The 113,840-nt window shown below is 65.3% G+C and carries 108 protein-coding genes and 2 tRNA genes (2 of these 110 cut by a window edge); 64 read left to right on the top strand and 46 right to left on the bottom strand.

Annotation, left to right across the window (positions count from 1 at the left end):
* The 3 genes in view from leuS to holA are tightly spaced (each overlapping or abutting the next) and all read left to right on the top strand, a layout consistent with a single transcriptional unit that may run on beyond the window.
* Positions 1–887 carry the final stretch of a leucine--tRNA ligase gene (gene leuS / locus AB1K63_RS11275; protein WP_366960248.1) on the top strand. 1,636 nt of this gene lie to the left of the window's left edge, so only the last 887 of its 2,523 coding nucleotides appear in the window; its start codon lies beyond the left edge, outside the window; it ends in the stop codon at positions 885–887.
* Positions 887–1,399, top strand: coding sequence for an LPS assembly lipoprotein LptE (lptE, locus tag AB1K63_RS11280; RefSeq protein ID WP_366960250.1), 513 nt, complete (start codon positions 887–889; stop codon positions 1,397–1,399). Before leuS ends, lptE begins: the two co-directional genes overlap by 1 nt.
* Complete coding sequence (holA, locus tag AB1K63_RS11285) at positions 1,396–2,427, top strand: DNA polymerase III subunit delta (protein WP_366960251.1); 1,032 nt, start codon at positions 1,396–1,398, stop codon at positions 2,425–2,427. The genes lptE and holA overlap by 4 nt, the downstream gene beginning before the upstream one ends.
* Positions 2,428–2,431: 4 nt before the next feature.
* Here holA and AB1K63_RS11290 read toward each other — a convergent pair whose 3' ends face one another.
* Genes AB1K63_RS11290 through AB1K63_RS11300 form a run of 3 tightly spaced genes read right to left on the bottom strand, consistent with a single transcriptional unit; the run spans position 2,432 to position 4,302 of the window.
* On the bottom strand, positions 2,432–2,995 hold the full coding sequence (locus tag AB1K63_RS11290) for an LptA/OstA family protein (RefSeq protein WP_366960252.1): 564 nt from the start codon (positions 2,993–2,995) through the stop codon (positions 2,432–2,434).
* Positions 2,995–3,660 (bottom strand): LPS export ABC transporter periplasmic protein LptC, encoded by a 666-nt coding sequence (locus tag AB1K63_RS11295; protein WP_366960254.1) that lies wholly within the window; start codon positions 3,658–3,660, stop codon positions 2,995–2,997. The genes AB1K63_RS11290 and AB1K63_RS11295 overlap by 1 nt, the downstream gene beginning before the upstream one ends.
* Before the next feature lie 24 nt (positions 3,661–3,684).
* On the bottom strand, positions 3,685–4,302 hold the full coding sequence (locus AB1K63_RS11300) for a ribonuclease D (protein WP_366960256.1): 618 nt from the start codon (positions 4,300–4,302) through the stop codon (positions 3,685–3,687).
* Positions 4,303–4,381: 79 nt separating this feature from the next.
* Here AB1K63_RS11300 and AB1K63_RS11305 point away from each other — a divergent pair, with 79 nt between their 5' ends.
* The 3 genes from AB1K63_RS11305 to AB1K63_RS11315 all read left to right on the top strand — a co-directional run bounded on the left by AB1K63_RS11305 (position 4,382) and on the right by AB1K63_RS11315 (position 6,482).
* Complete coding sequence (locus AB1K63_RS11305; RefSeq protein WP_366960257.1) at positions 4,382–5,062, top strand: uracil-DNA glycosylase; 681 nt, start codon at positions 4,382–4,384, stop codon at positions 5,060–5,062.
* Positions 5,063–5,273: 211 nt separating this feature from the next.
* A complete protein-coding gene (locus AB1K63_RS11310) occupies positions 5,274–5,450 on the top strand; it encodes a hypothetical protein (RefSeq protein ID WP_366960258.1) in 177 nt (58 codons plus the stop codon).
* Positions 5,451–5,516: 66 nt separating this feature from the next.
* Positions 5,517–6,482, top strand: a complete 966-nt coding sequence (locus AB1K63_RS11315; RefSeq protein ID WP_366960259.1) for a hypothetical protein — start codon at positions 5,517–5,519, stop codon at positions 6,480–6,482.
* 25 nt (positions 6,483–6,507) lie between these two features.
* On the opposite strand, the gene AB1K63_RS11320 is transcribed toward AB1K63_RS11315, so the two are convergent.
* The 5 genes from AB1K63_RS11320 to AB1K63_RS11340 form a co-directional block, all read right to left on the bottom strand.
* Complete coding sequence (locus tag AB1K63_RS11320) at positions 6,508–7,710, bottom strand: GGDEF domain-containing protein (protein ID WP_366960260.1); 1,203 nt, start codon at positions 7,708–7,710, stop codon at positions 6,508–6,510.
* Between the two features lie 194 nt (positions 7,711–7,904).
* Positions 7,905–9,344: a glutamate synthase subunit beta gene (locus AB1K63_RS11325; protein WP_366960261.1), complete on the bottom strand. Its 1,440-nt coding sequence runs from the start codon at positions 9,342–9,344 to the stop codon at positions 7,905–7,907.
* Between the two features lie 5 nt (positions 9,345–9,349).
* Positions 9,350–13,990, bottom strand: coding sequence for a glutamate synthase large subunit (gene gltB, locus AB1K63_RS11330; RefSeq protein ID WP_366960262.1), 4,641 nt, complete (start codon positions 13,988–13,990; stop codon positions 9,350–9,352).
* 207 nt (positions 13,991–14,197) lie between these two features.
* A complete protein-coding gene (locus AB1K63_RS11335; protein WP_366960264.1) occupies positions 14,198–15,895 on the bottom strand; it encodes a hypothetical protein in 1,698 nt (565 codons plus the stop codon).
* Positions 15,896–15,914: 19 nt separating this feature from the next.
* The gene (locus AB1K63_RS11340; RefSeq protein ID WP_366960265.1) at positions 15,915–17,165 is read right to left on the bottom strand and encodes a TIGR04063 family PEP-CTERM/XrtA system glycosyltransferase; all 1,251 of its coding nucleotides are present in this window, start codon (positions 17,163–17,165) and stop codon (positions 15,915–15,917) included.
* Between the two features lie 130 nt (positions 17,166–17,295).
* On the opposite strand from AB1K63_RS11340, the gene AB1K63_RS11345 reads away from it, so the two are divergent.
* The 6 genes from AB1K63_RS11345 to AB1K63_RS11370 all read left to right on the top strand — a co-directional run bounded on the left by AB1K63_RS11345 (position 17,296) and on the right by AB1K63_RS11370 (position 21,913).
* A complete protein-coding gene (locus AB1K63_RS11345) occupies positions 17,296–17,439 on the top strand; it encodes a hypothetical protein (protein WP_366960266.1) in 144 nt (47 codons plus the stop codon).
* A complete protein-coding gene (locus AB1K63_RS11350) occupies positions 17,432–18,841 on the top strand; it encodes a DUF5935 domain-containing protein (RefSeq protein WP_366960267.1) in 1,410 nt (469 codons plus the stop codon). Before AB1K63_RS11345 ends, AB1K63_RS11350 begins: the two co-directional genes overlap by 8 nt.
* A gap of 62 nt (positions 18,842–18,903) precedes the next feature.
* Complete coding sequence (locus tag AB1K63_RS11355) at positions 18,904–19,353, top strand: MaoC family dehydratase (protein ID WP_366960268.1); 450 nt, start codon at positions 18,904–18,906, stop codon at positions 19,351–19,353.
* 50 nt (positions 19,354–19,403) lie between these two features.
* Positions 19,404–20,582: an acetyl-CoA C-acyltransferase gene (locus tag AB1K63_RS11360; protein ID WP_366960269.1), complete on the top strand. Its 1,179-nt coding sequence runs from the start codon at positions 19,404–19,406 to the stop codon at positions 20,580–20,582.
* Positions 20,583–20,616: 34 nt separating this feature from the next.
* Positions 20,617–21,270, top strand: coding sequence for a hypothetical protein (locus tag AB1K63_RS11365; protein WP_366960270.1), 654 nt, complete (start codon positions 20,617–20,619; stop codon positions 21,268–21,270).
* 43 nt (positions 21,271–21,313) lie between these two features.
* Positions 21,314–21,913: a DUF4126 domain-containing protein gene (locus AB1K63_RS11370; protein ID WP_366960708.1), complete on the top strand. Its 600-nt coding sequence runs from the start codon at positions 21,314–21,316 to the stop codon at positions 21,911–21,913.
* Positions 21,914–21,928: 15 nt separating this feature from the next.
* Here AB1K63_RS11370 and AB1K63_RS11375 read toward each other — a convergent pair whose 3' ends face one another.
* From AB1K63_RS11375 to AB1K63_RS11400, 6 genes are all read right to left on the bottom strand, one after another.
* Positions 21,929–23,536: a cisplatin damage response ATP-dependent DNA ligase gene (locus tag AB1K63_RS11375; protein WP_366960272.1), complete on the bottom strand. Its 1,608-nt coding sequence runs from the start codon at positions 23,534–23,536 to the stop codon at positions 21,929–21,931.
* 20 nt (positions 23,537–23,556) lie between these two features.
* Positions 23,557–24,036 (bottom strand): OmpA family protein, encoded by a 480-nt coding sequence (locus tag AB1K63_RS11380; RefSeq protein ID WP_366960273.1) that lies wholly within the window; start codon positions 24,034–24,036, stop codon positions 23,557–23,559.
* Positions 24,037–24,074: 38 nt separating this feature from the next.
* On the bottom strand, positions 24,075–24,644 hold the full coding sequence (locus AB1K63_RS11385) for a hypothetical protein (protein ID WP_366960274.1): 570 nt from the start codon (positions 24,642–24,644) through the stop codon (positions 24,075–24,077).
* A 60-nt stretch (positions 24,645–24,704) separates the two neighbouring features.
* Complete coding sequence (locus AB1K63_RS11390) at positions 24,705–25,709, bottom strand: ligase-associated DNA damage response exonuclease (protein ID WP_366960275.1); 1,005 nt, start codon at positions 25,707–25,709, stop codon at positions 24,705–24,707.
* A 72-nt stretch (positions 25,710–25,781) separates the two neighbouring features.
* Positions 25,782–28,178 (bottom strand): ATP-dependent Clp protease ATP-binding subunit ClpA, encoded by a 2,397-nt coding sequence (gene clpA / locus AB1K63_RS11395; protein WP_366960276.1) that lies wholly within the window; start codon positions 28,176–28,178, stop codon positions 25,782–25,784.
* Positions 28,179–28,323: 145 nt separating this feature from the next.
* A complete protein-coding gene (locus tag AB1K63_RS11400) occupies positions 28,324–28,527 on the bottom strand; it encodes a DUF1192 domain-containing protein (RefSeq protein ID WP_366960277.1) in 204 nt (67 codons plus the stop codon).
* Between the two features lie 98 nt (positions 28,528–28,625).
* Here AB1K63_RS11400 and AB1K63_RS11405 point away from each other — a divergent pair, with 98 nt between their 5' ends.
* The 5 genes from AB1K63_RS11405 (at position 28,626) to AB1K63_RS11425 (ending at position 34,328) form a co-directional block, all read left to right on the top strand.
* Positions 28,626–29,633 carry an NAD(P)H-quinone oxidoreductase gene (locus tag AB1K63_RS11405; RefSeq protein ID WP_366960278.1) on the top strand — a complete coding sequence of 336 codons (1,008 nt, stop codon included), beginning with the start codon at positions 28,626–28,628 and terminating at the stop codon, positions 29,631–29,633.
* Positions 29,634–29,764: 131 nt separating this feature from the next.
* Complete coding sequence (locus tag AB1K63_RS11410; protein ID WP_366960279.1) at positions 29,765–30,676, top strand: UDP-2,3-diacylglucosamine diphosphatase; 912 nt, start codon at positions 29,765–29,767, stop codon at positions 30,674–30,676.
* A 5-nt stretch (positions 30,677–30,681) separates the two neighbouring features.
* Complete coding sequence (locus tag AB1K63_RS11415; protein ID WP_366960710.1) at positions 30,682–31,755, top strand: glycosyltransferase family 1 protein; 1,074 nt, start codon at positions 30,682–30,684, stop codon at positions 31,753–31,755.
* 99 nt (positions 31,756–31,854) lie between these two features.
* Positions 31,855–32,568, top strand: a complete 714-nt coding sequence (locus tag AB1K63_RS11420) for a DUF1013 domain-containing protein (protein WP_366960281.1) — start codon at positions 31,855–31,857, stop codon at positions 32,566–32,568.
* A 98-nt stretch (positions 32,569–32,666) separates the two neighbouring features.
* On the top strand, positions 32,667–34,328 hold the full coding sequence (locus tag AB1K63_RS11425) for an AMP-binding protein (RefSeq protein WP_366960282.1): 1,662 nt from the start codon (positions 32,667–32,669) through the stop codon (positions 34,326–34,328).
* 62 nt (positions 34,329–34,390) lie between these two features.
* Here the strand turns inward: AB1K63_RS11425 and AB1K63_RS11430 are convergent, their stop codons facing one another.
* Both AB1K63_RS11430 and AB1K63_RS11435 read right to left on the bottom strand, forming a co-directional pair.
* Complete coding sequence (locus tag AB1K63_RS11430; protein WP_366960283.1) at positions 34,391–34,795, bottom strand: polymer-forming cytoskeletal protein; 405 nt, start codon at positions 34,793–34,795, stop codon at positions 34,391–34,393.
* Entirely contained in the window at positions 34,788–35,954 is a 1,167-nt protein-coding gene (locus tag AB1K63_RS11435) for a M23 family metallopeptidase (RefSeq protein WP_366960285.1), read from the bottom strand. The genes AB1K63_RS11430 and AB1K63_RS11435 overlap by 8 nt, the downstream gene beginning before the upstream one ends.
* A gap of 280 nt (positions 35,955–36,234) precedes the next feature.
* On the opposite strand from AB1K63_RS11435, the gene AB1K63_RS11440 reads away from it, so the two are divergent.
* From AB1K63_RS11440 to wecC, 10 genes are all read left to right on the top strand, one after another.
* Positions 36,235–36,906, top strand: a complete 672-nt coding sequence (locus AB1K63_RS11440; RefSeq protein WP_366960711.1) for a nicotinate-nucleotide adenylyltransferase — start codon at positions 36,235–36,237, stop codon at positions 36,904–36,906.
* A gap of 102 nt (positions 36,907–37,008) precedes the next feature.
* Positions 37,009–37,392 (top strand): ribosome silencing factor, encoded by a 384-nt coding sequence (gene rsfS / locus AB1K63_RS11445; RefSeq protein ID WP_366960286.1) that lies wholly within the window; start codon positions 37,009–37,011, stop codon positions 37,390–37,392.
* A 43-nt stretch (positions 37,393–37,435) separates the two neighbouring features.
* Positions 37,436–37,858 carry a 23S rRNA (pseudouridine(1915)-N(3))-methyltransferase RlmH gene (locus tag AB1K63_RS11450; protein WP_366960287.1) on the top strand — a complete coding sequence of 141 codons (423 nt, stop codon included), beginning with the start codon at positions 37,436–37,438 and terminating at the stop codon, positions 37,856–37,858.
* 5 nt (positions 37,859–37,863) lie between these two features.
* Positions 37,864–39,105: a peptidoglycan DD-metalloendopeptidase family protein gene (locus AB1K63_RS11455; protein WP_366960288.1), complete on the top strand. Its 1,242-nt coding sequence runs from the start codon at positions 37,864–37,866 to the stop codon at positions 39,103–39,105.
* 98 nt (positions 39,106–39,203) lie between these two features.
* Entirely contained in the window at positions 39,204–40,541 is a 1,338-nt protein-coding gene (locus AB1K63_RS11460) for a S41 family peptidase (protein WP_366960289.1), read from the top strand.
* A gap of 16 nt (positions 40,542–40,557) precedes the next feature.
* Positions 40,558–41,028: a disulfide bond formation protein B gene (locus tag AB1K63_RS11465; protein WP_366960290.1), complete on the top strand. Its 471-nt coding sequence runs from the start codon at positions 40,558–40,560 to the stop codon at positions 41,026–41,028.
* A complete protein-coding gene (locus tag AB1K63_RS11470) occupies positions 41,025–41,546 on the top strand; it encodes a demethoxyubiquinone hydroxylase family protein (protein WP_366960291.1) in 522 nt (173 codons plus the stop codon). The genes AB1K63_RS11465 and AB1K63_RS11470 overlap by 4 nt, the downstream gene beginning before the upstream one ends.
* Positions 41,547–41,655: 109 nt before the next feature.
* Entirely contained in the window at positions 41,656–42,258 is a 603-nt protein-coding gene (locus AB1K63_RS11475; protein ID WP_366960293.1) for a hypothetical protein, read from the top strand.
* A 70-nt stretch (positions 42,259–42,328) separates the two neighbouring features.
* The gene (gene wecB, locus AB1K63_RS11480) at positions 42,329–43,450 is read left to right on the top strand and encodes a UDP-N-acetylglucosamine 2-epimerase (non-hydrolyzing) (protein ID WP_366960295.1); all 1,122 of its coding nucleotides are present in this window, start codon (positions 42,329–42,331) and stop codon (positions 43,448–43,450) included.
* 67 nt (positions 43,451–43,517) lie between these two features.
* Positions 43,518–44,819: a UDP-N-acetyl-D-mannosamine dehydrogenase gene (gene wecC / locus AB1K63_RS11485; protein ID WP_366960296.1), complete on the top strand. Its 1,302-nt coding sequence runs from the start codon at positions 43,518–43,520 to the stop codon at positions 44,817–44,819.
* Between the two features lie 9 nt (positions 44,820–44,828).
* Here wecC and AB1K63_RS11490 read toward each other — a convergent pair whose 3' ends face one another.
* From AB1K63_RS11490 to AB1K63_RS11500, 3 genes are all read right to left on the bottom strand, one after another.
* A complete protein-coding gene (locus tag AB1K63_RS11490; RefSeq protein WP_366960297.1) occupies positions 44,829–45,842 on the bottom strand; it encodes a GDP-mannose 4,6-dehydratase in 1,014 nt (337 codons plus the stop codon).
* 9 nt (positions 45,843–45,851) lie between these two features.
* A complete protein-coding gene (locus tag AB1K63_RS11495; protein ID WP_366960298.1) occupies positions 45,852–47,120 on the bottom strand; it encodes a nucleotide sugar dehydrogenase in 1,269 nt (422 codons plus the stop codon).
* Positions 47,121–47,193: 73 nt separating this feature from the next.
* A complete protein-coding gene (locus tag AB1K63_RS11500) occupies positions 47,194–48,372 on the bottom strand; it encodes a DegT/DnrJ/EryC1/StrS aminotransferase family protein (protein ID WP_366960299.1) in 1,179 nt (392 codons plus the stop codon).
* A gap of 217 nt (positions 48,373–48,589) precedes the next feature.
* On the opposite strand from AB1K63_RS11500, the gene AB1K63_RS11505 reads away from it, so the two are divergent.
* From AB1K63_RS11505 to AB1K63_RS11525, 5 genes are all read left to right on the top strand, one after another.
* Positions 48,590–50,521, top strand: a complete 1,932-nt coding sequence (locus tag AB1K63_RS11505; RefSeq protein ID WP_366960301.1) for a nucleoside-diphosphate sugar epimerase/dehydratase — start codon at positions 48,590–48,592, stop codon at positions 50,519–50,521.
* Positions 50,518–51,120, top strand: a complete 603-nt coding sequence (locus tag AB1K63_RS11510; protein ID WP_366960302.1) for a sugar transferase — start codon at positions 50,518–50,520, stop codon at positions 51,118–51,120. The genes AB1K63_RS11505 and AB1K63_RS11510 overlap by 4 nt, the downstream gene beginning before the upstream one ends.
* On the top strand, positions 51,120–51,746 hold the full coding sequence (locus AB1K63_RS11515) for an acetyltransferase (RefSeq protein ID WP_366960303.1): 627 nt from the start codon (positions 51,120–51,122) through the stop codon (positions 51,744–51,746). The genes AB1K63_RS11510 and AB1K63_RS11515 overlap by 1 nt, the downstream gene beginning before the upstream one ends.
* Positions 51,747–51,756: 10 nt before the next feature.
* Positions 51,757–52,881, top strand: coding sequence for a glycosyltransferase family 4 protein (locus tag AB1K63_RS11520; protein ID WP_366960304.1), 1,125 nt, complete (start codon positions 51,757–51,759; stop codon positions 52,879–52,881).
* 121 nt (positions 52,882–53,002) lie between these two features.
* Positions 53,003–54,019 carry a sulfotransferase gene (locus tag AB1K63_RS11525; protein ID WP_366960305.1) on the top strand — a complete coding sequence of 339 codons (1,017 nt, stop codon included), beginning with the start codon at positions 53,003–53,005 and terminating at the stop codon, positions 54,017–54,019.
* A gap of 8 nt (positions 54,020–54,027) precedes the next feature.
* On the opposite strand, the gene AB1K63_RS11530 is transcribed toward AB1K63_RS11525, so the two are convergent.
* The gene (locus AB1K63_RS11530; RefSeq protein WP_366960306.1) at positions 54,028–55,308 is read right to left on the bottom strand and encodes a hypothetical protein; all 1,281 of its coding nucleotides are present in this window, start codon (positions 55,306–55,308) and stop codon (positions 54,028–54,030) included.
* 212 nt (positions 55,309–55,520) lie between these two features.
* Entirely contained in the window at positions 55,521–56,804 is a 1,284-nt protein-coding gene (locus AB1K63_RS11535) for a glycosyltransferase (protein WP_366960307.1), read from the bottom strand.
* A 179-nt stretch (positions 56,805–56,983) separates the two neighbouring features.
* Between AB1K63_RS11535 and AB1K63_RS11540 the strand changes: the two genes are divergently transcribed.
* Positions 56,984–58,228 carry an O-antigen ligase family protein gene (locus AB1K63_RS11540; protein WP_366960308.1) on the top strand — a complete coding sequence of 415 codons (1,245 nt, stop codon included), beginning with the start codon at positions 56,984–56,986 and terminating at the stop codon, positions 58,226–58,228.
* Between the two features lie 152 nt (positions 58,229–58,380).
* On the top strand, positions 58,381–59,778 hold the full coding sequence (locus AB1K63_RS11545; RefSeq protein ID WP_366960309.1) for a hypothetical protein: 1,398 nt from the start codon (positions 58,381–58,383) through the stop codon (positions 59,776–59,778).
* 7 nt (positions 59,779–59,785) lie between these two features.
* Here the strand turns inward: AB1K63_RS11545 and AB1K63_RS11550 are convergent, their stop codons facing one another.
* The 3 genes from AB1K63_RS11550 to AB1K63_RS11560 all read right to left on the bottom strand — a co-directional run bounded on the left by AB1K63_RS11550 (position 59,786) and on the right by AB1K63_RS11560 (position 64,648).
* Positions 59,786–61,153 carry an O-antigen ligase family protein gene (locus AB1K63_RS11550; RefSeq protein WP_366960310.1) on the bottom strand — a complete coding sequence of 456 codons (1,368 nt, stop codon included), beginning with the start codon at positions 61,151–61,153 and terminating at the stop codon, positions 59,786–59,788.
* Positions 61,150–62,358, bottom strand: coding sequence for a tetratricopeptide repeat protein (locus tag AB1K63_RS11555; RefSeq protein WP_366960311.1), 1,209 nt, complete (start codon positions 62,356–62,358; stop codon positions 61,150–61,152). Before AB1K63_RS11555 ends, AB1K63_RS11550 begins: the two co-directional genes overlap by 4 nt.
* Positions 62,359–62,434: 76 nt before the next feature.
* Complete coding sequence (locus AB1K63_RS11560) at positions 62,435–64,648, bottom strand: polysaccharide biosynthesis tyrosine autokinase (protein WP_366960312.1); 2,214 nt, start codon at positions 64,646–64,648, stop codon at positions 62,435–62,437.
* A 466-nt stretch (positions 64,649–65,114) separates the two neighbouring features.
* Here AB1K63_RS11560 and AB1K63_RS11565 point away from each other — a divergent pair, with 466 nt between their 5' ends.
* On the top strand, positions 65,115–65,816 hold the full coding sequence (locus AB1K63_RS11565; RefSeq protein ID WP_366960313.1) for a polysaccharide biosynthesis/export family protein: 702 nt from the start codon (positions 65,115–65,117) through the stop codon (positions 65,814–65,816).
* Positions 65,817–65,867: 51 nt separating this feature from the next.
* On the opposite strand, the gene fabI is transcribed toward AB1K63_RS11565, so the two are convergent.
* From fabI to AB1K63_RS11580, 3 genes are all read right to left on the bottom strand, one after another.
* On the bottom strand, positions 65,868–66,671 hold the full coding sequence (gene fabI / locus AB1K63_RS11570; protein ID WP_366960314.1) for an enoyl-ACP reductase FabI: 804 nt from the start codon (positions 66,669–66,671) through the stop codon (positions 65,868–65,870).
* Positions 66,672–66,690: 19 nt separating this feature from the next.
* Entirely contained in the window at positions 66,691–67,536 is an 846-nt protein-coding gene (locus AB1K63_RS11575) for a YihY/virulence factor BrkB family protein (protein WP_366960315.1), read from the bottom strand.
* A 145-nt stretch (positions 67,537–67,681) separates the two neighbouring features.
* Positions 67,682–68,629: a DnaJ C-terminal domain-containing protein gene (locus AB1K63_RS11580; RefSeq protein WP_366960316.1), complete on the bottom strand. Its 948-nt coding sequence runs from the start codon at positions 68,627–68,629 to the stop codon at positions 67,682–67,684.
* Positions 68,630–68,731: 102 nt separating this feature from the next.
* Here AB1K63_RS11580 and pdxH point away from each other — a divergent pair, with 102 nt between their 5' ends.
* The 3 genes from pdxH to AB1K63_RS11595 are packed head-to-tail and all read left to right on the top strand — an operon-like array spanning position 68,732 to position 71,069.
* Positions 68,732–69,337, top strand: a complete 606-nt coding sequence (gene pdxH, locus AB1K63_RS11585; protein ID WP_366960317.1) for a pyridoxamine 5'-phosphate oxidase — start codon at positions 68,732–68,734, stop codon at positions 69,335–69,337.
* Positions 69,334–70,275 carry a cation diffusion facilitator family transporter gene (locus AB1K63_RS11590; RefSeq protein ID WP_366960318.1) on the top strand — a complete coding sequence of 314 codons (942 nt, stop codon included), beginning with the start codon at positions 69,334–69,336 and terminating at the stop codon, positions 70,273–70,275. Before pdxH ends, AB1K63_RS11590 begins: the two co-directional genes overlap by 4 nt.
* Positions 70,272–71,069, top strand: coding sequence for a PhzF family phenazine biosynthesis protein (locus AB1K63_RS11595; protein ID WP_366960319.1), 798 nt, complete (start codon positions 70,272–70,274; stop codon positions 71,067–71,069). Before AB1K63_RS11590 ends, AB1K63_RS11595 begins: the two co-directional genes overlap by 4 nt.
* Here the strand turns inward: AB1K63_RS11595 and AB1K63_RS11600 are convergent.
* Complete coding sequence (locus tag AB1K63_RS11600; RefSeq protein WP_366960320.1) at positions 71,054–72,175, bottom strand: serine hydrolase; 1,122 nt, start codon at positions 72,173–72,175, stop codon at positions 71,054–71,056. The two genes, AB1K63_RS11595 and AB1K63_RS11600, sit on opposite strands and share 16 nt — an antisense overlap.
* A gap of 34 nt (positions 72,176–72,209) precedes the next feature.
* On the opposite strand from AB1K63_RS11600, the gene AB1K63_RS11605 reads away from it, so the two are divergent.
* Positions 72,210–72,560, top strand: a complete 351-nt coding sequence (locus tag AB1K63_RS11605) for a hypothetical protein (protein WP_366960321.1) — start codon at positions 72,210–72,212, stop codon at positions 72,558–72,560.
* On the opposite strand, the gene mnmA is transcribed toward AB1K63_RS11605, so the two are convergent.
* Positions 72,557–73,711: a tRNA 2-thiouridine(34) synthase MnmA gene (mnmA, locus tag AB1K63_RS11610; protein ID WP_366960322.1), complete on the bottom strand. Its 1,155-nt coding sequence runs from the start codon at positions 73,709–73,711 to the stop codon at positions 72,557–72,559. The genes AB1K63_RS11605 and mnmA overlap by 4 nt on opposite strands.
* A gap of 125 nt (positions 73,712–73,836) precedes the next feature.
* On the opposite strand from mnmA, the gene AB1K63_RS11615 reads away from it, so the two are divergent.
* The 6 genes from AB1K63_RS11615 to AB1K63_RS11640 all read left to right on the top strand — a co-directional run bounded on the left by AB1K63_RS11615 (position 73,837) and on the right by AB1K63_RS11640 (position 81,064).
* Positions 73,837–74,139: a hypothetical protein gene (locus AB1K63_RS11615; RefSeq protein WP_366960323.1), complete on the top strand. Its 303-nt coding sequence runs from the start codon at positions 73,837–73,839 to the stop codon at positions 74,137–74,139.
* Positions 74,139–74,438: a DUF1153 domain-containing protein gene (locus AB1K63_RS11620; protein WP_366960712.1), complete on the top strand. Its 300-nt coding sequence runs from the start codon at positions 74,139–74,141 to the stop codon at positions 74,436–74,438. Before AB1K63_RS11615 ends, AB1K63_RS11620 begins: the two co-directional genes overlap by 1 nt.
* A gap of 132 nt (positions 74,439–74,570) precedes the next feature.
* The gene (locus tag AB1K63_RS11625; RefSeq protein WP_366960713.1) at positions 74,571–74,837 is read left to right on the top strand and encodes a GlsB/YeaQ/YmgE family stress response membrane protein; all 267 of its coding nucleotides are present in this window, start codon (positions 74,571–74,573) and stop codon (positions 74,835–74,837) included.
* A 198-nt stretch (positions 74,838–75,035) separates the two neighbouring features.
* Positions 75,036–76,232: an efflux RND transporter periplasmic adaptor subunit gene (locus AB1K63_RS11630; protein WP_366960324.1), complete on the top strand. Its 1,197-nt coding sequence runs from the start codon at positions 75,036–75,038 to the stop codon at positions 76,230–76,232.
* 6 nt (positions 76,233–76,238) lie between these two features.
* The gene (locus tag AB1K63_RS11635; protein WP_366960325.1) at positions 76,239–79,784 is read left to right on the top strand and encodes an efflux RND transporter permease subunit; all 3,546 of its coding nucleotides are present in this window, start codon (positions 76,239–76,241) and stop codon (positions 79,782–79,784) included.
* A 65-nt stretch (positions 79,785–79,849) separates the two neighbouring features.
* Positions 79,850–81,064 (top strand): DUF445 domain-containing protein, encoded by a 1,215-nt coding sequence (locus AB1K63_RS11640; RefSeq protein ID WP_366960326.1) that lies wholly within the window; start codon positions 79,850–79,852, stop codon positions 81,062–81,064.
* Between the two features lie 15 nt (positions 81,065–81,079).
* Here AB1K63_RS11640 and AB1K63_RS11645 read toward each other — a convergent pair whose 3' ends face one another.
* The 3 genes from AB1K63_RS11645 to AB1K63_RS11655 are packed head-to-tail and all read right to left on the bottom strand — an operon-like array spanning position 81,080 to position 83,786.
* Positions 81,080–82,012: an energy transducer TonB gene (locus tag AB1K63_RS11645; protein ID WP_366960327.1), complete on the bottom strand. Its 933-nt coding sequence runs from the start codon at positions 82,010–82,012 to the stop codon at positions 81,080–81,082.
* 39 nt (positions 82,013–82,051) lie between these two features.
* Positions 82,052–82,981 carry an electron transfer flavoprotein subunit alpha/FixB family protein gene (locus AB1K63_RS11650; RefSeq protein WP_366960328.1) on the bottom strand — a complete coding sequence of 310 codons (930 nt, stop codon included), beginning with the start codon at positions 82,979–82,981 and terminating at the stop codon, positions 82,052–82,054.
* A gap of 58 nt (positions 82,982–83,039) precedes the next feature.
* A complete protein-coding gene (locus tag AB1K63_RS11655; RefSeq protein WP_366960329.1) occupies positions 83,040–83,786 on the bottom strand; it encodes an electron transfer flavoprotein subunit beta/FixA family protein in 747 nt (248 codons plus the stop codon).
* Between the two features lie 194 nt (positions 83,787–83,980).
* On the opposite strand from AB1K63_RS11655, the gene AB1K63_RS11660 reads away from it, so the two are divergent.
* Entirely contained in the window at positions 83,981–84,589 is a 609-nt protein-coding gene (locus tag AB1K63_RS11660; protein ID WP_366960330.1) for an exopolysaccharide biosynthesis protein, read from the top strand.
* A gap of 64 nt (positions 84,590–84,653) precedes the next feature.
* On the opposite strand, the gene sucC is transcribed toward AB1K63_RS11660, so the two are convergent.
* Entirely contained in the window at positions 84,654–85,868 is a 1,215-nt protein-coding gene (sucC, locus tag AB1K63_RS11665; protein ID WP_366960331.1) for an ADP-forming succinate--CoA ligase subunit beta, read from the bottom strand.
* Between the two features lie 103 nt (positions 85,869–85,971).
* Between sucC and AB1K63_RS11670 the strand changes: the two genes are divergently transcribed.
* Entirely contained in the window at positions 85,972–86,763 is a 792-nt protein-coding gene (locus AB1K63_RS11670) for a 3'(2'),5'-bisphosphate nucleotidase CysQ (protein WP_366960332.1), read from the top strand.
* 79 nt (positions 86,764–86,842) lie between these two features.
* On the opposite strand, the gene AB1K63_RS11675 is transcribed toward AB1K63_RS11670, so the two are convergent.
* Complete coding sequence (locus AB1K63_RS11675; protein WP_366960333.1) at positions 86,843–87,535, bottom strand: OmpA family protein; 693 nt, start codon at positions 87,533–87,535, stop codon at positions 86,843–86,845.
* A 145-nt stretch (positions 87,536–87,680) separates the two neighbouring features.
* Between AB1K63_RS11675 and AB1K63_RS11680 the strand changes: the two genes are divergently transcribed.
* The gene (locus AB1K63_RS11680) at positions 87,681–88,994 is read left to right on the top strand and encodes a hemolysin family protein (protein ID WP_366960335.1); all 1,314 of its coding nucleotides are present in this window, start codon (positions 87,681–87,683) and stop codon (positions 88,992–88,994) included.
* A gap of 29 nt (positions 88,995–89,023) precedes the next feature.
* Here the strand turns inward: AB1K63_RS11680 and AB1K63_RS11685 are convergent, their stop codons facing one another.
* From AB1K63_RS11685 to AB1K63_RS11725, 9 genes are all read right to left on the bottom strand, one after another.
* On the bottom strand, positions 89,024–89,434 hold the full coding sequence (locus tag AB1K63_RS11685) for a DUF3035 domain-containing protein (RefSeq protein WP_366960336.1): 411 nt from the start codon (positions 89,432–89,434) through the stop codon (positions 89,024–89,026).
* 3 nt (positions 89,435–89,437) lie between these two features.
* The gene (gene lspA, locus AB1K63_RS11690) at positions 89,438–89,974 is read right to left on the bottom strand and encodes a signal peptidase II (RefSeq protein WP_366960714.1); all 537 of its coding nucleotides are present in this window, start codon (positions 89,972–89,974) and stop codon (positions 89,438–89,440) included.
* The gene (ileS, locus tag AB1K63_RS11695; protein ID WP_366960337.1) at positions 89,968–92,832 is read right to left on the bottom strand and encodes an isoleucine--tRNA ligase; all 2,865 of its coding nucleotides are present in this window, start codon (positions 92,830–92,832) and stop codon (positions 89,968–89,970) included. The genes lspA and ileS overlap by 7 nt, the downstream gene beginning before the upstream one ends.
* 75 nt (positions 92,833–92,907) lie before the next feature.
* On the bottom strand, positions 92,908–93,837 hold the full coding sequence (locus AB1K63_RS11700) for a bifunctional riboflavin kinase/FAD synthetase (protein WP_366960338.1): 930 nt from the start codon (positions 93,835–93,837) through the stop codon (positions 92,908–92,910).
* Entirely contained in the window at positions 93,834–94,349 is a 516-nt protein-coding gene (locus AB1K63_RS11705; protein ID WP_366960339.1) for a dihydrofolate reductase, read from the bottom strand. The genes AB1K63_RS11700 and AB1K63_RS11705 overlap by 4 nt, the downstream gene beginning before the upstream one ends.
* Positions 94,346–95,413, bottom strand: a complete 1,068-nt coding sequence (locus AB1K63_RS11710; protein WP_366960340.1) for a 5-(carboxyamino)imidazole ribonucleotide synthase — start codon at positions 95,411–95,413, stop codon at positions 94,346–94,348. The genes AB1K63_RS11705 and AB1K63_RS11710 overlap by 4 nt, the downstream gene beginning before the upstream one ends.
* Positions 95,410–95,871 (bottom strand): 5-(carboxyamino)imidazole ribonucleotide mutase, encoded by a 462-nt coding sequence (gene purE / locus AB1K63_RS11715; protein WP_366960715.1) that lies wholly within the window; start codon positions 95,869–95,871, stop codon positions 95,410–95,412. The genes AB1K63_RS11710 and purE overlap by 4 nt, the downstream gene beginning before the upstream one ends.
* 29 nt (positions 95,872–95,900) lie before the next feature.
* Positions 95,901–96,587: a 2,3-diphosphoglycerate-dependent phosphoglycerate mutase gene (gpmA, locus tag AB1K63_RS11720; protein WP_366960341.1), complete on the bottom strand. Its 687-nt coding sequence runs from the start codon at positions 96,585–96,587 to the stop codon at positions 95,901–95,903.
* A 33-nt stretch (positions 96,588–96,620) separates the two neighbouring features.
* Entirely contained in the window at positions 96,621–96,764 is a 144-nt protein-coding gene (locus AB1K63_RS11725) for a hypothetical protein (RefSeq protein ID WP_366960342.1), read from the bottom strand.
* Between the two features lie 113 nt (positions 96,765–96,877).
* Between AB1K63_RS11725 and AB1K63_RS11730 the strand changes: the two genes are divergently transcribed.
* From AB1K63_RS11730 to AB1K63_RS11740, 3 genes are all read left to right on the top strand, one after another.
* A tRNA-Thr gene (locus AB1K63_RS11730) sits at positions 96,878–96,952 on the top strand.
* Positions 96,953–97,032: 80 nt separating this feature from the next.
* The gene (locus tag AB1K63_RS11735) at positions 97,033–97,521 is read left to right on the top strand and encodes a PH domain-containing protein (RefSeq protein WP_366960343.1); all 489 of its coding nucleotides are present in this window, start codon (positions 97,033–97,035) and stop codon (positions 97,519–97,521) included.
* Positions 97,522–97,559: 38 nt separating this feature from the next.
* Complete coding sequence (locus tag AB1K63_RS11740) at positions 97,560–99,062, top strand: PH domain-containing protein (protein ID WP_366960344.1); 1,503 nt, start codon at positions 97,560–97,562, stop codon at positions 99,060–99,062.
* Here AB1K63_RS11740 and AB1K63_RS11745 read toward each other — a convergent pair.
* On the bottom strand, positions 99,059–99,352 hold the full coding sequence (locus AB1K63_RS11745; protein ID WP_366960345.1) for a GNAT family N-acetyltransferase: 294 nt from the start codon (positions 99,350–99,352) through the stop codon (positions 99,059–99,061). The genes AB1K63_RS11740 and AB1K63_RS11745 overlap by 4 nt on opposite strands.
* A 49-nt stretch (positions 99,353–99,401) precedes the next feature.
* On the opposite strand from AB1K63_RS11745, the gene AB1K63_RS11750 reads away from it, so the two are divergent.
* Entirely contained in the window at positions 99,402–100,409 is a 1,008-nt protein-coding gene (locus tag AB1K63_RS11750) for a beta-eliminating lyase-related protein (protein WP_366960346.1), read from the top strand.
* Entirely contained in the window at positions 100,406–101,347 is a 942-nt protein-coding gene (locus AB1K63_RS11755; protein ID WP_366960347.1) for an EamA family transporter, read from the top strand. Before AB1K63_RS11750 ends, AB1K63_RS11755 begins: the two co-directional genes overlap by 4 nt.
* Here the strand turns inward: AB1K63_RS11755 and AB1K63_RS11760 are convergent.
* A complete protein-coding gene (locus tag AB1K63_RS11760; protein ID WP_366960348.1) occupies positions 101,331–102,116 on the bottom strand; it encodes an SDR family NAD(P)-dependent oxidoreductase in 786 nt (261 codons plus the stop codon). The two genes, AB1K63_RS11755 and AB1K63_RS11760, sit on opposite strands and share 17 nt — an antisense overlap.
* A 52-nt stretch (positions 102,117–102,168) precedes the next feature.
* Between AB1K63_RS11760 and pepN the strand changes: the two genes are divergently transcribed.
* The 9 genes from pepN (at position 102,169) to AB1K63_RS11805 (ending at position 111,978) form a co-directional block, all read left to right on the top strand.
* Positions 102,169–104,823 carry an aminopeptidase N gene (gene pepN, locus AB1K63_RS11765; protein ID WP_366960349.1) on the top strand — a complete coding sequence of 885 codons (2,655 nt, stop codon included), beginning with the start codon at positions 102,169–102,171 and terminating at the stop codon, positions 104,821–104,823.
* A gap of 43 nt (positions 104,824–104,866) precedes the next feature.
* A complete protein-coding gene (gene pgeF, locus AB1K63_RS11770) occupies positions 104,867–105,577 on the top strand; it encodes a peptidoglycan editing factor PgeF (protein WP_366960350.1) in 711 nt (236 codons plus the stop codon).
* 236 nt (positions 105,578–105,813) lie between these two features.
* Positions 105,814–106,410, top strand: coding sequence for a ubiquinol-cytochrome c reductase iron-sulfur subunit (gene petA / locus AB1K63_RS11775; RefSeq protein WP_366960351.1), 597 nt, complete (start codon positions 105,814–105,816; stop codon positions 106,408–106,410).
* 16 nt (positions 106,411–106,426) lie between these two features.
* The gene (locus AB1K63_RS11780; RefSeq protein WP_366960352.1) at positions 106,427–107,758 is read left to right on the top strand and encodes a cytochrome b/b6; all 1,332 of its coding nucleotides are present in this window, start codon (positions 106,427–106,429) and stop codon (positions 107,756–107,758) included.
* Positions 107,759–107,780: 22 nt separating this feature from the next.
* Entirely contained in the window at positions 107,781–108,632 is an 852-nt protein-coding gene (locus AB1K63_RS11785; RefSeq protein ID WP_366960353.1) for a cytochrome c1, read from the top strand.
* A gap of 32 nt (positions 108,633–108,664) precedes the next feature.
* Positions 108,665–109,201, top strand: a complete 537-nt coding sequence (locus AB1K63_RS11790) for an adenine phosphoribosyltransferase (RefSeq protein ID WP_366960354.1) — start codon at positions 108,665–108,667, stop codon at positions 109,199–109,201.
* A 106-nt stretch (positions 109,202–109,307) separates the two neighbouring features.
* Positions 109,308–111,164, top strand: a complete 1,857-nt coding sequence (locus tag AB1K63_RS11795; protein WP_366960355.1) for a sodium:proton antiporter — start codon at positions 109,308–109,310, stop codon at positions 111,162–111,164.
* Positions 111,165–111,178: 14 nt separating this feature from the next.
* Positions 111,179–111,847 (top strand): OmpA family protein, encoded by a 669-nt coding sequence (locus tag AB1K63_RS11800; protein WP_366960356.1) that lies wholly within the window; start codon positions 111,179–111,181, stop codon positions 111,845–111,847.
* 57 nt (positions 111,848–111,904) lie between these two features.
* Positions 111,905–111,978 (top strand) — tRNA-Gly (locus AB1K63_RS11805).
* A 21-nt stretch (positions 111,979–111,999) separates the two neighbouring features.
* Here the strand turns inward: AB1K63_RS11805 and panC are convergent.
* Positions 112,000–112,851, bottom strand: a complete 852-nt coding sequence (gene panC, locus AB1K63_RS11810) for a pantoate--beta-alanine ligase (RefSeq protein ID WP_366960358.1) — start codon at positions 112,849–112,851, stop codon at positions 112,000–112,002.
* Positions 112,852–112,934: 83 nt separating this feature from the next.
* On the opposite strand from panC, the gene AB1K63_RS11815 reads away from it, so the two are divergent.
* Positions 112,935–113,735: a division plane positioning ATPase MipZ gene (locus tag AB1K63_RS11815; protein WP_366960359.1), complete on the top strand. Its 801-nt coding sequence runs from the start codon at positions 112,935–112,937 to the stop codon at positions 113,733–113,735.
* Between the two features lie 3 nt (positions 113,736–113,738).
* Positions 113,739–113,840, top strand: the start of a protein-coding gene (locus AB1K63_RS11820; protein WP_366960360.1) for a molecular chaperone DnaJ. It continues 189 nt past the right edge of the window; 102 of the gene's 291 nt are visible here — the first part of the coding sequence; it begins with the start codon at positions 113,739–113,741; its stop codon lies beyond the right edge, outside the window.

Here is a 113,840-nt window from a genome sequence, read left to right on the forward strand (position 1 = left end):
ACGCCCGTTTCTGGACCCGCGCGCTGGCGCATGTCGGCATGGTCGACCTGCAGGAGCCTTTCGCCTCGCTGTTCACGCAAGGAATGGTCACGCACGAGACCTACAAGGCGGGCGACGGCAGCTGGCTTTCGCCCGGCGAAGTGCGCAAGGACGGGGACGACTGGATCCGCATCGATGACGGCGCGCCGGTAACGGCGGGCCGGGTCGAGAAGATGTCCAAGTCCAAGAAGAACGTGGTCGACCCGGACACCATCGTCTCGCGATACGGCGCGGACGCGGTGCGCTGGTTCATGCTGAGCGACAGCCCGCCCGAACGCGACCTGCCGTGGTCGGAGGCGGGCATCGAGGGATGCTGGCGCTTCGTCCAGCGCCTGTGGCGCCTGTTCGGCCAGTATGACGAGGGCGCCAGCGGCGAGGACAAGGCGCTCGCCCGCAAGACGCACCAGACCATCGCCGCCGTCGCGCAGGACATCGAGGCGCTGGGCTTCAACAAGGCCGTCGCACGCCTCTACGAACTGGTCGGCGCGATCGAGAAGGCCGACAGTTCGGCGAGCCGCAACCACGCGATACGGTCGGTCCTGCTGATGGCAAGCCCCATGATGCCGCACCTGGCCGAAGAGGCCTGGCAGGCGATCGGCGAGGGCGGCCTGATCGCGCAGGCATCTTGGCCGGAGGTGGACCCGGCACTGCTGGTCGACGACGAGGTCACCATCGCGGTCCAGCACAAGGGCAAGCTGCGCGATACGCTGACGGTCGCCAAGGGCCTTTCGAAGGAAGACCTGGAAGCAGCGGCCCTCGCGAGCGAGAACGTGCAGCGCAGCATCGACGGGGCGCAGATCCGGAAAGTGATTGTCGTCCCGGACCGTCTGGTCAATATCGTCACCTGATGCGAACGCCGTCCGCCTTCCTCTTGGCTCTGATCGCGCCACTGGCGCTGGCCGGGTGCGGGCTGCAGCCGATGTATGCCGGCGGCGGCAACGGCGCGGTTGCGCAGGGACTGGCCGCAGTCGATGTCGCGCCGATCGAAGGCCGTGCAGGCTGGCTGATGCAGAATGCGCTGACCGATCGCCTGACGGCGGCGGGCAACGGGCAAACGGCGCGCTACCGGCTCGACGTGCGGCTGGACGACCGGCTGGAAGCGCTGGGCGTGCTCGCCAACGACACGGTCGGGCGGGAAAGGCGTACCCTGCGCGCCCGTTACCAGCTGGTCGACCTGACCGACGGATCGATCGTGATCGACCAGACGGCCGGTTCGGATGCCGGGATCGACGTGGTCAGCAGCGAATACGCGACCATCGCGGCAGAAGAGCGCGCCCTGGAAAACCTTGCGCAGGACGTGGCCCAGCGGATCGTCGCGCAGGTCGCGCTGACGCTGCGTGCGCGCCAGACGACGCCGTGAAGGCGACGCAGAAGGACTTCCCAGCTTCCGCCCCGCGGTTCGCGAAATCGGCCCGCGTCTTCTTCTTCTGCGGTCCGGACGAGGCCGGTGCCTCCGCCGCGGCGCAGGCGGTCATCGAGGCGCTGGACGAGGCGGGCGAGCGGATCGACATGACGGGCGCGCAGCTGCGCAGCGATCCCGTCCTCTTGGGCGACGAGGCACGTTCTTCCTCCCTCTTCGGCGGCACGCGCCACATCCATGTGCGGGTACAGGGCGACGAGGCGCACGATGCCGTCGCAAACCTGCTGGAAGGCCAGGGCGAGCCGTGCCCGGTGCTGATCGTCGCGTCCTCCGCGACCGACAAATCGCGCACCGCGAAGCTGCTGGAAAAGCGCGACGATGCGCTGGTGGCGATGTTCTGGCCGCCCGACCTTGCCTCCGTCACCGCGTCGGTCCGGCGGATGGCGGACGGGGCGGGGCTGGCGCTCAACGGGGACATCGCGGAACGGATCGCGCGCGGGGCGGGGCTGGACGTGCGGCTGGCCCGGTCCGAGGTGGAAAAGCTGGCGCTTTATTGCGACGCGTCGCCGCTCTCGCCCCGGAAGGCGAGCGTCGAGGACCTGAACGCCATTGCCGCCACGACCGAGGACGACGGGTTCATGCCGGTCGTGAACGCGGTGCTGTCGGGCGAAACCGGCAAGCTGCAGGCAGAATTGCGGCGGATGAGCGAGCTGGCGCTCAATCCCGTGGGACTGCTGCTGGCGTTCGAACGGCGTGCGGCGCAACTGGCGCGGCTGGCGATGAAGCTGGGACCGCGCGGCAACCTGCAGTCGCTCGGTCGGGGGGAAAAGGCGCAATTGGGCGTCTTCTGGAAGGACGAGCGCGACCTGACCGCGCAATTGCGCATCTGGCGTGGGCGCAAGCTGGACCGGCTGGTCGAGAAGCTGATGACGCTGCACCGCGAGCTGCTCGGCAACAGCCAGAGCGCGGAGCTGCTGCTGGCCCAGGGCCTGACCGAAATCGCGCGCGCCGCCGTTCCGCGGCGCTGACGGGTCAGTTCTGCGGCACTTGGAACGTGCCGGTCACGCGGCCGCTGCCGGAGGTCGGGCCGGCATCGGGCTCGTCCGCGATCGGGGAGGATCCGCTGGCCCGCCCGTCGATGCTGGACACCCCGCTTTGCAGGTCGATCACCAGCCGCCCACCATTGAGGTTGTCCGCCCCGCGGCGCAGGCGCACGTCGCCTACCATGGTGATGACCCGGCGGTTGAAGTCGTACACGGCGACATTGCCGCGCGCGCTTTCGTTGCCGCGTGTTACCGTCACGCCGCCGGTCGCGGTGATGCGGTTTATGCTGAGCGCGGAGGCATCCGTGTAATTGACGAGCGTGCGCGCCGACCGGACGCGCAGGCCCGCCTGCTCGATATCGACATTACCCGACAGCACCACGCGGTCCTGCCGGTCCTGTAGCTCGATCCGGTCGGCGGCGAAATTGACCGGGGCATTGGAATTGTGCGCCGCGATCGCCTGGCCCGTCGCCTGGATGCCGGCGAATGCGGCCACGGTCACGGTGAAGCCGATGGCCGCGTTGCGCGCCGCGTTGATCATCTTGCCGGCCATCAGAAATCCTCCACGCGCTTAGGTATCATTCGCAATCTCGCATTGCCTTCCAGCGTCACCGTGCGTTCCTGCAGGTCCGCTTCCAGCCGGTCGGCGGAGAACGTCCCGGCAGGCGTGCTGCCCGATACGCCGTCCGTGCCGAGCATGCGCTGTCCCTGCAGGTCCACGTTAACCCCGCGCGCGAACATGGTATAGTCGTCCGCCGCCCGGAACTGCACTTCGCCGTCGATGTCGATGAACTGGCGGTCGATGTCGTAGCGTCCGCCGGGCGCGGAAATGCGCGCCGGACCGTCATTCATCAGCAACCGCGCGACCAGATCCTGCATCCGCACGATGCCTTCGCGGGTGGAACGCTGGATCGCCTCGCCCGCGGTCAGCGAGAACGGCCGGCTTTCGTCGTCTTGGCCGCGATACATCGCGTTCTCCACGCTCAGCCGTTCGTCGATCACCGCGACCTCGTTTCGGTCGAGCAGGAAGCTGACTTCGCCGCGCGGGCTCAGCGGCGTGATGACCATGAAGGCCGCGAGCACGCCCACGCCCATGGGAAGGAAGGTGCCGAGCGCCTTGATCAGCCGGTCGTGGAAACCGCCGGGCGTGGCGAAGTGCTGGCGCTTGCTGCGCAGCGCCTTTGCCTCAGCGGTCTCGATACGCCTGCTTGTCGCCATCTGCCTGCTTTGCGCCTTCGTCCCTTACGCGTGGCTGAAAATGTCGTGGTCGGCCCAGCCGGCGATATCCAGCCGCGCGCGAGTGGGCAGGAAATCGAAGCAGGCCTGCGCCATTTCGGTTCGTCCTTCGCGCTCCAGCCGTTCCACGAACACGTCGTGCAGGCGGTGGAGGTAGCGCACGTCCGATGCGGCGTAGTCGCGCTGCGCTTCGGTGATGTGGGGCGCGCCCCAGTCGGAACTCTGCTGCGCCTTGGAAATGCTTTCGCCCAGCAATTCGTCGACCAGGTTCTTCAGCCCGTGCCGGTCGGTATAGGTGCGCGTCAGCTTGCTGGCGATCTTGGTGCAGAAGACCGGCGTTGCCGTGACGCCAAGGTAATACTCGATCGCCGCGAGGTCGAAGCGGGCGAAGTGGAACAGCTTCACGCGTTCGGGATCGGCGAGCACGGCGCACAGGTTCGGCGCCTCGTACTCGCTGCCCACGCCGAAGCGCACGAGATGTTCGTCGCCGCGGCCGTCGCTGATCTGCACCACGCACAACCGGTCGCGCGGGGTGACGAGGCCCATGGTCTCCGTATCGACGGCAACGGGGCCCGGGGCGAGGACGCCTTCGGGCAGGTCTTCTTCGTGGAAATGCACTGTCATCGCGCCGGCCTTAGGCCCATCGGGGATTGAGGGGAAGAGGCGGTGGAGCGGCCGCCGCGCCCGCGATAGAGGCAGGCAGGTGAGCGAGATCGTCCCCGACAGCTGGCAGCTCGTGCTGGAACCGATCCTGGCCAGTGCCGGGGCGCGCACGCTGGGCGGCTGGCTGCGCGCGGAAGAGGATGCGGGCAAGGCCGTATACCCGCCGCGCGGCTGCCGCCTGCGGGCGCTGGAACTGACGCCGCTGCCCGAAGTGAAGGTCGTGATACTGGGGCAGGATCCCTATCACGGGCCGGGGCAGGCGCACGGCCTGTGCTTTTCGGTCCCGGACGGCATCGCGATCCCGCCCTCGTTGCGCAACATCTACAAGGAACTGCATGCGGACCTCGGCTGCCCGGTCCCGGCGCACGGCAATCTGGAACGCTGGGCGCGGCAGGGCGTGCTGCTGCTCAACAACACGCTGACGGTGGAGGCGGGAAAGGCGGGCAGCCACGCGGGCCGGGGCTGGGAAGCGATCACCGACGCCTGCGTCGCCGCCGTGGCCGAGCGGGCCGATCCCGCCGTGTTCCTCCTTTGGGGCAGCCATGCGCAGGGCAAGGCGGCGCGCATCCCCGCTCTGAAAGGCGCGGACCGGCACTGCGTGATCGAGAGCCCGCATCCCAGCCCGCTCTCGGCCCATCGCGGCTTCTTCGGCAGCCGTCCCTTCAGCCGCGCCAATGCGTTTCTCGAGTCGAACGGGCGCGGCGCGATCGACTGGTGTTGACACGCACCCGGGCGCTTTCCGAAATACGACCGGCCTGCATTGGCGCATAATTTCAGGAGGTTAGGCCTGATCCGGCGCAAGTGTGCGTCACCTTCCGCAGCCGCGGGCGCCGCCTGCCGGTCGGGCGTGCATTGCCGGGTACCTGATAGTGAACGGGGGGCCATCCGGCAGGCTTGCCACGAAGCCATGCGTGTAGGACAGCGCCGATTGCATGGCCGCCCTCGGATGCTTCCTCTTCCTCGCCCTGCCGATCATCGGCGTGGTCCTCGGCGGCTGGCTCGCCGGCCCCGACGGCGCGCTGGCGGGAGGAGTGGCTGGTTTCGCCCTGGCCCTCGCCGCCACCGCCCTCTCGTTCCTCGGCCTCTGGAAAGCGGGCAAGCGGCGCTAGGGCGTTGTCGCAAGCCATACATCTGCCGAGGCGATCGGAGCCACCGCCAGTCAGGATAAATTGCTCATGAACCAAAGAAAGATAGATCCCTGGCTAGGCCTCCGACCTCCGGAACGCTTGGGCGAGCTGTATGATCAGCTTGGTGATTTGCTCGACCAATTTGATCTGCTGGCGCGCGATACGGACTATCATGATCAGCGGCGTCATTGCGGCTTCGACGTTCTTCCGCGTGTGGCCTTTCCGATGCGTTGGCACGAGGTCCCGGCCGATAAGATAAATCGGTGCGAGTCCATGTTGAGTGGACCACTGTTTACAAGCAACGACTTTCCTTGGCCGATTACCGGGCAATGGCAGGTGCCTGCCGAGCCCTTGCTCCAGATGCGCACTACCATTCTGGAGAAAATCTGGCCGCTCGGTCTCGATGACGGGCTTGTCCAGGTCTGGATGGATGACTGGGGAACGTCGATCGTGAGATTCGTGCCTATCACGAATGTTTCGCCACGCGATCTTACGGCGCCTCCCCAACTCACGGGCGAGGCCCTTTCCAAAGAAGCATACGAGAATCCGAACGTTTATCGGGAATGGCCGGACGGACTATCTTCGCCACCTTGGTTTTTGACCGCGTTTTCATTTGTCGGTCTCGATCGCCCGCTTCATGAATTTCCGACCGTGATCGAGTATGCTTTGGAAGATTTGGACTACTACGAGGCTGAGACGACCGGCGCGCCAATCGAAAAACTTCAGGAGCTCTCGCGGAAAATTAGCGCTCAGCCATATTCCGGCGATATTTTCTCATTGACCAGCCACCCTAAAAAGCGGCTTGATCACAACGATCTGGTTTACGGGTCCTTGTTCGGAACTTTCCGGTCCGTTCAGAACAGTCCCTACGAGATTTTCGAGTCACTCGCTTTACCGCTGATCGATCTGTCTGATTACGACAAGATTTTCGATTTCGGTTACGGGGATGCGCAACTTCTCACGCCACTGGACGATCCTGGTAGCGTATTCGTTTTTGACTGGAGTACCTCCTGAAGAGGCTGCGCTCTGCCCGTACCGGTCAGGCGCATTCCAGCCAGGGTCTCTGCTCGCCGGTCTTTTCCGGGCGGCGGGGCGGGGGCAGGGTGGCGACGCGGTTCCGGCCGGCGGCCTTGGCGCGGTAGAGGGCGAGGTCCGACCTGCGGCCGAGATCGGAAAGTTGGTCGTCCGACTGCAGCTCGGCGACCCCGAAGGACGCCGTGACCGTCATGCCGTCCGCCGCCCGTACGCGCAGGTCGCGGGCGACGATGGCCCGGATATCTTCGGCGAAATCGTACGCCTCCTGTGTGTCGCGACCGGGCAGGAGGACCGCGAATTCCTCCCCGCCCATGCGCGCGACGACATCGTACCGCCCGGTCCGCTTGCGCAAGAGGTCGGCCAGTTCGCGAATGATCCGGTCGCCCGCGGCATGGCCGAAGCCGTCATTGACCGCCTTGAACCGGTCGAGGTCGAGCGTGACGAAGGCGAGCGGGCTGCCGTGGCGGCGTGCCCGTTCCACAGCACGCACGCCGTGCTTTTCGAACCCGCGGCGGTTGAGCGCACCCGACAGCGGATCCGTATCCGACCGGGCGACCATTTCCAGCATCACGTCGCGCATGATGACCAGCAGCAGGCCGAGCGCGAGCGCGATCAGCGCGATCGAGCCGATGGTCTGCGACGCGGCGGCGTAATTGGATGCGATGTAGCTTTGCGGGCTGCTCGCCGAACCGACGGCCCATGCGATTATCGGCTTGGACAGGCAGGCGAGCGCCACCAGCACGCTGACGCAGGCCAGCAGCCTGTCGAGCGCCATGCGCCGGCCCGACGACAGCACGACATGGGCCATCAGCAGGTGCAGGGCCGCATAGGGAAGCTGGTAGAGTAAGAGGCGCGCGGACGATCCGTAAGTCAGGTTGAGCAGCACCGGGATCGCCGCCAGCGACGCGATCCAGACGATCGCGAGAGCGCGCTTGGGAACCGGTCGCCGGTAATGCTGGGCGAGGCCCACCAGCCCGCAGCTCAGCGCCATCAGGTAGGTTAAGTAGATGCCGACCACCGCGAACACCGGCTGTTCCAGCCAGGGGAGGGCGAACTCCTGCACCACCACCAGCACGCCGATGCCGTACCCCGCCGCCAGCCACCACGCCCCGCGCACCGTGGGGTGCGTCTTCGCCACGACGGCGAAGGCCAGTGCGAAAAGCACCGCGACGAACAGGTTGATACTGAGAAGAAAAACGGCAGTCATGAAGCTCACCGGCGACCTGAGCAAAGGGCTACGCGATTTGTCCGAAAACCTGGTTAACAGGTGGTTGCGTACTCTACCACGCCTGTATTTGACAGTTTTTCAGCGCGGAGCGCAGGACGAAGCCGGCCTTCCTCACAGTCTTTGTTAGTCCGGAAGGGGGCGTAGCCCGCACGGGAGCCGGTCGTCGGTCGGCCCTATCGTGGCAGCTTGCTTGCCCCCATCAGCGCCTCGTCCACGCTGCGGGCGCATTGCCGGCCTTCGCGGATTGCCCAGACGACCAGGCTCTGGCCCCGGCGCATGTCGCCGCAGGCGAAGACCTGCGCTTGGCTGGTGGCGTAGTCCTGCTCGTTCGCGGAGACGGTCCCGCGATCGGTCATCTCGACGCCGACCCGGTCCAGCAGTCCGCGGCGCGTGGGGCCGGTGAAGCCCATGGCCAGCAGGATGAGGTCCGCCTTCAGCGTGAACTCGCTGCCCGCGACTTCCTCGAACTTGCGCCCGTTCCATTCGATGCGGACGCATTCCAGCCCGGCGACATCGCCGTTCTCGCCTGGGACCACGCGCTTGGTCAGCACGGACCAGTCGCGCGCGACGCCTTCCTCGTGGCTGGAGGAGGTCCGCAGCTTGAGGGGCCAGTGCGGCCAGGTCAGCGCTTTGTCCTCGCGCTCGGGCGGCTTGGGCATGATTTCCAGCTGGGTCACCCTGGCTGCGCCCTGCCGGTTGCTGGTGCCCACGCAGTCGCTGCCCGTATCGCCGCCGCCGATCACGATGACGTGCTTGTCCTTGGCCGTCAGCGTGCCGCGCGGGGCGGCGCGCACTTCGTCGTCGCCCGCATTGCGCTTGTTCTGCTGGGTCAGGAATTCCATCGCGAGGCGCACACCGGGCAGTTCGGCGCCGGGGATTTCCAGCTGGCGCGCCTCTTCCGCGCCGCCGGCCAGGACGATCGCGTCGAAATTGTCCTGCAGCGCGCGGAAGCTGACATCGACGCCCACCTCGCTGCTCGTCTTGAACACGACGCCTTCGGCTTCCATCTGCACCGCCCGGCGGTTGATGAGGTGCTTTTCCATCTTGAAGTCGGGAATGCCGTAGCGAAGCAGCCCGCCGATCCGGTCCGATTTCTCGAACACGGTGACCGCGTGGCCGACGCGGGCCAGCTGCTGCGCGCAGGCTAGGCCCGCCGGGCCGGAACCGATGACCGCGACGGACTTGCCGGTCGGCCGGTCGGGCTTGGCCGGTTCAATCCAGCCTTCGCGCCAGCCGCGGTCCACGATGGCGCATTCGATGCTCTTGATGGTGACCGGCGCGTCCACGATGTTGAGCGTGCACGCCGCCTCGCACGGGGCGGGGCAGATGCGGCCGGTGAACTCGGGGAAATTGTTGGTCGAATGGAGGACCGCCAGCGCGTTCTTCCAGTCGTCCTCGTAGACCAGGTGGTTCCAGTCCGGGATGATGTTGTTCACCGGGCAACCCGTATGGCAGTACGGGATACCGCAATTCATGCAGCGCGCGGCCTGTTCGCGCAGCGCGTCCCCGGAATGCGGACGCACGAATTCCTTGTAGTGACCCAGCCTTTCGGCCGGATCGTCATAGGTGCGATCCTTGCGCTCGAATTCGAGGAAGCCGGTTTCCTTGCCCATAAGTCCTACTCCGCGGCCACGCTGGCCGCCTCTTCGCGCTCGTCCTGCAGGGACTCGAGCGCGCGGCGATAATCGGTCGGCATGACCTTCACGAACTTCGTCAGCGCATTGTCCCAGTCGTCCAGCAGGTCCGCGGCGCGCTGGCTGCCGGTGTGCAGCTTGTGCCGTTCGATCAGGATGCGCAGGCGTTCCGCGTCGTGGCGCAGCATGTCGCCCATGCCGGTATTGCCGACGGATGCGGCCCGCTGCTGCGGACGGCCGGTGCCGTCTTCCTCGTCCGGTCCGGCGCCGATCCGTTCCAGCTCGACCTGTGCGAGGTTGCAGCGTTGGTGGAAGGTGCCCTTGGGATCGTAGACATAGGCGACCCCGCCGCTCATCCCGGCGGCGAAGTTGCGCCCGGTGCGGCCCAGCACGGCGACGACGCCGCCGGTCATGTATTCGCAGGCATGGTCGCCCGCGCCTTCCACCACCGCGACGGCACCGGAATTGCGGACGGCGAAACGCTCGCCCGCGACGCCGTTGAAATAGGCCTCGCCCGCGATCGCGCCGTAGAGGACGGTATTGCCCACGATGATGTTCTTGCGCGGATTGCGGTCGACACCTTCGGGCTGGCGCACGATGATCCGGCCGCCCGACAGGCCCTTGCCGACATAGTCGTTGGCATCGCCCGTCAGGTCCAGCGTGACACCGTGCGCGAGCCAGGCGCCGAAGCTCTGCCCGGCGACGCCGGTCAGGTTCACGCGGATCGTTTCCGGCTTGAGGCCGGCATGGCCGTGCGTGCGGGCGATCTCGCCCGACAGCATGGCGCCGACCGTGCGGTTGACGTTGCGGATCTCGCGTTCGAGCACCACCGGCTCGCCCCGTCCGATCGCGCCTTCGCATGCCGCGATCAGCTCGTTGTCCATCGCCGCGGCGAGGCCGTGATCCTGCTCTTCCGTATGGCGCAGCGACTGGCCTTCGCGCAGTTCGACCGGGCTGAGCAGTCGGGTCAGGTCGATGCCCTGCGCCTTCCAGTGACGCTTGGCCTTGCGCATGTCGAGCCGGTCGACCCGGCCGACCATTTCCTCGACCGTGCGGAAGCCCATCTCGGCCATGATCTGGCGCAGTTCCTCGGCCACGAAGAAGAAGTAGTTGATCACGTGTTCGGGCGTGCCGGTGAAGCGCTTGCGCAGTTCGGGGTCCTGCGTCGCCACCCCCACCGGGCAGGTGTTGAGGTGGCACTTGCGCATCATGATGCAGCCTGCGGCGATCAGCGGCGCGGTCGCGAAGCCGAACTCGTCCGCCCCAAGCAGCGCGCCGATGGCGACATCGCGCCCGGTGCGAAGGCCGCCGTCCACCTGCACTGCGATCCTGCTGCGCAGGTCGTTCAGCAGCAGCGTCTGCTGCGTTTCGGCGAGGCCGATCTCCCACGGGGAGCCCGCGTGCGTCAGGCTGGTCAGCGGCGATGCGCCGGTCCCGCCCTCGTAGCCGGAGATCGTGACATGGTCCGCGCGCGCCTTGGAAACGCCCGCGGCAACTGTGCCGACGCCGACTTCGGAGACGAGCTTCACCGAAATGCGCGCGCTCGGCTGCACGTTCTTCAGGTCGTGGATCAGCTGGGCGAGATCCTCGATCGAATAGATGTCATGGTGCGGTGGCGGACTGATGAGGCCCACCCCCGGGGTCGAATGGCGCACGGCGCCGATCCGCTTGTCCACCTTGTGGCCGGGCAACTGGCCGCCTTCTCCGGGCTTTGCGCCCTGCGCCATCTTGATCTGGATGTCGTCGGAATTGACGAGGTATTCGGTGGTGACCCCGAACCGGCCGCTCGCGACCTGCTTGATCCGGCTGCGCATGGAATCGCCATTGTCTAGCGGCACGAACCGTTCCGGTTCCTCCCCGCCTTCGCCGGTGTTGGAGCGCCCGCCGATCCGGTTCATCGCGATCGCCAGGGTGGAGTGCGCCTCGTGGCTGATCGAACCGAAGCTCATCGCGCCGGTGCTGAACCGCTTCACGATTTCGGATGCCGGTTCGACCTCGGACAGGTCGAGCGGCTGTTCGGCCTTCTTGAGATCCATCAGGCCGCGGATGGTCAGCAGCCGTTCGGACTGTTCGTTCACCGATTTGGCGAATTGTGCGTAGTTTTCCGGCTTCTCGCCCCGCACCGCATGCTGCAGGTCGGCGACATTGGCGGGCGTCCAGGCATGATCCTCGCCCCGGAGGCGGTACTGGTAGATCCCCCCCACATCGAGCATTCCGGCGTAGAGCGGATCGTCGCCATAGGCGATCGCGTGGCGGCGCACGGTTTCCTCGGCGACTTCGGTCAGGCCGATGCCCTCGATCGTCGTAGCCGTTCCGGTAAAATAGGCTTCGATGAAATCACCGGACAGGCCCACCGCGTCGAAGATCTGCGCCCCGCAGTATGACTGGTAAGTGCTGATGCCCATCTTGGACATGACCTTCAGGATGCCCTTGCCGACCGCCTGGATGTAATTGGCGCGGACATCGTCTGCCGCCATGTCGGGGAACTTGCGGGCGCGCAGGTCCTCCAGCGTCTCGAAGGCGAGATAGGGGTTGATCGCTTCCGCGCCGTAACCGGCGAGCACGCAGTAATGATGCACCTCGCGCGCCTCGCCCGTCTCCACCACCAGTCCGGTCTGCATCCGCAGGCCCTGCCGGACGAGGTGATGGTGGACCGCCGCCGTCGCGAGCAGGGCCGGCATCGGCACCCGGTCCGGACCCTGCGCACGGTCGGACAGGATCAGGATGTTGTGGTCCTGCAGTACCGCCTCGGTCGCGGCCCAGCACATTTCCTTCAGCGCCATCGCGAGGCCGTCCGCGCCGCTTGCCGCGTCCCAGGTGATGTCGACCGTCGCCGTGCGGAACGCGCCGTCCAGCGTCGTTTCGACGGAGCGGATCTTCGCCACGTCCTCGTTCGTCAGGATCGGCTGCGCGATTTCGAGTCGCTTGTGCGTACCCGCATCGCGGCCCAGCAGGTTGGGGCGCGGGCCGATCATGGACAGGAGGCTCATCACCAGCTCCTCGCGGATCGGGTCGATCGGCGGATTGGTGACCTGCGCGAAGTTCTGCTTGAAATAGTCGTAGAGTGGGCGGCTGCGATTGCTCAGCACCGCGATCGGCGTGTCGGTGCCCATCGACCCGATCGGATCGCCGCCATGCATGCCCATCGGTTCCAGGAAGCGGGTCAGGTCTTCCTGCGTGTAACCGAAGCTCTGCTGCCGCTTCAGGAGCGGGATGTCCGATTCCGCGATCGCGGCCAGTTCCGGATCAAGCGTGTCGAGGTCTTCCAGCTTGTACTGCGCGGCTTCCAGCCAGCGGGCGTAGGGATGCAAGCCGGCGAGTTCCGCCTTCAGTTCCGCATCCTCCACGATCCGGCCTTCCTCGAGGTCGATCAGCAGCATCTTGCCCGGCTGCAGGCGCCATTTGCGCGTGATTTCGCTTTCCGCGAACGGCAGCACGCCGCTCTCGCTGGCGAGGCAGACGAGATCGTCCTTCGTGGTGCACCAGCGCGCCGGGCGCAGGCCGTTGCGATCGAGCGTGGCGCCGATCTGGCGCCCGTCGGTGAAGCACACCGCGGCCGGGCCGTCCCACGGTTCCATCAGTGCCGCGTGGTATTCGTAGAAAGCGCGCAGTTCGGGATCCATCAGCGGGTTCTTCCCCCACGCTTCCGGGACCAGCATCATCATCGCATGGGCGAGGCTGTATCCGCCCGCCAGCAGCAGTTCGAGCGCGTTGTCGAGGCAGGCCGTGTCGCTTTGCCCGTGCGGGATCAGCGGCCACATCTTGTCGAGGTCCGCGCCCAGCAGTTCGGATTCCATCGTCCGGCGGCGCGCGTTCATCCAGTTCACATTGCCGCGAACCGTGTTGATCTCGCCATTGTGCGCGGTGAAGCGATAGGGGTGCGCGAGCCGCCAGCTGGGGAAGGTGTTGGTGCTGAAACGCTGGTGCACCAGCCCGAAGGCGGACACGCAGTCCGGATCGCGCAGATCGTCGTAGAACGAGCCGACCTGATTCGCCAGCAGCAGGCCCTTGTAGACGATGGTGCGCGAGGAGAAGGACGGGATGTAGGCTTCGGTCAGGCCCGGCAGGTCCAGCTTTTCCGCCAGCTTGCCGAGCGGGTTGAGCGTCTGCTTGCGGATGACGATCAGCTTGCGCTCGAACGCGTCCTGGTCGGCGCAGTTCTCGCCGCGCGCGATGATGCACTGGCGGATCACCGGCATGGAGGCGAGCACCGCCTTGCCGAGCCCGTCCATGGTCAGCGGAACGTCGCGCCAGCCGACGACGCGCTGGCCTTCCTTCTCGGCGAATTTTTCCAGCTGCGCGGTCACGAATTCGCGCGCCTTTTCGTCCTGCGGCAGGAAGCAGGCCGCGACGGCATAATCGCCCGGCTGCGGCAGGTCGTGGCCTTCGGCCTCCGCCCAGCGGCGGAACAGCGGATCGGGGACTTGCAGCAGGATGCCCGCGCCATCGCCCAGCAGCGGATCCGCGCCGACGGCGCCGCGGTGATCGAGGTTGGCGAGAATCTCGAGCGCCTGGCCTACGATTTCGTGCGATTTCGCGCCCTTGATGTGCGCGATCATGCCGACGCCGCAGGCGTCGTGCTCGTTGCGCGGATCGTACAGGCCCGAAACCGGGGGAAATCCCATCAAAACACCTCGTCATGCCAGATGCCCGCGCGCCCCCGGGGGGCGGAATGCGGGCAGGAAAAGCGATCTGCGAATCCCCGAAACCGGGAATTATCTGTCGCGTGGCGCCTTAATGACGAAACGAAATGTTTTTTGCAACTGCGAGCAAGGAGATAGTCCGGGCCGGGAACCGGACCATGGTGTCGATGCGGCCGGCAGTCTGGCGGATCAGTTGCCGCCGCTCATCCGCTGCAGCTTTTCGAGAGCCTCGCGAAGCGCGCGTTCCGTATCGTTAGGTACGGCACTGGCAGGTTTCGGCTGCGCACTGCCGACCGGTGCATCGAACTTGCGCGGGGTGAAATCGCCCGAATCCATGTTTTCGTATGCACTGGCAGTATCCCCTTCGCGGACCGGTCCGTCGCTGGCCGGGAAAGCCGCGCCCTTTTCCTGACCGGGGAACACCACGACCTGGCGGGGATGCTCGTCTTCCTCGTCGGCTTCGTCGATGCGGACGAAGTCTCCACCCCCGCCGAGCGACGAACGCATGGAGAGGAGCGAGCTGTAGGCGTCCTGGCTCTCGGCCGCGATGCTCTCGTTCTCGGCATCCGCCTCGAACTCGGCTTCGGCACGGGCAACCCCGGCGCGTTTCATGTAGTCGGACAGGTCGAGCGCGAGCGGACCGTCATCGTCCTCGCCGTATCCGTCCTCGTCTTCCTCATCGAGATCGAGCGGCTGGCCGAACGGATTGAACGGCGTGCGTTCGGGAAGGGCGGCTTCTTCGGAAGCCGGTTGCGGCTGCGCAGGCGCGGCGTCCTTCTCGGGACGGCGGAACACCATCGGCGTGTTCGCATCCTGCGCGGGCTGCGGTGCAAGATCGGCGGCGGAGCGGTTTTCCAGCGCGAAGGCCAGGCGCTCGACCAGCTCGACGAGGCCCATGTCGGCCAGCGGCTTGGTCGCGATAGCGGGCAGGTCGCGCTCGGCGGCCGCGGGTTCGGCGGGTTCTTCGACCGAGTGCGCCTGTGCGGATTGCGACGGCGCGTCGAGGTCCGTGTGCTCCGGCGGATCGAAATCGGCGAACGGGTTGTAGTCGCTACGCGGTGCGAAACTTTCGGTCATGTCGGGCCCATCCTCGGCAGGCAGTTCGGGTTCTGGTTCGGCGGTCGCCTGCTCTTGTCCGCGCGTGTCGTGCAGGAAGGCTGCGTCGAAATCGGGTTCTTCGATTTCGGCATCCTCACTGAGGGCATCGTCAACGAAGGCGTCATCGGCGAAGGCGAGCGGTTGCGCGGTTTCTGCCGGCGCAGGCGAGTCCTCGATCGGAAGTTCGTCGTTCGCGAGCGGCAGCGGGCTCTCGTCCTCGTCCGCCAGCTCGGTCAGTTCGAGCGCGTCGAAATCGGCTTCGTCCCCGTCATCCCCGGCGTCGTCCCCGGCATCCTCGCTGGCACCGGGCACGGGGGCGTGATCGAGAAATTCGCTCGGTCCGCTCTCGTCGGCGAGCGACAGGGCGCGGCGCCGGCCGAGATAGGGCGGGCGCGCGGGTGCATCCTGTTCGTCCACGGGTTCGTCGAGACTGTCGGAGCCCAGTTCGCTGCGGGCGGCGATCGGCTGCCTCGCCACGAGCGGACCGCTCGGCTTGGCAGGCTCCGCGACGCTGTTGCCCGATGCGACGCGCCGCGCGAGCAGCAGGCCCATCACGACGCCGACGGCGGCAAGGGCGACGGCGATCACCAGGCGCGTGGTCATGCCGACCATGGGCCGCCCGGCCTCGTCCAGGCCGCCAAGGCCCATGTTCACATAGAGGCTTTGCGGCAGGATCAGGCTGCCGATGCCCAGCAATGCCGCGAACCACAGCGCGACCACGGCCGGAAAGGCGCGATGCGCACTGATCGGCACGGAAGATCGCCTGGTCTGGTTGTCTGTGCCCGTCACTCGGGTCCGTCCCCTGTTGTCAGCCCTGCGGGACCCGCTGCGGGTTTTGCGCACCGGATGCCCCTTCGACGGAGCGGCCTAGCAAGTTGTGGTAAACGGATTGATAACGCTGAACGTTCTTGGCCCAGTCGTGGTGCTCGGCGACATGCGCTCGCCCCGCATCGCGCATCCGGTCCCATGCTTCGCGCCGGTCGAGGAGATGGGCCAGGACACCGGCGCAGTCGGCGGGATCGTCCGGCGCGAACAGCACGCCCGTCACGTCCGGCTCGATCAGTTCGCGATGCCCGCCGACATCGCTCGCCGCCACGATCCGTCGCTGCGCCATCGCTTCCAGCGGCTTCAGCGGCGTGACCAGATCGGTCAGGCGCGATTTCTTGCGCGGATAGGCGAGCACGTCGATCAGCGAGTAGTACCGCTCCACTTCGGCGTGGGGCACGCGGCCGGTGAAGTGGATGGCATCGCGCGCCGGCGATGCCGCCGCTTGTGCCCGCAACGCCTCGTCCCGCGGGCCGCCGCCGACAAGCAGCAGGCGGGCGTCCGCATGGCGCTCCCGCAAAAGGGGCAGGGCGGCGATCAGGTCGTCCAGCCCTTCGTAGTCGTAGAAGCTGCCGATAAAGCCGATGACCGGCGCATCGCCGATGCCGAGTTCGGCGGCCAGTTGCTCGTCGCGCGGCGGCGGCTCTCCGAAGAGCGAGAGGTCCACCCCGTTGGGCGAGAGGCCGATCCGGTCGCGGTCGAAGCCGCGCGCCGCGAGATCGTCCCGCAGGCCGTTGCAGATGGTGAACACCCGGTCGGCATGACGCACGACATGGTTTTCGAGCTGGCGCGTCAGGCGATACTTCACCGATGCCTCGCGGCCCGTGCCGTTCCCGACCGCCGCGTCTTCCCAGAACGCCCGGATCTCGTAGACGACCGGGATACCAAGGGCGCGTCCCGCACGGATCGCGGCGAGCCCGCACAGGGCGGGCGAATGGGCGTGCAGGATATCGGGCCGCCATTCCTTCGCGAGGGCGACGATGGCCTCCGCGAGGCGCGCGACCTCGCGCCATTCGGACAGGCCCGGCAGGCCGCCCGCTTCGCCCGGCGTGCGATGGAAGGTGAGGCCGTCCACCGTCTCCACCTGCGGACCGTCGGCCGCGTGCCGTTGCCCTGTGATGCCGCGCACCTCCAGCCCCGCGGCCTGCTGCGCCGTCAGGATAGCGCGCGTGCGGAACGTGTAGCCGCTGTGCATCGGCAGCGAATGGTCGAGGACGTGGAGCACCCGTGTCATGCCGCAGCCCATGGCACGGGCATGTTTAACGCGCCGTCAACTGCGTCCTGCTAGCCCGATGGAAACCTTCGCGACGGATGGCTGTCCGCCGCGCTCATGGCTGCCTTTTTGCTGGAAACACGCCCCCCAAGTGATCGACTATTTCGCCCTTGCCCTTGCCCATGGCCTCCTGCTGATCGCCCTGCTGCGACTGGCGGGCCGCAAGGCGCTGGACGAGGAACCGGAGCTGGAAGCGCGCGAACGGCGCCGGCGGGACGAGCCGACCGATGCTTGACCTCGCGCTGTTCGCCTTTGTCGGCCTGTTCATCCTGCTGGGCTTCCGGCGCCCGTTCCTGTGGGTGCTGGCCTATCTCTACATCGACATCCTCGCGCCGCAGAAGATCGGCTGGGCGATCACGCCCATGTTCCCGATCTCCTTCATCGCGTTCTGCGCCGCCTTTGCCGGCTGGATCCTGACCGACAGCAAGAAGGGCGCGGCCTTTACCGTGCGGCAAGGCATCATGCTGGCGCTGCTGCTCTATTGCGGCTGGACCACGCTGGGCGCTGCCTTCCCGGTCGAGGCGCAGTTCAAGTGGGAATGGGTGTGGAAGGCGATGGTGTTCGCGATCTTCCTGCCGTTGACCCTGACCACGAAGCTGCGGCTGGAAGCGGCCTTGCTGGTCATGGTCCTGACCCTGTCCGCCATCGTCATCGCGACGGGCCTGAAGACGGTCGGCGGCGGCGGCGGGTACGAGAGCCTGTATTATTTCGTGAACGACAATAGCGGCCTCTACGAAAGCTCCACGCTGGCGACAGTCGCGATCGCCTCGATCCCGATCATGATCTGGTTCACCAGATACGGCACGATCTTCACGCCCGACTGGCGCGTGAAGGCCTTCGCCTACGCGCTGATCTTCGCCAGCCTGCTGATCCCCGTCGGCACGGAGGCGCGCACGGGCCTCCTCTGCATCGCGGCGCTCGGCGCACTGGCTCTGCGCGTGGTGAAGAAGCCGGTGATGTTCATCGTGGCGGGCGGTGTGCTGGGACTGTGCGCGCTGCCTTTCCTGCCGCAAAGCTATTACGACCGCATGGCCACCATCGGCAGCCCGGAAGGGGACGAAAGCGCCTCCACCCGCGTGGCGGTGTGGGCATGGACCATCGATTACGCGGCCGAGCACCCGATGGGCGGCGGGTTCGACGCCTACCGCGCGAACAAGTTCACCTACGATATGCCGGTGCGCGAGGGCGAGGGGAACACGGTCGCGGTCGAATATGTCGAGGTCACCGACGAGGCGCGCGCCTATCACTCGGCGATTTTCGAGATGCTGGGGGAGCAGGGCTATCCGGGGCTGGCGCTGTGGATCCTGCTGCACGTCACCGGTCTGTGGCAGATGGAGAAGCTGGCGCGGCGCTTCCGCAACCGGGTGGAGGTCCACGGGCACACGCACGAGGCTTGGCTGGGGCCGCTCGCCACGGCGCTGCAGTTCGCCCAGGTCGTTTACCTGGTCGGCGCGCTGTTCCAGGGCATCGCCTACCAGCCCTTCGTCCTGATGCTGATCGCGCTGCAATGCGCGCTCTGGACCTATGCGCGGCGAATCGAAAAGGCGTGGCCCGTGACCGAAACGAGAGCCCGCCAACGGCGTGCCGCGAGACGTAACCGCAATGCCGTAACGGCAGGAGACGCCGCGTTGCGCTGACCCTTGCGATACGCCATGACGCCCCCAGTTCCACCGGGTATCCCGTAAAGAAGGAGAGGCGCATGAGTCCGCAGGAAATCGCAGCCAAGACCGGCGAAAACATCGGCACCAGCGAATGGGTCGAGATGAGCCAGGACCGGATCAACCAGTTCGCCGAGGCGACGGGCGACCACCAGTTCATCCACGTCAACGAGGAAGCGGCCAAGATGACGCCGTTCGGCGGCACCATCGCGCACGGCTTCCTGACGCTGTCGATGATCCCGTATCTCAGCGCCCAGAGCGACCTGCCCAAGCCCGACGGCATCAAGATGGCCGTCAACTACGGTGGCAACAAGACGCGCTTCATCAACCCGGTGCGCAGCGGCAAGAAAATCCGCGGCCACTGGAAGCTGCTGGAAATGGTCGAGAAGCGGCCAGGCCAGTGGCAGCAGACGGTCGAGATCACCATGGAGATCGAAGGCGAGGAAAAGCCCGCCCTGATCTGCGAATGGATGACGATGTTCTTCGTCTGAACCGACCCTTCCGAATTTTTCGAGACACGCCAAACTGAAGGATTTCGAACATGCGTGACGCAGTCATCGTTTCAACCGCCCGCACCGCCATCGGCCGGGCCTACAAGGGCGGCTTCAACGCCACGCCCGGCGCCACGCTGGGCAGCCATTCCCTGAAGCCCGCGATCGAGCGCGCCGGAATCGAGCCGGGCGAAGTCGACGACGTGATCTGGGGCGCGGCGCTGCAACAGGGCGCGCAGGCCGGCAACCTGGGCCGCCAGGTGGCGCTGCGCAGCGGTTGCCCCATCGGCGTGTCCGGCATGACCATCGACCGCCAGTGTTCGTCCGGCCTCATGTCGATCGCGACCGCCGCCAAGCAGGTGATGGTCGACAACATGAACATCGTGGCCGCCGGCGGCCAGGAATCGATCAGCCTGGTGCAGACCGCCGAAATGCGCGTCATGCCCGATCCGGAACTGATCGCCATGCACGGCGCGATCTACATGCCGATGCTCCAGACCGCGGAAACGGTCGCCAAGCGGTATGGCATCACGCGCGAGCAGCAGGACGAATATGCGCTCGCCAGCCAGCAGCGCACCGCCGCCGCGCAGGAAGCGGGCAAGTTCGATGACGAGATCGTGCCGGTCACGACCATGATGAACGTCAAGGACAAGGAAACCGGCGAAGTCAGCCAGCAGGAAGTCACGATCGACAAGGACGAGGGCAACCGTCCCTCGACCACGCTCGAAGGTCTCTCCAGCCTGCAGCCGGTGATGGGTCCGGACACGACAATCACCGCGGGCAATGCGAGCCAGCTTTCCGACGGATCGAGCGCCTGCATCGTCATGGAAGCCAAGGAAGCGGAAAAGCGCGGCCTGACTCCGCTGGGCCGTTATGTCGGCATGGCGGTTGCCGGGACGGAGCCGGACGAAATGGGCATCGGCCCGATCTTCGCCATTCCCAAGCTGCTCGAACGCACCGGCGTGAAGCTGGAAGAGGTCGGCCTGTGGGAGCTGAACGAGGCCTTCGCGGTGCAGGTCCTTTATTGCCGCGACAAGCTTGGCATCGACAACGACATCCTGAACGTCAACGGCGGCTCGATCTCCATCGGCCATCCCTACGGCATGACCGGCGCGCGCTGCACCGGCCACGCCCTGATCGAAGGCAAGCGCCGTGGTGCGAAGTACGTCGTCGTCACGATGTGCGTCGGCGGCGGGATGGGCGCGGCAGGAATGTTCGAAATCCTGTAAAGCTGTGGTATCGGTGGTCGCGATTGGAGAACGCATGCGTTTCGTCGCGACCACCGCCCTCATCCTGGCCCTCACCGCTTGCGAGCGGACCCCGATACCGAGCGAATCGTCCGACACGCAGAGTGTCGATGCGGGAGGGCAGGACGCCGATGCCGCGCCTGACCCCGACGCGAAGGCCACGGGCGGGGAAGATGCCCAAAAATCGCGAACCGGCCCGGAATACACCTCCGCCTTCACCAAGTTCGATCTCGCCACGTGCGAGACCCTGACCGAGGAGCGGGAGGAAGGCAGCAGCGCGACCTATCGCTGCCCGGGCTACCAGGGCATCCCGATCTTCGTCCAGGAAGGCGACGGCCGCTTCGATATGGATGCCGGCGCCGACAACAAGCGGTTCCAGACGCTGAGCGCGTTCAACGATTTCTTCGACACGATCGAATGGCGGATGAAGGACGGCAAGCCCTTTGCGATTATCGTGCGATACCGCGACGCCACGATGGAAAACGCGAAGGCCGGGCGCACGGTGCTGGCCGTGGAGAAGATCGGCGGCGAAGGAACCGCCGGCTGTCGCATCGCCCAGATCGCCGGGAACACGGACGATGCGAACGCCCGCGCACGCGCGATGGCGGACGAACGGGCGGAGGATTTCGCATGCATCGGCGAGCCCGTCTATGTGGGCGACGCGCGCTGAGGCCTGACCGCGGAAAGGCCGCGGGCGCGGGCGGTCCGGCGTGATGGGGGCGGTCGAGATCCTCGGCATCGCGGCCAGTGTCAGCCTGCTGTCCGGCTGGCGGCTTTATCTGTGCGTGCTGGCGACGGGCCTTGCCATGCGGTTCGGCGCGTTGCCGCTCCCCGAACATCTCGAAAGCCTTGCCGTGCTGGCCAATCCGTGGGTGCTGGGCATTGCTACAACGGCAGCGGCGGCGGAATTCTTCGCCGACAAGGTGATGTGGCTCGATTCGCTGTGGGACACCGTGCACACGGCGGTGCGGCCGGTCGGCGGCGCGCTCCTCGCCCTCGCGATCGTCGATCCCTCCGATCCCGCGACGCAGGTCGTCGCCTTCCTGCTCGGCGGCAGCGGCGCTCTGCTGGCGCATGGCGGAAAGGCGGGTGCGCGTGCCGTCGTGAACACCAGCCCCGAACCGGTCAGCAATGTCGCCGCCTCCACGGTGGAGGACATCGCGGCGGTCGGACTGCTCTGGGTGGCGTACGAATATCCCTGGATCGCCGCCGGGATCGCCGTGTGCCTGCTGACGCTCGTCGTCTGGCTTCTCGTGATGGTCCGGCGTGTTCTCGGGCGGCTTTTCGGCAACCGGCACCTTCGCCGCGAGTGATGTCCGCGCGTCGGGTCAGTCCCTGACGAGTGCGCGCAGCGCTTCGATCCGGTCGGCCTCGTGCACCGGCTTGTCCCAGCGGATGCGGTGGATGCGCGGAAAGCGCATGGCGAGGCCGCTCTTGTGCCGCTTGCTCTGGTGGACGCTGTCGAACGCGACTTCGAAGACCAGGCTGCGATCGGTTTCGCGGACCGGGCCGAAGCGGTTGACCGTGTTCTGGCGGACGTGCCGGTCGAGTTTCTTCAGTTCCTCGTCGGTGAAGCCCGAATAGGCCTTGCCCACCGGCAACAGCTCCGCGCCGCCATCGGGGTCGCCGTCCCAGCAGCCGAAGGTGTAGTCGGAATAAAAGCTGGACCGCTTGCCGCTGCCGCGCTGGGCATACATCAGGACCGCGTCGATCAGCAGCGGGTCGCGCTTCCATTTGTACCACAGGCCGGTCTTGCGGCCGGCTACGTAGGGGCTGTCGCGCCGCTTCAGCATCAGCCCCTCGATCGCGTCGTCGCGGGTGCCTTCGCGGATCTGTGCCAGGTGCTCGAAATCGCGCGCATCGACGATCTGCGACAGGTCGAAGCGCGCCGCCGGAAGGCGTGCCATCAGCTTTTCGAGGATGGCGCGTCGCTCGGACCACGGTTTCTCCCGCAGGTTCTCCCCTTCCAGCGAAAGCACGTCGTAGACGCGCACGAAGGCCGGGCTCTCGCGCAGCATCTTCTTGCTGACCGTTTTGCGACCGAGGCGCTGCTGCAAGGCGTTGAAGCTGGCTGCGCCGCCCGCTTCCCCGCCCTGCGTGGCCCCCTGGACCAACAGCTCGCCATCGAGGATCGCGGGGAAATCGAGCGCGTCCAGCATCTCGGGAAAGGTATGCGAGATATCGTCCCCGCCGCGCGAATAGAGGCGCGTTTCCCCGCCTGCATGGACCAGCTGCACGCGGATCCCGTCCCACTTCCACTCAGCGACGTAATCCTCGAGGCTGACCACGGTCTCTTCCAGCGGATGGGCCAGCATGAAAGGCTTGAACAGCGGCAGCCCGCCGATATCGGGCGGATCGGCCCCGTCGGCCGCCCATGCGAACAGCTCGGGGTAAGGGGGGCGCATCCCGTGCCAGTATTCCTCCACATCCTCCACCGGCACGTCGAACGCCTGCGCGAAGGCGACCTTGGCGAGCCGCGTGGAAACGCCGATCCGCATGCCCCCCGTCGCGAGCTTGAGCAGGGCGTAGCGCCCCGGCGGGTCGAGCCGGTCGAGCAGGGCAGGCAGTTCGGTCGTCACGGACTTGCGAGTCATCGCTTCCAGCGCGGCCACGGCTTCGGACACCGATGGAGCCGGATCGACGGGCGCGGCGGCACCCATCTGCGCGGTGTCCCACAACAGGCTGGCCGTTTCCGCCGTGTCGCCGACGAAGTCCCGGCTCAGCGTCCATAGCGCGGGATCGATCCGGTCCTTCATGATGGTGCGAATGGTGCCGGACTTGACTGCCGGGAAGTCCAGACCGTCCGTCAGGGCCGCCATCGCCCAGCCGCGATCCGGATCGGGCGTCGCGCGCAGGTATTCGGCGATCAGGCGCAGCTTCTCGTTGCGGCTGCGCGTGTAGATAAGGGCATCGATGAGGGCGGCGAAATTTTCCATGTATGGTGAAAGTGCGATCCTCAGTCCTGCAGGATCACTTCGACGCGGCGGTTCTTTTGCCGCCCGTCCTCGTTGTCGGTCCCGTCCGGGTTGGCATTGGGCGCGGTCGGGCGGTCTTCCCCGTATCCGGTCACTTCCATCCGGTCTCCGGGTACCTGGTGCACGTCCTTCAGGAAGTCGCGCACCGCCTGCGCCCGGGCCCGCGACAGGCGATCGTTGTAGCCGTCGTCGCCCTTGGAATCGGTATGGCCCTCGACGGCGATTGTCGGCGGTTCCTCCGCATCGATCAGCTGCGCCAGCTTGGCGAGGACGGGGCGCGCACTCTCGCGGATCTCGGCCTTGTCGAAATCGAACAGGACATCGCCCGGCAGCGAAACGACGGTTCCGCGCGCCGTTTCGGTCGCGCCGAGTTCCGAACGGATGTTCTCGACCGAAGTGACCGAGCTGCGGCTGGGCTGCCCGTCGCCGGTCGAGGACCCGGCGCCTGCGGCCAGCTTCATCGACGACTGCGGCGCGGGCCGCCCGTTAGACAGACGGCTCAGTTTTTTTTTGAGCCGTCGTCCGAAAAGGCTGCCTCTTCCAAGGGCAGGTTTATGCGAAAGCCCGGCGTATTCGTGTGCTGGTTGCTGGTCTGGTTGCCGTCATTGACGATCAGCGTCGCGGTCTCGCCTTCCGGCAACTGGCCAAGGAAGACCAGTTCCGCTTCCATCCTCTGGCCGGGCTGGATCGTCAGCTGCTCGTTGTTGGTGGGCGCGGACAGGAACAGCTTCGTACCGCTGCCGGTCACCAGATAGGTATCGTCATTGCCGTACTGGTTGAGGCGGACTTCGGAATCGCGGCCATTGGTCACGATCGCATTGATGACCGTTTCCGATGGTTTCACCTGCAGGGACGTCAGCTGCAGCACCACCCGGTTGGGGTGGGCTTCCTGGATATTGAGCGCCATCGGCTCGCCGCCGCCGAACAACTGGGCCGTCAGGGACGGGCCCTCGGGCGTCATGTCCTGCGTTTCGCCGTCTTCGCTCGCGGCCTTCTCTTCCGAGGATGTGAGGCCGCATCCGGCCAGTGCCATGGCGGGGATAAGGGTCAGGGCCAGAACGCGCTTCATCGAACGTCTCCTCGTGACGGGGCTATCGGCCAACGATGTTAGGCAGATGCGGGTTCCATGTCACTCGTCCTCGTCCTCGCGCCCGACCAAGGCCAGTGCGCGGGCCTTGCGCTGGTGCAGCTGGCACCAGCGGAGCAAGGCATCCTCGCGTCCGTGCGTGATCCAGCTTTCCTGCGCGTCGACCTGGCGGATCGTGTCGGTCAGTTCGCCCCAGTCGGCATGATCGGAAATCACCAGCGGCAGTTCGACGTTTCTCTGCCGCGCGCGCTGGCGCACGCGCATCCATCCCGACGCCATGGCGGTGATCGGTTCGGGCAGGCGGCGGCTCCAGCGATCGTTGAGCGCAGACGGGGGCGATACGACGATATGCCCGCGCATCTCGTCCTTCGTCGCATCGGCCACCAGACGCAATTCGCCGAGCGGCACGCCCCATTCCTCGTAGAGGCGGCACATGCGCTCCATCGCGCCGTGGAGGTAGATCGGTTCGGAATAGCCCGCGGCGCGCAGTTCGGCGATAACGCGCTGCGCCTTGCCCAGGGCATAGGCGCCGATCAGCACGCACCGTTCGGGATGGGCTGCCAGCCGGTCGAGCAGCTTGCGCATCTCGTCCTCGATCGGCGGGTGGGTGAAGACCGGCAGGCCGAAGGTCGCCTCGGTGATGAACACGTCGCACGGCGTGACCTGGAAGGGCGGGCAGGTCGGATCGGCACGGCGTTTGTAATCGCCCGTCACCACGACCCGTTCGCCGGCATGTTCGAGCAGGATCTGCGCGCTGCCCAGTACGTGCCCGGCGGGGATGTAGGTCGCATCGACTCCGCCCTTCAGGCGGACGGTCTGGCCGTACTCCACCGGTTTGGAGCCCTTGCGGGTGTTGTAGCGCAACCGCATGATCGCCAGCGTTTCGGGCGTGGCGTAGGTTTGGCCGTGCCCGCCGCGCGCGTGGTCCGCATGGCCATGGGTGACAAGCGCCCGGTCCGCCTCTCGCGAGGGATCGATCCATGCATCGGCGGGCACGACATGGATGCCGTGCGGATGCGGCTGGATCCAGGAGAAGGGCGCGCTCACGGATGTGCGAACGGACGGGCACGACGGCCGGTTCCGGAGGTGGACCCGGCCATCGCTACCGTTCGATCCGTCCTAGCCGTTCCCGTTTTCGGGGCCGGACGCGCTTTCCTCGTTCGCATCGCTTTCGGGCTTGGACGTATCCGGCTTCGTCGCTTTCTTCGCGGCCGGTTTCTTGCGTTTCGCCTTTGCCTTGGGCGGGGCGGGGGTCAGTTCGAAATCCGGCTTGCCGTCCTTGATGGTGACATTGACCTCGCCCCCTTCGGACAGCTTGCCGAACAGGAGGGCCTCCGCCAGCGGCTGCTTGATCTTTTCCTGGATCAGACGGCCCATCGGACGCGCGCCGTAGAGACGGTCATAACCCTTGTCGCCCAGCCAGCTCTTGGCTTCGTCGTCGAACTGGATGTGGACGTTCTGTTCCGCCAGCTGCAGTTCGAGCTGGAGGATGAACTTGTCGACCACGCGGGCGATCGTGTCCTTGCCGAGATAGCCGAACGGCACGATCGCATCGAGCCGGTTGCGGAATTCCGGCGTGAACATGCGCTTCACCGCTTCCTCGCTCGCATCTTCCTTGCTGACGTCGCCGAAGCCGATGCCCTGGCTCGCCATGTCGGCGGCGCCGGCATTGGTCGTCATGATCAGCACGACATTCCGGAAATCGACCGTCTTGCCGTGATGGTCGGTCAGGCGCCCGTTATCCATCACCTGCAACAGGATGTTGAACAGGTCCGGGTGCGCCTTCTCGATCTCGTCCAGCAGCAGCACGCTGTGCGGGTTCTGGTCCACGGCGTCAGTCAGCAGGCCGCCCTGGTCGTATCCGACATAGCCCGGAGGCGCGCCGATCAGGCGGGATACGCTGTGGCGCTCCATATATTCGGACATGTCGAAGCGCTTCAGTTCGATGCCCATGACGCTGGCCAGCTGGCGCGCGACTTCGGTCTTGCCGACGCCGGTCGGGCCGGAGAACAGGAAGCTGCCGATGGGCTTGTCCGGTTCGCGCAGGCCCGCGCGGCTGAGCTTCATGGCCGTCGACAGCTTCTGGATCGCCGCGTCCTGCCCGAAGACGACGTGCTTCAGGTCGCGTTCGAGATTTTCGAGCGCCTTCTTGTCGTCCTTGCTGACCGACTTGGGCGGGATACGCGCCATCGTCGCCACCACCGCCTCGATCTCGCGAGCGGTGATCTTCTTCTTGCGGCGGCTGGGCGGGACCAGCATCTGCATCGCGCCGACCTCGTCGACCACGTCGATCGCCTTGTCGGGCAGCTTGCGGTCGTTGATGTAGCGGCTGGACAGCTCCACGGCCGTCTTGAGCGCGTCGGGCGTGTACTTGACCTTGTGGTGTTCCTCGAAGGCGCTCTTGAGCCCCTTCAGGATCTTCACCGTATCCTCGATGGAAGGTTCGTTCACGTCGATCTTCTGGAACCGGCGCAGCAGGGCGCGGTCCTTTTCGAAGTGGTTGCGGAATTCCTTGTAGGTGGTGGACCCGATGCAGCGGATCGCACCGCTGGACAGTGCCGGCTTCAGGAGGTTGGACGCATCCATCGCGCCGCCGCTGGTCGCGCCGGCCCCGATGACGGTGTGGATCTCGTCGATGAACAGGATTGCCTCGGGCATCCCCTCGAGTTCGTTCACGACCTGCTTCAGCCGTTCCTCGAAATCGCCGCGATAACGCGTGCCGGCCAGCAGCGCGCCCATGTCGAGCGAGTAGATCACCGCCTCTTCCAGCACTTCGGGCACGTCGCCTTCGACGATCTTGCGCGCGAGGCCTTCGGCGATGGCGGTCTTGCCGACGCCGGGATCGCCCACATAGAGCGGGTTGTTCTTGGACCGGCGGCACAGGATCTGGACCGTGCGGTCCACTTCGGGGCCGCGGCCGATCAGTGGATCGATCTTGCCCGCTTCGGCGCGCGCGTTGAGATTGACCGTGAACTGGTCGAGCGCGGATTCCTTCTTCTTCCCGCCGGCCGCTTCGGCAGGCTCTTCGCCCGGTGCGTTTTCGGCACCTTCGGGCGGACGCGATTCGATCTGCTGGCCGCCCTTGCCGATGCCGTGGCTGATGAAGCTGACCGCATCCAGACGGCTCATGTCCTGTTGCTGCAGGAAGTAGACCGCATAGGAGTCGCGCTCGGAGAACAGGGCGACGAGCACGTTGGCACCGGTCACCGCGTCCTTGCCCGAGGACTGGACATGCAGGATCGCGCGCTGGATCACCCGCTGGAAACCCGCCGTCGGTTGCGGATCGGCGTCTTCCTCGCCCTTCAGCGACTGGTATTCCTGGTCGAGATACTGGCGCACCGCGGCGCCCAGCTCGTCGAGGTCGACCCCGCACGCATGCATGACCTGCGCCGCTTCGTCGTCGTCGACGAGCGCGAGCAACAGATGCTCCAGCGTCGCATATTCGTGGCGGCGCTCGGTCGCATTGGCGAGAGCGGCGTGGAGGGTCTGTTCTAGGTTGGTCGAGAAACTGGGCATTGGTCGAGCCTTCGTGTGGAACCGGGTGTCGCGGGCCGGCGGAGACATTCGGATGATGGCGTGCCGGGTGAAGATGGCAGCTGGCGATGAACGATCGCTATACGATGCCATCCATATGGTGGCGCACTCGCGGTTTGCGAGTGGGTCACCCGGGCTTTCGCCCGAAAAGGGCATCCGCCTCGGCGCGGTGCGCGGCGGCGCGGCCCCTGTGGGATTTCACGCGTTCGATCTCCGCTTCGAGCCGGGCGATTCTCTCGTCGAGCTCTGCTTGGGAGTAGGGACCGAGGTCTTCCGTCGCCAGCCTGGAAGCGGCGTCGCCTTTCGGTCGGGGAAGATCGTCGGGATCCATGACTGCAATCTCGCAAAGGATGCGGCTTGCTGTCAATCGGCACGCTCGCTACTCCCCCGCGCACTCGCACAGAGCGCGGCGACGAGGGGGAGATGCCGATGCCGACCATTCCGCAGACGATGACAGCGATCGCCTTCGACACACCGGGCGATGCCTCGGTGCTGGCACCTGCCGAACTGCCCGTGCCGCAGCCGGCCCAGGACGAACTGCTGATCCGGGTCGCGCATGCCGGCGTGAACCGGCCCGACGTCATCCAGCGCAAGGGTCTTTATCCGCCGCCGCCGGGCGCTTCACCGCTGCTCGGCCTGGAAGTGAGCGGCGAAGTGGTCGCGGTCGGCGAAGGTGTTCCGGAAACGTGGATCGGGCGCGAGGTCTGCGCCCTGACGCCCGGTGGCGGCTACGCCGAATACTGCGTCGCGCCAGCGGGTCACTGCCTGCCCGTGGACGGGGCTATGCCGCTGCGCCAGGCGGCGGCGATTCCCGAGACGCTGTTCACCGTCTGGTACAACGTTTTCCAGCGCGGGATGGCGCGCGACGGGGAAACGCTGCTGGTGCATGGCGGGACGAGCGGCATCGGCACGATGGCGACGATGCTGGGCAAGGCGATGGGCCTGACCGTCGTCACCACCTGCGGCAGCGACGACAAGTGCCGCGAATCGGAGCGGGTCGGCGCCGACCTCTCGATCAACTATCGCGAGACCGACTTCGTGGAAGCTGTGAAGGACTTTGCGGATGGCGAGGGCATCGAACTGGTTCTCGACATGGTGTCGGGCGATTACGTGGCGCGCAATCTGGCCTGCCTGAAGGAGGGGGGGCGGCACGTGACCATCGCCGTCCTCGGCGGACCGAAGGCGGAAATCAACATGGCCCAGGTCATGAGCCGCCGGCTGACGCTGACCGGCTCGACGCTGCGGCCCCGGTCCAACGAATTCAAGCGCTTGCTTGCCGAGGAGATCGAGCAAGAGGCCTGGCCCCTGTTCCTGGATGGAACGCTGGCGCCCGTCATGGACGAAAGCTTCCCGCTCGCCGAAGCGGCCGCCGCCCATGCGCGGATGGAGGCGGGCGACCACATGGGCAAGATCGTGCTGGATGTGGCGAAGGGCTGACCCGATTGCCGCCGAACCGCGGAAGTAAAAGCGGGGGATATTCTCCAAACCGTCACGGATCTGTGAATCCCCTGTAACAAATGCCTGCCAGAGGCCCGTGGCTATAGTATCGCGCTTTCGGGAGCCGATTTATGGCCATGTACCGTGACGAGGACGTCCTCTTCCCCGGCGAGGGGCGGCAGGGCAATATTTCGAACTTTCCCGCCGTGACGCGGCCTGCGACGCCGGAACCCGAAGGCGGCAAGCGGCGAAAGTTCCGCACGATCTGGATCAGCGATGTGCATCTGGGCACCAAGGGCTGCAATGCCGAGATGCTGATCGACTTCCTCGACCATACCGACAGCGAGACGATGTATCTCGTCGGAGACATCATCGACGGCTGGCGCCTGAAGAAGAAGTTCTACTGGCCGCCCGCGCACAACGACATCGTCTGGCGGATCATGAAGCGAGCCAAGCGCGGCACGCGCGTGGTCTACATCCCCGGCAATCACGACGAGATGTTCCGCCAGTTCACCGGCCTCAATTTCGGCGGCATCGAGATCCGCCGCGCGGCGTTCCACGACACGGCCGACGGGCGGCGCCTGATGGTGCTGCACGGGGACGAATTCGATGCGGTGATGCTCTCTCACCGCTGGCTCGCCTTCGTCGGCGACACGCTCTACCACTTCATGATGGGCCTCAACCGCTGGGTGAACCGTGCGCGGACCGCGCTCGGCCTGCCCTACTGGTCGCTGTCCAAAGCGGCGAAGAACAAGGTCAAGAACGCCGTCGAGTTCATCGGCCGGTACGAGGAAGTCGTCGCGCGCGCTGCCGGAGAGCGCGGCGTGGACGGGGTGGTGTGCGGCCATATCCACCATGCCGAAATGCGCGATTTCGAGCACGACGGGGAGCCGGTTGGGTATTACAACGACGGGGACTGGGTCGAAGGCTGCAACGCGCTGGTGGAGCATTTCGACGGTACGATGGAGATCCTCGACTGGCCGACCGAAATCGCCCGCCGGACACTGGCCGTCGCCCAGGACGAGGCAAGGGCCGCCGCGTGAACCGCATGTCCGCCATCGCCGTGGAACGGGCCGCCGCGCTGGGGCCGTTTCCCGGGCGGATCGTGATCGTCACCGATGCCTGGCACCCGCAGATGAACGGTGTTGTCCGCACGTTGACCACCACGGTCGAGATCCTGCGCCAATGGGGTCATGACGTGCACGTCCTGTCGCCCGACATGTTCCGCTCGGTCCCGTGCCCGAGCTATCCCGAGATCCGCCTGGCCGTCGCGGCCCCCGGCACCGTCTCGCGGTTCTTGGCCGACCTGCAGCCCGACGCCGTCCATGTGGCGACCGAAGGCCCGCTGGGCTTCGCGGCGCGGCGGCACTGCATCGACCGCGGGATACCCTTCAGCACCGCCTACCACACCCAGTTTCCCGACTACGTCGCGAAGCGGACCGGCCTGCCGGCGAGCCTGTTCTGGAAATATATCACCTGGTTCCATCGCCCCGCTGAACGCGTGATGGTGGCGACGCGGAGCATCCGGGCGGAACTGCGCGCGCACGGCCTGACCAAGCTGCATCACTGGAGCCGCGGGGTGGACCTGGAATGTTTCACGCCCGACGCGCCGCGCCCGCCCGAATACGAAGGGCTGGAAGGACCGATCCAGCTCTATGTCGGGCGAGTCGCGATCGAGAAGAACATCGAGGCATTCCTGCGCGCGGACTATCCGGGCAGCAAGGTTGTGGTCGGCGACGGGCCCGCCTCCGAGGAACTGAAGGCCAAGTTTCCTGACGCCCGTTTCCTCGGCCGGAAAAGCGGGCGCGAGCTTGCCGGATGCTACGCCCATGCCGACGTGTTCGTCTTCCCGAGCAGGACCGACACGTTCGGGCTGGTGATGATCGAAGCGCTCGCCTGCGGGACGCCGGTTGCGGCATTCCCGGTGCCCGGACCGATGGATATCCTGACCGACACGGTCGGCGCGATGTCGGACGAGCTGGAGCGCGCCATCGCGGCGGCGATCTATTGCGACCGCGCCCGGTGCGCCGAATACGGGGCGCAGTTCAGCTGGGAAGCGGCGACCCGCCAGTTCCTCGACGGACTGGCCGCATTCGAGGAACTGGTGCCGTCCGACGCCTGAGGGCTTGCCGCAAGACCATTCTCCGCCTAGATCGGATCGTGCAAGGCCGCTCCGAAAGGGGCGGCCCTTCTATTTTCAGGACTACAGGACACGCCGACCATGGCCGACCAGCCCACCCCCCTCATGCCGCACGCGACCGCCACCTGGCTGGTCGACAACACCGGTCTCAGCTTCGAGCAGATCGCCGATTTCTGCGGTCTCCACATCCTCGAGGTCCAGGCCATGGCCGACGACCTGGCGAGCAGCAAGTATACGGGGCGCGATCCGCTGCATTCGGGCGAACTGACCCAAGAAGAGATCGAGCGCGGTCAGGCCGATCCGTCCTACACGCTCAAGATGCAGAAGGCCCCGGTGGAGGTAACCCGCACCAAGGGCCCGCGTTATACGCCGGTTTCCAAGCGGCAGGACAAGCCGGACGGGATCGCCTGGATCCTGCGCAACCATCCCGAAGTCTCCGACGCGCAGATCGGCAAGCTGATCGGCACGACGCGCACGACCATCGGCGCGATCCGCGACCGGACCCACTGGAACATCCAGAACATCCAGCCGAAGGATCCCGTGACGCTCGGCCTCTGTTCGCAGCGCGAGCTCGATGCGGTGGTGGCGAAGGCCGCCAAGAAGGCCGGCATCGACGGCGAAGGCGCGGTCCCCGTCGCCGACCGGACGAGCGAGAAGGACAAGCTGATCGAGGAACTGCGCGCCGAACGCGACGCCAACGCCAAGGCGGCCGCCGAAGCGGTCCAGGAAGCCGAAGCGGCGGCGTGGCTGGAAGCGAAGCGCGCGGGCGAAGCCGAAGACGGCAACCAGCCCTGATCTAACGTCCGTGGCGCGCCGGCTTTCCGGCGCGCTATTCGGCGCCATCGGCGTCTTTTGACCTTGCGGGGACGCGGCGTGTCGGCCACCATGCTGACATGGATGTAAGTAACGCGCCCTATCACCATCCCCGCCCGTGGGACACGCCGATCCCGACCATGAGCCTGCCGGCTATGTTCGCGCGCAGCGCGGCGGCGAAGCCGGACGCGCCGATCGCCGATTTTCTCGGCCGCACCTACACCTATCGCGAGATGCACGGGCAGGCCCGCCATTTCGCCGCGGCGCTGCAGGCTATGGGGATCAGCAAGGGCGAGCGGGTCGGCCTGTTCCTGCCCAACGCCCCGATCTACATCGCGGCCTATTACGGGGCGATGATGACCGGAGCGACGGTCGTGAACTTCTCGCCGCTCTATTCCGTTGCCGAACTGTCCCACCAGGTGGAAGATTCGGGGACGCGCCTGCTGGTCACGATGGATGCCGCTTCGCTCCTGCCGACCGCGCTCGAAGTCCTCAACGGCTCCACGCTGGAACATCTCGTCGTCGGCAACCTGGCCGGGATGCTGCCTTTCGTGAAAAGCTGGGGGCTGCGGATCGCCGGTCGCAAGCAGCTGGCCCCGGTCCCGAAGCGCGACGATGTCCTGAACTGGGCCGACATGACCCGCGGCGGAGAGCCGCAGCCGGTGACGATCGACCCGGAAACGGACCTCGCGCTGCTGCAGTATACCGGCGGCACCACCGGAACGCCGAAAGGCGCCATGCTGACCCATGCCAATCTGACCGCCAACGCGATGCAGGTCGATGCGATCGATCCGTTCGAGGATCGCGACGTCATCATGGGCGTCCTCCCGTTCTTCCACGTCTTCGCCAACACCTGCGTCCTCAACCGGACGGTCGCGAAGGGGGGCTGCATCGCCATGCTGCCGCGCTTCGATGCCGGGGACACGCTGAAGCTGGTCGACCGGATCAAGCCGACGAGCTTCCCCGGCGTGCCGACGATGTACCAGGCGCTGCTGGACCACGAACGCATCGGCCGCACCGATTTCACCTCGCTGAAAGTGTGCGTTTCGGGCGGCGCGGCGCTGTCCGCCCCGACACGCGAGCGGTTCGAGGCGATCTCGGGGGCACGGGTCGTCGAAGGGTACGGCCTGACCGAAAGCTCGGGCGTCGTTTCCACCAACCCTTATATCGGTGAGCGCCGACCGGGGACCATCGGCCAGCCCCTGCCCGGCACCCGCGTGCGCCTGCTCGACAAGGAAGATCCCTCCAGGCCCGCGCCCGAGGGCGAGCCGGGCGAACTGGTAGTTTCCGGCCCGCAGATCATGCAAGGATACTGGAACCGTCCGGAAACCGCGAAGGATGCCTTCGTAGAGGCGGAGGGAAGGCGCTGGCTGCGCACCGGCGACATCGCGCAGATCGACGCGGACGGCTTCATCCGGATCGTCGATCGCAGCAAGGACATGATCTCGGTCGGCGGGTTCAAGGTCTTTCCAAGCCAGGTGGAAGACGTGCTGGTCGATCACGAGGCGGTCAAGGAAGCGCTCGTGATCGGCGTGCCCGAAGATTATCGCGGCGAAGTGCCGCGCGCCTACGTCACGCTGAACGAAGGTTTCGAGGAAAGCGGGGACGCGCTCGCCAAGTGGCTCAACGCCCGGATCGGCAAGCACGAGCGGGTCGATAGCGTGGTCGTCCGCGACGAATTGCCCAAGACAATGATCGGCAAGCTCGACCGCAAGGCCCTGCGGGCCGAAGTTCTGGACTGATCACGAAAAACGGCCCGGACGGTGGTCCGGGCCGCTTCGAATTTTCATGGAGGATACCGGGATCAGCTGGCGATCGTCAGCGTGGGCTCGTCGTCCTGCGCCGGGGCCTCTACCAGCCGCGATTCGATCGCCCGGTCGGTGCCCGGCATGCTGTGCGTGAAGCGGCCTTCGATATGCGCGCCCTGCTCGATGGTCAGCGCGTCGTAATGCACGTCCCCTTCGATGCTGGCGGATTTCAGGATCACCAGGTCGCGCACGGTCAGCGACCCGCGGACCGTGCCGGACAGGCGCGCGCTCTCGGCGTGGATCGCGCCGTGGATCTCGCTCCCTTCGCCCTGGACGAGCGAGGCGCAGCGGATGTCGCCTTCGATCCGTCCTTCGACGTGCAGCTCGGTCGCCGCTTCGACGTCGCCCTTGATCGACATGTCCGCCCCGAGGACGGAAAAGGTGTTGCTGCCGCTAGCCATCGACTTTGGCACGCTCGGCATCCCGGGAATGGAATCGGACTTCTTTGAGAACATGCGGCGCTCTCTCCAGGAAAGGTTTGGGATTTACGGCCCGCCCGTTCACGCGGACTTCGAAATGGAGGTGAGGGCCGGTCGACCGGCCGGTGCTGCCGATGCCGCCGATGCGCTGACCGGCATCGACCCGGGCACCCTGCTTGACGTCGAACCGCGCCATGTGGGCATAGCGGGTGACCATGCCGTTGCCATGAGTGATCTCGACGGTGTTGCCGTAACCGCCCTTGCGTCCGACGAAAGTCACGGTGCCCTTGGCGGCCGCCAGGATCGGGCTGCCGGTCGGGCCCCGGAAGTCGAGGCCGGCATGCATGGCGCCACTGCCGTTGAAGGGGTCGCGGCGATAGCCGAAGCCGGAGGATACCGACGCCATGCTGGTCGGCACGACCTGCGGAATGCCCTCTAGCACGCGCTCGAGCGCGGCCATGCGGGTCAGGCTGAGACCGAGCTTCTCGAAGCGCGGATCGATCTTCCCGTTCGGGCCGGTCGAAACGCCTTCGAACGGACCACCCATGGCGGAACTGTCGTTCACCGACGCGAGCATCTGTGACGGGTTGAGGCCCAGCTCGCGGATCGCCTGCGAGGCCCGTTCGGCGCGGTTCTCGGCAAAGCGGGTCAGGCGGCCGGCAAGCCGGACCTGGCGGGCTTCGATCCGTGCCAGCGCACCGGCTTCGGGAAACAGCGTGCTGACCTTCTCGATCGTGTCGTCCATCGCCGCATCTTCGGCCGTGGCGGCGGCATCTTCGCTGCGTACGTCCTCGGGCAGCATTTCGGCCAGCGCTTCCAGCGCATCCTGCCGCTGCTCGAGACTGCGCGCCGCGCTCTCGATCTCGGTTCGGAAGGCGTCGACGCCTTCTTCCTCGGCCGCGACGAGGGCCTCACGCTCCAGCAGCGACACGCGCTCGGAATGGGCCTGGTACTGGCTGAACGCCATTACGCCCATCGACGTGCCCCACGCGACGAGCGCGACGGCCACGGCGCCGGCCGCGCCGGCCTGCATCCGCGAACTGATCTTGATGAAGCGAACCTGTCCGCCGGACCGCATGAAGAACTCGCGATCGGGGAACCATTGCGCCAGGCGTTCCTTGATCCCGCCTGGTGATTTCAAAATGTCCAAAACAACCCCACATGAAGTGAAAATCGTGGTCGGCCGGCTATCAAAGGGTGGCTGCGGGGTCGAATCCGCGGGCCGGACAAACGGGCGAATGGAAGCATCGCCGGGATAAAGCGTTCAATTGCTCGAAAAAAATTCGGGCGATCGGGGAAACAAATCATGCCGACATGTGTTGCGCCGCATCGCGAATCGATATGAAGAGAATCGGTTCACCATCGCAAGCCGCGGAAATCCGCGGAATTTCTGGGTGCGCCGATGCTCTGGCGAGACACGTATGAGAATCGGCTTGCTCGGCGGGAGTTTCAATCCGGCGCATGGCGGGCATCGGCGCATCTCCCTGTTCGCGCGCGAGGCGCTTGGCCTGGACGAGGTCTGGTGGCTGATCTCGCCGGGCAATCCGCTCAAGCCCAAGGCAGGTATGGCGCCGCTCGCGAAGCGCGTGCATTCGGCGCAGGCGATGGCGCGGCGCGCCCCGATCCGGGTGAGCGCCATGGAGTGCGAGCTCGGCACGCGCTTCACGGTGGAGACTTTGCGCGCGATCCGTATGCGCTATCCGAAACATCGTTTCGTCTGGATCATGGGTGCGGACAATCTGGCGCAATTCCATCGCTGGAAGCGGTGGCGCGAGATTGCGCGCAGCATGCCGATTGCAGTGGTCGCGCGGCCCGGCTATGATGGCGCTGCCGTCGCAAGCCCCGCGATGGCCTGGCTGCGGCGGCACGAGACCTCCGCAGCGCGATTTCGGAACAGGGGCGGATGGAGCGCACCGGCGCTGGTGACTTTGCGGTTCGATCCCGATCCACGTTCGGCAACGGCGATACGCCGTGATACGCCGGATTGGGCGGACGGCCTGCCTTCCGGACCGCCGCGCGATCAGGTGACGCACCGGATCATCGATCCTGCATGCGGTTCGCCATCAAACCCCGGGGGAGAACGTTCGGCGTGATGCCGGCGACGCGATTCTCCCGCAGGGACCTTCCCTCATCAAGGAGCATCGCTTTCGCCCATGACACAGGCGCAAACTGTGGCCGCCGACGGCCAGCATATTATGACCACGACACCTGAATTTCCCGAAGTAGAAGCCGAGCCCGGCTCGTTGCTGGCGCTCGTCCACGAACAGCTGGACGACGACCAGGCGCAGGACGTCGTGACGATCCCGCTCGAAGGCAAGTCGAGCGTGGCCGATCACATGGTCATCGCCTCGGGCCGTTCGACCCGCCAAGTCGCCTCCATGGCGCAGAAACTGGCGGAACGGATCAAGCAGGAAGCGGGCGGATCGGTCCGCATCGAAGGCCTGCCCGCCGCGGACTGGGTCCTGATCGATGCGGGCGATGTTGTCGTCCACTTGTTCCGCCCGGAAGTGCGCAGCTTCTACAACCTGGAACGGATGTGGGCCTTCGGCGACGCGCCGCCGGTCGCCGGGCACGCCTGACCTTCCGGGTGCCTTCGGTACCCAGGCTTAAAGAGGCTGGCCGATGCTGCTTCACGTCATCGCCCGCGGCAAGATCGGCCGCAGTCCCGAGGCGGAGCTCGTCGACCGCTACGCCAAGCGGATGACCTGGCCGCTCAAGTTGACCGAATGGCCCGAGCGGGGCGGCCGCGAGATCGAGCCGCAGACACCGGTGAAATCGGTCGTGCTGGACGAGAAAGGCCGGTCGCTCTCGTCCGAGGACCTTGCCGCGACGCTGGGCGACTGGCGCGATGGCGGGATACGCGAAACCCGCTTCCTGATCGGTGCCGCGGACGGACATGCGCCGGAGGACCGCGCCACGGCCGACCTGGTGCTTTCTTTCGGGGACGCGACCTGGCCGCACCTGATGGTCCGCGCCATGCTGATGGAGCAGCTCTACCGCGCAACCTCCATCCTTGCCGGCCATCCCTATCATCGGGCAGGGTGAGCCCCGTGCGTTTCACCCGACCCGCCTTTCTGACCCTAGCGTTCTGCGCCGCGGCCATCGCGCCCTTCGCCATTGTCGGTGGGGCGGCGGCGCAGCGCGGCGGGGCACCGACCGATGCGGACAATGCGCGCGCCGCGCTCGAACGGGCGCAGGCCGATGCCCGCGAGGCCCGGTCGCGGGGCGAAGCGCTGGAGGAAAAGGCGCAGAGCGCGACCCAGGCGCTGGAGAAAACCGCCAACGAACGCGCCGCGCTGGCCGCACGCATCCAGCAGTCGGAAGCTGAAATCGCGGGCGCGGAAGCGCGGCTTGCCCTGATCGCGCAGCAGCAGGATGCGCTCGAACGCCGCCTCGGGGAACGGCGCGGGCCGCTGATCCGCCTGACCGGCGCGCTGACCCGCTTTTCCCGTCGGCCGATCGCCCTGTCGGCCCTGCGCCCCGGCTCGGTGCGAGAAACCGTCTATTTGCAGGCCATGCTGGAAAGCACGCTGCCGGAAGTCCGCAAGCGGACCGAGGCCCTGCGCGCCGAAATCGAACGCGGCCGCAACCTTGAGCTGCAGGCGGAGCAGGCGCTCGCGGGCCTGCGCGACAGCGAACAGGCGCTGGAGACGCGGCGCAAGCGGCTTGCCGCACTCGAAAGCCGCCAGCGGCTCGCCTCGCGCCAAGCGGGCGGCGCGGCGGACCGGGAGCAGGAACGCGCCCTGTCGCTTGCGGAAGATGCGCGCGACCTCGATTCGCTGGTCGAACAACTCGACGAGGCGGGCACCTTGCGCGAAGAACTCGCCGCTTTGCCTGGGCCCATGCTTCGGCCCGCCAATCCGCAGGATACGGCACAGACCAAGGGTTCGAACCGCACCATCGCCGCCTCTCCGTCTGTCGCGGCAGGCGCGCCGGCATTCAGCCTGCCCGTGGCCGGGCGGACGATCGCCGGTTATGGCGAGCGGGCGCAGGGCGGCAGCCGCAGCACCGGTATCACGCTTCGCCCGCGTCCCGGCGCACTCGTCACCACGCCCGCGCCGGGCCGGGTCGCCTTTGCCGGCAATTATCGCGGTTACGGGCGAATCGTCATCGTCGAGCATCCGGGCGGCTGGACCAGCCTCGTGACCGGGCTCGCACGCACCGATACCGCGGTGGGCGAAACGCTGGTCGCCGGTGCCCCGCTGGGCGTCGCGACCATCGACAATCCGGCGATAACGCTGGAAATCCGCCGCAACGGCACGGTCCTGAACCCGCTGGAAGTGATCCGATAGGCGACCTGCCCTTCACAGCGGGGGCACGCATCATCATCTGGCGTTAAGTCCCGATCGGCGATACCATCGGCAGGAATACGCGAAAGGCCGACCTCGATATGAAATTTGCCGCCCTTGCCAAAGCCAGCGCGCTCGTCACCGCCGTCGCACTCGTGCCGGCCACCACTGCCGGCCTTGCTCAGGTCGACGGCCCGACCAGCGCACGGTTCGCGGAACTCGAGGCGATCTACGCCAAGATCAAGTCCAGCTATGTCGAGGAAGTCGACGACGAGACGCTGATGCGCGGCGCGATCGACGGGATGCTGGCGGCGCTCGACCCGCATTCGGGCTATCTCGACGGGTCCGACCTGCAGCGCATGAACACGCTGATCGATGGCAATTATTCGGGACTCGGCCTGTCGGTCGTGCAGGAAGACGGCGCGGTGAAGATCGTGTCGCCCTTCCGCGGAAGCCCGGCGGAGGACGCCGGCCTGAAAGCGGGGGACTACATCACCCATCTCGACGGCGAACTTATCTATGGAGGCGAACTGGACGATGCCGTGGCGCAGATGCGCGGGCAGGCCGGGACCGCGATCCGCCTGACCGTGTTCCGCCCGGGCCGCGACGAACCGTTCGACGTGACCGTCACGCGCGGCGTGATAGAGCTGGAGCCGGTGACCTACGAGATTGCCGAGGGCAATATCGGCGTCATCACGGTCAACGAATTCTCCCGCGACGTGGGTCGCGACGTCTACACCGCATGGGAATCGATCCGCCGCGACGCGACGGGCCGGGTGAACGGGCTCGTCCTCGACCTGCGTTCCAATCCGGGTGGATCTTTGGACGAGGCGGTCGCACTGTCCGACCTGTTCCTAGAAAAGGGCCGCATCGTGTCGCAGCGCGGACGTACGCGCGGCGAGACGATCAATTACGATGCCGAATCGATCTTCCGCGGCCAGATCGCGCCGGACGTGCCGATGGTCGTCCTGATCGATGCCGGCTCCGCTTCCGCTTCGGAAATCGTGGCCGGCGCGCTGCAGGACCATCGCCGTGCGGTGGTCATGGGAGATCGCAGCTTCGGCAAGGGCAGCGTGCAGTCGCTGGTGCCGATCGGACGCGAAGCGGCGCTCAAGCTGACCACGGCGCGTTACTACACGCCGTCGGGCCACTCGGTGCAGGAAGGCGGCATCGCGCCCGACATCCGCGTGCCGCAGCTGTCCGATCCGGACATGGCGAAACGCGCCCGCTTCCAGCTTCGCGAGAGCGACCTGCGCGGTCACCTGGTCAACGAAATCGGCCTGAAGGACGAGGATCTGGAACTGGACGAGCGCACCGATCCGCGCTTCACCCAGACTGCGGAGGAACTGGAAGAGCAGGGCATCGAGGATTTCCAGCTGCATTACGCGCTGGACACGCTGCGCCGCGCCGCACCCAGCGCACTCGCCCGTCGCCAGTAACGGCGGGCATAGGCGCATGACACCCGCGACCCGGCTGGCGCAGAGGCTTGCGCTGGGCATTCCGGCGGCCCTGCTAGCCGGGGCCTACATCTCCGAATTCGGCTTCGGCCTCTACCCGTGCGAAATGTGCTGGTGGCAGCGCTGGCCGCATTTTGCCGCGGTCGGCCTTGCGCTGGCGTCCACAGTTCTTCCCCCGCGCAAGCTGTGGATCGCAATGGCCGCGCTCGCCATCCTGGTTTCGGGCGCGATCGGCGGCTTCCATGCCGGCGTCGAATACGACTGGTGGGAAGGCATCACCGGCTGCGCCAACATGGTCGCGGCGGGCGAGGGCAGCGCGCTCGACGCGATCTTGAACGCGCCGATCGTCCGGTGCGACGAAGCCCCATGGACCCTGTTCGGCATCAGCCTGGCGGGCTTCAACTTTCTCATCTCGACCGCCGCGGGCCTTGCCATACTGGCCCTGATCGCGCGAAAGGACCGGGTATGAGCAAACCCGACACCACGCGCATGATCCGTGTCGACCAGGCCGGAGAGTTCGGCGCGACCCGCATCTACGAAGGCCAGCTCGCCGTGCTCGGAGACAGGCACCCGCACTCTGCGGAAATCAAGGCGATGGCCGCGCAGGAAGAAGGCCACCGGGCCCGCTTCGATGCGCTGATGGCGGAGCGCGGGGTCCGGCCGACGGCGCTGCAGCCGTTCTGGAAAGCCGCCGGCTTCGGGCTGGGCGCGGTGACCGCGCTGATCGGCCCGGAGGCGGCGATGGCGTGCACCGCCGCGGTCGAGGAGGAAATCGACCGCCATTATTCCAACCAGCTCGACGAGCTGGAGGAAGCGGGTGCGGATCCCGAACTGTCCGCCATGATCGAGGAATTCCGCGAGGACGAGCGCGAACATCGCGACGCGGCGCTGGCACATGGCGCGGAGAAGGCACCCGCCTATCCGCTGCTGTCGGGCGTGATCCGGCTGGGTTGCAAGGCGGCAATTCGCCTCTCCGAACGGATCTGACCCGGGGCGGCGGCCGGAACCAAGGCAGCCGTTCGGGCGCTTCATCCTATATTCAACGGTGTGGCGTTCAGTTAGGAACCGTCACGGCCCAACCGACAGGAACCATCCGATGCGCACGCTCGCCCTTTCACTCGCCGCCACGGCTTTCGGACTGACCGGAGCCAGCGCCCTTGCCCAGGAAACGACCGAGGCCGTGCCGGACAATGTGCAGACGGCAATCGTCTATGGCGAGGACGACGCGCCGCCCTGTCCCGAAGGCGTGATCTGCGTGATCGCGCGCATGCCGGAATCGGAACGCTATCGCATCCCGCCCGTGCTTCGCCTGAGCGAGGATCCGTCAAACATGGCGTGGACGCGCCGGGTGGAACGGCTCGAGATCATCGGCGATTCGGGCATCCAGTCCTGCTCGCCGGTCGGCGCGGGCGGCGAGACCGGCTGCACGCAGCAGCTGATCGCGGCCGCCTATGGCGAGCGCGAGAATTCGAACAGCGTGCGCTTCGGCCAGCTGATCAACGAAGCGCGCGAGGAGCGCCTGTCCGAGATCGACTCCGAAGCGGCGGCGGAACAGCAGCGCGTCGAAGAACTTGAGCGCCAGTACATGGAACGCCTGGAAGCCGAGCGCGACGGCCCCGTTCCGGGCTCCGAAACGGACGCATCGGGCGAACCAGTGGCAGTCGATCCGGACGATCTCCCCGATCCGCAGGGGCTTTGACGGGAGGCTAAGTCGGGCTTCGATCAGGTCTTTGGGTTGCCCTATCAGGCGATCATGGTAACGCCGGCACATGGCAAAAACCCTCAAGATTCTGACGGTCTTCGGCACGAGGCCGGAGGCAATCAAGATGTTTCCGTTAATCCATCTTCTGCAGGAAGATCAGCGGTTTGACAGCCGGGTGTGTGTGTCCGGGCAGCATCGTGGGATGCTGGACCAAGTCCTCGAAATCGCAGGCATCGAACCGCATCACGATCTAGATCTGATGCAGCCCGGCCAGACGCTAGATGCCCTGACCGCACGTCTACTGGAAGGAATAGGGAATGTCCTTGACGAAGAACGTCCAGACTGGGTCGTGGTCCAAGGCGACACCGCGACTGCAATGTGCGGTGGACTGGCGGCATATTACAGAAAGATTCCGGTCGCGCACGTGGAGGCAGGACTGCGTAGCGGCGATATCCACCATCCCTGGCCGGAGGAGGTGAATCGAAAGATCATTGGAACTTTCGCCGCCCTTAATTTCGCCCCGACGGAAACTTCGGCGAAATCCTTGACGACGGAAAATGTCGATCCCGCGAAAGTGCACGTAACAGGCAATACGGTTATCGATGCACTTCATTGGATCACCGAAAAGGTTGCCGCGGAGCCTGCGCTTGCGACGGCTTTGTCCGAGGTCGAGAAGAGGTTCGCCGGCAAGCGCATTATTGGGGTGACCAGTCATCGCAGGGAGAATTTCGGTGACGGAATGGATGCCATCGCTGACGCGATCGGTCGGTTGGCCGATCGTGACGACGTCGCGATAATCTTCCCGGTGCACCTCAATCCTAATGTTCGATCCGTTATGAATGAGCGTCTCGCAGGACGAGACAACATCGCTCTGCTCGAACCTCTGGATTATCCGAACTTTGCCCGTCTCCTCGACATAAGCTCAATCATGCTCACCGACAGCGGCGGCGTGCAGGAGGAAGCTCCTGCGTTGGGCAAACCGGTTCTGGTGATGCGGGAGACAACGGAGCGTCCGGAGGGTGTCGAAGCCGGCACGGCAAAGCTGGTCGGTACCGATGCCGACAGGATCGTCGAAGAGGCGAGCCTTCTTCTCGATGATCAAGAAGCCTACTCAGCCATGGCCCGCTCGCACAATCCCTTCGGCGACGGGAAGGCTGCACAGCGCATTGTCGATCTGCTGGCCGGCTGAACGGCCTTCATTGCATTTCCAGTGGGCGGGCCGTAGTTCGCCCGCCAACCATCACGACAGGAATCTCATGTTCGTCGACAAGAAGCCCGCAGTTTGCGTTATCGGTCTCGGCTATATCGGCCTTCCGACGGCAGCGACCATTGCCCGAGCGGAATGCCCGGTGATCGGCATCGACGTGTCGGAAAAGGTGGTCGAGACGATCAACCGGGGCGAAATCCATATCGAGGAAGTCGATCTCGATGCCCTAGTGCAGGCAGTGGTACGTCGCGGTACCTTGAAGGCGTCGACCGAGATGCAGGCGGCGGATGTGTTCGTGATCGCGGTTCCGACGCCGTTCGAGCACGACGGAAATCACACGCCCGACACGTCCTACGTCATGGCAGCGGCGAAGGAAGTCGCCGGCGTGCTGAAAGCTGGGGACACGATCATCCTCGAATCGACGTCGCCCGTCGGCACGACCGAAGCGATGCGTGATCTGCTTGCCGATCTCAGGCCCGACCTCCGAATGCCCGGAGCCGATCAGGACAAGCCCGATGTAGCGATTGCATACTGCCCCGAGCGGGTCCTTCCCGGGCGCATCCTGGAAGAGCTGACCCACAATGACCGCTCGATCGGCGGGATCACACCGCGCTGCGCGCGCAAGGCGCTCGCCTTCTACAAGCGGTTCGTGAAGGGCGCTTGCATCACGACCGATGCCAGAAGCGCCGAGATGACCAAGCTGGTCGAAAACGCCTATCGCGACGTGAACATCGCCTTTGCGAACGAATTGTCGATGGTCTCCGACGCGATGGGGCTCGATGTGTGGGAAGTCATCCGTCTGGCCAACCGACATCCCCGAGTGAATATTCTTCAGCCCGGACCCGGCGTCGGGGGCCATTGTATCGCCGTCGATCCGTGGTTCATCGTGAACGGCGCGCCGGAGCAGTCCAGGCTCATCAGGACCGGACGCGAGGTCAATGTGGGCAAGACCCATCACGTGATCGAGAAGGCGCGGCAGCTCATCGCGGAAAACGAGGGCGTTCCGGTTGGATGCCTGGGGTTGGCTTTCAAGGCGAATATCGACGACTTCCGGGAAAGCCCTGCTCTCGAGGTCGCCGCGAGCCTGGCGCGCGAGTTCGGGGAGCGGATCCGGATCGTGGAGCCCTATGCGGCCGAACTGCCGATCGAGTTCACCGATACCGGCGCGGCGCTGATCGACATCGACACCGCGCTGGAGACATGCGGCGTGCTCATCGTTCTGGTGGACCACGACCTGTTCAAGGTCGTGCCCGCGGAAGAGCGCAATCATGCTGCGATCTACGACACGCGCGGGATCTGGCCCGACGCGCAGGAGAAGCCGGGCCGGCCGGGTCTGCGCCTCGCCAGCTAGGGCGTCCGGTCAGACGCCGTAATAGTCGCGGTACCAGGCGACGAAGCGCCGGATGCCTTCCTTCACGTCCGTCTGCGGGCGGTACCCGGTCAGTTCCTGAAGCAGCGTCGCATCGGCCCAGGTCGCCGGCACGTCGCCTGTCTGCATGCCCATGTAGTTGCGTTGTGCCTCCCGGCCGCATTCCGCCTCGATCGCCTCGATGAAGTCGAGAAGGCGGACCTTGTCGCTGTTGCCGATATTGACCACGCGGAACGGCGCGGCGGGCGACAAGCTGTCGTATTCGGGAATGTCCTCCCGGCTTTCCGGGCGTTCTGGCACCGCGTCGATCAGCAGGCGGATGCCACGGACGAGATCGCTCACATAGGTGAAGTCGCGATACATCTCGCCATGGTTGTAGATGTCGATCGGCGTGTCTTCGAGGATACCCTTGGTAAACTTGAACAGCGCCATGTCCGGACGCCCCCACGGCCCGTAGACCGTGAAGAAGCGGAACATGGTGACCGGCAGGTCCCACAGGTGGGCGTAGCTGTGCGCCATCGCCTCGTTCGCCTTCTTCGTGGCGGCGTAGAAGGTCAGCGGCGTGTCGCATTTCTCGCGCTCGTCGAACGGCATCTCGTCGTTCGCCCCGTAGACGGAACTGGTGCTTGCCATCAGCAGGTGGTCGACGCCCAGCTCGCGGGCGCATTCCATGACGTTGAAGGTGCCGGTGATGTTCGCGTCGAGATAGGCGCGCGGATTTTCCAGGCTGTACCGGACCCCAGCCTGCGCGGCGAGGTGGACGATGACGTCCGGCCGTTCCTCCAGCATCAGCGCGCGCAGGCCGTCGAAATCCTCCAGCATCCCGACATGGGCGCTGAAATGTTCGTTCTGCAGCAGCATCTGGTGCCGCCGCTCCTTGATGCGCACGTCGTAATAGTCCGTCATGCCGTCGTAGCCGACGACCCGGAACCCTTCCTTCAGCAGGAGGTCGGCGAGATGGAAGCCGATGAAGCCGGCGGTCCCGGTGACGAATACGGTGCGCATCCTATCGCCCTACAGCGTCCAGTCCGCGTCGGGCAGGACGCCCTTCAGGTCCGCAAGCGTACCCCCTTCGACCAGCGCGTCGCGGAACGCGGCCGATCCCATGTCGCGATATTCGCGGTGGGCGACGGCCAGAAGGACCATGTCGTAAGTGCCGGACAGTGCGCCATCGTCCAGCGCGATGCCGTATTCGTGCGAGGCTTCCTCCGCGTCCGCGTGCGGATCGTGGACGGTGACGTCGTGGCCCAGCTCGCGCAGTTCGGCGATGAGGTCCGCAACCTTCGAATTGCGCAGGTCTGGCACGTCCTCCTTGAACGTGAGCCCGAGGACGAGGACCCGTCCTGCCGTGCCACCGCGCGCCTCGTGCAATTGGCGCGCGACCCAGCCGGCCATCCCGTCGTTCACGCCGCGTCCGGCCAGGATGACCTTGGGATCGTGGCCCAGTTCTTCCGCCCGGTGCGACAGGTAATAAGGATCGACGCCGATGCAGTGTCCGCCGACCAGGCCCGGCGTGAAGGGCAGGAAGTTCCACTTGGTCTTGGCCGCTTGCAGCACGTCCCAGACGGGAATATCCATCCGGCCGAAGATCTGCGCGATCTCGTTCATGAAGGCGATGTTGATGTCGCGCTGGGCGTTCTCGATCACCTTCGCCGCTTCGGCCGCCTTGATCGATGCGGCGCGGAACGTGCCCCCGGTGGTGATGGCGCCGTAAAGGTCGGCGACCTTGTCCAGTACTTCGGGCGTCTGCCCCGACACCACCTTGGTGATGCGGTCGATCGTGTGCTCCCGGTCGCCCGGATTGATGCGTTCCGGGCTGTAGGCGAGGAAAAAGTCGGTCCCGCACTTCTTGCCGGAAACCTCTTCGAGGATCGGCGCGCAGATATCCTCGGTCACGCCGGGATAGACCGTGCTTTCGTAGATCACGATCGGTTCGAGGCCCGCCTTCACCGCGCGTGCGACCATTTCGCCGACGGTGCGCGATGCGGCGCGCACGATCCCGAGATCGGGCTTGTTGTCGGCATCGATCGGCGTCGGGACGGTCACGATGTAGAAGTCGCTCGGCGGGCATTCGCCCGGCTCTGCCGTCAGTTCCAGCGTGGAGGCTTCCATGCGGTCACGGTCGATCTCGCCCGTGCGGTCGTGCCCTTCGCCCAGTTCCGCGATCCGCCGCGTGTCCACGTCGAACCCGGTGGTCGGGAACTGGCGCGCCAGGGCCACCGCCAGGGGCAGGCCGACATAACCGAGCCCGATCACGGTCACACGACCATCTGTATTCGCCATCGACACGTCCATCTACAAAATATGCTGGGGGCAGGCCGGCGCTCTAGCCGCCGGCCGGAAGGGCATCAACCGCTTAGCGGACCGCCTGCGAGAGGACCCCGGCCACGGCATCGCAGATGCGCGCGACATCCTCGTCCGTCAGGGTGGGATGGGTCAGGAACATCAGGCTCGTGCGGCCCAGCCGATGGGCGTTGGGCAGGCGCTGCGCCGGGCGCCAGCCCGTACCGTCGAAGGCGGCTTCGTCGTACACTTCCGAACAGCTGCCCTGCATCAGCGGCACGTCGCGGCCCATGACTTCCGCCACGATCCGGTCGCGGTCCCAGCCATCCTTCAGCCCTTCGGGCCGGACATAGGCGTAGAAGCGGTACCAGGCGTGCGTCATGCCTTCGGGCGGCAGGGGCACGGACACGGCGGATGCGAATGGCGCCAGCGTTTCGGCGTAGCGGGCGGCGATCTGCGCCCGGCGCGCGCTCCACTGCGGCATCCGGCCGAGCTGGATGCGGCCGATCGCGGCCTGCATTTCCAGCATCCGCCAGTTGGTGCCGAATTCGTCGTGCAGCCAGCGGAAGCCCGGGGGATGTTCGCGTTCGAACACCGCTTCCCAGGACTTGCCGTGGTCCTTGAAGGACCACATGCGGCGGCGCAGCGCCTCGTCCCGGCAAGTGACCATGCCGCCTTCGCCGCCGGTCGTCATGATCTTGTCCTGGCAGAAGGACCAGGCCCCGGCATGGCCGAAGGACCCGACCGAGCGGCCATCGATCTTCGCCCCGTGGGCCTGCGCGCAATCCTCGATCACGACTATGTCGCGCGCCTCGGCTAGCTGCATGATCCCCTTCATGTCGCACGGCCAGCCGGCCAGGTGCACCGGGATGATGGCCTTCGTCCTGTCGGTCAGGACAGGCGCGATCGTGGCGGGCGCGATATTGCCGCTTTCCGGATCGACATCGGCAAATACTGGCACGGCGCCCGCGTTCACGACGCTGGACACTGAAGCGATGAAGGTGCGCGGCGTCACCACCACCTCGTCGCCCGGTCCGATGCCGAGCGCGCGCAGAGCGAGGTCGAGGGCCAGCGTGCCGTTGGCGACGGCCACGGCGTGTTCGCAATCGGCGAAGCGCGCGAACTCGCGCTCGAAATGGCGGACTTCCTCGCCCGTCCACTGGTTCACCCTGCCGGACAGCAGCACGCGCGAAGCGGCGTCCGCTTCTTCTTCGGTATAGGATGGCCAGGGGGCGACCGAGGTGTTGAGCATGGGCGTCCTGCTATCGGGAACTCGAATGCAAAGGCAAACGCCGGGCGCGAGTGCAGCAATGCGCGGCGCAATGCAAGGCGCGCGATCGGGCTTGCGGAATTTCGAGCGTTTTCAGTGGCATGACATATCCAAGCTTGCGTTCCGGCATCGGCTTCCATATGCGCACGCTCCAGATTGCCGGGTTTGATGGGTGCCAGGCGCGAGCCGCGAGTATTGTATGAAGGCACGACCGACCGAATTCGGGATTTCGGTGGCACGCGGTATTTCCGCGTCGCTGCTGCGTGCCGATCGCAATTCCAAGCGGCTGCTGGCGGTCGCGGTGGACGTGCTCTGCTGCATCGTCGCGGTACTCGTCTCCTTCTCCATTCGGCTCGGCTACTGGGAAGTCGTTTCTCCCGCGGTAGGCGGCATGATCGTGGCGCAGGTCGCCATGTTCCTGCCGATCTTCTATTTCGGCGGGGTCTATTCCAACCTGTTCCGCTTCCACGGACCGCGCGGCATGACGCAGCTGGCATTCTGCTGCGCCGTCCTGGCGATACCGTCCGTCGTCATTTTCGGCGTCGTGTCGATATCCGGCGTGCCTCGCACGCTCAGCATCCTCTTCCCGCTGGTGTTCTTCGCGCTGGTGGCGCTGTCGCGGATCATCGCGCGCTACGTGCTGGTGGACCTGTTCGGGGAGCGGAACGCGCGGCGCAACGTGCTGATCTACGGTGCGGGGTCGGCGGGACGGCAACTGGCCGCCTCGATCGCTCACGAGCGCGAATACCGGCTGATCGGTTATCTCGATGCCGATCCGGCGCTGGCTGGCCGGAAGCTCGAAGGGGTGCCGATCTTCTCGACCCTCGACATGGAAAGCGCGCTGGAGCGCCACGGTATCGAGATCGTGCTGCTGGCCGTTCCCAGCATGCCGCGCAGCACGCGCGCCAAGCTGGTGGAGCGGCTGCAGGACAGCGATATCCATGTGCTGACCCTGCCTGCCCTGGGAGAGATCGTCGACGGCAAGGTATCGGTCAGCGATCTGCGCCCGATCGACGTGGCCGACCTGCTGAGCCGCGATCCGGTGGAGCCCGATCCGGCCCTGATGAGCCGGACGATCGAGGGGAAGTGCGTGCTAGTAACGGGCGCGGGCGGATCCATCGGCGGCGAATTGTCGCGCCAGATCCTGGTCCAGCGGCCGGAGCGGATCGTGCTGGTCGAAATGACCGAGGCGGCGCTCTACGCGATCGACGGCGAATTGCGGACGCTGGCGACGGAACGGAACCTGCAGGTCGATATCGTCCCCGAACTCGCCTCGGTCGACAATGCCGCCAGCGCGCGGCGCATCCTGACCCGCTACCGCCCGCACACGGTTTATCACGCGGCCGCCTACAAGCACGTGCCGATGGTGGAAGCGAACGTCGTCTCGGGCGTCTCCAACAATGTGCGCGGGACGCTCAACTGCGCGCTCGCCGCCTGCGAAATCGGGGTGGAACGGTTCATCCTCGTCAGCACCGACAAGGCGGTCCGGCCGACCAACGTCATGGGCGCGTCCAAGCGCGTATGCGAGATGATCCTGCAGGCGCTCTCGCGCGTCGAATGCCCGACCGTGTTCTCCATGGTGCGCTTCGGCAACGTGCTGGGATCCTCCGGCTCGGTCGTCCCGCGCTTTCGCGAACAGATCGCCCATGGAGGGCCGGTCTCGATCACCCACCGCGACATCACCCGCTACTTCATGACCATTCCGGAAGCGGCAGGGCTGGTGATTCAGGCCGGCGCCATGGCCCGCGGCGGCGAGGTCTACCTGCTCGACATGGGCCAGCCGGTGAAGATCATGGACCTCGCGCGCACGATGATCCGCCTTTCGGGCCGGACCGTGCGCGGTCCCGACAATCCCGACGGCGATATCGAGATCGTGGAAACCGGCCTTCGTCCGGGCGAGAAACTCTACGAGGAACTCCTGATCGGAGCCGAAGCCCATCCGACGGAACACCCGCGCATCTTCCAGGCGCAGGAAGATTTCCTCCCCTGGGTCCGACTGGAAGGTGAGATCGCGCGGCTGGATGCCATGGCCAGCGAAGGAGAGGGCGACGCGATCCGCGCCAAGCTGCGCGAGCTCGTCCCGGGCTTCAGGCCGTCCGACGCGGAACAGACACCGGGGCTGGCCGCATGAAGCGCTTTTTTGACATCGTGCTGTCCGCCCTTTTGCTGGTGATCCTGGCGCCGTTGCTGGCCGTCGTCGCCTTGCTCGTGCGCTTCCGCCTCGGCTCGCCCGTGCTTTTCCGCCAGACTCGCCCCGGACTCCACGGCAAGCCGTTCGAAATCCTGAAGTTCCGCACGATGACCGACGGCCGAGACGCACAGGGCGAACTGCTGCCCGATAGCCGCAGACTGACCGATTTCGGCCGTTTCCTGCGCTCCAGCAGCATCGACGAGCTGCCCGAACTCATTAACATCCTGCGCGGCGACATGAGCTTCGTCGGGCCGCGCCCGCTCCTGATGGAGTACCTGCCGCTATATTCGCAGGAGCAGGCGCGCCGTCACGAAGTCAGGCCGGGCATCACCGGCTGGGCCCAGGTAAACGGCCGCAATGCGATCGGCTGGGACGAGAAATTCGCGCTCGATGTGGAATATGTGGACCGGCGCAGCCTGCTGCTGGACGCCAGGATCATGGTCCTGACCGCGCTCAAAGTGATCCGCCGCGAAGGCATCAACGCCGCAGGCGAAGCCACGATGCCGCGGTTTACGGGGGCAAGGGGAGGTCGCGACTGATGCTTATCGGAATATACGGGGCAAGCGGTTTTGGCAGGGAGGTCATGCCTCTGGCAAAGCGCCAGTTCGGCAGCGAAGCCGAATATTGCTTCATCGACGACCAGGGAGACTCCGAGACTAGGACGGCGGAGCCGGTACTTACCTGGGATGCTTTCCGCGAACGGGAGGGGGAAAAGCAGGTCGCACTCGCCATCGCCGACGCGGGCGTCCGAAAGAAGCTGGCCACGCGATTGCGGGAGTCCGGCATCTCTGCGGTTAGCCTGTTCGACCCCGGCGTGCTTTCCGGTTCTGACAACGAGATTGGCGAAGGGGCGATTTTCTGCGGCTTTAGCCAGATCACCAGCAACGCGAAGATCGGCCGATTCTTCCATGCGAATATCTACTCGTATGTCGCCCATGATTGCGTCATCGGCGATTTCGTCACTTTCGCACCGCGTGTCTGCTGCAATGGCAACGTGTCGATTGGCGATTTCGCCTATATCGGAACCGGAGCGATCATCCGGCAGGGAATTGCGATAGGGGAAGGCGCAGTCATCGGAATGGGTGCAGTGGTCACGCGCGATGTGCCGGCCGGAGAAACATGGGTCGGTAATCCCGCGGCACAGCTTCAGCGTCGCAAGCCCTGACGGCCTGTAGATGAAGGTTCTGTTCTCCTGTTCTGTCGCCCTTTCTTTACGCAATTTTCGCGGGCGTCTGCTCGAATCGATCCGGAAGCGCGGGCACGAGGTCGTGGCGATCGCGCCGGACTTCGATCACGATATGCTGGCCTGGTGCGCCGAGCGCGGTATCGCGACGGACGACAGTCCGATCGACGGACAGGGCCTCAACCCCCTTCGCGACCTGACCTCGCTGGCTAAACTCGTTGGGACCGTGCGCGAGCACAAGCCCGACGTCGTTCTTGGATATACGCCGAAGCCGGCAATCTACACCGCCCTGGCTGCAAAGCTCGCCGGTGTTCCGCACGTGACCATGATGGTGACTGGCCTCGGATACGGGTTCATGGCCGGCGAAGAAGGCTGGAAGGCGAAAATCGTCCCGCCTCTCGTGCGAAACCTCTATCGGGCGGCTTGCGCGGCCTGCGATACCGTGATCTTTCACAACGCCGACAACCGCCGCACTTTTCTCGACCTCGGCATCCTCCGGCAACCGCGAAAGGCCGTGGTGGTCAACGGATCGGGCGTGGATCTCGATCACTATGCTCCCCTGCCGTTTCCCGAAGTCGGCGGTCCGCACGAGATCGCTTTCCTGCTTGTCGGCAGGATCGTGCGTTACAAGGGCATCCTCGAATACGCGAAGGCCGCCGCTCGGGTTCGGGAGAAATATCCGCAGGCTCGCTTCCTCTTGGCCGGATATTACGACCGTAATCCACTAAGCTATTTGCCGGAGGAGTGGGCCTTTATCGAGAAATCGCTGGACTATCTCGGACCGCAATCGGACGTCCGCGGTGTGTTTGCACAGTCGCATGTCTATGTCCTTCCCAGCTACGGAGAAGGAATGCCGCGCACGGTGCTCGAAGCCATGGCGCACGGCCGCCCGGTCATCACCACGGAGACGTTCGGATGCCGGGATACAGTTGCGGAGGGCGAGAATGGCTTTCTCGTCCCTGTAAAGGATGAAATAGACCTCGCTGACGCGATGATCGCGTTCCTTTCGGGTAATGCCGACTACGATGCGATGGGATCCCGCAGTCTCGAAATTGTCAGGGATTGTTTCGAGGTCGAGAAAGTGAATGCAGACATGCGCGCGGCAATGAGGCTGTGACGCGATCGTCCGAGAAAATGCGGTTGACTGTCAATAACCTTCTTTATTTCATAGACCGAATGGTACGGAGAAAATCCGACATCTGTCTGCCAGGTAATTCATAATAGAGAGAACATTTAGCGTGATTACAAGTAAGCACCCCATAATCTTGGGCAATGCACCTAGTTCTGGCAGTACTCTCCTAGCTAACGTGCTTGGTCGATCAAAAAGCATATATCAACGCGGAGAACTTAGTGCGTTCGATAAGCCTGATTGGATAGATGCACCCGAAGAGAAAGTTGACAAAGAATTCAGGATTTGGCTTGATAAAGGTTATAGAAGGCGAATAGCCTGCGAGAACCGGGCTTGTTTCACGAATTACGATCAATACGGTCTAAGCAAATCCGAAATCTCTGATCTTGTTCGGTCAGGAATGAGTTACGTCGATATCGTTCGCGCTTTTTTAGATCAGGCGCGGGAGCGTGACCGGAAAGAGCGATGGCTTGAAAAAACTCCTGCAAATGCGTTCGCCCTTACAAGGCTGGCGAGGGCAATCCCTGACGCTTTCTTTATAGGCATCACAAGGGATGCACGTTTCGTAATAAGTTCTCTCATACGTCGTGGCTTCTCTCCGGAAATTGCCGTCGCGCGGTGGTACTTGAGTAATTTGGCCCTGCTTTCGGCAAGGGACAAAATTAATATCGAACTAGTGAGATACGAAGATTTCACTCGAAACCCTGCGGAGACGCTCGAAAACCTGTTCGCTTTCCTGAACGAGCATTTCGATGCCAGCATTTTAAGCCAGACGGGACAGGTTTCGGGCACTACGAAACTTGAAACCTGGTCCCACGGTGTGAACGACGCGATATCGCCATCACCCGAATGGGATCGAAGTAAGGCGTTGCCGCCGCGTGTGATTGACGCATTCAAACGTATGCGGCCGAGCGAACCGTTCCTGAGATCAATCGACTTAGAGTCGGCTCCTGAGCCGATCGAACTACAGAAACTCTTGGGGTACTCGACCTCAGGTCTGGAAGAAGAGGTCAGTGTTGCGATTCCGAAAATTGGCCTTCTGGTGCCGGCCTACTTTCGGTACTCGGCCTCTCTCGCAAGGCACCGCCTTTCTGCGCGGAGCATTCCATTCAGCTTTGTCAGCTAGTCGCGCTTTTAGTTTGGTAAGTCCCGGACTAATTTTGCGTGTTGATGCCTGACGAGCGTCCCGATCGAGATCGCTTGTACAAATTCGGCAATAGCAAAGCCGATCAATCCGAATTGAATGCCCAAAATTACAGCGAGGGCGATTTTAACGAGGATTGATACATTCGTGATGCGAGCAAGCATCACTTGCTTGCCCGCGAATTTGAGTACTGTCGACGGTATGTTCGCCAAGCTGCCGATAATTGCGGCAAGCACGATGAGGCTGAACGGCAAAAGGGGGATCAGGTTTTCTTCCTGGGTGAGAAATCTGATGGCCGGCAGGGCGATGGCCGCACCGGCGATCCCGATTATCGTCGAAAGAAGGGCGAAAAAGCGGATTTCCCCCATCAACCCATCGTGGCTTTCCCTGGTCATGCCGCGCGCAAAGCACTCGGCTACCTTGGGGCCATACAGCAGATTGATCGAGAACAGTCCGATCATGACCAGTCCGGCGACCGAAGTCATGAGTACGAGGCTTCCCAGCTGCGCGAACGACAGGATCAAGCCGCCCACATAAATGGGGATACGGCTGCCCGCTATGCCGCTCAGGGCCACGAAAAAATACGGGAGTGCCTCCCTCATGAGGGGAACAACTGGCTCGATCCTGTCCCCGTCAACAGCTTTGGAGGGAAGCGCCGCCCACGTTTTCACCAAAAGGGCAACGGCAAGGAGAAAGACAATCAGGCTCGTCCCCGCGAAAGCCAGAGCGGACGAAAACAAGTCGAGCAGGTCTGCCCACAGCAATCCCATGATCGACGCAATCAATGCGATCGGAGCGACGCTTCTTTGAATGAAAAGCGCGGCGATGCTGTTGCCATAAGCCCTGACCTGCGAGGTGAGAATGATCGTGGAACCCAGACACCACCCTGCAAACAAGGTGAGCCACAGCGCCTGAGACGATAGGATGTCGTAGTCAGCCAGAAAGGTTATCGGCAGCCAAAAGAGCAAGGCAAGCATCGCCACGATCAGAAGGCAGGACCAGAACAGCCTTCGACCGCTTTCCCGGATCATCGCCTGGTCGCGCTCCCCCTTGATCCGGTTGATTACCACGGAGTCGAGACCGAAAGCAGCGAAACCGCCGATCATCTGGCTGTTATTGCGAAGCAGGGCAAACAACCCGAAGCTCGACTGCCCCAAGAGCCGGACCAGAAGGATCTGCAGCAGGAAATTGCCTCCGACCGCCAGATAACCGTTGGATATACCGAGGATGGTGTCGCGCTGAAAAAGCTTCGCCAGGGAATGACGGTTCATAAAACGGCCTTGGTTTGGTCGCCGACGATCAAAGCTGCAGTTCTCTCACGAAGGATTGTATTCGAGATGTGCGGCGTACGAACAACGCGGAAGATGAAAGCATCCAGCAGATGATCGCGGTGGGTCAGTTGGCTCTTGATATCAAGTGCGGGAGCATATCTTCCGCCGACTGCTGTCTGGAACCTACGAACTTGGCGCTTTCAAGTTTGTTGTTAGCGTCCGAGGACGTGCTGAAAGACCAGTGACATTCGTTCTGCCATGCGGTCCGCTGACCAATTCCCGCTGGCGGCAACGGCATCGTAGGACATCGTTTGCGGTTCCCTCTCGAGCCGCACGATCCATTGGGTCATCCCCTCCACGTCATCATATTCTCTCGCAGCCCCGGCGCCCTCTTGCTCCACAATCTTTGATAGAGTGGCGCAGCGTTCGCCAACGACAAGGATCGGAGTGCCCGTTGCGATATAATCGAAGAACTTGCTCATGATGCTGACTCTTCCGACCGGATCGCGATGCAGCATTGCCAGAACAGCATCGGCTTGCTCGGTTTCGCGAACAGTAGCGGCGTGGTCGAGCGCTGGGACCGCTTCCACGATGTCAGTCGCATCGAGCCGACTGGCTTCCTCCGCCGCCAAGTACGAATCCGATCCGATGAATTTCAGGCGGATTGGACGCGTTGTCTGCAGGGCAGCCTTCTTTGCGGCTTGAATGATCGGCCCAGGTTCACGTGCTCCACCGTACAGAGCGCCCGCGTGTAGCAATATCAACGGAGTGTCAGGATCAGCAGCGGCCAGCCGTGCTTCCCGTGCTTTCATTTTTGCCTGGATCGCATCTGGATCGAAATCCGACCCGTTTGGCACCGCTCGAATTTCCGCGTCAGGATAAAGTCCTTTGAAATACTCGGTGAAGGTGTCGGACATCGTGACGGTGGCGTCCGCCCTGCCGACGATCCATCGTTCGAGCCGCGCCAGCAACCTGCGGCGGACCGGTCCGGTTTCGTCCTTCTCGGGAAGCCAGCTGACCGGGTCGCGAAACTCGGCCACCCAGGCCGCACCGGTCTTCCGGGCAATGCGATAGGCCGCGATGTGCGATGCGAGGGACGGGGACGTGGACAGGATCACTTGCGCCTTGGCCACAAGCGGTTCCGAATGCGCGGCCCTTAGACGCATTGCCCAGAGCACGGTACGATCCGGAAAAAGCAGTCCTTTGGCAAAAGCCTTCAGCATGCCTCCCAAGCCTTTGCGCCTGCTGTCCGCGGTATTTTCGGACGCGTTCGCTGCGACCGCTGCAAGCGGATCGTCGTAGCGCAGGACGCGATCGGGTTCACCGGCAAGGGGGTCGTCCAGCCCGCGCGAGCGGACCATGGCAGCCTTTCCGACCGTCAGGACCGCGGGCGTCCAGCCGCGCTCGCCCAAGCCTCGCACAAGTCGCGACATTCGTACTGCTGCGGGTGACGACGAGGGTGGATAGCCATAGCTGATGATCAAGCAGGACGGCATGCTGTTCGGCTCTTGCTGGTCTTTCGGGGGCGCCCCGGCCCTAGAGGAGCCGGGCCCTTAAGGGCAATCGAGAACTGCCCGCCGGAATCGTTCATTGCCCAGTCGGGGTAACGGCTCTAGGCGCGAACCAGATCATGCCTCGCATCCCGACCCTGCTCCTGATTTCGCTCTACTGTCTGATGGCAGCGTTCACCACTGTCGAAGGCGAAGCCGGTCAGGGCGTGGCAGGTCGCGTCATCGAAGCCGACCTGCTCGCCCTGGGCCTGTTCCTGCCGGCCTTCCTGATGAGCGGAAGGATCAGGCTGGAAGCCAATTTCTGGTTTTACCTCGCCTTCATGGGAATGATGCTTGCATCCCTGCTGCTCGCGACGAGGCCCGGCGACGGCATTATCGAATATGTTGTCCACCTGTTCAATTTCGTGGTTGGCATCGCGCTGTTCAATCTGTGCGTTAATGCCCGCGATTTCAGCCTGTCGGACGTGCTCTACGCGTTCTTTTATGCTGCGGCGGTGGTGGCCGTCCTGTGTCTGCTCCAATTCTTCGTGTTTCCCAACTGGTTTGGTGGGCGCCAAGTCGGCGGCCTTGTCGGTACGTTCCGTAACACAGGCCAGGCTGGCACCTATTTCGGGACAGCACTGGCCGTACTACTCCCCGCAATGGTGGTCGGTCTGATCCGCCGATCTGCCTTCAACGTGATGGCGATGCTGCTCATCGTCATGTGTCTCGTCCTCACGGTAAAGCGCGCTGCGTTGCTTGGCTTCTCCGTTGGACTGGTAGGGCTGCTACTCGCCGCCGCCCTGACCGGATCTCTGGAGGACCGTAGGCGCAACCTGACTTTCTTCGTGATAGCGTTGGTGCTTACGCCAGTTGTATTCCAAATCTATGACTTTGCTGTCCAGAATGTGTCCGGTCTCGAAAGTCGTTTCGAGCGAAAGGTAACGAATTTTTCGGTAGACGAATTCATGACGAAGTTTTTCGGTGAGAATTCGGCTGCTGCGTTGCGCGCTTTCCAAGATCGTCCTTTGTTAGGCGTCGGACCGAACAACATCGTCGGTGAGTACACCGAAAAATACGAAATACACTCGACACCCCTGTCGATCTTGTCGTCCACGGGAATTCTTGGGTTTCTCGTGTATCTGCTCTTTCTCGGTCACCTTCTTTGGACAATTTGGAAGGCGGGCGCCGGCCGGCTCATGGAAAATCGCTTCATGCGGCTGGCATTTCCCATGGTCTGCGGTTTGATAGTGAGTTGGGGCTATACCTATCACGTCCGAAAGCGTGAATTCTGGATAGCTTACGCGGTGATCATGTTCGGAGCGTTTCTGATCAAACGCTACCAGAGACAGTCATCAATTAAGCTTCCGGCCCAACGAACTGGCCCATCGATCTATCAAACAGGCAACGTTTTCGCACGCTCGGCTTAATTCCTCAATCCACCTTGCCCTTAGTGTTGACGGACAATGGTTCTCGAGGATTGCCAGCGTTACCAATGGAGGACTTCTGATTTGCGGTTGCTGCCTCGCCGGGCGGGGACTACGCGAATGGCTCCAATGACGGTCAGGCGCAAGGGTTTCGGGTGGCTTCCAGGATAGATCGGATCTACGCGCGACTACCGGTCTTTGCGCAGGACCTGGCGATCAGCGTGCAGGGGTGGCGCTTCCGACGTGCGCGGTTCGGTGGGGCTTTCCGCGATCATCTCGCCGCAGCGGAGCGCGACGCGAAGCTGGATCCGGGCGCCCTTGCGCGGCTTCAGCTTTCGCGCCTGCAGGCATTCGTCGCCCATGCCTACGACCAGTCCCCTTTCTACCGGGCGAAATACGATGCGGCCGGCGTGCATCCCCGCGATCTGGTATCGCTCGAAGACATCCGGCGATTTCCGCCGCTCGAGAAGGAGGAGCTGCGCAGCCACACCTCCGAGATCCAGGCGCGCTCCACGATCGGGATGCAGGGTCTTCAGGCCGTGTCCACGTCCGGTACGACCGGGACGCCCATCCGGGTCGCCTATACGCCGGAGGACACCCAGCGCCGCTTCGCCTATCTCTACCGGATGCTCCGGCGGTTCGGCATCCAGCCTAGTTCCCGCTCGGTGCGGTTCTCGGGACGGACGCTATTTCCCTCGGCAGAGCGCAACGGGATTTTCTGGCGGCATAATCATGCCGCCAACCAGTTGCTGATGTCGACCTATCACATGACCCCGGCAAACCTGGACGCGTATGTCGAGAAGCTGCAGTCCTTCGCTCCGGAAATGCTGGACGGCTATCCGTCGGCCATCTTCCTGCTGGCGCGCCATGTGAACCGTCGGGGTATGGCGGGTACGATCGCGCCGCGCCTGATCATGACAACGGCGGAAACGCTGGAGGATTTCCAGCGCGAAGAGATCACGTGCGCCTTTCCGGGCAGCCGTATCGGGAACCAGTACGCTTCCAGCGAAGGTGCCCCTTTCGTCACCGAAGACGAATTCGGCGAACTGATCCTCAATACCGATACCGGCCTGATCGAGACGGCTGATGGATCGCCCGAGGGGGAAATGCTCGTCACGAGTTTCACGACCCACGCATTTCCGCTGATCCGCTATCGCATAGGCGATACAATCGCGTTCGAGCCGGGGCGACTGGCCCGCTCAATGGCGATGCCGGTGGTGAAAGCGATTACCGGCCGGCAGGAAGACCTGATAGTCAGTCCCGACCGCGGCCCGGTCGGCCGGCTGGATCCGGTGTTCAAGAAGATGCCCTCCACCATCGTGGAAAGCCAGATCGAACAGGTTTCCGAAAGCCGGGTCGCCCTGCGGGTCGTTCCCGACATGACGGCGGGGTACCGGAGGGATCAGCTTGCCAGCGTGATCGACGAACTCGAGGCGCGCCTGGGCCGGATGGAGATCGAGGTACAGGAGGTCGACACGCTCGAACGCGGGGCCAATGGGAAACTGCGCGCGGTCAAGGGAATCGCCATGCGATCCCTAACCGCGTCCGGCTGACGCGATCTCAGCCGCGGATGCGCTCGCCTCTAAGCAGCCTGTCCGGTTCGAAGGTCAGTCCGCGCATCGCCATCACCAGGGCCAGCGTGCCGACGGCGGCGATGGTTGCCGTGCGGAGCGGATAGTCCACGAGGCTGTGGAGCGCGATTACCAGCAGCACCACGTAGGGCGCGGCCCGGCGCACGATCTGCGTCAGGTTTCCGCGAAGGTGGCGGCGCGCCGACCGGGCGAGCACCATACCGAGCAGGCCAAGGATCGCGACGGCGAATATCCCGCCTTCGAGAATGAATTCGAGCCAGTCGTTGTGGGCGTGGTTGATATAGACCGACAGGATGACGTTCGGGTCTTCGTACTGCGGATAGAACCAGCGGAAATTCCCGAGCCCTATGCCATATGGGAAGGTGTCGACGATCGCCTGGTAGGTGCCGTCCCAGATATAGGTCCGCGATCCCACGTCCGTCGTCTGGACGAACAGCTTTTCCGTCAGGCTGCGTGGGGCGAAGACGGCGAACATCATCGCGGCCAGTCCCCCAAGGGCGATGATGCCGATGCCGCCCCAGCGCATCGCGGGGCTGCCGAGGCGCGCAATGAAGAAGGTCGCGCAGTAGGCCGCGACCATCATGCCGAGCGCAAGGCCGGCAAGGGAGCGGTTGAGGAATACGTTCGCCAGCAGGAAACCTGTAAAGGCGAGCCAGGCGAGCCAGGCGAACGATCCCCCGCCACGGCCCGTGCGGTCCGGCTCTATCCCCACGATCGCCAACGCGGCGCAGACGATGAACAGTGTCGCAAAGTGGTTGCTGTTGGCGAAAAAGCCGACCGACGATGCGACCGAGGTAATATCGTAGAAATAGAGCGGCGATCCGTCGCCCGCCGCGATCTGCGCGACGCCGACAACGGCTGCCAGGACCGTGGCCGCAAGGATGGCGAGGATGCCCCTGGTGATGGTATCGGGCTCCGCCCGGAGCGCCATCGCCAGTACGGCGAAGGGCGGTATGAAGGACAGGGCGGATGCGATGGCGCGTTCCCATTCGATCGCAAGCGGGCGCCAGCCCGGTTCGTTGCCCAGCAGTTCCATGCCCTGCGCTACGTTCGCCCGTCCCGGTATCGCCGACCACAGGCCGGACGGGAGCGGGACGAACTGGACCACGATCCAGCCGCAGGTCGCGAGGATCAGCCATTTGAAATACCGGCCCGGAATATCCCCGGCGACCGGAACCGCGCGCTCTTGGGTCGCGGCAAACCACAGGATCGCTAGGCCGAGCAACTGGAGCAGGGCATTGGCGACAGCACCCCCGCTGCTCGATCCGCCCAGCACCACGCACAGCGCGAGATAGGCAGGCAGCATGAGACGCGGTTCGAACAGGCGGGCAATCATCGACTTGCCCCTTCGCGGGTTTCGAAACCGCGGAACTGAATGTCGATTTCGGCGCCTTCATCCTCGGAGCGGGCGAGCAATTCGAATGTCTGGGTGCGGCATGCCTCGCCGTCCGGAACGACGACCGAGAGGCCGGTGCTGCCTTCGCCTTCGTCGGGCGCTTCGATCGCTGCCGTGCCGACGACGTCCCCGCCTTCGCACCGCACGCGCCAGGTCAATGTGCTGGCGCCGCCCCGGACGAGATCGACGTGGTAGGGCAGCGTCCAGCGGTAGGTTCCGGCCGGCATAGCCGTCGTCTGCTGCAGCAGAAGAGTTTCGGGCCCGCCTTCGAAACTGACGGCGAGGGCGCGCTGCGCACCCCATGCCGATGGGCCGATCGGCGCGGCACGGCCGCGGTCCGAAGCCACGTCCTTCCAGCTGAAGATGCCGTTGCCGAAACCCTCGGCGAAGGATGGGTCGACCGGCCATGCGATTGCGCCACCCGCTCGGCTCGGATTGTTATGACGGTACAGGAGGCGGGCTTCCTCGACATGCCCGGCGCGGATAAGAAGAGGAAGGATCGCCCGTGCGTTCGAACCGGTCGGCGGGGCTTGCCGGATGAGCGCGAGACTGAGGGGCAACGACACCGCGTCGTCCCCGCGAAGGTAGCGGTAGTAGGAATTGGCCCGCTCAGGCCGCTCTTCGACCAGTTCGAGGATGTTGCGGCGGAAGACGGGGTCCACGCTGCCCTGGCGCACGACCGACATCATCAGTTCGCCGATGGAGCCGGGCAATTCGGCAAGCGCGAACACCTCCCGCGCCCCGTCCTTGGTTCGGCCGATGGCGAGGTATTGTTGGGCGAGGGCCAGGCGGACAGGCTTGCTCCGCGGATCCTGCCGCAGGGCGAATTCGAGAAGCCCGATCGCCCGGTCGGTCTCGTTCGCGGCGAGGGCCGCATTCGCGGCGGAGGTGTAGGGCACGGGGTTCAAGGGAAGGCGCCCGTTGACGAACCGGACCAGCGAGGGATCGGGCGCGCCACCGCCCACCATTGCCCGTCCGTCCCGGCGGAAGTTCGCGTGCAGTTCCGCAATTCCGCTGGCCGGGACCGGCTTGAGTGCCTGTGCCGCTGCTTCACCCGACAGGCGCGAGATGACCTGCGCCTGCATGTTGAACAGCACGAGTGCAGCTCCGGAAATAGCGAGCGCGCCGGCGACCCACGCGGTCACGGGCCTTCTCGTCGAACTGGCGTCTGGCGTCATTCGTTCAAACCGCAGGGTATTTCGCGAAGGTCGGTCGGCAGGATCAGCGCTTCAGCGATCCGAACACCTTGGCAAGACCGCGCGGTTCCGAACTGCCCTGTCCGTACGAATAGGCGTAGCTGTAGCCGTAGCCATAGGCTTCGTCGGTTTCTTCCGGCTTGGTCTGGGCGAGGACGACGCCGATGATGGAGCCGTTGTTGTCCTGGATGCGCTGGATCGCGCTGCGGACACCAGAACTCGTCGCCCTGTTGAACTGCACGACGAACAGCGTGGCGCCGACGACGGAAGCCACGATCGGCGCGTCTGCCAGCCCCAAGACGGGCGGGGCATCAACGATGATGTTGTCGTAGGATTCGAGTTCTTCCGACAGCAGGTTCGCAAAGCGGTCACTGGACAGCAGTTCGGCCGGATTCGGCGGCACCTGGCCGCTCGGGAGCAGGTGCAGCCTGTCGTTGATGGAGACGATGGCTTCGGAAGGCTGCGCTTCGCCGACCAGCACGTCCGTCAGGCCGCGGCCCTGGTTGGAGGAAACCTGGTCCTGCACCGCGTCGACACCTTCCCCACGCTCGAAGCCGAGGAAAGTCGGCATGCGCAAGTCGGCATCGATCAGCAGCACGCGCCGGCCCTGGCGCGCGAGGATGTGCGCGATGCCGTAAGCGGTCGAGGACTTGCCTTCGTTGGGGACGGTACTGGTGAGCGAGAGCAGCTTGGGGAAGCCCTGCGAGGTCGAGAACCGCAGGCGGTTGGCGACCGATACGAAGGATTCGTAGATCGGCGTCTTGGGATCGTTGAGCGCGATCGCCACGCTTTCGCCGTCTTCGCCGAAGGGGATGCCGCCGATGAACTTCTGCTGCAGCAGCTGTTCGACGTCCCGCTGGCCGCGGATCTTCGTGCTCAGGAGCCCGGACAGGACCGCCACGACGATACCGATGGCGAGGCCGGCGATAAGGCCCAGCAGCAGGTTGATGACCATGTTCGGCCGGACCGGCGAACGCGGGACCGCCGCCGGATCGACGACATTGATCAGGTTCTGCACTTCCGTCCCGGCCGCGCCGATTTCCTTGAACCGCTCCAGCAGGGCATCGTACCGCGCGGCGTTGGTGTCCACGTCGCGCTTCAGAATGTTGTACTGGATGGATTCCCCGCGTTCGGTGAGCGCGGAAGACGTCAGGCTGTCCAGCTGTGCTTCCAGCTGGCGCTCTTCACCCAGCGCCGCATTGTAGGCGGACTGGAGCGCGTCGCGCGACTGGCTGCGGTCCTGGTTGCGAATGTTCTGCAACGAGGATTCGAGCGATGCGATCTGCTGCTGCAGGGCCTGCATTTCCGGGTAGTCCGGTTTGAACAGGTCCCGCTTCTGCTGGTATTCGGCGCGCAATTGCGCGAGCTGCGTCGTCAGCGCGGCCGAACCGGCATTCGTCGACGGCGTGTTGTTGGTGGCGAAGCGAAGCTGCTCCTGCGCGGCAATGCGGCGCGCGCGGGCCTCGATCAGTGCGCCGTTCACTTCCGCGAGGCTGCGCGTGGCAAGCGATTCCCCTTCGCCGCTCTGGTCGGGGGAAGCGAGAGTGATGATCTCGCGGTTGCGCGCATAGGTCACGAGCGCACGTTCTGAATCCTCGAGATTGCTGCGTGTCTCGGCGATCTGCTTCGCCAGCACGTCGCGCGCATAGGCATCCGTTTCGAGTTGCCATTCGATGTTCAGTTCGATGAACTCGCTGGCATAGGCATTGGCGACCTGCGCCGCCTGCTCGGGATCGGCGCTTTCGACCACGATTTCGAACAGGCGCGTATCCGGCAGGTTGTTGATCGTGACGGCACGCTCCAGCTCGGTAACGGCCATTTCCAGCCTCTGGCGCGGCGCGCCGGCTTCGTCCCCGCCGCGCGCGGCGTCGAGACGCAGCTCGCGTGCAACCCGCTCACGCAGGGTCCGGGTGCGCAGCAGCTCTTCCTGCGTCTGGAGATAGGTTCCATCGATGCTGGCGCCCTGCGGCGACTGGCTGTCCACTTCCGCCAGTGCCTGCGCTTCGGGGTTCACCTCGATCCGCGCGGTAGCCTCGTAGACGGGCGTGGTCAGGGCCGTGATCAGCAGGCCTGCCAGCAGGCCCAGCACGGCCAGCGCCGCAATGGTCCATTTCTGGCGCCGGATCGTGACCAGCAGGACGGGCAGGGACAGGCTGGAAAATCCGCCGCCGGCGGCATGGCCGGGCGCATCCGCCGCGGCACCGTTCCCCGTCGTCAACTGGCCGGCGCGGAACGGCACGTTTTCGCCAATTCCATTATTGTTAACAACCAACTGCCGATCCCTTCGTCATCGCGGACTGGTTTGCGCTTCGTGCTTCCGGAGCCGAGATGCGATATCTCGGATTTCCGGGCGAAGCTGCATGCTGAAGATAAACTGGAAAGCACATTGCACGATCTGTCCACCCTTGGGTGCGAAATCCTGGTCCTGGCCCTGCACTTCCAAATGTCTGTGGAGACAGCAAAGGGGGTAGCGGAGAATGTTCCCGCGCAAAAGGCTTTTTATCCCGCGTGCGACGGCACGAGCCTGTCATGCGCCTCGCCGGGTGTCGGCAGGGCGCCACCGGTCCCCGGCCCGCTGCCCGTCGGACGGTCGCTTCGCCCTGCCGTCCGACCCCCGAAAGCGGTTGCCATCGCCGGAGCTTGCTGCGATGGAGCGGCGAATTGACGCTGGTTGGTCAACGACACTTCAATTTGCGAGATACGAATTGCTGAACGCCAAATCACTGATCCTGCTGGCGGGGATTGTCTTCCAGCTTTCGGCCTGCGCTTCGCCGCAATTCAAGGACTACGAGGTCCCGGCTCCGACCGCCGAATTCAACGCGGAAAACCGATCGGCCGCCGAAGAACTTCTCGCAAGGCCCTATCCCCTGACGGTCGGTGACAAGGTCGAAGTGCGGGTCTATCGCGCGCCGGACCTGTCGGGCGACCACCGGATCGACGGCGACGGCAGCATCAGCCTGCCCCTGATCGGCGAAGTGCCCGCAGCAGGCCTTTCGCCCAGCGATCTCGCCCGCAATCTCGAATACCGTTACGGCCAGCGTTACCTCGAAAATCCCTCGATCAACGTCCAGGTCACCGAAACCGTCCGGCGCGAATTCTCGGTCGAAGGCGCGGTGCGCCGTCCGGGCATGTTCACCTCGCAGCCGACACTGACGCTTCTCGATGCCGTTGCACTGGCTGGCGGCGCGGACCCGGAGACCGCCACGCGCAAGGTCGTCGTGCTGCGGCGATCGGGCGGGGAAAGCTACGTGGCGGGCTTCGATCTGACGCAGATGCAGCTTGGCCAGCAACCCAATCCCTTCGTGCGACCGGGCGACGTGGTCATCCTGGAAGGCAGCGGACCGGGTCTCGACACGCTCGACTTCGTCCGGTTCGTGCCAATCCTGGCTCTGTTCACGCGCCTCTGACGGCTTGGGCAGACGGCTCCGAAAGGGGCTGACCCCGTCCGGCTGAGCGTATCAGCTGAGCGCAATGTCCGGTGCGTCTTCCTGCTTCATGCCGATCGTGTGGTATCCCGCGTCGACGTGATGGACCTCGCCCGTCACGCCCGATGCCAAGTCGGACAGGAAGTACAGCCCCGATCCGCCGACATCCTCGATGGTCACGTTCCGGCGCAGGGGCGAATTCAGCTCGTTCCATTTGAGGATGTAGCGGAAGTCGCCGATACCGCTGGCTGCCAGCGTCTTGATCGGGCCTGCGGATATGGCATTCACCCGGATGTTCTGCGGCCCCAGATCGTTGGCCAGGTAGCGAACGCTGGTTTCCAGCGCCGACTTGGCGACCCCCATAACGTTGTAGTGCGGCACGACCTTTTCGGCGCCGTAATAGGTCAGCGTCAGGATCGATCCGCCATCGGGCATCATGTCCGCGGCGCGCCTAGTCACCGCGACGAGCGAATAGGCGGAGATGTTCATCGTCATCAGGAAGTTGTCGAGGCTGGTGTCGACATACCTGCCGCGCAGTTCGCTCTTGTCCGAGAAGCCGATCGCATGGACGACGAAGTCGATCGTGTCCCATCGTTCGCGAAGCGTGGCGAAAGCCGTGTCCAGCGCGTCCATGTCGGCGACGTCGCATGGGAAGGTGAAATCCGATCCCAGCTGTTCGGCCAGCGGCTTGACCCGCTTCGCGAGCGCTTCGCCCTGGTAGGTGAAGGCAAGCTCCGCCCCTTCGGAAGCCAGCTTCTGGGCGATGCCCCAGGCGAGGGACTTGTCGTTCGCGAGGCCCATGATCAGCCCGCGTTTCCCCTTCATCAGATCGCCCATCGCAAATGCTCCTGTCGTATCAAATCCGTGCGGCGGGATCGGGTGGCACCTCGTCCGCCTCTTCTTCCTCGGGCGTTTCGGCCAGCGCCGCATTCAGTTCCGCGCCGAATACCATGCCAAGGCCCACGAGCCAGAAAAAGAACAGCGTGATCATTATCCCCGCAAGGCTGCCATAGGTCAGGTCGTAGGTGAAGAAGCTGCGCAGGATGGGCGGCAGGGCGAGCGTCACGGCGATCCACCAGCCCGCAACCAGCAGCGCGCCGGGCCATTTGGGGTAGCGCCGGCTGCGATAGTCGTGCGGCGTCAGGGTGTAGAAGAGCAGGTAGAGCGATCCGAACAGCCCGACGGCCGGGACCAGCCGCGACAGCGACAGTTCCGCGAGCGCGTCCGTGAGCCAGGGGAAATAGGCCTCGATATATTGCTGCGCGATCCCGATCATGACCTGCGCGATGAGGCTGGCCATCAGGAGGACGACCGCCAGGATCACGATCGCGAAGGAGAACAGCCGGTAGCGCCAGAAGGCGAGCGTCGCTTCCGTTCCGTAAGCCCGGCGCAGGATTTCGCGGATGGTTTCGATCAGGCTGGAAACGCTCCACAGGCCGATCAGCCCGCCCACCCACAGGACCCAGCCCGTGCGGGCCTCAACGACGTTCCGCGCGACGGGCTCTATGACGTCCACGACCACCGGGGGAAGGGCCAGCAGCACGGCATTGATCGTGGCCGCCCGTTCGCCTTCCTCTCCGACGGCCGAGAAGATCGCGGCGCCGAGGATGAAGAACGGGAAAATCGTGAACATCGCCATGTAGGCAAGGTTGCCGGCATGCATCAGGCCGGATTCGAATACCCCCAGGACGACGCGCTTCACGACTTGGTAGATGCGCGTGCCGGGCCCAACCCGGCCCTTTACCCGGGCCTTGATGCCCCGGCGTGCCTCGTCGCGCCGCCCCTCCGGCGTATGCGTCGGGAGGCGCCGAGCCTGAGGGTCGGCAATGATATTCTTTGCCAAAGGCTTACACCCCGAGCTTGCTGCGCGGTTCGCTCGTGTCCTTCCAGCCTTCCAGTCGTTTTGCAAGGGTCGCCAGGTCGTCCGGCAGCTGGATCTCCAGATTGACCAGCTGGTCGCCGCGCCCGCCGGACTTGCGGGTGAAGCCCTTGCCGCCGAGCCGCATGACCGTGCCCCCGCCGGTGCCGGGCTTGATGGTCAGCATGACCGGACCATCCACGGTGGGGCAGCGAACCTTCGCGCCTTCGACCGCCTCGTCCAGCGTGATCGGCAGGTCCATGCGCACGTCGTCGCCGTCGCGCCGGAAGAAGGCGTGGCGGTCGATCGCGATCGTGACGATGCCGTCGCCGGCGCCTCCCGGACCCTGCTCGCCCTTGCCCTTGAGGCGCATCTGCGTGCCGTCTTCGACGCCGGCAGGGAGTTTCAGGTCGATGGTCTTGCCGTCCGCCAGCGTGATCCGCTGGTCCGCCCGGGTGGCCGCATCGGTGAAGGGCACCCGCAGGCGGTATCCGATGTCCGCACCCTTGCGTGGCGGGGCGGACGGGCGCCGCTGCTGCCCGAAGCCGCCCTGCGGACCGCGTCCGCCGCCGCCGAACAGGCCTTCGAATATGTCGCCGAGGTCCATCTCCGCGCGGCCGAAGCCCTCGAAATCCTGCGACCGGTAGGTGCGGCCGCCACCTCCGCCCCCCGAAAATCCGCCCTGACCGGCAAAGGGATGCGCAGGGTTGCCTTCGCCATCGATCTCGCCCCGGTCGAAGCGAGCCCGGGCTTCCTTGTCCGAGAGCAGGTCATAGGCCTGCGTGACCTTGGAGAAGCGATCGGCCGCGTCCGGATTGTCCTTGTTGCGGTCCGGGTGCAGTTCCTTGGCCAGCTTGCGATAGGCGCTCTTGATGTCGGACTCGGTCGCGGTTCGCGAAACGCCGAGCAATGCGTAGGGATCGGAAGCGGCTGCCATCGGGCGTATCAGCTAGGTGCAACAGTCCCCCGGCGCAAGCCGCATCGCTATCGGCCATCGTCCCGCTGGACTGCCCGATTTCGCAGGCTTAGGGGAGGGGCCATGTCGACACCGCGTCAAAGCGAGATACCGGCGAGCGATCCGTTCGCCCTGTTCGCGCACTGGCTGGCCGAAGCCGAAGCGTCCGAACCCAACGACCCCAATGCGATGGCGTTGGCGACTGCCACGGCGCAAGGTGCGCCGTCTGTTCGCATGGTGCTGCTGAAGGACCATGGTCCCGACGGCTTCGTTTTCTATACCAATGCCGAGAGCCGGAAGGGTGGCGAAATTCGCACCAATCCGCAGGCGAGCCTGCTGTTTCACTGGAAGTCGCTGCGCCGCCAGATCCGGATCGAGGGCCGCCTGAGCGAGGTTTCGGCCAGCGAGGCGGACGATTACTTCCACAGCCGGTCGCGCAAGTCGCAACTGGGTGCGGTTGCGTCCGACCAGTCGCGGCCGCTGCCGGACCGCGGCGAATTCGTCGATCGGTTCGAAGAGGCGGAACGCCGGTTCGAAGGCGAGGAAGTCGAGCGGCCCGCGTACTGGACGGGGTTCCGGCTGGTGCCCGAGGCCTTCGAGTTCTGGCTCGACCGGACCAACCGGCTCCACGACCGTCGCCGGTTCTTGCGAGACGGCGCGGGCTGGGCCGACACGCTGCTCTACCCGTGAACGATCCCGCCCGGACCGACAGGCTCCGGCGGAGCGCCGCGATCGCCTCGATCTCGGTCGCGTCGCTGCTGGTCGGGCTGAAGCTCTGGGCCGCATGGCGCACCGGGTCGAGCGCCATGATCGGGAGCCTGGCCGACAGCGCGCTGGACCTGATAGCCAGCCTCGCGACACTCGCCGGGGTTTGGATCGCCAGCCGGCCGGCCGATGACGACCACCGGTTCGGCCACGGGAAAGCGGAAGCGCTGGCGGCGATCTTCCAGGTCATGCTCATCGCCCTGTCCGCCGGGGCCATCGCGGTGCAGTCGATCGCGCGCCTGCTGGCCGGGAGTGCGGTCGGGCGGGCGGACGAAGGCATCGCCATTTCGCTCGTGGCAATCGCGGCGACCTTTGCGCTCCTCTCGTGGCAGCGCTTCGTCCTTGCAAGGACGTCATCGGTCGCCATCCGCGCGGACCATGTCCACTACCAGTCGGACCTGCTGCTCAATCTCGCCGTGATCGCGGCGCTGGCGCTCGACCAGTATCTCGGCCTCACCGGAATCGACCCGTTGTTCGGCCTCGGCATCGCGGCGTGGCTTGCCTGGGGTGCCTGGCGGGCGGCGGGCGAAGCGGTGGACCACCTGATGGACCGCGAGTGGGACGAGGACCGGCGACAGCGCTTCGTCGAAGTCGCGTCCCGCCACCCGGAACTGAGCAAGCTCCACGACCTGCGCACGCGGACGAGCGGCACGCGCGATTTCGTGCAGTTCCATGTAGACCTGCCCGGGACCATGTCCGTGGCCGCTGCGCACGAGGTAATCGAGCGCGTCGAGGAAGACCTCTGCGCCCACTTCCCGGACATGGAGCTGCTGATCCACATCGATCCGGCCGGCCATGTCGACAATCCGGGCAATACGCTGGTCGAACAGGACGAATTCGCCAGGCTGGAGGAGGAAGAATGACACCGATTCCCTACTGGCACGTCGATGCCTTTGCCGATGCGCCTTTCGCCGGAAATCAGGCGGCGGTCATGATCCTAGACGCCTGGCCGTCCGACGAGCGCCTGATCGCGATCGGCGAGGAGAACAACTTCGCCGAGACTGCCTTCCTCGTGAAGGACGACGGGCCGGATGCGGATTGGGAATTGCGCTGGTGCACGCCCACTTGCGAGATCGCGCTGTGCGGGCACGCGACGCTGGCCAGCGGCCACGTATTGCTGGGGCGCGACGGGGGCGAACGGGTGACCTTCCGCACGCGGCGCGCCGGCACGCTCGAGGTCCGGCGCAATGATGCGGGCTACGAGGTCGGATTGCCCGCCATACCGACCGAGCGCGGGGAGTGGCCGGAAGCGGTCGCCCTGCTCGGCGCAAAGCCTGCCGAGGTCTGGCTCAATCCGGACGGCTACGGGATCCTCCTCTTCGAAGACGAGGCCGCGGTCCGGTCGCTCGATCCGGACATTCGCGGGCTCGGCAGGCTCGGCCCGGACCAGTTCATCTGCACCGCGCCGGGGACGCGCACCGATGTCGTCAGCCGCGTGTTCGTCCCGGGCGGCGGGGTCGACGAGGACAGCGTCACGGGTTCGGCCCATGCGGCGCTGACTCATTTCTGGACCCGGCGGCTGGGAAGGGACCGCTTCACGGCCCACCAGGCATCGCAGCGCGGCGGGAACCTCGTCTGCCGCCTTGACGGAGACCGGGCCTGGCTCGGCGGCCAGTGCGCCACGGTGGTCGAAGGGACCTTCTACCTGCCGGGATAAAGCTCGACGACGTCGGCCAGCTGCTGCAGCAGCACGCGGCGCTCTTCCGCATCCGAATGGCCGAGGCGCACGACCGTCAGGCTGCGCTCGGGCGAGATGAGCACGTACTGGCCCATGTGGCCGATCATGGCGAACACGTTCTCGTCCGCCCGGTCCGGGAACAGGGGATGCTGCTCTTCCCCGGTCGGACGGTTGATCCAGGTCTGCAGGCCGTATTGCGGGCTTGCCGGGCTCGGCGTCCGCATCAGTTCCACCCAGCGGCGGGGCAGGATCTGCGTGCCCCGATAGGATCCGCCGGTACGCAGAAATTCGCCGAAACGCGCCCAGTCCCGTGCGGTCGCGTGGATCAGGCTGCCACCGATGAGCGTGCCCGATGCATCGTATTCGGGAACGACCGAGGTCATGCCGAGCGGTTCGAACAGCCGTTCCTTGAGATAGCGATCGACCGCCTGCCGCCGCACATCGGGATCGTTACTGTCGGTCAGCGCGCGCGCGGCGATGTCCGCCAGGATCACGGTCGTGTTGCTGGAGTATTCGAACTTCTCGCCCGGCTCCGCCTCCAGCGGCTGCTCCTCCGCCCAGGCGGCCATGTCGTCGCGCCCGTCGAGGAACAGCATCCGGACCTCGGACGAATCGTACGGCGGATCGCCCGCCTCGGTGTGGCGCAGGCCGGACCGCATCTGCAGCAGCTGGCGCAGGGTGATTTCGCCGCGCGGGTCGCCCGATTGCTGCCACGCCGGAACGGGCGCCCGGTCGTCCAGATTGAGGCGCCCGTCCGAAACCAGCAGTCCGATCAGCGCTGCCGTGATGGTCTTGGACATGGACCAGCCGATGAAGCGGGTGTCCGGTCCGTAACCGGGTGCATATCGCTCCGCCGCGATCTCGCCCGCGTGATAGACGACCACCGCGCGCGTTTCGCCCAGCGCGTCTTCCATCGCGAACAGGTCGTCGACCTGCCGAGCGAGCTGGTCACGTGCGGCACCCGGATCCTGCGACACCGCCTCGAGCGCCTCGGGGGTCAGGGGGTCCGGCTCGGGATCCTGCCCACCACACGCGGCGAGGGCTGGCAGCGACAGGAGCAAGGCGATAGGGAGTCGCGAAATCATGGCAGGTCAGTCGCCGAAGGGGTCCCGAAATTCAATGCGTAAATCCGGAACAGCGCGCGGCACGTCACGATGGAAAGCATGGCGCTGGGTCGCGCTGGCCGTCCTCGCGGTGCTTGCCGCCGCCTTCTATTTCAATCGCACCATGATCTACGGCAATGCGGAGGCGGGCACCGCCTATGCCGCCCGCGTGGCCTGTTCGTGCCGCTATGTCGCGGACCGGTCGCTGGAGGACTGCGCCAAGGACAAGCTGGCGGGCATGGAACTGGTCACCCTCTCCGACGACGACGAGACGAAGACGGTCACGGCCCGTTTCCCGCTGATCGCGACCAGCCGCGCGACCTTGCGCGACGGATACGGATGCGTGCTGGAGGAGTGGGAAGGCTAGGCCGCTGGCTCGGTCGTGTCGATCCAGCCGCCGCCCAGAACCCTCTCCCCGGCGTAGATGACCGCCGCCTGGCCGGGCGCCACGCCGTATTCCGGCTGCTCGAACCGCAAGGTGACTGCCGCGTTATCGCCGAGCGGACCGTCGAGCACGACCGGGACAGGCTTCGCCAGCGAACGGACCTTGGCCGTCAGCGGCGCGTCCGGAAGCGGACCGATGCGGTTGGTCTCCACGATCCGCGCGGCCCGGGTCGCGAGCATCGCCTTGGGGCCGACGCGAACTTCGGCGCTCGTCGCATCGAGCTCGACGACATAGAGCGGTTCGGGCTGGCCCCCGATTTCGAGCCCGCGCCGCTGGCCGACCGTGTAATGGATGACGCCGCGATGATCGCCCAGATGCTCGCCCGTTTGCGCATGGACGATCCGCCCCGCGCGGCCGCCTTCCGGGCGAAGCGACTTCACGATCTTGGCGTAATCGCCGTCGGGCACGAAACAGATGTCCTGGCTGTCGGGCTTGGCCGCGTTGCGCAGGCCTGCATCGCCGGCAAGGTCGCGCACCTGGGACTTGGGCAGTCCACCCAGCGGGAAGCGCAGATAGGCGAGCTGGTCTTCGGTCGTGGCGTAGAGGAAATAGCTCTGGTCGCGTGCGGGATCGTGGGCGCGGTGCAGTTCCGGTCCCACGGGACCCATCACCCGCCGCACGTAATGCCCGGTCGCAAGGCAATCCGCGCCCAGCTCGCGCGCCATGGCGAACAGGTCCGTGAACTTGGGTCCCATGTTGCAGCGGATGCAGGGCACCGGGGTGCGTCCGGCAAGGTAATCGTCGGCGAACTGCTCGACCACGTCCTCGCGAAAGGCACTTTCGTGATCGAAGACATAGTGCGCAAAGCCCAACCGGTCGGCGACGGCGCGGGCATCCGCGATGTCGTCCCCGGCGCAGCAGGCGCCCTTGCGCCCGGTCGCGGCACCGTAATCGTAGAGCTGGAGCGTGATGCCGATGACCTTCGCACCGCTGGCCACGGCCAGTGCCGCGACGACGGAACTGTCGACACCGCCCGACATGGCGACGACGATCGTGCTGTCCGCGGCGGGCCTGGGCAGGTCGAACAGGCGCTCCGCGTCCTGCGCGGTCAGGGTGTCCAGAATGTCGGGCATGACTGCGTCCATACAGGAGGCGGCCCCGCCTTTCCATCCCCGATCCGCGGCACCTTCCGTAATCCTAATCGCCGGTAAATCGGTGATTTACGCGATCTTGACCATGTTCTTCTACACCGGCCCGCATGTTCGAGAATCCTACCTTCGACACCGGTCAGGCGACCGACCGCGACTCGTCGGGTTTGCGCGCGTTGACTTGGCTCGACCTCGCGGCGCGATTTGCAGCCATCAGGGAGTTGCGCAGCACTCTGGCGCGCCATCGGCATGGCCATGCCGGAAGCTTCGCGCGGCTCGCGGGGCAGGACAAAAGGTGTGACGAACGGTCTGTTAACCACGTCGATTTAGGTCACGGCAAAGCCGATCGCGCAAAGCCTTCCGGAGACGAAGGCGCACCCCACTGCGTCGAACCCGGCCACAGAGGCGCATGATGATCGAGAACCAGAATATCCGACCCGACCAGGTCATCGGGCCGCTTGGCGAGCCGCTGACGCTTGCCGATCTGCCGTCGCCCAAGACGCGTCGCTGGGTCGTGCGCCGCAAGGCCGAAGTCGTCGCCGCCGTGAATGGCGGGCTGTTGACGATCGACGAGGTGCTGGAGCGCTACAATCTGACGCTCGAGGAATTCGCATCCTGGCAGCGCGCCGTCGACCGTTCCGGCATGCAGGGCCTGCGGGTCACGCGTATCCAGCATTATCGCGACCTCTACGAACGCCAGCTGAAATACTGACCACCGCACTTCCCGGGAACCTTTCGTCGGCTGAAGACCTGTTCCTCCACTACCCCGCCCGCTGCGGGGAACCGTATCTTCCGGGCATCCGTTGTCGATGCACCGGAAGCGGGGAAACAGGAGGAATATATGCTGGGTTGGATTATCGCTCTCATCGTAGGTGGCGTCGCCGGTTGGCTCGCCAGCATGGTGATGAATCGTGATGCCTCTATGGGCATCTTCTGGAATATCGTCGTCGGCTGCGTCGGCTCGCTCATCGGCAACGCGATTGCCGGTCCGCTGCTCGGCATCGGCGGCAGCGTGCAGGAATTCTCGCTTACGGGTCTCATCATCGCCTTCGTGGGCGCGGTGGTGCTGCTCGCGATCGTGAACCTGATCCAGCGTGGTCGCGTCCGGTAAGGACACGGATCTGTTTGGTACCCGAAGGGCGGGAGGTTTCGGCTTCCCGCCCTTTTTCGTTCCGGTCCGATATTCGCTGGTCCGGCGCAATCCGCCGCCCGTCGACCGCGCATTGCCTGCCCGGTGACGCGCGTGTAGGAGATGCTTGCGAAAGGTGACATAGCCGCGTAATACACCTGTTCGCAAGAAGGGCAGACGATGAATTACGAAACGCCGGTTCACGCCGAAACGGCCAAGCCTCTCGGGGAATCCACCTACGATACGGTCGATCCGGACGCCCGGGGCGGGCGGCGCCGGCTCTATGTCATCGGCGCGGTAATCGCGATCCTTATCGCGGGCGCGATCGCGTTCGCCTACATGACCGGTGGCGGCGAAACCGCGACACCGGCCGGCGGCGATTCCGAGCAGGCCCCGACGATCAGCGTCATCACGCCCGGTCGCGCGACGATCGAAGGCACCATCACGGCCACCGGCACCCTTGCCGCCCGTCGGTCGGTGCCTGTGGGCGTCGTCGGCGAGGGCGGCCGCGTCGTCTCGGTCACCGCGGACGCCGGTGACTGGGTGGAAGCGGGGCAGGTGCTCGTGTCCATCGACCGCGCCGTCCAGAACCAGCAGGCATCGGCCGCCACCGCGCAGATCGAAGTCGCGCGTGCGGACGCGAACCTGGCGCAGTCCAATCTCGACCGCGCGCTGCAGCTCGTCGATCGCGGCTTCATTTCCACGGCGGACGTGGACCGCCTGACCGCGACGCGCGATGCCGCGGTCGCCCGCGTCCGCGTGGCGCAGGCGCAGGCGAGCGAACTGCGCGAACGCAATGCCCGCCTGAACGTGGTCGCCCCGACATCGGGTTACGTGCTGGAGCGCATGGTCGAACCCGGGCAGGTCGTCTCCGCCGGGTCCGGTGCGCTGTTCACCATCGCACGCGGAGGCGAGATGGAACTGAACGCGCAGATCAGCGAAACCGATCTCGCCAGGCTGTCCGTCGGTGTTGAGGCTACCGTCCAGCCGGCCGGCACCGACGAGGCCTTTACCGGCCAGATCTGGCAGCTGGCGCCGGTCATCGACGAACAGTCGCGCCAGGGCGTCGCCCGCATCGCGCTGTCCTACGCCCCCGAACTGCGGCCCGGCGGCTTCGCCACCGCCCGCATCCAGAGCGGGACGGTCGTCGCGCCCCGGCTGCCCGAATCCGCCATCCTCTCGGACGACGAAGGCAGCTTCGTCTATGTCGTCGATAGCGAGAACAAGGCCCGTCGCCGCGCGGTCACCACCGGTCTGGTGACGCAGGAAGGCGTCGCGATCACCACCGGCCTCACCGGGACAGAGCGCGTGGTCTTGCGGGCGGGCGGCTTCCTGACCGACGGCGAAACCGTCAATCCGCAGAAAGCGGAGAACTGATTCCTCATGGATTTCAGCCAGATTTCCGCATGGTCGATACGCAATCCGGTCATACCGCTGGTCTTCTTCACGGCGCTGCTGCTGGCGGGGCTGCTGAGCTTCGCGCGGATGGACGTCGTGAACAATCCGGACATCGAGTTCCCGGCGGTTAACGTCTCGATCTCGCAGCCCGGTGCCGCGCCCACGGAAATCGAGAACCAGATCACCCAACGCGTCGAATCCGCGGTGCGCTCGATCAACGGCGTGAAGACGATCAATTCGACCGCCAGCGAAGGCAATTCGAACACCTTCATCGAGTTCGAGATCGGCATCGACCCGAACGATGCGGTGTCCGAAGTGAAGAACGCCGTCGACACGATTCGCGGCAGCCTGCCCGACGGCATTCTGGAGCCGCGCGTCACCAAGGAGGAAATCGCCGGCGGTTTCCTCGGGGTCTATGCCGTCGAGGCGGACGACATGACGATCGAGCAGCTCAGCTGGTTCATCGACGATACCATCGCCAAGCAGCTCCTCGCGATCGAGGGCATGGCCGAAGTCAGCCGGTTCGCAGGCGTCGACCGCGAAATCGAGGTCATCCTCGACCTGCCCAAGATGCAGGCCTTCGGCGTCACGGCCAGCCAGATCAACGCCGTCCTGCGCCAGACAAACGTCGACGCCGCGGGCGGCGCCACGGAAGTCGGCGGGACGCGCCAGTCGGTCCGCGTCCTCGGCAGCACGGAAACCGCCTACGAACTGTCCCAGCGGCAGATCCAGCTCGGCAACGGCAATACGGTCAAGCTGGCCGATGTCGCGACCGTGCGCGACGGCTACAGCGAGCGTACCTCGATCAGCAAGGTGCGCGACAAGGAAGTCGTCAACTTCGCCATCTCCCGCGCCAAGGGCGCGTCCGACGTCACCGTCTATTACGAGGCGATGGAGGTTATGGAGCAGATCGAGGCGGACAATCCGGGCATCACCTTCATCCCGCTGTTCAACACGGTCAAATACACCGAGGAACAGTACGAAACCTCCATGGCCGCGATGATCGAGGGCGCAATCCTGGCCGTCATCGTCGTGTTCTTCTTCCTGCGCGATTGGCGCGCCACCGCCATTTCCGCGATCGCCATTCCGCTGTCCGCGATCCCGACCTTCTGGTTCATGGACTTGCTGGGGTTCAATTTGAACCAGCTGTCATTGCTGGCCTTGGCGCTGGTGGCGGGGGTGCTGGTCGACGATGCGATCGTGGAGATCGAGAACATCGTCAGGCACATGCGAATGGGCAAGTCCGCCTATCAAGCGTCCATCGATGCGGCGGACGAGATCGGCCTGCCGGTCGTCGCCACCAGTTTCTGCATCGTCGCGGTGTTCCTGCCGGTGGGCCTGATGCCGGGCATTTCCGGGCAGTTCTTCAAGAATTTCGGCATTACCGTGGTCATCGCGGTGCTGATGTCGCTGGCCGTCGCGCGGATGATCACGCCGATGCTCGCGGCCTATTTCCTGAAGGCCAAGGGCCATGCCTCGCATGGCGAAGGGCCGATGATGGACCGGTACATGGGCGTGCTCGGCTGGTCGCTCGATCGCGGCAAGATGTACGCCCGCCGCAAGGGGCTGGATGCCCCGCGGAACCGGTTCCTTTACGGGCTATCCTTCACCGCGGTGGTCATCGCCCTGATCATCCTGCCGATGCTGGTGTCCTTCGGCCTGCCCGGCGACGACCAGAACCCGGGCATCCCGGGCGCCTTGCAGGCGATCCAGTCCCTTTCCGTGCCCGAACAGGTCGCGGGCGCGATCGGGGGCGCTCCGGACAGCTGGCTGCACGGCTTCTTCCTCAAGACCTTCGAGTTCCTGGAATTCGGTGCGACCATTCTCGTCGCCTTCCTCGCCGGGCTCGTCTTTCTGAAACTGATCGGACTGCTGTTCGGGCGGATGGACGCCTGGCGCTGGCTGGAAGCGCGTTTCTACGACCACCGGGCATGGATGCTCATGGTGGGCTATTTCGCGCTGCTGCTGACCGTGCTGCTCTTCATGAGCGTGCCGCCGCAGTTCCAGCCGACCATCAACGACGACAACAGCCGGGTCGAGATCGAGATGGTGCCCGGCACCACGCTGGAGACGACCGAGCGCGTTGCCGACCGCGTGGCCGCGATCCTCTACGAACAGCCCGAGGTGGAGCGCGCGCTGGAGCGGGTGCGCGAAGGCGCGGCCACCATCTTCGTGACGCTGAAGGCGGATCGCGAAAAGACCTCGATCGAATTCGAACGCGACCTCGCCCCTACGCTGGCGCAGATCCCGGACGCGCGGGTGCGCTTCCAGTCCCAGTCGGGCGGGTTCGGCAGCGGCCGCGACATGACCGTGATGCTGGCCGGGTCCGACCCCGAACTGCTGGAAGAAACCGCCGCGACGCTGGTCGAGCAGATGCGGGGAATCGACATGCTGGTCGCTCCGCGCATCAGCGCGGACGTGAACCGGCCGGAAATCATCATCGAGCCGCGCGCGGACCTTGCGGCGGAACTGGGTGTCACCACCGCGGCGCTCAGCCAGACGATCCGCATCGCGACGCTGGGCGAGATCGAGCAGAACGCGGCCAAGTTCTCGCTTTCGGACCGCCAGATCCCGATCCGCGTCAAACTGCCGGAGCAGTCGCGCGAGGACCTGACGACGATCGAGAACCTGCCCGTCCCCACGGCGAGCGGTGGCTCGGTGCCACTCGCGCGCGTCGCGGAAATCAGCTTCGGGTCCGGCCCGACCTCGATCCAGCGCTACAACCAGAACCGGCGCGTGCTCGTCGGTGCGGACCTTGCATCGGGCGTGGTGAAGGGCGAGGCGCAGCAGCGGATCGACCAGCTGCCGATCCTGCAGGACCTGCCGCAGGGCGTCATTCGCGATGTCGTGGGCGAAGACGAATGGCAGCAGGAACTGATGAACAGCCTGACTGTCGCGATCCTGTCGGGCATCCTGCTGGTCTTCGCCGTGCTCGTCCTGCTCTACAAACGCCTGATGAGCCCGCTGGTAAACATGACCTCGCTGGCGCTCGCGCCGCTCGGTGGCATCTTCCTGGTCTGGCTGGTCGGCCAGCCGCAGTCGATGCCGGTCTATATCGGCGTCCTGCTGCTCTTGGGCATCGTGTCGAAGAACTCGATCCTGCTGATTGACTTCGCGATCGTCGAGATGGAGAAGGGTACCCGCAAGTTCGACGCCATCATGGACGCAGGCCACAAGCGTGCGCAGCCGATCGTGATGACGACGGTCGCGATGACCGCGGGGATGGTCCCGATCGCCCTGTCCGGCGTCCTGGGTTCCGGCGACGGCGCCTGGCGCGCGCCCATGGGCACCATGGTGATCGGCGGCCTGATCATGTCGACGCTGCTGACCTTGCTGATCGTCCCGGCCGGCTTCAGCCTGGCGGACGGCATCGAGAAGCGGCTTGGTCCGTGGCTGCGCACCCGCATGCTGACCTACCGTCCGGGAGACGGCGGAAAGCATGATGGTCCGTCCGGCACCTCGGATGAGCAGGGCGGCGCGGCCGTGCCCGCAGCGCGGCGGGACGATCCGGGGCCGCATCCCGCCGAGTGACCCGAACCGCGCAACAGGTTTCCGCCTTCGGCGGTGCCCCGCTTCCGCCTGACCGCGCGCGGCGCATGCGCATCGCCGCCACGCTCATGCTGGTGGCGATGGCCGTGCTGTTCTTCGGCTCCCGCCCCTTTCTGGAAGCACACCCGGCTGTCGGCTATCTCCACGCCTTTGCCGAGGCTGCCATGGTCGGTGGGCTGGCGGACTGGTTCGCGGTCACGGCGCTGTTCCGGCACCCTCTCGGGCTGCCGATCCCCCACACCGCGATTATCCCGGAAAACAAGGACCGCATCGCCGACACGATGGCGCAGTTCCTGCGCGAAAACTTCCTGACGCCAGCGGTCGTAGCGCGCCGGATGCAGGCGATGAATGTCGCGGGCGCCGCGGGGGAGTTCCTGTCCCAGCCGCAATCGGGGGCTGGTACGCGGATCGGGGAAGGGGCGGCCGAACTGATGGCCGGCGTGCTGGAAGCCCTCGATCCGGAACGGCTCGGCGGGCAGGTGCGTGCCGGGCTCAAGACGCAGCTCGCCCGGCTCGAGATCGCACCTTTGCTCGGCCAGATGCTGGAAGCGGCGATCGCGGACAAGCGGCACCTGCCGCTGATCGATGGTTTCGTGCGCTGGGCGGGCCTGACGCTCGAGGATAACGAGCAGATGGTCCGCGACATGATCCACGCACGCGCCAACGCCCTGCTGCGCTTCACCGGGCTCGACGAGCGGCTGGCGAATTCCGTTCTCGACGGGCTCTACAAGCTTCTCGCCGAAGTGCTGGTGGACAAGGACCACCCCTTGCGAAACAAGATTGAGGAAGGGCTCGAAAGCATCGCCCGCGACCTGCAGCACGACCCGGCGACGCGGGAAAAGGTCGAGCGGATGAAGCGCGAGCTGCTGGAAAACCCGGCGGTGGCGGACTGGTGGCAGGGCGTGTGGGAGCGGCTGCGCCTCGGCCTCATCGACCTCGCGCGTCGCCCGGATGACCTTATGGGCGGCCAGATCGGCGAAATGGTACGCGAACTCGGCCTCGCCCTCTCGGGCGACCCGCGCATGCAGCGCCAGGTCAACCGCTTCGCCCGCCGCACCGCCGTCGGCGTCACCTCACGCTATGGGGGACAGATCGTGCGGCTGGTGTCCGAGACGGTGCGCCGCTGGGACGCGAGAACGATAACCGACCGCGTCGAGAACGCCGTCGGCCGCGACCTCCAGTTCATCCGCATCAACGGCACGCTTGTCGGCGGCCTTGTCGGCATGACCCTGCACCTGATCGACCGGCTGGTGTGGGGGTAGTGATTGCACGCCTGATCAATTGGGAATCGTGAAGAAAACCGCACCTTGGAAGATCGATTCTATGGGAGTTCCCTCAGCGTTTAGCGCGGGAATCAATTCGGCCCTTTCCAACAACCGGTCGCAAACGATCCGATCGAACTCCTCGGGACGGGTCGAACGCTGAATATTGCAACTAGTCGGTTTGCCCTCCTCGTCGACATTCAGCCTAAAATAAATCAGCCCTTGCATTCCTTTTCGGATCAGGTCGGTGGGGTAGTCGCTATCTCGAACCCAGCCGAGACTGTCACCTTTAATCAAGACACGACGGGTCAGCGATCGATGGGCTTGGATATCAATACCCCACGTCGATATGAGATCATCGGTGCACTTCCTCATCGCCTTCATAGGCTCGCCAAGAGAACCGGTTTCAAGTACCACGCGACCACGACGTTTTGATTCAATGGCGACAAATTCTACCGCCGCTTCGTATTGCGGCGAAATTTGTTGGCCAAACAGGTCGAAGGGATTGCTCGGTTCCAGATCAGCGTCTGTTTTGGCGGTCTTGGCATCGCGGCTTTCCGGGTCTTCGACCTCGTCCAAGGTAGATCTGGAAATCATGAGTGCCGGTGAGAACCGGCCTAAATCGGCCTCGATGACATCTTCTTCTCGCAGCTCACCGCTTTCACCGAATTGTATTCTGACATCAGAGCGAGCGAATTTCTCGAATGGTGCGCCCGCGACTACGATGGAAAAGTTGTCTCCAGGTTGGTATCGTTCGAGATAAAATAAAACCTTCTCATCACCCTCGCCAAACATCCGCGCGAGACGGCAGGCCCCCTCGGCGTAGTCCAAAGCCCACTCGGAAGACGGCTCCATATGTTTTTCCGTCTTAGCATTGGCGAGTGCGGAAAAAGAAACGGCGGCACCCATAGATACCGCCGTCGCAATAAGTCTGTATAAATAGATCATCCGACAAGATTACGCGTCGGAGTTGCGGTATTCAAGTTGTCAGAGCTTCTCCGTCAGCTCCGGGACCGCCTTGTAGAGGTCCGCGACCAGGCCGATGTCGGCGACCTGGAAGATCGGGGCGTCCTCGTCCTTGTTGATGGCGATGATGGTCTTGGAATCCTTCATGCCGGCGAGGTGCTGGATCGCGCCGGAAATGCCGATGGCGATGTAGACTTCCGGGGCGACGATCTTGCCCGTCTGGCCGACCTGGTAGTCGTTGGGGACGTAGCCCGCATCGACTGCGGCGCGACTGGCACCGACACCGGCATTCAGCTTGTCCGCCAGCGGGTTGATGATCTGTTCGAAGGTCTCGCCATCCTTGAGCGCGCGGCCGCCGGAGACGATGATCTTGGCGCTGGTCAGTTCGGGGCGGTCGCTTTCCGCGAGTTCCTGGCTGACGAAGCTGGACGTGCCGGCATCGCCGGGGCCCGAGACGTCCTCCACCGATGCGGAGCCGCCTTCCGCTTCCGCCTTGTCGAAGGCGGTGCCGCGCACCGTGACGACCAGCTTGGCATCCGAGGATTCCACGGTCGCGATGGCGTTTCCGGCATAGATCGGGCGAGTGAAGGTCTTGTCGCCTTCCACCGAGAGGATGTCGGAAATCTGCATCACGTCGAGCAGGGCGGCGACGCGCGGGGCGATGTTCTTGCCCGTGGTCGTGGCCGGCGCGACGAGCGCGTCGTAGCCTTCCATCACCTTGGCCACCAGCGGGGCGACGTTTTCGGGCAGCTGGTGCCCGTAGGCGGCATCGTCCGCCTTCAGTACCTTGCCAACGCCTGCGATCTTGGCTGCGGCGTCCGCGGCGGCGCCGCAGTTCTCGCCCGCGACCAGCGCGTCGACATCGCCGAGCTTGCCGGCAGCGGTCACCGCCGCCAGCGTCGCGTCGGCGACGGTTTCGTTGTCGTGTTCGACCAGAACGAGTGTCTTCATCGGTTCATTCCTTCATGCCGGGCCGCCTGCGGGCGATCCCCGTGATCCAAATGCTGGCTCAGACGATGCCGAGCGCCTTCATCTTGGCGACGAGCGCATCGACGTCCTCGACCTTTTCGCCGGCCTGCCGCACGGGCGGTTCGGCGACCTTTGTGGTGGTGAGGCGCGGCGCGATGTCGACGCCGTAATCGGACGGCGCCTTGGTATCGAGCGGCTTCTTCTTCGCCTTCATGATGTTGGGCAGCGAAGCGTAGCGCGGCTCGTTCAGGCGCAGGTCGGTGGTGACGATGGCCGGCATGGTCAGCTTGACCGTTTCCAGGCCGCCGTCGATCTCGCGCTTCACGGTGACGCTGTCGCCGTCGATCTCGACCTTGTTAGCAAAGGTGCCCTGCGGGCGCTCCATCAGCGCGGCCAGCATCTGGCCGGTCTGGTTGCTGTCGTCCGAAATCGACTGCTTGCCCAGCATTACGATGCCGGGCTGTTCCTCGTCCGCGATGGCCTTCAGGATCTTGGCGACGGCCAGAGGCTCGACCTCTTCGTCCGTCTCCACCAGGATCGCCCTGTCCGCACCCATGGCGAGCGCCGTGCGCAGCGTTTCCTGCGCCTTGGCCGGGCCGATGCTGACGGCGATGATTTCTTCCGCCTTGCCGGCTTCCTTGATCCGGATGGCTTCCTCGACCGCGATCTCGTCGAACGGGTTCATGCTCATCTTGACGTTGGCAAGGTCCACGCCGGTGCCGTCGGCCTTGACGCGCGGCTTGACGTTGTAATCGATCACCCGCTTCACGGGCACGAGGATTTTCATGGGGCGAAAGTCCTTTCTTCAGGGCAAAAATCGGCGCGAAGCTGCGCCTTTCTAAACGAATGCGTGGGGCAGACATTGCGTTCCGAACGGCGCAGGTCAAGCCTTCCGCGAGGCGTGGCGGGAGCAAACGCGCGTGCCGTAGCGTTAGGTGATCGGATCGGGGGCGCTGTCCCCGCAACAGGGGTGCGCAAACCATGTCCGAGAACCCGAAAACAGTCGGCGAAATCCTCGATGCGCTGGAGGAAAAGGCCGGAAGCGAGGACGAGGTTTCGATCGGCGACGTGGTCGAAACCTTCGGCAACAGGTCCTACGGGCCTTTCCTGCTCGTCCCGGCACTGATCGGGGTCTCGCCCGTCGGCGGCATACCCGGGGTTCCCACCATCCTGGCGATCATCGTCGGCCTGTTCGCGGTCCAGATGGTGTTCGGCCGGCGGAAGCTCTGGCTGCCGGCCGTGCTGAAGGATCGCGCGGTGGACGGCGAGAAGCTGGCCGGTGCGGCGGACAAGATGCGCGGCGTGGGCAAATGGCTCGACAAGGTGTTTCGCGAACGGATCGAATGGGTCACGGCGGACCCGGCGCCGCGGATCGCCGCCATCATCGTGACCCTGATCTGCGTGTCCGTGCCGCCGCTCGAACTGCTGCCCTTCGCAGTTTTCGCCCCGATGACCGTCGTCGCCGCATTCGGCCTCGCATTGCTGGTGCGTGACGGGCTGCTGATGCTGATCGCCTTCGTCGGCAGCGCCGCCGTGTTCGTGCTGGCGGCTTACTCCCTGCTGGGCGGCAGCGGAGGTGGGGGCGGCTGAGGCCGGACACGAAAAAGGGGCGAAACCTCGCGGCCCCGCCCCCTTTTAAAATGTCCCTGACGGGTCAGGCCGCTTTCTTGACCTCGGCCACGATCTTCTTCGCGGCGTCGCCCAGATCGTCGGCGCTGACGATGGGGAGGCCGGAATTCTCGAGAATTTCCTTGCCCTGCTCCACATTGGTGCCTTCCAGGCGGACCACCAGCGGGACGGACAGGTTCACGTCCTTCGCCGCCTGGACGATGCCGTTGGCGATCACGTCGCACTTCATGATCCCGCCGAAGATGTTGACCAGGATACCCTCGACCGCCGGGTCCTTGAGGATGATCTTGAACGCGGCGGTGACCTTCTCGGTGGTGGCACCGCCGCCCACGTCGAGGAAGTTGGCCGGGAAGGCGCCGTTCAGCTTGATGATGTCCATCGTCGCCATGGCGAGGCCGGCGCCGTTGACCATGCAGCCGATATTGCCGTCCAGCTTGATGTAGGCGAGGTCGTATTCGCTCGCTTCGACTTCGGCCGGGTCTTCCTCGGTCTCGTCGCGCAGTTCCTCGATGTCCTTGTGACGGAACAGGGCGTTGCCGTCGAAGCTCATCTTGGTGTCGAGCACCAGCAGCTTGGCGTTGCCGCTGTCGTCGGGCTTGGTTTCGACCAGCGGATTGATCTCCAGCATCTCGCAGTCCATCGCCATGAAGGCGGAATAGAGCTGCTTGGCGAGCTTCTGCGCCTGCTTGTTGAGGTCGCCTTCCAGCTTCAGCGCGAAAGCCACCGCGCGGCCGTGATGGGGCATGAAGCCCTGCGCCGGGTCGATGGTGATGGTGGCGATCTTCTCGGGCGTGTGGTGGGCCACTTCCTCGATGTCCATGCCGCCTTCGGTGGAGACGATCATGGCGACTTCGCCGCTGGCGCGGTCCACCAGCATGGAAAGGTAGTATTCCTCGGCAATGTCGACGCCGTCGGTGACGTAGAGGCGATTGACCTGCTTGCCTTCGTCGCCGGTCTGGATCGTCACCAGCGTGTTGCCGAGCATTTCCTCGGCATCCTTGCGCACGTCGTCCAGCGAATGGGCCAGCCGTACGCCGCCCTTGGCATCGCCCGCCAGTTCCTTGAACTTGCCCTTGCCACGGCCACCGGCGTGGATCTGCGCCTTCACCACGTAAAGCGGTCCGGGCAGCTTCTCGGCTGCGGCGACCGCTTCGTCCACGGTGAGAGCGGCGTGCCCGGCGGGAACGGCGATGCCGTGCTCGGACAGGAGTTCCTTGGCCTGGTATTCGTGGATGTTCATCGAATCTCGATCCTTGGCTGGAGAGAAGGGGAAGTCGGCGCGCCTGTAAGCATGGATCGCCGCGCTTGCAAAGTGGCTGTGTTCATCCCAACAGCGCTGCGACATGATCGACCGTTCCCGACTTCGTGAAATCCTTGCCGAGGCAGGCCGGATCGCGATGTCGCGCTGGCCCGGGGCGGGCAATTCGGTGGAAAGCTGGGAGAAGGAGCCGGGCAGCCCGGTGTGCGAGGCGGACCTGATGGTCGACGCCTTCCTGAAGCGCGAGCTATCGCAATTGCTGCCGGCGGCAGGCTGGCTGTCGGAAGAAGCGGCGGACAATGCCGAACGGCTGCGCAAGGGGCTGATCTGGCTGGTCGATCCGATCGACGGCACGCGCGATTACCTGCGCGGGCGGTCCGGATGGGCCGTGTCCGTCGCGCTGATCAGCGCGGGGCGGCCGCTCATCGGCCTGCTGGAAGCGCCCGCGCGCGAGGAACGCTGGGAAGCGGAAGCCGGGCAGGGCGCGCTGCGCAATGGCGAAAAGCTGGCGGCATCGACGCGCGAGAAACTGGCGGGCGCGCGCATTCCGGCCGATTCGCTGGCGAAGGCGGACCGGATCCTCGCGCCGGTGGAAAAGCTCAACTCGATCGCGCTGCGCGTGGCGATGGTGGCGGCCGGGCAGGCGGACATCCTCGCGACGCTGCGCTGGGGATTCGAATGGGACATCGCCGCCGCCACGCTGATCGCGCGCGAGGCGGGGGCGGAAGTGAGCGATGCCTTCGGCAACCGATTTTCCTACAACAAGCCGGTGCCGCGCGCCTTCGGACTCCTCGTCAGTGCGCCGCGGATCCATGCAGCCGCGATCGCGCATTTCGCGGAGCGGGCGGCGAGCCTTTCGGCCAAGGTGCCGGACTGACCCTTCGGGACGAGGATGCCGCACGCAAAAAGGGCCGGCGTCGCCGCCGGCCCTTTCCGTTAGCTCATCAAAGACTGGATCAGTTCTGGGCGGCGCGAACGTCGTCCTGGCTGATCGGCGTGATCTTGATTTCCACGCGGCGGTTGAGCGGCTCGTTCACGCCGTCGGCGGTCTGGACGCGCAAATATTCGGTCTGTTCGCCGAAGCCTTGGGTCGCCATGCGGGCCCGGCTGACGCCGCGCGAGGCGAGGTAATCGGCCACGGCCTGCGCGCGCCGGTTCGACAGCGCCTGGTTGGTGCTGGGCGAACCGGTCGTGTCGGTGAAGCCGTACACGTCGATCAGGCTGTTCGGATAGCGCTGGAGGCTGGAAGCGACGTCGTTCAGGATCGACTGGAAGTTGCCGCCGATCGCCGCCGAGCCGGTGGCGAAAGTGATGTCCGGCATGCGCACCAGGATCGCGTCCTGGTCGCCGATTTCCTCGACATCGACGCCGGTACCGGCAGTCGCTTCGTCGAGCTCGCGGATCTGGTCGTCGAACTGGTCGCCGATGACCGCGCCCGCGGTACCGCCGATGCCGGCGCCGATGATGCGGGCGGCGGTGCTGCCGCCGATGAGGTCGCCCAGCAGGTAGCCGAGCGTACCGCCCAGCGCGCCGCCTGCGGCGGTGCGGCTGAAGGTGCGCTCACCCGTATTGGGATCGGTGACGCAGGCCGAGAGGCTGACCAGCGACATGGCCGCGGCGCCGGAAAGGAGCATTTTCGATTTTATCATAGGTAAATCCCCGAATCTGTATTTGCGAACAGGCACGCCCACCCGCGCCCACGATCAACACGCGATCGGGCGGAGCGTTCCGGAAGGCAGCGGGCATGGCGAATTTTTCCGCGCGAAGCCGCGGCGATGTGCTAGCGGGGCGGGCGTGACACCTTTTCCCTGGACCGACGTCCTCATCATCGCCTTCCTGATCGTGCTCAACGGCATCTTCGCCATGTCCGAGCTCGCGATCGTCTCCGCGCGCACCGCGCTGCTCGAATCGGCGGCGGACAAGGGCAGCAGCGGCGCGCGCATCGCCAAGGAGCTGGCGGCGAACCCGGGCAAGTTCCTGTCCACCGTCCAGATCGGCATCACCCTGATCGCGATCCTGACCGGCGCGTTCTCCGGCGCCAGTCTGGAAGGCCCGGTGGGCGAGCGGCTGGCGGCCCTCGGCGTGCCGGAGGAATATGCGGGCGAGACCGCCTTCATCGGCGTCATCGCGCTCACCACCTATTTCAGCGTCGTGGCGGGCGAGCTGGTGCCCAAGCAGCTGGCCCTGCGCGCGGCGGTGCCGATCTCCATCCTGATGTCGCGCCCGATGGCGTTCCTCGCCACCGTGGCCGCGCCGCTGGTCTGGCTGCTCGATGCCTCGTCCAACTTCCTCATCCGCCTGCTGCGCCTGCGCCCCTCGGGCCAGTCGAGCGTGACGGCGGAGGAACTGCACATGCTGTTCGCGGAAGCCACGCGCTCGGGCGTGATCGAGGAAGAGCAGAGCCAGATCCTGGCCGGCGTGGTCCGGCTGGCGGAACGGCCGGTGCGCGAGCTGATGACGCCGCGCACGGAAATCGACTGGATCGACGCCGACGCCTCGCTCGAACAGCTGCGAACCACCATCGACGAGAGCCCGCATTCGCTGCTGCCGGTGGCGCAGGGTTCGCCGGACAAGATCCTGGGCGTGGTCAAGGTGCGCGAGGTGCTGGCGCGCATGGTCGGGGGCGAGGCGGTCGACCTGCAATCGCTGATGCGCAAGGCGGAGGTCGTGCCGGACCAGCTGGACGCGATGGACGCGCTGCGCGTGCTCCAGCAGTCGGATGTCGCCATGGCCATGGTGCACGACGAATACGGCCACCTGGACGGGATCGTCACGCCGGTGGACCTGCTGACCGCGCTGGTCGGCCATTTCGAGAGCGACCGCGACCAGGGCGATGCGCCCAGCGTGCTGGAGCGGCCCGACGGCACGCTGCTGATCTCCGGCAACATGGCGGCCGAGGACCTCGCCGACGCGCTCGGCCTCGATTACGACGAGGACCGCGAGTTCGCGACCGCGGCCGGCTTCGTGCTGTCGGTGCTGAAGAAGCTGCCTGTGGAGGGCGAGCGGTTCGAATACCAGTCCTGGCGGATCGAGGTGATCGACATGGACGGGCGGCGGATCGACAAGCTGCTGGCGACCCGCCTCGTGCCCGAGGACCCCGTTATCTAACGGGGCCTTCTATCTAACGGAGCCTTTGCCTAGCCCGGAATCGCCGTCTGGCTGTTCGCGCCGTCACCTTCGGGCGCGGCCAGGATGTCGCGCGTCACGGCGCCCTTGGACACGGTGTTGGTCTGCGGATCGCCCACTTCGCTGCGGATGCCCGGATCGGCGGTGCCGGCGCGTTCCAGCGCGGCTTCTTCCACGTCGCTGCGCTCTACAGGGCCGAACAGCGCTTCCAGCGCCTGTTCCGAAGCGGTGCCTTCGGTCGGACGCGGGGCGCCGGGATCGGGCGGGACCAGGTTGAAATCGGGCGGGACGACCAGCGGCGCCTGGCGCGACACGGCGAATTCGTCCGGCCGTTCGCGGCCGATGATGCCGTTGCCCGCGCCGCACGCGGTCAGCACGGGCGCGAGCCCGGCGATGATCAGTAGGGTGGCTTTGGTACGCATGGTTCAGCTCTCCGCAGCGGAAAGGTCCGCCGTCTCTGCTTTCTCGCCCGCCTTATCGCGTGTGAGGAAGGATCGGGCAAGGATGATGAGGACGCCGATGGTGATGGCCGCATCGGCAACGTTGAAAATCAGGAACGGGCGGAACTCCCCGATATGGAGGTCCGCGTAATCGAGCACGTATCCGTACTGGTAGCGGTCGACGATATTGCCCAGCGCCCCGCCCAGGATCAGCGCGAGGCCGAAGATGTCGCCCATCGCCTTTTCGCGCAGCATCCACACGGTCACGACCAGCGCGATGAGTCCGGTCACCGCGATCAGCAGCCAGCGCGTTTCGGGCGATGTCGCCTCGAACATGCCGAGGGAGACGCCGTAATTGTGGACGCGGGTGAAGTCGAAGAACGGCAGCAGGTCCAGCTTGTCGCCTTCCTGCTTCAGGCCGAGCGGCCCGTCGACGAGGTTCTTGATCACCTGGTCGACCGCGAAGATGACCAGCGCGATGGCGATGCCGACGATGCGGTTGCGGGTCAGGATCCTCACGATGCGGCGTCCATTCCGGCGACCACGCTTTCGCACCGGTCGCACAGCGCGCCGTCCTGCGGCACTTCGGGCAGCAGGCGCCAGCACCGGCCGCACTTGGCATTGTCTGTCGGGGTCACGCTCACGGCCTCTCCCTGTTCGCGGGCGACTGACGCGGTGATGAACAGTTCGGCGAGCTGTTCGTCGGTGAAGCCGTCCGGCACCGCGCCCGCGGGCACGGTGACTTCGGCTTCCAGCCCGGACCGGATGGTCTTTTCCCGGCGCAGCGGCTCGATCGCTTCCATCACGTCTTCGCGCAAGTCGCGCAGGGCCGCGAACTTCTGCGCCAGCGCATCGTCCTGCCAGTCGGCTGGGATCGGGTGCCATTCTTCCAGGTGGATGCTGCCGCGATCGGGGAAGCGGGTGTTCCACACCTCCTCCGCCGTGAACACCAGCACCGGCGCGGCGTAGCGGACCAGCGCCTGGAACACGATGTCGAACGCCGTGCGCGTGGCGCGCCGCTCCAGGCTGCCGGGCGCATCGCAATACAGCCGGTCCTTGCGGATATCGAAGAAGAAGGCGCTGAGGTCCTCGTTCGCGAAATCGACCAGCGCGCGCACATAGGCGTCGAAATCGTAGGCCGCGATGCAGTGGCGCAGATGCGCGTCGAGCCGCGCCAGCCGGTCGAGGACGTAGCGTTCCAGTTCCGGCATGTCCGCCGGATCGACCGCTTCGGCCTCGTAATCGAACCCGCCCAGCGCGCCGAGCAGGTAGCGGAACGTGTTGCGCAGCTTGCGGTACTGGTCGCCCACGCCCTTCAGGATCTCGTCCCCGATGCGGTGGTCTTCGGTGAAGTCGACGCTCAGCGCCCACAGCCGCACGATGTCCGCGCCGTACTGCTCCATCACGGTCAACGGGTTGACCGTGTTACCGAGCGATTTCGACATCTTGCGTCCGTCCGCCGCCATGGTGAAGCCGTGGGTCAGCACCTGGTCGTAAGGCGCGCGGCCGCGCGTGGCGCAGCTTTCCAGCAGGGACGACTGGAACCAGCCGCGATGCTGGTCCGATCCTTCGAGGTAGAGATCGGCGGGCCAGCGCTGTTCGGGCCAGCGCCCGCTTTCCAGCGTGAAGACGTGGGTGCAGCCCGAATCGAACCAGACGTCGAGGATGTCGGACACCATCTCGAACTCGGCCGGATCATGATCGGAGCCGAGGAATTCGCCCTTGCGGTCCTCGCGCCAGGCATCGACGCCTTCGGCGCGCACGGCATCCACCACGCGGGCATTGACGGCCGGGTCCTGGAGGTAGGAACCGTCCGCGCGGACGAACAGCGTGATCGGCACGCCCCATGCGCGCTGACGGCTCAGCACCCAGTCCGGGCGGCCTTCCAGCATGGAACGCAGGCGGTTCTCGCCGCGCGGCGGCACGAAATCGACCCGGTCGATCTCCGCCAGCGCCCGGCCGCGCAGCGTGCCGCCGCCATCCAGTTCGCGGTCCATCGGCACGAACCATTGCGGCGTGCAGCGATAGATGACCTTGGCCTTGGACCGCCAGGAATGCGGGTAGGAGTGCTTGTAATCGGCGCTCGCGCTCAGCAGCGCGCCCGCGTCGGCAAGGTCCGAACAGATCGGCCCGTCCGGCGCGTTGAAATTGGGGTTGATGACCGCGCGGCGTCGTTCCTTGCCGTCCGTATCCAGATCGTCCGCACCCAGCCAGGGCCAGTCGTCGCGATAGCGCCCGTCGTCCATGACCGCGAACACAGGTTCCAGCCCGGCGGTCCGGCACAGCGCGAAGTCGTCCTCGCCATGGTCGGGCGCCATGTGGACGAGGCCCGTGCCGCTGTCGGTGGTGACGAAATCCCCGGCGAGCAGCGGGCGGGGGCGACGATAAAAATCCGACTGCGCTTGAAGATTGTGCATTGGATGCCGGGCAAGGCTGCCTTCAAGGTCCGCACCGCTGAAGCGTGATCGCACCTCGACTCGACCGTCTTCAGCCTGATTTTTCACGAACTTTTCTGCGTGTGGGATACAAGCCTCTGCTACAACGTAACGTCCTAGCGTTCCGCCCAGGTCATCGCTGAATGCATCAAGCAAGACATACTGAACGTCCGGCCCATAGGCCAAAGCCTGGTTCACCGGGATCGTCCACGGCGTGGTGGTCCAGATCACCGCGTGCGCGCCGACAAGTTCCGGGATCGGGCTCTCGACGATCTCGAATGCCACGTCGATCTGCGTGGAGGTGATGTCCTCGTACTCGACCTCGGCTTCGGCCAGTGCGGTCTTTTCCACCGGGCTCCACATCACCGGCTTCGCGCCGCGATAGATGTTGCCCGCCTCGACGAACTTCATCAGCTCGCCCACGATGGTCGCCTCGCTGTCGAAATCCATCGTCAGGTAGGGATGGTCGAAATCGGCCATCAGGCCGAGGCGCTTCAGCTGCTCGCGCTGCACGTCCACCCAGTGCGCGGCATATTCGCGGCACTCGGCGCGGAACTCGGCCGGCGGGACCTCGTCCTTGTTGCGCTTCTTCTTGCGGTACTGTTCTTCCACCTTCCATTCGATGGGCAGGCCGTGGCAGTCCCAGCCGGGCACGAAGGGCGCGTCCTTGCCCAGCGCGCTCTGCGTGCGCACCACCATGTCCTTCAGGATGCGGTTCAGCGCATGGCCGATATGCATGTCGCCATTGGCGTAGGGCGGGCCGTCGTGGAGGATGAACTTCTCGCGGCCCTTGCGCGTCTCGCGCAGCCGTTCGTAGAGCTTTTCCTGCTGCCAGCGCGCAAGGATGCCCGGCTCCTTCTGCGGAAGGCCGGCCTTCATGGGAAAATCGGTCTTCGGCAGGAAGACGGTGTCCCGGTAATCTCGCTGTGCTTGGTCGTCGCTCATGGAACGAGCGCCGTTAGGCGAATTGTGCCGTGTAGGAAAGAGTTTCGCCCGACCCCGTCCGAAGGCGCGCCGGAACTAGGAACCGAGCAGCCGGCGCGCTTCGGCGCAGTCCCGGTCCATCTGCGCCACCAGCGCTGCGATGCTGTCGAATTTCCCTTCGGGCCGGATGAAATGATGGAACGCGACTTCGATTTCCTGGCCGTAGAGATCGCCGGAAAAGTCGAAGAAATACGGCTCCAGCAATTCCTTGGGCGGCTCGAACTGCGGGCGCAGGCCGATATTGGCGGCGCCTTCCAGCTCCTGCCCGGTGGCGAGGATGCGCCCGGTGACGGCATAGATGCCGTAGCGCGGGCGCAGGTAGTTCTCGATCGCGAGGTTCGCGGTCGGGTAGCCGATCTCGCGCCCGCGCTTGTCGCCATGCTCCACGATCCCGCGAATGGCGAAGGGGCGGGTGAGGAGGTGCGCGGCGGTCTGCGGATCGCCCTGGCGCAGCGCCTCGCGGATGCGGCTGGAGGATACCGGCGCCTCGCCGTCCGCCACCGGGTCAACCACCTGCGTCTGGAGGCCGAGCGCGCCGCCATGCTCGCGCAGCAGCGCCACATCGCCATTCGCGCCCTGCCCGAAGGTGAAATCCCCGCCGGTGACCACACCGTGCGCGCCCAGCCGTTCGCACAGGATGCGGCCGATGAAATCCTCCGCGCTCGTCCCCGCCAGTTCCGCGTCGAAGTGGAACACCAGCATCGCGGTCGCCCCGGCGGCGAGGTAGAGTTCCTGCCGCTGCTCCAGCGTGGTCAGCCGGAAGGGCGGGACCTCGGGCCGGAAGAAGCGGACCGGGTGCGGATCGAAAGTGGCGACGATGCTGGGGCGGCCTTCCGCCTGCGCCCACGCGATCGCTGCGCCCGCCACGGCCTGGTGGCCCTTGTGGAATCCGTCGAAATTGCCGAGCGCGATGATCGCGCCGCGCAGCGAATCGGGAACCGGCTCGCGATGGTCGAGCCACCTCACGGCGCGTCGCTCCCGCCTGTCGACCGCAGGTAGGTGACGTAGGAATAGGCCGGCGTGTCGCCTTCGGCCGGGAAGTCCTCGCGCGCCCGGGCCTCCCATTCGCTGCCCAGCGGCTTCATGAAGGTGTCGCCCTCGAAATCGGCATGGACCTCGGTCAGTTCGACCCGGTCGGCCAGCGGGCGGAACACGTCGTAGACCGCCGCGCCGCCGATAACCGCGATTTCTCCGGTTTCATTGTTTCGCCGTGCAAGATCGAGCGCTTCTTTCGCACTTCGCGCGACCTCCGCGCCGGTGCTGTCCCACCGCTCGCGCCGGGTCAGGACGATGTGCCGGCGCCCGGGCAGGAGGCCGGGAAGGCTCTCGAAGGTCTTGCGGCCCATAATCATCGGGCGCCCCATGGTCAGTGCCTTGAACCGCCTGAGATCGGCGGGAATCCGCCACGGAATGTCGCCGTCCCTGCCGATCACGCCGTTGTTCGCGCGGGCATAGACCAGGAATATGTGCCCGCTCACGCCTGCGCTTCGTCCCAGCCCAGCCGCGTCAGGTGCCCCATCTTGCGCCCCTCCCGCGCCCGCGCCTTGCCATACAGGTGCAGGTGCACCAGCCCGTCCGAAAGCCGTTCATGCGCCGTATACGACTGTTTTCCCACGATATTTTCCATCTCGACCCGCGGCGCGATCGTCCGGGTATCCCCCAGCGGCAACCCGCAAATGGCCCGGATGTGGTTCTCGAACTGGCTCGTCGCCGCGCCCTCGATCGTCCAGTGGCCCGAATTGTGGACCCGCGGCGCCATCTCGTTGAAGACCGGCCCCTGCCGCGTGGCGAAGAACTCCAGCGTCAGCACACCCACGTAATTGAGCGCGTCGGCGGTCTGCTTCGCGATCTCGCGCGCCTCGGCCACGTGCCGCGTGACGCTCGCAGGCGCCGGCAGGACCGAACTGACGAGCATGCCGTCCTCATGCGTATTGCAGGAACTGTCCCAGAAGCGGACCTCCCCGTCCCGTCCCCGCACCAGAATGACCGAGAATTCCGCGTCGAACTCGACCTTGCCCTCGTAAACGCAAGGCGCCGCCGGCATCGAAAGGCCTTCGACATCGTGCGCGCTGTCCAGCGGCCACTGGCCCTTGCCGTCATAGCCGTCCCGCCGGGTCTTGAGGATGCCCGGCGTACCGATCCGCTCGACCGCCTCCTCAAGATCGGCGCGCGTCTCGACCGATGCGTGCGGCGCCGCGCGTCCGCGCAACTGCTCCACGAAACGCTTTTCCGCCAGCCGGTCCTGCGCGGTTTCCAGCGCCCGGGGATGCGGGGCGAGACGTTCTGTCATGGGCTGGATCGGCTCGACCGGGACGTTCTCGAATTCCCAGGTGATGACGTCGCATTTCTGCGCGAACGCCGCCATCGCCGCCGCATCGTCCCACTTGTTCTGGAACACGTCGTGGCACACGTCGCCGACCACGTGGTCTTTCTCCGGCGTATAGGCGATGCAGCGATAGCCGAGCTGAATCGCGGCCATCGCCAGCATCCGCCCCAGCTGTCCTCCGCCAAGGATGCCGATGGTGCTGCCCGGGACGATCATGCCCCTGCCGGCCTCTCGGTCACGGCTTCGCTGCGCGCCTGGCGCCAGGCCTTGAGGCGTCCGGCGATGGCATCGTCGTACGTCGCGAGTATCGCAGCTGCCAGCAGTCCGGCATTCGTCGCGCCGGCCTCGCCGATCGCGAGCGTGCCCACGGGAATACCTGCGGGCATCTGCACGATGGAAAGAAGGCTGTCCTGACCCGAAAGCGCCTTCGACTGCACCGGAACGCCCAGCACGGGGAGGTGTGTCATGGCGGCGATCATGCCCGGCAGGTGCGCCGCGCCCCCTGCGCCCGCGATGATGGCCTTGAAGCCGGCGTCCGCCGCGCCCTTGGCAAAGTCCGCCATGCGATCGGGCGTGCGGTGGGCGGACACGATGCGGTCATCGTGTGCGATCTCGAGCTCGTCCAGCACATCCGCCGCACACTTCATGGTCGGCCAGTCGGACTGGCTGCCCATCACGATGGCAATCATCGGGTTCCCCACGCCTAGCGGTCCTTCAGGTAGGAGCGTTCGCCCGGCTGCATCGCGTCATCGAATTCGTAGATGATCGGCTGGCCGGTCGGAATCTCGAGATCGGTAATCGCGTCGTCGGAAATGCCCGAAAGATGCTTGACCAGCGCGCGTAGCGAATTGCCGTGAGCGGAAATGATGACCGTCTCGCCGCTGGCGAGAACGGGCAGGATCGCCTCTTCCCAATAGGGCAGAACCCGTTCGATCGTCAGCTTCAGGCTTTCCGCCTTCGGTACCTCGATACCGGCGTAACGGGGATCGGCGGAAAGATCGAATTCGCTTCCCGCTTCCATGCCGGGCGGCGGCGTATCAAAGCTGCGGCGCCAGATATGAACCTGCTCGTCGCCGTGACGGTCGCGGGTCTCCTGCTTGTTGAGGCCCGTCAGCCCGCCATAATGCCGCTCGTTCAGGCGCCAGTCCTTCGTTTCGGGTATCCAGAGCCGGTCGCACGCTTCCAGCGCCAGGTGCAGCGTGCGGATCGCGCGCGTCTGGAATGACGTGAAGGCAACGGTGGGCAGAACGCCCTTATCGCGCAGCAGCGCGCCGGCGGCCTGCGCCTCGTCGACGCCCTTGTCCGTCAGGTCGACATCCCACCAGCCGGTAAACCGGTTGGCGAGGTTCCATTCGCTCTGGCCGTGGCGGACGAGGATGAGTGTCGGCAAGCTCTGCTCCTTTGGCTGCGGGAGCACGGTCCGTTAGCCTTGCTTGTCGTCCTTGGGAAGCCTCTGCGCCTCGGGAGTCGCGGTAGCGCGCTGCTGCGCCTTGCGCCGGCGCAGGTTCTCGCGCAGCTTGGCCGCCAGTCGTTCCTCGCGGCCGGTCTTGTCGTTTGCGTCGCTCATGGGTGACAGGATGCCGCCAAACCGCGCCGCGCTCAAGCGGGTCCGGTTTTCTCCGGTTGACTTTTGTCCGCCCCGCGCCAATAGCGCGCGCCTGCCGCAATCGGGGCTCCCGTGCTGCTGTAGCTCAGTGGTAGAGCGCACCCTTGGTAAGGGTGAGGCCGAGAGTTCAATTCTCTCCAGCAGCACCATCATCTAGCCGCGAAAATCCCGCATCCCGGCGGCCAAAATCCGCTTGCGGTGCCGGATTGCAGACCCCATGCGGATGTGCATGGACGAAACCGCCGTCGAACCTGCCGATCCCGATGCGTTGACGCAACTCGATCCGCGCTATGTGACCGTCTCGCGCATATCCACCGCGCTCGGATCGATCCCGTTCCTGATCGGCGCCGCCGTCGCGGAAATCTTCCAGCCATTCTATCCCGGTATCGTCCTGGGTCCGGTCGCGCTCATCGTGCTCCTGCTCGTGCTGCGCGTCCCTCAGCGTCGGTGGATGGCGCGCGGATACCAGATGGGCGAGGACCGGCTGCGGGTCGTGCGGGGTATCCTTTGGCGGTCCGATACGATCGTGCCCTTCGGGCGGGTACAGCATATCGACGTCGATCAGGGCGTCCTGGAACGCGCTTACGATCTCGCCACGCTCACGGTCCACACCGCCGGGGTCCATAACGCTTCGGTGCACTTGCCGGGGCTCGCGCATGAAGACGCGCTGGCGATGCGCGAGACGATCAGGGCGCACATCAAGCGCGAGACCCTGTGAACGACCCGATCGCAAGCGACCGCGGAGGCGAAACCGCATTGGCCGATGACGCGGACGACGTGCTGCCGCAACGGACCGCACCGCTCAGCGTTCTGGCGGGCTCTGCCAAATCCGTTCAGAATGCGATCCTGCCCTTCGCATTCATCGCCTTCAGCCAGCGTGACAATCCGTTCGGAATCGGTTTCGCGGTCCTGATCGCCCTCGTGATCGTGGGCCTCGGTATCCTGTTCAGCTACCTGCGCTGGACCCGGCTGACTTACAGGCTGGGGGCCAACGACATACGGGTCGAAAGCGGGATACTGTCCCGCGCGGCCCGGTCCGTACCGTACGAGCGGATTCAGGACGTCAGCCTCGAGCAGAGCTTCGTGCCGCGCTTGCTGGGCCTGGTCGAGGTGAAGTTCGAGACGGGTGCCGGCGGCGGTGACGACCTGACGCTTGCCTATCTGCGGGAGGAACAGGCCGAAGCGCTGCGGGAAGTCGTTCGCGAACGGCGGGACAGGGAAGTGGTGCCAGCGACGGCGGACGGGGAAGCCTCGGGCGAGCCCGATCCGGTCCTCTTCTCGATGGGACCCGGAAGGTTGCTGGTCTATGGCCTTTTCAGTTTTTCGCTTGCGGTGGTCGCTGTCCTGTTCGGCCTGACGCAGCAATTCGAAGCAGTGCTGCCGTTCGAACTGTGGGACTTCGATGCATGGGAAGACCGGCTGGCGGGGTCGGGCGCATGGCTGTCCGGTCTGGGACCCACCGCGCAGATCGTGGGCGGGGCGATCGCCATTCTATCGCTGATCGTCGTCGGCTTCGTCACCGGTATCGTGCGCACCTTCCTGAGGGATTGGGAATTCCGGCTCGAGCGGACCGCCAAGGGCTTCCGGCGCCGGCGTGGGCTGCTGACCAAGACGGATGTCGTCATGCCCGTCCACCGGGTGCAGGCGGTCCAGATCGGGACTCGCATCCTGCGCCGGCAGTTCGGCTGGCACGGCCTCAAATTCGTAAGCCTTGCGCAGGACAGCGGATCCTCCAGTCACGATGTCGCGCCATTCGCCAAGCTCGCGGAGATCGACCCGATCATCCGGGCCGCCGGGTTCGAACCACCCGCTGGTGATCTCGCCTGGCAGAGGCCGAGCGGGGCTTATCGCGTGGACAAGGCGCTTCTCGGCTTTCTTTCCATGGCTGTAGTCGCCGCGGTCACTTGGGTCTTCGCACCATTCTTCTGGATCGCGCTCATCCCGCTCGCGGTCGGCGTCTTCATTGCGTTTCGCGAAGCCTTCGTCTGGCGATACGAGCGCAACGCGCTGTGCGAACGTCAGCTTTTCCAGCGCAGCGGCTGGCTGGCGCCGGATACGCGGATCGCCAACCGCGTGAAGCTGCAATCGGTGGAGATTTCGCAAGGACCGCTGGCCCGCAAGCGGGGATACTCGACGCTTCATCTGGGCCTCGCCGGTGGCAGCTTCGACCTTCAGGGCCTGCCCGTTGCGCGGGCACGGGAATTGCGCGACGCGGTCCTCGCGAGCATCTCGCGCACCGATTTTTCCGAGCTGGTCTAGGCCCTGAGGTCGGCCCACTCCGGATTGTCGTCGAACTTGGCCGCGACGTAGGAACATTGCGGATCGATCTTGAACCCCTGCTCGCGCGCATCGGCGACCAGCGCATCGACGAGTTGTCCGGCGATGCCGCGCCCGCCGATTTCCCGAGGAACGATGGTATGCGTGGCGATCCGGACATCGGTGCCGCGCGGCTCCCAGTCGAGATGGCCCCGACTGTCGCTGTCGGCCGGCTCTGCGACGTAGCGGCCCCCGTTGTCGCGAACTTCGTGGCGGATGGTGACGTCGACCATGGCGATCCTCCTTCTTGCGCAGAACGAGCGTCCCGCTAGGGCCGTTCCCATGAGTGCAAGAGCCCAGTTCCTGTCCGACAATGCCGCGGCCGTCCATCCGAAGGTGTGGGAGGCATTGCGGCGGGCCGACGAGGCCGATTCGCCCTATGACGGCGATGCAATTAGCCAGCAGCTCGACGAGGCGATGACCGACCTCTTCGGCCGGGAATGCACGGCGCTCTGGGTGGCGACCGGCACTGCGGCCAACTGCCTGGCGCTCGCGACGCTGTGTCCACCCCATGGCGCGGTCGTCTGCCATCGCGAGGCACATATCGAGATGGACGAGGCAGGTGCGCCCGGCTTCTTCCTCCACGGCGCCAAGCTGTTGCTTGCCGAGGGCGAGCACGCCAAGCTCACTCCGGATGCGGTGCGCCGCGTGGTGGAGCCTATCCGGGACGACGTGCACCAGGTCCAGCCCCATGCCGTCAGCGTCACACAGGCGAGCGAGTACGGTTGCAGCTATCGCCCCGAGGAACTGCGCGCATTGCGCAACACGTGCGACGAGCGCGGTCTCGGCTTCCATGTCGACGGCGCGCGCTTCGCGAATGCGGTGGCGTTCCTGGGATGCAGCGCGGCGGACGCGATCGGCGGGGCGGATGCCTTCAGCTTCGGTTTCGTCAAGAATGGCGCGATGAACGCGGAAGCGATCGTATTCTTCGATCCGGAGGCTGCCGGGCTGGCGCGCTACCGGCGAAAGCGGGCAGGGCACCTGCAGTCCAAGGGACGGTTTCTGGCGGCGCAGGTGCTGGCGATGCTGGGGGACGATCTCTGGCTAGACAATGCACGATCGGCCAATTCCGCGGCCCAGGCGCTGAGCGCGCACGCCGGCGAACGGCTGCTGCATCCGGTGGAAGCGAACGAGGTCTTCCTCGCCTGCACGCCCGCCGAGCGGGATGCCCTGCGCGCGCAGGGCTTCGGTTTCTACGACTGGGGTGCGCGGGCGGCCCGGTTCGTGACCGCCTGGGATACCCGGCACGAGGATGCCGAGGCGCTGGGTCTCGCGATCGCGAACCTATGACCACGAGCGACGGCGCGAGCCTGTGGGAGCCGCGCAACCTCCTGCCGTTCCTGCTGGTAAGCGTCATCTGGGGCGGAACATGGCTGGTCATCCGCGACCAGCTGGCCACCGTTCCGGCGCAATGGTCGATCACCTACCGTTTCGTGGTCGCGGCCGCGGGCATGTTCCTGCTGGCCGCGTTCCGGGGCGAGAGACTGGTACTCGACCGCAAAGGGCAGGGCTGGGCGCTGGTGCTGGGCGTGCTCCAGTTCACGCTCAACTTCACTTTCGTCTACAACGCCGAGCGGTTCATCACCTCGGGTCTGGTCGCGGTCATGTTCGCCTTGCTGGTCGTGCCGAACGCGGTCCTGGGGCGACTGCTGCTGGGTCAGGCGATCACGCGGGCGTTCGTGACCGGATCCTGCGTCGCAGCCGTGGGAGTGGGGCTGCTGTTTCTCCAGGAATGGCGCGCTTCGCCCGCTACGCTGACCGAGGTCCTGCTCGGGGCCGGGCTGACGGTGGGGGGAATCCTTGCGGCGAGCTTCGCCAATATCGCGCAGGCGATGGAGGGGGCGAAGCGCCAGCCGTTCCTCACCTTGCTGGCATGGTCGATGCTGTGGGGCGTCGGAATCAATGGCGCGATGGCGCTGGTGACCGCCGGGCCGCCCACTTTCGATCCGAGGCCGTCCTACCTCCTTGGGATCGTCTATCTCGGCCTGCTGGGATCGGTGGTTACGTTCCCGCTCTATTACGGGCTCGTCCGCAAGGTTGGGGCGGGGCAGGCGGCCTATTCGTCCGTTATCGTGCCCGTCGTCGCAATGATCCTGTCCACGCTTTTCGAAGGCTATCGCTGGGACTGGCTGCCCGCCGCGGGGGCGGTCCTCACGCTGACCGGGATGGTGGTCGCACTGCGCGGGCGCAAGGCGGCCCCGCCACCGCGCGCTACGCCCGAGCCATGAGGTCGCGCAGCCCTTCGCGATAGGTCGGGAAGCGCGGCTGCCAGCCGAGCACGCGTTTCGCCTTGCCGGTCGCGACCCTGCGATTCTCCGCGTAGAAGCCGCGCGCCATCTCGGACAGGCCCGCCTCGTCCATGGTCTGGAGCGGGGGCGGCGGGACGCCGAGCAGTCGGCAGGCCTCTTCGGTCACTTCATTGCCGCTCGCCGGTAGATCGTCCGCCAGGTTGTAGGCCCCTGCCAGCGCCTGCGTTTCGATGGCCGCGAGAACACCGGACACGATATCCTCGACATGGACGCGGCTGAAGACCTGCCCGGGCATGTCGATCCGGTGCGCCTTGCCCTCCTTTACCCGCTCGAGCGCGCTGCGCCCCGGGCCGTAGATCCCCGGCAGACGGAAAACATGCGCGCCCGCATCGAGCCAGCGCGAATCGCACCGGGCCCGGGCCCCGCGCCGCCCGCCGCCGATCGGCGCGCTCTCGTCCACCCACGCACCGTCCTGATCGCCAAAGACGCCGGTCGAGGACAGGTATCCGAGCCACCGTCCGCCCGGCAAATCGCCATAGGCATCGAGCACCGGGTCGCTTTCGTCGGCTGGCGGCACGCTGGACAGAACATGCGATGCCCGCTCAACAGCGGTGCGAACCGCGTCCGTATCTCCGAAATCGATCGTTCCGTTGCTCCCGGTCGCTTCGACTTGCCAGCCCTTCGCGGTGAGCGCATCGGCGATCCGGCCGGCCGTGTATCCGAGGCCGAAAATGAACATCTTTGCCATCCGGTGCTTGTGACCGGTTGATCGCCGCAGGGAAAGCACCAAGAAGGTAAGCATGGATATCGCCCGCACCCCCTCCACCCCCGAAGGCAACCCGGAACTGGCAGACGCCGCGCCCGAACCGAAGGAGCCGCCCGTCATCCGGCGGGAGGATTACGAGCCCTTCCCTTGGCTCGTCCCGCAAACCGCGCTGGACTTCGGCCTCGGGCTGGAGCGCACGAAAGTGGTCGCCCGCCTCACCGTTGAGCGCAATCCGGCCGCCGAGCCGAGCGCCACGATCCACCTCAATGGCGACGGGCTGGAGCCGCTGGAAGTCGAAATCGACGGAACGCCGACTCTCGAATGGTCGCTCGAGGACGGGGACCTCCTCCTGTCGCTCCCGGGCGAGAAGCACGAGGTGAGGATCGTCACCGAGATCGATCCTTCGGCCAACAGCCAGCTCATGGGCCTCTATGCCTCGGGCGGCATGCTGTGCACCCAGTGCGAGGCGGAAGGGTTCCGGCGGATTACCTTCTTCCCGGACAGGCCCGACGTGCTGTCCGTATACACCGTGTCGATGCGCGGCCCGAAGGACCAGTTCCCGATCCTGCTTTGCAACGGCAACGAAACCGCGAGCGGCGAAACCGAGGACGGCCTGCGCTGGGCCGACTGGCACGATCCCTGGCCGAAGCCGAGCTACCTTTTCGCGCTGGTGGCGGGTGACCTGGTCGCGAAGTCGGGCACGTTCACCACGATGGGCGGACGCGAGGTGGAACTCAACGTCTGGGTGCGCGAAGGCGACCTGGACCGGACCGATCATGCGCTCGAATCGCTCCGACGTGCCATGAAATGGGACGAGGAGACTTTCGGGCGCGAGTACGATCTCGATCTCTACAACATCGTCGCCGTGTCTGACTTCAACATGGGCGCGATGGAGAACAAGGGTCTCAACGTCTTCAACACCAAATACGTGCTGGCCGATCCGGAAACCGCGACGGACGGCGACTTCGACGCGGTCGAAGGGGTGATCGCGCACGAATATTTCCATAACTGGTCCGGCAACCGGGTGACTTGCCGCGACTGGTTCCAGCTGAGCCTGAAGGAAGGCTTCACCGTCCTTCGCGACCAGCTCTTCAGCCAGGACATGCAGGGCGAGGCGGTCAAGCGGATCGAGGACGTGCGCGTGCTGCGCAGCGTTCAGTTCCCGGAGGACAGCGGGCCGCTCGCGCATCCGATCCGGCCCGATTCCTTCCGCGAAATCAGCAATTTCTACACCGCGACCGTCTACAACAAGGGGGCCGAGGTCATCCGAATGATGCGGACCATGGCGGGCGAGGAGCGGTTCCGGAAGGGCACCGATCTCTATTTCAACCGCCATGACGGCGAAGCGGCGACGTGCGAGGATTTCGTCAGCGCGATCGAGGATGGCGCCGGTCTCGACCTGCAGCAGTTCCGCCTGTGGTATTCGCAGGCCGGTACTCCGAAGGTCTCGGTCGATCTCCGCCACTCCGGCAGCACGGCCACACTGGCGCTGCGCCAGGTGGTGCCGCAGACCCCCGACCAGTCCGACAAGAAGCCCATGCCGATCCCCCTCAGGATCGCCCTGTTCGACCGGGAGACCGGGCGGCACGGGGGCGAGGAAGTGGTCGTGCTTGACGCAGCGGAAGGCGAATGGACCTTCGAAGGGTTCGACCGGGCGCCCGTCCTGTCGATCAATCGCGGTTTTTCCGCGCCGGTGTCGATCGAACGGCGCATCGAGGAGGCGGATCTCGTGTTCCTGGCGGCGAAGGACGACGATCCCTTCGCGCGCTACGAAGCCATGCAGGAACTCGTAACCGGGCATCTGGTCGCCGCGGCGAAGGGAGAGCTTTCCGACGATGCGCGCAGCCGGGCGCGGGATTTCATCGGGGAGGCTTTCGGCGCGATCCTCGCAGATGAAGCGCTCGATGACCAGATGCGCGGCGAACTGATGATGCTTCCGACCCAGACCTACGTCACGGAGCAGTTCGACCAGGCCGATCCGCAGCGTGTCTTCGAGGAGCGGGAAGCACTGAAGCGCACACTGGGCGAACGGTTCGTTGAGGAACTGCGCGCGATGCACGATCGCGCTTCGTCGGTGCCCTACAGCCTCGACGCAGAGGCCCGCGGTGCGCGCAAGGTGAAAACCCTTGCTCTCAGTTTCCTCGCCGCCGCCGATCCGGCGGACGGCGCGCAGCGTGCCGAGCGGCAATACGAAGCCGCGGACAACATGACAGACCGGCAGGGCGCCCTGATGGTGCTGACCGGACTGGAAGGACCGCAGAGGACCCGCGCGCTGCTCGATTTCTACGAGCGTTACCGCGACAATCCGCTGGTCATCGACAAGTGGTTCGCGCTGCAGGCGACTTCGCTGCACCCCAAGGTGATCGAGCATGTGAAGGCGCTGGCCGAGCACCCAGACTTCACCCTGCGCAATCCCAACCGCGTGCGCTCGCTCTACATGGCGTTCGCCGGCAATCCGCATGGCTTCCACGCCGCCGATGGGGAGGGGTACCGGCTGGTCACCGACCTCGTGCTGGAACTCGATCCGATCAATCCGCAGACCGCGGCGCGCTTCGTCCCTTCGCTGGGGCGCTGGCGGCGGATCGAACCGGGCCGTGCCGCGAAGATGCGCGCGGAGCTGGAGCGGATCGCCGAAGCGCCGAGCCTGTCGCGCGATACGTACGAACAGGTGACCCGCAGCCTTGGCTGAGGCGCTCCGATCTGACCTGCTGGACCCGGTCCCGCACGGGTTCATGACCCGCAGGGGAGGCAAATCCGCCGGATCGGTCGCCGGCCTGCAGTGCGGGTTCGGCGCGGATGACGAGGAGGACAACGTCCGGGCGAACCGCGCGGCGGTAGTGGACGCGGTTTTGCCGGGCGGTATCTTGCTGACACCGTACCAGGTTCATTCGCCCGATGTCGCGATCGTCCGGCAATCTTACGAAGGCAGCGAGAGGCCGCGCGTGGACGCGCTGGTCACCGATCGCCCGGGCCTGCTTCTCGGCATCCTGACGGCAGATTGCGCGCCGGTCCTGTTTGCGGACCGGGAAGCGGGCGTGGTCGCGGCCGCGCATGCGGGCTGGCGCGGGGCCTTTGGCGGCGTACTAGCCAACACGCTTGACGCGATGGAGACGCTGGGCGCGAAGCGGAGCCGCGTGGCGGCGGTCATCGGGCCGGCGATCGCGCAGCGGAGTTACGAGGTGGACAGCGGCTTTCGCGACCGTTTCCTGGATAAGGACGGGAGTTTCGACGCCTTCTTCGAGAGCGGGCGGGAGGGCCACTACCAGTTCGATCTGGCAGGCTTCGTGTGCCGCGCCCTGTCCGACGCTGGCGCGGGTGCCATCGCGGACCTGGCGCTCGACACCTATTCGGATCCGGAGCGATTCTATTCCTATCGCCTCTCCACCCATCGGGGGGAGAGCACTTACGGCCGGCAGATCAGCGTCATCGGCCTGCCGCGCTGACCCGCGCGCGATTTGCGGGGACACTTGCGCCGCGGCGTACGGAAAGTGCCAAAAACACAGTTGGCACATCGGTCGATCCTGTCTATCAGCCCGACCAAACCGGCACCTGAAGGGGCCTCTCCACGCATACCCGCAAAAGGCGCGGCATGCACCGTCCAGGGGGCAGAGGCAGGTCCGACGGTTCGGCGAAATCCAATTCCCGCATTGCGCGGGCGATTGCAGGACAAGACAGATCGATGGCTGACACGACAGGCACCAAACCCGAAGAAACCGTGGCGAGCGATCCGGCAACGGAGACCGCGCCGGGCATGCGCCGTCGTGACGTCCTCGGAATTCCGGCGGACGTGGCCGCGGTCAGCTTTGCCGGTGTCGGCGGCCTTGCCGTGCTCTACCCTCTGATCAGCCAGATGGCCCCGTCCGAGGACGTGCTGGCCGAAAGCACGACCGAGGTCGATACGGCCGGGATCGAGGCGGGCCAGTCTATCAAGGCGGTGTTCCGCAAGCAGCCGCTGTTCGTGAAGCGCCTGACCCCGGCGGAGATCGAGGCGGCGAATGCCGTGCCGACGTCGTCGCTGCGCGACGCGCAGACGCTGGAAGAGCGCACCGATCCTTCGCATCCGGACATTCTCGTGACCATGGGCGTGTGCACCCATCTCGGCTGCGTGCCGCTGGGCGCCGCCGAAGGCGAGAACAAGGGCGAGTTCGGTGGGTATTTCTGCCCCTGCCACGGCTCGCATTACGATACGGCCGGACGCATTCGCAAAGGCCCTGCACCGACCAACCTCGAAGTGCCCGAGTACAGTTTCTCAGGCGACGTGCTGCGTGTCGGATAAGTAAGAGAGAGCGATCATGAGCTTCCCCTGGGCCCGCCAATACACTCCGGCCACCGGCTTCACCAAGTGGGTGGACGAAAAGCTGCCGCTGCCGCGTCTCGTCTACAATGCTGTCGGCGCCGGCTATCCGGTCCCGCGCAACCTGTCCTACATGTGGAACTTCGGCGTGCTCGCCGGCTTCTGCCTGGTTTTGCAGATCGTCACCGGGGTCGTCCTGGCGATGCACTACGCCGCCAACGGCGAAGTGGCATTCGCGACGGTCGAGCACATCATGCGCGACGTCAACTGGGGCTGGATGATGCGCTACATGCACGCCAACGGCGCCAGCTTCTTCTTCCTCGTTCTCTATCTCCACATCTTCCGCGGGTTCTTCTACGCGTCCTACAAGGCGCCGCGCGAGATGATCTGGCTGCTGGGCGTGGTCATCTTCCTGCTCGCCATGGCGACCGCCTTCATGGGGTACGTGTTGCCATGGGGCCAGATGAGCTTCTGGGGTGCCAAGGTCATCACCGGCCTGTTCGGCGCGATCCCGCTGGTCGGCGAACCGCTGCAGGTGTGGCTACTGGGCGGCTACGCGCCCGACAACGCGGCACTGAACCGCTTCTTCTCGCTGCACTTCCTGCTGCCCTTCGTGATTGCGGGTGTCGTCATCCTGCACATCTGGGCGCTGCATATTCCCGGCTCGTCCAACCCGACCGGCGTGGAAGTGAAGAAGGAAAGCGACACCGTTCCGTTCCACCCGTACTACACGGCGAAGGACGGCTTCGGACTCGGCGTCTTCCTGATCATCTACGCGGTGTTCGTGTTCTTCATGCCGAACGTGCTGGGCCACCCGGACAACTACATCGAGGCGAACCCGCTCTCGACGCCCGCGCACATCGTGCCAGAATGGTATTTCTATCCGTTCTACGCCATCCTGCGCGCCTTCACCTTCGACTTCATCCTCCCGGCCAAGCTGTGGGGCGTGCTGGCGATGTTCGCGTCGATCCTGCTGTGGTTCCTGCTGCCCTGGCTGGATCGTTCGCCAGTGCGCAGCGGCCACTACCGTCCGCTGTTCCGCAAGTTCTTCTGGTTCGGCCTGATCCCGACCATGGCGGCCCTGTTCTATCTGGGCGGTGCGCCGGCGGAGGAGCCGTACGTTATGTTCAGCCAGATCTTCACGGCCTACTACTTCCTCCACTTCCTGGTGATCCTGCCGATCATCAGCTCGATCGAAAAGCCCGAACCGCTGCCCTATTCGATCACCGAGGCGGTGCTCGGATCCGACAAGGACGAGGTTCGCGGCGAATATTCGGACGTGGATCCGGTACCGGCGGACCGGCGCGGCGACGCGCTCCCGGCAGAATAAGGCTCAAGGAAAGACACACGCAATGATCCGTATCGGTGCAATTCTTGTCGGCCTTGGCTTTACGTTGGTCGTTCTCATTTCCTTCGTCACCGGGTTCATCACCTGGTCGACGGAAGAGGTGGAGAAGGGGCCGGAATACAGCTTCCACGAGCATCCGCAGAACATCGCCTTCGCGCATGAAGGCCCGTTCGGCCATTGGGACACGCAGCAGCTGCAGCGCGGTTACCAGGTCTACAAGGAAGTCTGCGCGGCCTGCCACAGCCTGAAATACGTCGCTTTCCGCGATCTGGGCGAGCTCGGTTACTCCGAAGCCGAAGTCGCCGCCCTTGCGGCCGAATGGCAGGTCCCCGGCATCAATCCGGACACCGGCGAATCCGTCCTGCGCCCGGGCGAGCCGACGGACTATTTTCCGGATGTCTATCCGAATGCCGTCGCGGCCGCCGCGGCGAACAACAACGCCATTCCGCCCGACCTTTCGCTCATGACCAAGGCGCGGCACAACGGTTCTGACTACGTCGCATCGCTGCTTTCGGGCTACGAACCGGTGCCGGAAGAGCTCAAGGCGCAGTTCCCGAATTTCAACACGCCTGAAGGCCTGTATTACAATTCGTACTTCCCGTACCTCAACATCGCGATGGCGCCGCCGCTGACCCAGACCGGCCAGGTGACCTATGCCGACGGGACGGAAGCGACGGTGGGGCAGATGGCGACGGATGTGGCCGCGTTCCTCACCTGGACCGCGGAGCCGACGCTGATCGAACGCAAGCAGACGGGCTGGGCCACGCTTGCCTTCCTGCTGGTTGCCACGATCCTGGCCTATCTCGCCAAGCGGCAGATCTGGTCGGCGGTGAAGCCGAAGAAGGCGAAGGCCTGATCGCTGGCAGCGCGTCATTGCCGGGGGGCGACATGTCCCCCGCCGACTTGAAAGCGCTGGTCCGCACGGTGCCGGACTTTCCGGAACCGGGGATCCAATTCCGCGACATCACCACGCTGATCAGCAGCGGTCCCGGCTTTGCTGCGAGTGTGCGCCTGCTGGCCGGACAAGCGAAGGCCGCCGGCGCCAGCGCCATCGCCGGCATGGAAGCGCGCGGCTTCATCTTCGGCGCTGCCGTCGCTGCCGAACTCGGCATCGGGTTCCTGCCGGTACGCAAGCCCGGGAAGCTACCGATCGCCACGCTCGGCATGGATTACGCCCTGGAATACGGGTCCGACCGTCTGGAGATCGATCCCGGCGCCGTTGTCGAGGGTGACCGTATCAGCATTGTCGACGACCTGATCGCGACTGGCGGCACCGCTATAACTGCGACCGAATTGCTCCGGCAGGCGGGCGCGCAGATCGCGCATGCAGCCTTCGTCATCGATTTGCCCGATTTGGGTGGCGCGACGAGGCTGCGGGACATCGGCATCGCCGTCGACAGCATCATGCAGTTCGAAGGGGACTGAGGCCGATCTTTTTCTCCGAACCGGATAGATCGGCGCGCTTGTGTGTTAGGATGATCGTGAGGGTTACGGACACACGGCGCCGGGTCGCCGTGGAGGGGAGGGCGAAATGGAAATAGCGATCGTTGTCGCCCTCGTCGGCGTGCTCGGCATCGGCGCCCAGTGGATCGCGTGGCGGACCGGGTGGCCTGCCATCGTACTGATGCTCGCAGCCGGTTTCCTTGCCGGGCCGGTTCTCAACATCTTCGATCCCGAACACGCCTTTGGCGAACTGCTCGAACCGATGGTCGCCATCGGCGTCGCGCTGATCCTGTTCGAAGGCGGGCTCAGCCTCGACTTCCGGGAATTGCGCCATTCGGGCGACGGGGTGCTACGTCTCGCCACGATCGGAGTGGCGATCGGCTGGCTGCTCGGCGCCCTTGCCGGATACCACATCGCGCGGCTGGACTGGGCAGTGGCGGTGCTGTTCGGCGGCATCCTGGTGGTCACGGGGCCCACGGTGGTCATACCGCTTCTGCGGCAGGCCAACGTGACGACCAGGCCGGCCTCGATCCTGAAGTGGGAAGCCATCGTGAACGATCCGACCGGCGCGCTCGCGGCCGTCATCGCGTACGAATACTTCCGCAAGACTGCCGAATTCCCGGGCTCGACGATTTTCGAGATCGTTCCCCCGCTGATCATCGCGGCAATCGTCGCAGGTCTGATCGGTTACGGTGCCGCGCGCCTGATCGCCTACACCTTCCCGCGCGGGCTGGTCCCCGAATACCTCAAGGTCCCGGTCCTTTTCACCGTCGTCGTGGCGGTGTTCGTCATCTCCAACCTGATCGAGCACGAGGCGGGACTGGTCGCGGTGACGGTCATGGGCGTCGCGCTGGCCAACATGAACGTCTCCAGCCTCCGGTCGATACATCCGTTCAAGGAGAATATCGCGGTCCTGCTCGTTTCTGGCATCTTCATCCTGCTGTCCGCCTCGCTGACGGTCGACGACCTGCAGGGCTTCAACTGGCGCTTCGGCCTGTTTTTGCTGGCACTGCTGTTCCTCGTTCGCCCGGCGACCATCCTCCTCAGCCTGCTCGGCAGTTCTGTTCCGTGGAACGAGCGCCTGTTCCTCGCCTGGATCGCGCCACGCGGCATCGTGCTGGTGGCGATTTCCGGCCTGTTCGCCCTTCGCCTGGCCGAACTGGGGATCGAGGGCGGGCAGTTGCTGATCAGCCTGAGCTTCGCCGTGGTGGTGACCACGGTTGTCGCGCATGGGTTCACCATCAACCTCGTGGCCAAGCTGCTCGGCATCAAGGGATCGGAACGGCCGGGCTTGTTGATCGTCGGCAGCACGCCGTGGACGGTCGCACTGGCGAACGAGATGAAGGCGCTCGGCACGCCGGTCCTGATTTCCGATTCCAGCTGGCAGAGGCTGGCGATCGCCCGACAGAAAGGCATCGCCTTCTACCACGGCGAGATCCTTAACGAGGCGACCGAGCACAATCTTGACCTGACCCCGTACCAGGTGCTGGTCGCAGCCACGGATAACGAAGCGTACAACACGCTGGTGTGCAACGAGTTCGCGCACGAGATCGGCCGCGATTCCGTCTACCAGCTGGGCGAGGCCGGAACTGGTGACGACCGCCACGCCTTGCCCGAATCCCTGCGCGGCCGCGCCTTGTTCGAGAGCGGCTTCGGCGTCGCCGATGTGCAGCAGCGCCAGCAGATGGGCTGGGTCTTCCGCAAGACGAAGCTGTCGCAGGAATTCAATTTCGACGACGCGCAGCAGAAGCTGCCCGAATCGACGCACATGTTGTTGCTGCTGCGCGATGGCGGCCGCATGCGCTTCTTCACGCACGCGGCGCGTCCCGAACCGCGCGCGGGCGACATCATCATATCCTTCTCACCGCCCCAGCAGCGCACACCCGAAGAAGCGGCCGAACGCCGCAAGGGCAAGCGCAGCGATTCCGATCCTCAAACAGCCTGACCCCGCGAGTTACCATGCAGACAAGAACCGCCCTCCCGCTCCTCGCCCTGGCAACCGCTTTCGGCCTCGCCGCCTGCGACCGTGAGCGCGAGGCACCCGCACCCGAACCGACGGCATCGGAAGAGCCCGAATCGACCCGGTCCATCATCCGCCCCGTCGAAGGCGAACCGGAAGCAACCGTGGACGAGGTTCTCGAGCCCCTGCAGGTAGTGGTCCAGTTCCCGGAAAGCGGGTTCGAGATTCCGCCGGCAGGTATCGAGAAACTGCGAACGGCAATCCGGAGTGCGCAATTCGAGGCGGGCGGGCCGATTGTGATCGGCGGTCATTCGGATGCCGGCGGCAATGATGCGATCAACTTGCGCGTCTCGCGCCAGCGGGCCGAGGCGGTGCGCGACTGGCTGCTCGAAAACGGCGTCGCCGAAGGCAGGATGGAAGTCATCGCCTTCGGAGAGCAGAATCCGCTAAGGCCGAACGCACTGCCCAACGGTCAGCCCGATCCGCGCGGGCGCGCGGCCAACCGGCGGGCCGAAGTGACCATTGGCGAACCGGTCGAGGAACTCGAGCTGTCCGAAACGGACGGTCCGGCCACGCTGGTCGAGAAGCTTGCTGGCGACGGTCAGCAGGACGCTGCGCCCGAGGCAGAGGCGACGAGCGATCGCCCCGCGACACGACCGACCGAATAAGCGCGCTGCAAACCCCATTGACGTAACGGCGTGTGCGGTGGCAATGCGCGCCGGAGCGCGGGTATAGCATAGTGGTAATGCTCCAGCCTTCCAAGCTGGCTAGAGGGGTTCGATTCCCCTTACCCGCTCCATCTTTCGAATGATCGCCGCATTCAGACCGCCATATTATCGATGAGCCGCGTCCCCCCGATGCGTGCCGCGACGAGCAGTTTCATCGCGCGCTCCTGCACCGCTTCCAGTTCCTGGAGGCTTTCCGCATCGGCCAGGGCGGCATAGTCGACCCGTTCGAAGCCGGCGCCAAGCAATTCGTCCTCCAGCATCTGCAAGGTCGGCAGCACTTCCTGCCCGTCCCGGATGCGCGCGATGGCTTCCTGCATCGCTCGCGGAAGGGTGGCGGCGGCGGCGCGGTTCTCCTGCGAGAGGTACCGGTTGCGGCTGCTCATCGCGAGCCCGTCCGCCTCGCGCACGGTCGGTACGCCGATGATGTCGTCCGCATGGGGCCGCGACAGATCGAGGTCGCGGGCCATTCGCCTGATGACCGCGAGCTGTTGCCAGTCCTTCTCCCCGAACAGCGCGATATCGGGGCGCACCTGATTGAACAGCTTGCAGACCACCGTGGCGACGCCGTCGAAATGGCCGGGCCGCTGCGCGCCGCAAAATCCCTCGCTCACTTCGGCAACGCGGATCGTGCTTGCAAACCCTGCGGGATACATCGCGTCGACGCGCGGCGCCCAAAGCAGGTCGACGCCTTCACCTTCCAGCAGCCGGCTGTCCTCTTCCAGCTGGCGGGGATAGGCGTCCAAGTCTTCGTTCGGCCCGAACTGCGTCGGGTTCACGAAAATGGAGACCGCAATCCTGTCCGCCCGCTTCCTTGCTTCGCGCACCAGCGTGAGGTGACCGTCGTGCAGGGCGCCCATGGTGGGGACGAGCGCCAGTGTCTCGCCCGACGCGGTCAGGTCTTTTACGTGATTTCTCAACACATCGAGTTCTGCGGCGGTTTGCAACGGTCGGGTCCTCCGATAGGAACGAGGCTGGCTGCAAGCGTGGCGTGCGGCCCCATTCAAATCAAGCGACGGGAAAGCCTTTCGTGTCCGAACACCGCCCTCATCGTATCACCTTCGCCAACGAAAAAGGCGGCACCGGTAAATCCACCACCGCCGTGCATGTCGCCGTGGCGCTCGCTTATCAGGGCGCCCGCGTGGCGGCGCTCGATCTCGATCACCGGCAGCGTACGATGGACCGTTATTTCGAGAACCGGTCCGAGACCGAACAGCGGCGCGATATCGCTCTTCCCGGGGCCATTTGCGAAGTCGTACCGGGCGGCGATATCGATTCCTTCGAAGCGACGGCAGAACGCTTCGGGGAAGGGGCAGATTTCCTCATCATCGACACACCGGGGCGGGACGATCCGCTGGCGCGCCATGCGGCGACGACGGCGGACACGCTGGTCACGCCGATGAACGACAGTTTCGTCGATTTCGACCTGATCGGGCAAGTCGATGCGGAAAGCTTTCGCGTGCGCAAGCTGAGTTTCTACGCCGAACTGATCTGGGAAGCGCGCAAGGCCCGCGCGATCGATCGGCGACAGGAGATCGACTGGGTCGTCGTTCGCAACCGCATCGGCCATGTCGAGGCGCGCAACCAGCAGCGTATCGAGCGGGCGCTGGGCGAACTGTCGAAACGTGCGGGCTTCCGCACGGTGAAGGGCCTGTCCGAACGCGTGATCTATCGCGAACTGTTCCCGTCGGGCCTGACGCTGCTGGACAAGGGGCATCTGGGCGAACTGGGCACGAGCCATCTCGTCGCGCGTCAGGAGATGCGGACCTTGCTCGCCGGCCTGCATCTCAAGATCCCGCAGGAAAACCGCGCCGAACTGGAGCCCGCCTGACCCATGGTCCGCATCGTCATCCTGTTGGCCGTCCTGATCGTGGTCTTCCGCTGGGTGACGGGACGCTGGCCGTGGTATTACCTGCGACGGACCCGGAGCACGCCC

The organism is Qipengyuania sp. JC766, from assembly GCF_040717445.1.
Lineage (GTDB): Bacteria > Pseudomonadota > Alphaproteobacteria > Sphingomonadales > Sphingomonadaceae > JC766.

Coding starts and splice junctions, on each gene's coding strand:
- AB1K63_RS11420 (WP_366960281.1), top strand. CDS start 31,855: ATGGCCGACCAGCCCACCCCCCTCATGCCGCACGCGACCGCCACCTGG.
- AB1K63_RS11735 (WP_366960343.1), top strand. CDS start 97,033: ATGGACGAAACCGCCGTCGAACCTGCCGATCCCGATGCGTTGACGCAA.
- gltB (WP_366960262.1), bottom strand. CDS start 13,990: ATGGGATTTCCCCCGGTTTCGGGCCTGTACGATCCGCGCAACGAGCAC.
- AB1K63_RS11655 (WP_366960329.1), bottom strand. CDS start 83,786: ATGAAAATCCTCGTGCCCGTGAAGCGGGTGATCGATTACAACGTCAAG.
- AB1K63_RS11620 (WP_366960712.1), top strand. CDS start 74,139: ATGATCGAGAACCAGAATATCCGACCCGACCAGGTCATCGGGCCGCTT.
- rsfS (WP_366960286.1), top strand. CDS start 37,009: ATGACCACGACACCTGAATTTCCCGAAGTAGAAGCCGAGCCCGGCTCG.
- AB1K63_RS11615 (WP_366960323.1), top strand. CDS start 73,837: ATGTTCGAGAATCCTACCTTCGACACCGGTCAGGCGACCGACCGCGAC.
- AB1K63_RS11300 (WP_366960256.1), bottom strand. CDS start 4,302: ATGACAGTGCATTTCCACGAAGAAGACCTGCCCGAAGGCGTCCTCGCC.
- AB1K63_RS11490 (WP_366960297.1), bottom strand. CDS start 45,842: ATGCGCACCGTATTCGTCACCGGGACCGCCGGCTTCATCGGCTTCCAT.
- wecB (WP_366960295.1), top strand. CDS start 42,329: ATGGCAAAAACCCTCAAGATTCTGACGGTCTTCGGCACGAGGCCGGAG.
- AB1K63_RS11780 (WP_366960352.1), top strand. CDS start 106,427: ATGAGCTTCCCCTGGGCCCGCCAATACACTCCGGCCACCGGCTTCACC.
- AB1K63_RS11530 (WP_366960306.1), bottom strand. CDS start 55,308: ATGAACCGTCATTCCCTGGCGAAGCTTTTTCAGCGCGACACCATCCTC.
- AB1K63_RS11710 (WP_366960340.1), bottom strand. CDS start 95,413: ATGATCGTCCCGGGCAGCACCATCGGCATCCTTGGCGGAGGACAGCTG.
- fabI (WP_366960314.1), bottom strand. CDS start 66,671: ATGGGCGATCTGATGAAGGGGAAACGCGGGCTGATCATGGGCCTCGCG.
- AB1K63_RS11315 (WP_366960259.1), top strand. CDS start 5,517: ATGAACCAAAGAAAGATAGATCCCTGGCTAGGCCTCCGACCTCCGGAA.
- lptE (WP_366960250.1), top strand. CDS start 887: ATGCGAACGCCGTCCGCCTTCCTCTTGGCTCTGATCGCGCCACTGGCG.
- AB1K63_RS11365 (WP_366960270.1), top strand. CDS start 20,617: ATGCGTTTCGTCGCGACCACCGCCCTCATCCTGGCCCTCACCGCTTGC.
- AB1K63_RS11510 (WP_366960302.1), top strand. CDS start 50,518: ATGAAGCGCTTTTTTGACATCGTGCTGTCCGCCCTTTTGCTGGTGATC.
- AB1K63_RS11675 (WP_366960333.1), bottom strand. CDS start 87,535: ATGATAAAATCGAAAATGCTCCTTTCCGGCGCCGCGGCCATGTCGCTG.
- AB1K63_RS11595 (WP_366960319.1), top strand. CDS start 70,272: ATGACACCGATTCCCTACTGGCACGTCGATGCCTTTGCCGATGCGCCT.
- pgeF (WP_366960350.1), top strand. CDS start 104,867: ATGACCCGCAGGGGAGGCAAATCCGCCGGATCGGTCGCCGGCCTGCAG.
- AB1K63_RS11400 (WP_366960277.1), bottom strand. CDS start 28,527: ATGGATCCCGACGATCTTCCCCGACCGAAAGGCGACGCCGCTTCCAGG.
- purE (WP_366960715.1), bottom strand. CDS start 95,871: ATGGGCAGCCAGTCCGACTGGCCGACCATGAAGTGTGCGGCGGATGTG.
- AB1K63_RS11375 (WP_366960272.1), bottom strand. CDS start 23,536: ATGGAAAATTTCGCCGCCCTCATCGATGCCCTTATCTACACGCGCAGC.
- AB1K63_RS11320 (WP_366960260.1), bottom strand. CDS start 7,710: ATGACTGCCGTTTTTCTTCTCAGTATCAACCTGTTCGTCGCGGTGCTT.
- petA (WP_366960351.1), top strand. CDS start 105,814: ATGGCTGACACGACAGGCACCAAACCCGAAGAAACCGTGGCGAGCGAT.
- AB1K63_RS11750 (WP_366960346.1), top strand. CDS start 99,402: ATGAGTGCAAGAGCCCAGTTCCTGTCCGACAATGCCGCGGCCGTCCAT.
- AB1K63_RS11290 (WP_366960252.1), bottom strand. CDS start 2,995: ATGGCCGGCAAGATGATCAACGCGGCGCGCAACGCGGCCATCGGCTTC.
- AB1K63_RS11800 (WP_366960356.1), top strand. CDS start 111,179: ATGCAGACAAGAACCGCCCTCCCGCTCCTCGCCCTGGCAACCGCTTTC.
- AB1K63_RS11430 (WP_366960283.1), bottom strand. CDS start 34,795: ATGGCTAGCGGCAGCAACACCTTTTCCGTCCTCGGGGCGGACATGTCG.
- AB1K63_RS11460 (WP_366960289.1), top strand. CDS start 39,204: ATGAAATTTGCCGCCCTTGCCAAAGCCAGCGCGCTCGTCACCGCCGTC.
- AB1K63_RS11645 (WP_366960327.1), bottom strand. CDS start 82,012: ATGATCTATTTATACAGACTTATTGCGACGGCGGTATCTATGGGTGCC.
- AB1K63_RS11660 (WP_366960330.1), top strand. CDS start 83,981: ATGTCCGAGAACCCGAAAACAGTCGGCGAAATCCTCGATGCGCTGGAG.
- pdxH (WP_366960317.1), top strand. CDS start 68,732: ATGTCGACACCGCGTCAAAGCGAGATACCGGCGAGCGATCCGTTCGCC.
- AB1K63_RS11515 (WP_366960303.1), top strand. CDS start 51,120: ATGCTTATCGGAATATACGGGGCAAGCGGTTTTGGCAGGGAGGTCATG.
- AB1K63_RS11410 (WP_366960279.1), top strand. CDS start 29,765: ATGGCCATGTACCGTGACGAGGACGTCCTCTTCCCCGGCGAGGGGCGG.
- AB1K63_RS11355 (WP_366960268.1), top strand. CDS start 18,904: ATGAGTCCGCAGGAAATCGCAGCCAAGACCGGCGAAAACATCGGCACC.
- AB1K63_RS11580 (WP_366960316.1), bottom strand. CDS start 68,629: ATGGCAGCCGCTTCCGATCCCTACGCATTGCTCGGCGTTTCGCGAACC.
- AB1K63_RS11310 (WP_366960258.1), top strand. CDS start 5,274: ATGGCCGCCCTCGGATGCTTCCTCTTCCTCGCCCTGCCGATCATCGGC.
- AB1K63_RS11520 (WP_366960304.1), top strand. CDS start 51,757: ATGAAGGTTCTGTTCTCCTGTTCTGTCGCCCTTTCTTTACGCAATTTT.
- AB1K63_RS11745 (WP_366960345.1), bottom strand. CDS start 99,352: ATGGTCGACGTCACCATCCGCCACGAAGTTCGCGACAACGGGGGCCGC.
- clpA (WP_366960276.1), bottom strand. CDS start 28,178: ATGCCCAGTTTCTCGACCAACCTAGAACAGACCCTCCACGCCGCTCTC.
- AB1K63_RS11600 (WP_366960320.1), bottom strand. CDS start 72,175: ATGATTTCGCGACTCCCTATCGCCTTGCTCCTGTCGCTGCCAGCCCTC.
- AB1K63_RS11370 (WP_366960708.1), top strand. CDS start 21,314: ATGGGGGCGGTCGAGATCCTCGGCATCGCGGCCAGTGTCAGCCTGCTG.
- AB1K63_RS11550 (WP_366960310.1), bottom strand. CDS start 61,153: ATGATTGCCCGCCTGTTCGAACCGCGTCTCATGCTGCCTGCCTATCTC.
- AB1K63_RS11505 (WP_366960301.1), top strand. CDS start 48,590: ATGAAGGCACGACCGACCGAATTCGGGATTTCGGTGGCACGCGGTATT.
- AB1K63_RS11790 (WP_366960354.1), top strand. CDS start 108,665: ATGTCCCCCGCCGACTTGAAAGCGCTGGTCCGCACGGTGCCGGACTTT.
- AB1K63_RS11640 (WP_366960326.1), top strand. CDS start 79,850: ATGCGCATCGCCGCCACGCTCATGCTGGTGGCGATGGCCGTGCTGTTC.
- wecC (WP_366960296.1), top strand. CDS start 43,518: ATGTTCGTCGACAAGAAGCCCGCAGTTTGCGTTATCGGTCTCGGCTAT.
- AB1K63_RS11540 (WP_366960308.1), top strand. CDS start 56,984: ATGGCAGCGTTCACCACTGTCGAAGGCGAAGCCGGTCAGGGCGTGGCA.
- AB1K63_RS11385 (WP_366960274.1), bottom strand. CDS start 24,644: ATGAAGCGCGTTCTGGCCCTGACCCTTATCCCCGCCATGGCACTGGCC.
- mnmA (WP_366960322.1), bottom strand. CDS start 73,711: ATGCCCGACATTCTGGACACCCTGACCGCGCAGGACGCGGAGCGCCTG.
- AB1K63_RS11630 (WP_366960324.1), top strand. CDS start 75,036: ATGAATTACGAAACGCCGGTTCACGCCGAAACGGCCAAGCCTCTCGGG.
- AB1K63_RS11650 (WP_366960328.1), bottom strand. CDS start 82,981: ATGAAGACACTCGTTCTGGTCGAACACGACAACGAAACCGTCGCCGAC.
- AB1K63_RS11500 (WP_366960299.1), bottom strand. CDS start 48,372: ATGCTCAACACCTCGGTCGCCCCCTGGCCATCCTATACCGAAGAAGAA.
- AB1K63_RS11470 (WP_366960291.1), top strand. CDS start 41,025: ATGAGCAAACCCGACACCACGCGCATGATCCGTGTCGACCAGGCCGGA.
- AB1K63_RS11295 (WP_366960254.1), bottom strand. CDS start 3,660: ATGGCGACAAGCAGGCGTATCGAGACCGCTGAGGCAAAGGCGCTGCGC.
- AB1K63_RS11795 (WP_366960355.1), top strand. CDS start 109,308: ATGGAAATAGCGATCGTTGTCGCCCTCGTCGGCGTGCTCGGCATCGGC.
- AB1K63_RS11340 (WP_366960265.1), bottom strand. CDS start 17,165: ATGACACGGGTGCTCCACGTCCTCGACCATTCGCTGCCGATGCACAGC.
- AB1K63_RS11755 (WP_366960347.1), top strand. CDS start 100,406: ATGACCACGAGCGACGGCGCGAGCCTGTGGGAGCCGCGCAACCTCCTG.
- sucC (WP_366960331.1), bottom strand. CDS start 85,868: ATGAACATCCACGAATACCAGGCCAAGGAACTCCTGTCCGAGCACGGC.
- AB1K63_RS11440 (WP_366960711.1), top strand. CDS start 36,235: ATGAGAATCGGCTTGCTCGGCGGGAGTTTCAATCCGGCGCATGGCGGG.
- AB1K63_RS11465 (WP_366960290.1), top strand. CDS start 40,558: ATGACACCCGCGACCCGGCTGGCGCAGAGGCTTGCGCTGGGCATTCCG.
- AB1K63_RS11360 (WP_366960269.1), top strand. CDS start 19,404: ATGCGTGACGCAGTCATCGTTTCAACCGCCCGCACCGCCATCGGCCGG.
- AB1K63_RS11605 (WP_366960321.1), top strand. CDS start 72,210: ATGCGTAAATCCGGAACAGCGCGCGGCACGTCACGATGGAAAGCATGG.
- AB1K63_RS11535 (WP_366960307.1), bottom strand. CDS start 56,804: ATGCCGTCCTGCTTGATCATCAGCTATGGCTATCCACCCTCGTCGTCA.
- AB1K63_RS11380 (WP_366960273.1), bottom strand. CDS start 24,036: ATGAAGCTGGCCGCAGGCGCCGGGTCCTCGACCGGCGACGGGCAGCCC.
- AB1K63_RS11475 (WP_366960293.1), top strand. CDS start 41,656: ATGCGCACGCTCGCCCTTTCACTCGCCGCCACGGCTTTCGGACTGACC.
- pepN (WP_366960349.1), top strand. CDS start 102,169: ATGGATATCGCCCGCACCCCCTCCACCCCCGAAGGCAACCCGGAACTG.
- AB1K63_RS11415 (WP_366960710.1), top strand. CDS start 30,682: ATGTCCGCCATCGCCGTGGAACGGGCCGCCGCGCTGGGGCCGTTTCCC.
- AB1K63_RS11670 (WP_366960332.1), top strand. CDS start 85,972: ATGATCGACCGTTCCCGACTTCGTGAAATCCTTGCCGAGGCAGGCCGG.
- AB1K63_RS11405 (WP_366960278.1), top strand. CDS start 28,626: ATGCCGACCATTCCGCAGACGATGACAGCGATCGCCTTCGACACACCG.
- AB1K63_RS11725 (WP_366960342.1), bottom strand. CDS start 96,764: ATGAGCGACGCAAACGACAAGACCGGCCGCGAGGAACGACTGGCGGCC.
- AB1K63_RS11350 (WP_366960267.1), top strand. CDS start 17,432: ATGCTTGACCTCGCGCTGTTCGCCTTTGTCGGCCTGTTCATCCTGCTG.
- AB1K63_RS11685 (WP_366960336.1), bottom strand. CDS start 89,434: ATGCGTACCAAAGCCACCCTACTGATCATCGCCGGGCTCGCGCCCGTG.
- AB1K63_RS11495 (WP_366960298.1), bottom strand. CDS start 47,120: ATGGCGAATACAGATGGTCGTGTGACCGTGATCGGGCTCGGTTATGTC.
- AB1K63_RS11635 (WP_366960325.1), top strand. CDS start 76,239: ATGGATTTCAGCCAGATTTCCGCATGGTCGATACGCAATCCGGTCATA.
- AB1K63_RS11425 (WP_366960282.1), top strand. CDS start 32,667: ATGGATGTAAGTAACGCGCCCTATCACCATCCCCGCCCGTGGGACACG.
- AB1K63_RS11760 (WP_366960348.1), bottom strand. CDS start 102,116: ATGGCAAAGATGTTCATTTTCGGCCTCGGATACACGGCCGGCCGGATC.
- ileS (WP_366960337.1), bottom strand. CDS start 92,832: ATGAGCGACGACCAAGCACAGCGAGATTACCGGGACACCGTCTTCCTG.
- AB1K63_RS11325 (WP_366960261.1), bottom strand. CDS start 9,344: ATGGGCAAGGAAACCGGCTTCCTCGAATTCGAGCGCAAGGATCGCACC.
- AB1K63_RS11785 (WP_366960353.1), top strand. CDS start 107,781: ATGATCCGTATCGGTGCAATTCTTGTCGGCCTTGGCTTTACGTTGGTC.
- AB1K63_RS11450 (WP_366960287.1), top strand. CDS start 37,436: ATGCTGCTTCACGTCATCGCCCGCGGCAAGATCGGCCGCAGTCCCGAG.